At 65.3% G+C, this 111,730-nt stretch carries 115 protein-coding genes and 1 rRNA gene; 63 read left to right on the top strand and 53 right to left on the bottom strand.

Translation table 11 applies throughout. The features are described from left to right. From LK10_RS12810 to panB, 3 genes are all read left to right on the top strand, one after another. A partial coding sequence (locus LK10_RS12810) for a citrate/2-methylcitrate synthase (protein WP_331377474.1) occupies window positions 1–216 on the top strand: 216 nt, incomplete at its 5' end. 107 nt (window positions 217–323) lie between these two features. Beyond that, complete coding sequence (panD, locus tag LK10_RS12805) at window positions 324–758, top strand: aspartate 1-decarboxylase (RefSeq protein WP_081998505.1); 435 nt, start codon at window positions 324–326, stop codon at window positions 756–758. A 174-nt stretch (window positions 759–932) separates the two neighbouring features. Continuing rightward, complete coding sequence (gene panB, locus LK10_RS12800; protein WP_043124243.1) at window positions 933–1,823, top strand: 3-methyl-2-oxobutanoate hydroxymethyltransferase; 891 nt, start codon at window positions 933–935, stop codon at window positions 1,821–1,823. A 339-nt stretch (window positions 1,824–2,162) separates the two neighbouring features. On the opposite strand, the gene LK10_RS12795 is transcribed toward panB, so the two are convergent. Together LK10_RS12795 and LK10_RS12790 are read right to left on the bottom strand one after the other, a co-directional pair. Further along, a complete protein-coding gene (locus LK10_RS12795) occupies window positions 2,163–3,488 on the bottom strand; it encodes a phosphotransferase (RefSeq protein WP_197061931.1) in 1,326 nt (441 codons plus the stop codon). 294 nt (window positions 3,489–3,782) lie between these two features. Beyond that, window positions 3,783–5,252, bottom strand: coding sequence for an aldehyde dehydrogenase family protein (locus LK10_RS12790; RefSeq protein ID WP_043124293.1), 1,470 nt, complete (start codon window positions 5,250–5,252; stop codon window positions 3,783–3,785). Window positions 5,253–5,394: 142 nt separating this feature from the next. Here LK10_RS12790 and LK10_RS12785 point away from each other — a divergent pair, with 142 nt between their 5' ends. The 12 genes from LK10_RS12785 (at window position 5,395) to LK10_RS22935 (ending at window position 18,736) form a co-directional block, all read left to right on the top strand. Further along, window positions 5,395–6,189 (top strand): SDR family NAD(P)-dependent oxidoreductase, encoded by a 795-nt coding sequence (locus LK10_RS12785; RefSeq protein ID WP_043124237.1) that lies wholly within the window; start codon window positions 5,395–5,397, stop codon window positions 6,187–6,189. A gap of 180 nt (window positions 6,190–6,369) precedes the next feature. Further along, window positions 6,370–8,412: a hydantoinase/oxoprolinase family protein gene (locus LK10_RS12780; protein ID WP_043124236.1), complete on the top strand. Its 2,043-nt coding sequence runs from the start codon at window positions 6,370–6,372 to the stop codon at window positions 8,410–8,412. Continuing rightward, window positions 8,409–10,328 carry a hydantoinase B/oxoprolinase family protein gene (locus LK10_RS12775; protein WP_043124234.1) on the top strand — a complete coding sequence of 640 codons (1,920 nt, stop codon included), beginning with the start codon at window positions 8,409–8,411 and terminating at the stop codon, window positions 10,326–10,328. Before LK10_RS12780 ends, LK10_RS12775 begins: the two co-directional genes overlap by 4 nt. A gap of 30 nt (window positions 10,329–10,358) precedes the next feature. Further along, window positions 10,359–10,574 carry a hypothetical protein gene (locus tag LK10_RS12770; protein WP_043124232.1) on the top strand — a complete coding sequence of 72 codons (216 nt, stop codon included), beginning with the start codon at window positions 10,359–10,361 and terminating at the stop codon, window positions 10,572–10,574. A 39-nt stretch (window positions 10,575–10,613) separates the two neighbouring features. Then, window positions 10,614–11,777: a substrate-binding domain-containing protein gene (locus LK10_RS12765; protein ID WP_043124229.1), complete on the top strand. Its 1,164-nt coding sequence runs from the start codon at window positions 10,614–10,616 to the stop codon at window positions 11,775–11,777. A 107-nt stretch (window positions 11,778–11,884) separates the two neighbouring features. Beyond that, the gene (locus tag LK10_RS12760; RefSeq protein WP_043124227.1) at window positions 11,885–13,426 is read left to right on the top strand and encodes a sugar ABC transporter ATP-binding protein; all 1,542 of its coding nucleotides are present in this window, start codon (window positions 11,885–11,887) and stop codon (window positions 13,424–13,426) included. 24 nt (window positions 13,427–13,450) lie between these two features. Beyond that, a complete protein-coding gene (locus LK10_RS12755) occupies window positions 13,451–14,536 on the top strand; it encodes an ABC transporter permease (RefSeq protein WP_052207300.1) in 1,086 nt (361 codons plus the stop codon). Between the two features lie 68 nt (window positions 14,537–14,604). Beyond that, the gene (locus LK10_RS20935) at window positions 14,605–15,063 is read left to right on the top strand and encodes a nuclear transport factor 2 family protein (RefSeq protein WP_052207299.1); all 459 of its coding nucleotides are present in this window, start codon (window positions 14,605–14,607) and stop codon (window positions 15,061–15,063) included. Window positions 15,064–15,076: 13 nt separating this feature from the next. Next, window positions 15,077–15,505, top strand: coding sequence for a VOC family protein (locus LK10_RS12745; RefSeq protein ID WP_043124225.1), 429 nt, complete (start codon window positions 15,077–15,079; stop codon window positions 15,503–15,505). Further along, window positions 15,498–16,256 (top strand): SDR family NAD(P)-dependent oxidoreductase, encoded by a 759-nt coding sequence (locus tag LK10_RS12740; protein WP_043124223.1) that lies wholly within the window; start codon window positions 15,498–15,500, stop codon window positions 16,254–16,256. Before LK10_RS12745 ends, LK10_RS12740 begins: the two co-directional genes overlap by 8 nt. Before the next feature lie 43 nt (window positions 16,257–16,299). After that, window positions 16,300–17,847 carry a class I adenylate-forming enzyme family protein gene (locus tag LK10_RS12735; protein ID WP_052207298.1) on the top strand — a complete coding sequence of 516 codons (1,548 nt, stop codon included), beginning with the start codon at window positions 16,300–16,302 and terminating at the stop codon, window positions 17,845–17,847. Between the two features lie 523 nt (window positions 17,848–18,370). Next, the gene (locus tag LK10_RS22935; protein WP_043124220.1) at window positions 18,371–18,736 is read left to right on the top strand and encodes a hypothetical protein; all 366 of its coding nucleotides are present in this window, start codon (window positions 18,371–18,373) and stop codon (window positions 18,734–18,736) included. On the opposite strand, the gene LK10_RS12725 is transcribed toward LK10_RS22935, so the two are convergent. After that, window positions 18,699–19,394, bottom strand: coding sequence for a TetR/AcrR family transcriptional regulator (locus LK10_RS12725; RefSeq protein ID WP_081998500.1), 696 nt, complete (start codon window positions 19,392–19,394; stop codon window positions 18,699–18,701). The two genes, LK10_RS22935 and LK10_RS12725, sit on opposite strands and share 38 nt — an antisense overlap. A gap of 512 nt (window positions 19,395–19,906) precedes the next feature. Between LK10_RS12725 and LK10_RS12720 the strand changes: the two genes are divergently transcribed. After that, window positions 19,907–20,392, top strand: coding sequence for a hypothetical protein (locus LK10_RS12720; protein ID WP_043124216.1), 486 nt, complete (start codon window positions 19,907–19,909; stop codon window positions 20,390–20,392). Window positions 20,393–20,427: 35 nt separating this feature from the next. On the opposite strand, the gene LK10_RS12715 is transcribed toward LK10_RS12720, so the two are convergent. Further along, window positions 20,428–21,171: a GolD/DthD family dehydrogenase gene (locus LK10_RS12715; RefSeq protein WP_231567754.1), complete on the bottom strand. Its 744-nt coding sequence runs from the start codon at window positions 21,169–21,171 to the stop codon at window positions 20,428–20,430. Window positions 21,172–21,303: 132 nt separating this feature from the next. Here LK10_RS12715 and LK10_RS12710 point away from each other — a divergent pair, with 132 nt between their 5' ends. Genes LK10_RS12710 through LK10_RS12700 form a run of 3 tightly spaced genes read left to right on the top strand, consistent with a single transcriptional unit; the run spans window position 21,304 to window position 25,587 of the window. Further along, window positions 21,304–22,737, top strand: coding sequence for a glycoside hydrolase family 5 protein (locus LK10_RS12710; RefSeq protein WP_052207296.1), 1,434 nt, complete (start codon window positions 21,304–21,306; stop codon window positions 22,735–22,737). Window positions 22,738–22,740: 3 nt separating this feature from the next. Continuing rightward, on the top strand, window positions 22,741–23,844 hold the full coding sequence (locus tag LK10_RS12705) for a zinc-binding dehydrogenase (RefSeq protein ID WP_043124212.1): 1,104 nt from the start codon (window positions 22,741–22,743) through the stop codon (window positions 23,842–23,844). Window positions 23,845–23,868: 24 nt separating this feature from the next. Further along, window positions 23,869–25,587, top strand: a complete 1,719-nt coding sequence (locus tag LK10_RS12700) for an IlvD/Edd family dehydratase (protein ID WP_052207295.1) — start codon at window positions 23,869–23,871, stop codon at window positions 25,585–25,587. A gap of 189 nt (window positions 25,588–25,776) precedes the next feature. Here LK10_RS12700 and LK10_RS12695 read toward each other — a convergent pair whose 3' ends face one another. Next, window positions 25,777–26,640 (bottom strand): SMP-30/gluconolactonase/LRE family protein, encoded by an 864-nt coding sequence (locus LK10_RS12695; protein ID WP_043124208.1) that lies wholly within the window; start codon window positions 26,638–26,640, stop codon window positions 25,777–25,779. Then, a complete protein-coding gene (locus LK10_RS12690; RefSeq protein ID WP_052207294.1) occupies window positions 26,637–27,440 on the bottom strand; it encodes an SDR family NAD(P)-dependent oxidoreductase in 804 nt (267 codons plus the stop codon). Before LK10_RS12690 ends, LK10_RS12695 begins: the two co-directional genes overlap by 4 nt. Window positions 27,441–27,578: 138 nt before the next feature. Between LK10_RS12690 and LK10_RS12685 the strand changes: the two genes are divergently transcribed. The 10 genes from LK10_RS12685 (at window position 27,579) to LK10_RS12640 (ending at window position 38,766) form a co-directional block, all read left to right on the top strand. Continuing rightward, window positions 27,579–28,610, top strand: coding sequence for a LacI family DNA-binding transcriptional regulator (locus LK10_RS12685; protein ID WP_197061929.1), 1,032 nt, complete (start codon window positions 27,579–27,581; stop codon window positions 28,608–28,610). A 259-nt stretch (window positions 28,611–28,869) separates the two neighbouring features. Then, entirely contained in the window at window positions 28,870–30,246 is a 1,377-nt protein-coding gene (locus LK10_RS12680) for an ABC transporter substrate-binding protein (protein ID WP_052207293.1), read from the top strand. Beyond that, the gene (locus LK10_RS12675) at window positions 30,243–31,172 is read left to right on the top strand and encodes a carbohydrate ABC transporter permease (protein WP_043124205.1); all 930 of its coding nucleotides are present in this window, start codon (window positions 30,243–30,245) and stop codon (window positions 31,170–31,172) included. Before LK10_RS12680 ends, LK10_RS12675 begins: the two co-directional genes overlap by 4 nt. Beyond that, window positions 31,172–31,960 (top strand): carbohydrate ABC transporter permease, encoded by a 789-nt coding sequence (locus LK10_RS12670; protein ID WP_043124204.1) that lies wholly within the window; start codon window positions 31,172–31,174, stop codon window positions 31,958–31,960. The genes LK10_RS12675 and LK10_RS12670 overlap by 1 nt, the downstream gene beginning before the upstream one ends. 19 nt (window positions 31,961–31,979) lie before the next feature. Continuing rightward, complete coding sequence (locus LK10_RS12665; protein ID WP_043124202.1) at window positions 31,980–32,336, top strand: tautomerase family protein; 357 nt, start codon at window positions 31,980–31,982, stop codon at window positions 32,334–32,336. Window positions 32,337–32,350: 14 nt separating this feature from the next. After that, on the top strand, window positions 32,351–33,418 hold the full coding sequence (locus LK10_RS12660; RefSeq protein WP_043124200.1) for an NAD-dependent epimerase/dehydratase family protein: 1,068 nt from the start codon (window positions 32,351–32,353) through the stop codon (window positions 33,416–33,418). 2 nt (window positions 33,419–33,420) lie between these two features. Continuing rightward, on the top strand, window positions 33,421–34,362 hold the full coding sequence (locus tag LK10_RS12655) for an aldo/keto reductase (RefSeq protein WP_043124198.1): 942 nt from the start codon (window positions 33,421–33,423) through the stop codon (window positions 34,360–34,362). Further along, a complete protein-coding gene (locus LK10_RS12650; protein ID WP_043124196.1) occupies window positions 34,362–35,378 on the top strand; it encodes a Gfo/Idh/MocA family protein in 1,017 nt (338 codons plus the stop codon). The genes LK10_RS12655 and LK10_RS12650 overlap by 1 nt, the downstream gene beginning before the upstream one ends. A gap of 22 nt (window positions 35,379–35,400) precedes the next feature. Then, window positions 35,401–37,776: a beta-xylosidase/alpha-l-arabinosidase gene (locus LK10_RS12645; protein ID WP_043124194.1), complete on the top strand. Its 2,376-nt coding sequence runs from the start codon at window positions 35,401–35,403 to the stop codon at window positions 37,774–37,776. 135 nt (window positions 37,777–37,911) lie between these two features. Beyond that, entirely contained in the window at window positions 37,912–38,766 is an 855-nt protein-coding gene (locus tag LK10_RS12640) for an aldo/keto reductase (RefSeq protein WP_043124192.1), read from the top strand. Between the two features lie 133 nt (window positions 38,767–38,899). Here LK10_RS12640 and LK10_RS12635 read toward each other — a convergent pair whose 3' ends face one another. Next, window positions 38,900–40,336 carry a purine-cytosine permease family protein gene (locus LK10_RS12635; RefSeq protein ID WP_043124190.1) on the bottom strand — a complete coding sequence of 479 codons (1,437 nt, stop codon included), beginning with the start codon at window positions 40,334–40,336 and terminating at the stop codon, window positions 38,900–38,902. A gap of 107 nt (window positions 40,337–40,443) precedes the next feature. Beyond that, the gene (locus LK10_RS12630; protein WP_043124188.1) at window positions 40,444–41,388 is read right to left on the bottom strand and encodes a flavin reductase; all 945 of its coding nucleotides are present in this window, start codon (window positions 41,386–41,388) and stop codon (window positions 40,444–40,446) included. Window positions 41,389–41,528: 140 nt separating this feature from the next. On the opposite strand from LK10_RS12630, the gene LK10_RS12625 reads away from it, so the two are divergent. The 7 genes from LK10_RS12625 to LK10_RS12595 are packed head-to-tail and all read left to right on the top strand — an operon-like array spanning window position 41,529 to window position 46,976. Further along, complete coding sequence (locus LK10_RS12625) at window positions 41,529–42,218, top strand: GntR family transcriptional regulator (RefSeq protein ID WP_052207292.1); 690 nt, start codon at window positions 41,529–41,531, stop codon at window positions 42,216–42,218. Window positions 42,219–42,250: 32 nt separating this feature from the next. Continuing rightward, window positions 42,251–43,369 carry an LLM class flavin-dependent oxidoreductase gene (locus LK10_RS12620; protein ID WP_043124187.1) on the top strand — a complete coding sequence of 373 codons (1,119 nt, stop codon included), beginning with the start codon at window positions 42,251–42,253 and terminating at the stop codon, window positions 43,367–43,369. Further along, the gene (locus LK10_RS12615; protein ID WP_043124185.1) at window positions 43,362–43,982 is read left to right on the top strand and encodes an amino acid synthesis family protein; all 621 of its coding nucleotides are present in this window, start codon (window positions 43,362–43,364) and stop codon (window positions 43,980–43,982) included. Before LK10_RS12620 ends, LK10_RS12615 begins: the two co-directional genes overlap by 8 nt. Then, window positions 43,979–44,530: an amino acid synthesis family protein gene (locus LK10_RS12610; RefSeq protein ID WP_043124183.1), complete on the top strand. Its 552-nt coding sequence runs from the start codon at window positions 43,979–43,981 to the stop codon at window positions 44,528–44,530. The genes LK10_RS12615 and LK10_RS12610 overlap by 4 nt, the downstream gene beginning before the upstream one ends. A 1-nt stretch (window position 44,531) precedes the next feature. After that, a complete protein-coding gene (locus LK10_RS12605; protein WP_043124181.1) occupies window positions 44,532–45,293 on the top strand; it encodes an alpha/beta fold hydrolase in 762 nt (253 codons plus the stop codon). Further along, a complete protein-coding gene (locus LK10_RS12600; RefSeq protein WP_043124179.1) occupies window positions 45,277–46,758 on the top strand; it encodes an aldehyde dehydrogenase in 1,482 nt (493 codons plus the stop codon). Before LK10_RS12605 ends, LK10_RS12600 begins: the two co-directional genes overlap by 17 nt. 2 nt (window positions 46,759–46,760) lie before the next feature. Next, window positions 46,761–46,976 (top strand): tautomerase family protein, encoded by a 216-nt coding sequence (locus LK10_RS12595; RefSeq protein WP_043124177.1) that lies wholly within the window; start codon window positions 46,761–46,763, stop codon window positions 46,974–46,976. Between the two features lie 67 nt (window positions 46,977–47,043). Here LK10_RS12595 and LK10_RS12590 read toward each other — a convergent pair whose 3' ends face one another. From LK10_RS12590 to LK10_RS12570, 5 genes are all read right to left on the bottom strand, one after another. Then, the gene (locus tag LK10_RS12590) at window positions 47,044–47,847 is read right to left on the bottom strand and encodes an OmpA/MotB family protein (protein WP_043124175.1); all 804 of its coding nucleotides are present in this window, start codon (window positions 47,845–47,847) and stop codon (window positions 47,044–47,046) included. Further along, window positions 47,844–48,644 (bottom strand): motility protein A, encoded by an 801-nt coding sequence (locus LK10_RS12585; protein ID WP_043124174.1) that lies wholly within the window; start codon window positions 48,642–48,644, stop codon window positions 47,844–47,846. The genes LK10_RS12590 and LK10_RS12585 overlap by 4 nt, the downstream gene beginning before the upstream one ends. Before the next feature lie 11 nt (window positions 48,645–48,655). After that, window positions 48,656–48,904, bottom strand: coding sequence for a flagellar FlbD family protein (locus tag LK10_RS12580; protein WP_043124172.1), 249 nt, complete (start codon window positions 48,902–48,904; stop codon window positions 48,656–48,658). A 92-nt stretch (window positions 48,905–48,996) separates the two neighbouring features. Beyond that, entirely contained in the window at window positions 48,997–49,200 is a 204-nt protein-coding gene (locus LK10_RS12575; RefSeq protein WP_043124170.1) for a hypothetical protein, read from the bottom strand. Beyond that, window positions 49,200–50,621 carry a glycosyltransferase family 2 protein gene (locus tag LK10_RS12570; protein WP_043124169.1) on the bottom strand — a complete coding sequence of 474 codons (1,422 nt, stop codon included), beginning with the start codon at window positions 50,619–50,621 and terminating at the stop codon, window positions 49,200–49,202. The genes LK10_RS12575 and LK10_RS12570 overlap by 1 nt, the downstream gene beginning before the upstream one ends. Window positions 50,622–50,703: 82 nt before the next feature. Here LK10_RS12570 and LK10_RS12565 point away from each other — a divergent pair, with 82 nt between their 5' ends. From LK10_RS12565 to LK10_RS12555, 3 genes are all read left to right on the top strand, one after another. Continuing rightward, the gene (locus tag LK10_RS12565) at window positions 50,704–52,437 is read left to right on the top strand and encodes a putative bifunctional diguanylate cyclase/phosphodiesterase (protein ID WP_231567755.1); all 1,734 of its coding nucleotides are present in this window, start codon (window positions 50,704–50,706) and stop codon (window positions 52,435–52,437) included. A gap of 59 nt (window positions 52,438–52,496) precedes the next feature. Then, window positions 52,497–53,789 carry a putative bifunctional diguanylate cyclase/phosphodiesterase gene (locus LK10_RS12560; RefSeq protein WP_052207291.1) on the top strand — a complete coding sequence of 431 codons (1,293 nt, stop codon included), beginning with the start codon at window positions 52,497–52,499 and terminating at the stop codon, window positions 53,787–53,789. A 79-nt stretch (window positions 53,790–53,868) separates the two neighbouring features. Continuing rightward, window positions 53,869–55,743, top strand: a complete 1,875-nt coding sequence (locus LK10_RS12555; protein WP_043124165.1) for a transketolase — start codon at window positions 53,869–53,871, stop codon at window positions 55,741–55,743. Window positions 55,744–55,771: 28 nt separating this feature from the next. Here LK10_RS12555 and LK10_RS12550 read toward each other — a convergent pair whose 3' ends face one another. From LK10_RS12550 to LK10_RS12540, 3 genes are read right to left on the bottom strand one after another with little or no spacing between them, the layout of a single operon-like run. Continuing rightward, window positions 55,772–56,653: an SDR family oxidoreductase gene (locus LK10_RS12550; protein WP_043124164.1), complete on the bottom strand. Its 882-nt coding sequence runs from the start codon at window positions 56,651–56,653 to the stop codon at window positions 55,772–55,774. A 25-nt stretch (window positions 56,654–56,678) separates the two neighbouring features. Next, window positions 56,679–56,921 (bottom strand): hypothetical protein, encoded by a 243-nt coding sequence (locus LK10_RS12545; RefSeq protein ID WP_156144156.1) that lies wholly within the window; start codon window positions 56,919–56,921, stop codon window positions 56,679–56,681. Window positions 56,922–56,968: 47 nt separating this feature from the next. Further along, complete coding sequence (locus tag LK10_RS12540; RefSeq protein WP_043124160.1) at window positions 56,969–57,280, bottom strand: sigma-70 family RNA polymerase sigma factor; 312 nt, start codon at window positions 57,278–57,280, stop codon at window positions 56,969–56,971. 143 nt (window positions 57,281–57,423) lie between these two features. Here LK10_RS12540 and LK10_RS12535 point away from each other — a divergent pair, with 143 nt between their 5' ends. After that, complete coding sequence (locus LK10_RS12535; protein WP_043124158.1) at window positions 57,424–57,603, top strand: hypothetical protein; 180 nt, start codon at window positions 57,424–57,426, stop codon at window positions 57,601–57,603. A 94-nt stretch (window positions 57,604–57,697) separates the two neighbouring features. Here LK10_RS12535 and LK10_RS12530 read toward each other — a convergent pair whose 3' ends face one another. Together LK10_RS12530 and LK10_RS12525 are read right to left on the bottom strand one after the other, a co-directional pair. After that, the gene (locus LK10_RS12530) at window positions 57,698–57,946 is read right to left on the bottom strand and encodes a hypothetical protein (protein WP_156144155.1); all 249 of its coding nucleotides are present in this window, start codon (window positions 57,944–57,946) and stop codon (window positions 57,698–57,700) included. A gap of 63 nt (window positions 57,947–58,009) precedes the next feature. After that, complete coding sequence (locus tag LK10_RS12525; RefSeq protein ID WP_043124154.1) at window positions 58,010–59,011, bottom strand: alcohol dehydrogenase catalytic domain-containing protein; 1,002 nt, start codon at window positions 59,009–59,011, stop codon at window positions 58,010–58,012. Window positions 59,012–59,216: 205 nt separating this feature from the next. Here LK10_RS12525 and LK10_RS12520 point away from each other — a divergent pair, with 205 nt between their 5' ends. Beyond that, entirely contained in the window at window positions 59,217–61,349 is a 2,133-nt protein-coding gene (locus LK10_RS12520) for an MDR family MFS transporter (RefSeq protein ID WP_043124152.1), read from the top strand. A 72-nt stretch (window positions 61,350–61,421) separates the two neighbouring features. After that, window positions 61,422–62,012 (top strand): TetR/AcrR family transcriptional regulator, encoded by a 591-nt coding sequence (locus LK10_RS20930; protein WP_052207289.1) that lies wholly within the window; start codon window positions 61,422–61,424, stop codon window positions 62,010–62,012. Here the strand turns inward: LK10_RS20930 and LK10_RS12510 are convergent. Beyond that, on the bottom strand, window positions 61,975–62,709 hold the full coding sequence (locus tag LK10_RS12510; protein ID WP_081998497.1) for a TetR/AcrR family transcriptional regulator: 735 nt from the start codon (window positions 62,707–62,709) through the stop codon (window positions 61,975–61,977). The genes LK10_RS20930 and LK10_RS12510 overlap by 38 nt on opposite strands. Window positions 62,710–62,875: 166 nt before the next feature. On the opposite strand from LK10_RS12510, the gene LK10_RS12505 reads away from it, so the two are divergent. The 3 genes from LK10_RS12505 to LK10_RS12500 all read left to right on the top strand — a co-directional run bounded on the left by LK10_RS12505 (window position 62,876) and on the right by LK10_RS12500 (window position 64,336). Next, window positions 62,876–63,616: a sigma-70 family RNA polymerase sigma factor gene (locus LK10_RS12505; protein WP_052207288.1), complete on the top strand. Its 741-nt coding sequence runs from the start codon at window positions 62,876–62,878 to the stop codon at window positions 63,614–63,616. Window positions 63,617–63,734: 118 nt separating this feature from the next. Beyond that, a complete protein-coding gene (locus LK10_RS21935; protein WP_156144154.1) occupies window positions 63,735–63,887 on the top strand; it encodes a hypothetical protein in 153 nt (50 codons plus the stop codon). Between the two features lie 146 nt (window positions 63,888–64,033). Next, window positions 64,034–64,336, top strand: a complete 303-nt coding sequence (locus LK10_RS12500) for a YciI family protein (protein WP_043124150.1) — start codon at window positions 64,034–64,036, stop codon at window positions 64,334–64,336. A 757-nt stretch (window positions 64,337–65,093) separates the two neighbouring features. Here LK10_RS12500 and LK10_RS12495 read toward each other — a convergent pair. Next, complete coding sequence (locus tag LK10_RS12495; RefSeq protein WP_043124148.1) at window positions 65,094–66,869, bottom strand: ATP-binding protein; 1,776 nt, start codon at window positions 66,867–66,869, stop codon at window positions 65,094–65,096. A 773-nt stretch (window positions 66,870–67,642) separates the two neighbouring features. Here LK10_RS12495 and LK10_RS12490 point away from each other — a divergent pair. Further along, a complete protein-coding gene (locus tag LK10_RS12490; protein WP_043124146.1) occupies window positions 67,643–68,122 on the top strand; it encodes a hypothetical protein in 480 nt (159 codons plus the stop codon). Between the two features lie 445 nt (window positions 68,123–68,567). On the opposite strand, the gene LK10_RS12485 is transcribed toward LK10_RS12490, so the two are convergent. Then, window positions 68,568–68,987 (bottom strand): SMI1/KNR4 family protein, encoded by a 420-nt coding sequence (locus tag LK10_RS12485; RefSeq protein ID WP_043124144.1) that lies wholly within the window; start codon window positions 68,985–68,987, stop codon window positions 68,568–68,570. Window positions 68,988–69,508: 521 nt separating this feature from the next. On the opposite strand from LK10_RS12485, the gene LK10_RS12475 reads away from it, so the two are divergent. Next, window positions 69,509–69,892, top strand: a complete 384-nt coding sequence (locus tag LK10_RS12475; protein ID WP_043124142.1) for a hypothetical protein — start codon at window positions 69,509–69,511, stop codon at window positions 69,890–69,892. A gap of 237 nt (window positions 69,893–70,129) precedes the next feature. Here LK10_RS12475 and LK10_RS21930 read toward each other — a convergent pair whose 3' ends face one another. Together LK10_RS21930 and LK10_RS12470 are read right to left on the bottom strand one after the other, a co-directional pair. Beyond that, window positions 70,130–70,558, bottom strand: coding sequence for a hypothetical protein (locus LK10_RS21930; protein ID WP_156144153.1), 429 nt, complete (start codon window positions 70,556–70,558; stop codon window positions 70,130–70,132). Window positions 70,559–71,252: 694 nt separating this feature from the next. Beyond that, the gene (locus LK10_RS12470) at window positions 71,253–71,630 is read right to left on the bottom strand and encodes a hypothetical protein (RefSeq protein ID WP_043124140.1); all 378 of its coding nucleotides are present in this window, start codon (window positions 71,628–71,630) and stop codon (window positions 71,253–71,255) included. A gap of 139 nt (window positions 71,631–71,769) precedes the next feature. Between LK10_RS12470 and LK10_RS12465 the strand changes: the two genes are divergently transcribed. The 3 genes from LK10_RS12465 (at window position 71,770) to LK10_RS12450 (ending at window position 74,433) form a co-directional block, all read left to right on the top strand. Beyond that, window positions 71,770–72,138 (top strand): hypothetical protein, encoded by a 369-nt coding sequence (locus LK10_RS12465; protein WP_043124138.1) that lies wholly within the window; start codon window positions 71,770–71,772, stop codon window positions 72,136–72,138. A gap of 839 nt (window positions 72,139–72,977) precedes the next feature. Further along, window positions 72,978–73,556 carry a P-loop NTPase family protein gene (locus tag LK10_RS12455; protein WP_197061928.1) on the top strand — a complete coding sequence of 193 codons (579 nt, stop codon included), beginning with the start codon at window positions 72,978–72,980 and terminating at the stop codon, window positions 73,554–73,556. Window positions 73,557–73,857: 301 nt separating this feature from the next. Then, the gene (locus LK10_RS12450; protein ID WP_197061927.1) at window positions 73,858–74,433 is read left to right on the top strand and encodes a hypothetical protein; all 576 of its coding nucleotides are present in this window, start codon (window positions 73,858–73,860) and stop codon (window positions 74,431–74,433) included. Window positions 74,434–74,508: 75 nt separating this feature from the next. Here the strand turns inward: LK10_RS12450 and LK10_RS12445 are convergent, their stop codons facing one another. Continuing rightward, window positions 74,509–75,096 carry a helix-turn-helix domain-containing protein gene (locus tag LK10_RS12445; RefSeq protein WP_043124134.1) on the bottom strand — a complete coding sequence of 196 codons (588 nt, stop codon included), beginning with the start codon at window positions 75,094–75,096 and terminating at the stop codon, window positions 74,509–74,511. 86 nt (window positions 75,097–75,182) lie between these two features. Here LK10_RS12445 and LK10_RS12440 point away from each other — a divergent pair, with 86 nt between their 5' ends. Further along, window positions 75,183–76,154 (top strand): NAD(P)/FAD-dependent oxidoreductase, encoded by a 972-nt coding sequence (locus LK10_RS12440; RefSeq protein ID WP_043124266.1) that lies wholly within the window; start codon window positions 75,183–75,185, stop codon window positions 76,152–76,154. 40 nt (window positions 76,155–76,194) lie between these two features. Here the strand turns inward: LK10_RS12440 and LK10_RS12435 are convergent, their stop codons facing one another. After that, complete coding sequence (locus LK10_RS12435) at window positions 76,195–76,896, bottom strand: hypothetical protein (RefSeq protein ID WP_043124132.1); 702 nt, start codon at window positions 76,894–76,896, stop codon at window positions 76,195–76,197. Beyond that, window positions 76,893–77,057, bottom strand: a complete 165-nt coding sequence (locus LK10_RS12430) for a ribbon-helix-helix domain-containing protein (protein WP_043124131.1) — start codon at window positions 77,055–77,057, stop codon at window positions 76,893–76,895. The genes LK10_RS12435 and LK10_RS12430 overlap by 4 nt, the downstream gene beginning before the upstream one ends. Window positions 77,058–77,089: 32 nt before the next feature. Here LK10_RS12430 and LK10_RS12425 point away from each other — a divergent pair, with 32 nt between their 5' ends. Then, window positions 77,090–78,457 carry an MFS transporter gene (locus LK10_RS12425; RefSeq protein WP_052207287.1) on the top strand — a complete coding sequence of 456 codons (1,368 nt, stop codon included), beginning with the start codon at window positions 77,090–77,092 and terminating at the stop codon, window positions 78,455–78,457. A gap of 465 nt (window positions 78,458–78,922) precedes the next feature. Here LK10_RS12425 and LK10_RS12415 read toward each other — a convergent pair whose 3' ends face one another. The 12 genes from LK10_RS12415 to flgB are packed head-to-tail and all read right to left on the bottom strand — an operon-like array spanning window position 78,923 to window position 89,100. Then, window positions 78,923–80,098, bottom strand: a complete 1,176-nt coding sequence (locus LK10_RS12415) for a flagellar hook protein FlgE (protein WP_043124127.1) — start codon at window positions 80,096–80,098, stop codon at window positions 78,923–78,925. Between the two features lie 29 nt (window positions 80,099–80,127). Further along, a complete protein-coding gene (locus tag LK10_RS12410) occupies window positions 80,128–80,574 on the bottom strand; it encodes a flagellar hook assembly protein FlgD (protein ID WP_043124125.1) in 447 nt (148 codons plus the stop codon). Between the two features lie 54 nt (window positions 80,575–80,628). Then, window positions 80,629–81,933: a flagellar hook-length control protein FliK gene (locus LK10_RS21925; RefSeq protein WP_156144152.1), complete on the bottom strand. Its 1,305-nt coding sequence runs from the start codon at window positions 81,931–81,933 to the stop codon at window positions 80,629–80,631. Then, window positions 81,930–83,090 carry a C40 family peptidase gene (locus tag LK10_RS21395; protein ID WP_269429510.1) on the bottom strand — a complete coding sequence of 387 codons (1,161 nt, stop codon included), beginning with the start codon at window positions 83,088–83,090 and terminating at the stop codon, window positions 81,930–81,932. The genes LK10_RS21925 and LK10_RS21395 overlap by 4 nt, the downstream gene beginning before the upstream one ends. Next, window positions 83,087–83,539 carry a hypothetical protein gene (locus LK10_RS12395; RefSeq protein ID WP_043124122.1) on the bottom strand — a complete coding sequence of 151 codons (453 nt, stop codon included), beginning with the start codon at window positions 83,537–83,539 and terminating at the stop codon, window positions 83,087–83,089. The genes LK10_RS21395 and LK10_RS12395 overlap by 4 nt, the downstream gene beginning before the upstream one ends. Then, window positions 83,536–84,843, bottom strand: a complete 1,308-nt coding sequence (locus tag LK10_RS12390) for a FliI/YscN family ATPase (RefSeq protein WP_043124120.1) — start codon at window positions 84,841–84,843, stop codon at window positions 83,536–83,538. Before LK10_RS12390 ends, LK10_RS12395 begins: the two co-directional genes overlap by 4 nt. Continuing rightward, window positions 84,840–85,424: a FliH/SctL family protein gene (locus LK10_RS12385; RefSeq protein ID WP_197061926.1), complete on the bottom strand. Its 585-nt coding sequence runs from the start codon at window positions 85,422–85,424 to the stop codon at window positions 84,840–84,842. Before LK10_RS12385 ends, LK10_RS12390 begins: the two co-directional genes overlap by 4 nt. Beyond that, window positions 85,414–86,439, bottom strand: coding sequence for a flagellar motor switch protein FliG (gene fliG, locus LK10_RS12380; protein WP_043124117.1), 1,026 nt, complete (start codon window positions 86,437–86,439; stop codon window positions 85,414–85,416). The genes LK10_RS12385 and fliG overlap by 11 nt, the downstream gene beginning before the upstream one ends. Further along, window positions 86,436–88,061, bottom strand: coding sequence for a flagellar basal-body MS-ring/collar protein FliF (gene fliF / locus LK10_RS12375; protein ID WP_043124115.1), 1,626 nt, complete (start codon window positions 88,059–88,061; stop codon window positions 86,436–86,438). The genes fliG and fliF overlap by 4 nt, the downstream gene beginning before the upstream one ends. Continuing rightward, the gene (gene fliE / locus LK10_RS12370) at window positions 88,061–88,357 is read right to left on the bottom strand and encodes a flagellar hook-basal body complex protein FliE (protein ID WP_043124114.1); all 297 of its coding nucleotides are present in this window, start codon (window positions 88,355–88,357) and stop codon (window positions 88,061–88,063) included. The genes fliF and fliE overlap by 1 nt, the downstream gene beginning before the upstream one ends. After that, window positions 88,354–88,749 (bottom strand): flagellar basal body rod protein FlgC, encoded by a 396-nt coding sequence (locus tag LK10_RS12365; RefSeq protein ID WP_043124112.1) that lies wholly within the window; start codon window positions 88,747–88,749, stop codon window positions 88,354–88,356. The genes fliE and LK10_RS12365 overlap by 4 nt, the downstream gene beginning before the upstream one ends. Window positions 88,750–88,758: 9 nt before the next feature. Further along, on the bottom strand, window positions 88,759–89,100 hold the full coding sequence (flgB, locus tag LK10_RS12360; protein WP_043124110.1) for a flagellar basal body rod protein FlgB: 342 nt from the start codon (window positions 89,098–89,100) through the stop codon (window positions 88,759–88,761). Window positions 89,101–89,309: 209 nt separating this feature from the next. Here flgB and LK10_RS12355 point away from each other — a divergent pair, with 209 nt between their 5' ends. Then, complete coding sequence (locus LK10_RS12355) at window positions 89,310–90,944, top strand: hypothetical protein (RefSeq protein WP_052207285.1); 1,635 nt, start codon at window positions 89,310–89,312, stop codon at window positions 90,942–90,944. A 2-nt stretch (window positions 90,945–90,946) separates the two neighbouring features. On the opposite strand, the gene LK10_RS12350 is transcribed toward LK10_RS12355, so the two are convergent. The 7 genes from LK10_RS12350 to LK10_RS12320 all read right to left on the bottom strand — a co-directional run bounded on the left by LK10_RS12350 (window position 90,947) and on the right by LK10_RS12320 (window position 95,627). Beyond that, window positions 90,947–91,243 (bottom strand): hypothetical protein, encoded by a 297-nt coding sequence (locus LK10_RS12350; protein WP_043124108.1) that lies wholly within the window; start codon window positions 91,241–91,243, stop codon window positions 90,947–90,949. After that, window positions 91,236–91,661: a flagellar export chaperone FliS gene (fliS, locus tag LK10_RS12345; protein WP_043124106.1), complete on the bottom strand. Its 426-nt coding sequence runs from the start codon at window positions 91,659–91,661 to the stop codon at window positions 91,236–91,238. Before fliS ends, LK10_RS12350 begins: the two co-directional genes overlap by 8 nt. Before the next feature lie 8 nt (window positions 91,662–91,669). Further along, window positions 91,670–93,100, bottom strand: coding sequence for a flagellar filament capping protein FliD (gene fliD / locus LK10_RS12340; protein WP_043124104.1), 1,431 nt, complete (start codon window positions 93,098–93,100; stop codon window positions 91,670–91,672). A gap of 85 nt (window positions 93,101–93,185) precedes the next feature. Next, window positions 93,186–94,046 carry a flagellin N-terminal helical domain-containing protein gene (locus LK10_RS12335; RefSeq protein WP_043124102.1) on the bottom strand — a complete coding sequence of 287 codons (861 nt, stop codon included), beginning with the start codon at window positions 94,044–94,046 and terminating at the stop codon, window positions 93,186–93,188. Window positions 94,047–94,182: 136 nt separating this feature from the next. Beyond that, complete coding sequence (locus LK10_RS12330) at window positions 94,183–94,746, bottom strand: dihydrofolate reductase family protein (protein ID WP_043124101.1); 564 nt, start codon at window positions 94,744–94,746, stop codon at window positions 94,183–94,185. Window positions 94,747–94,754: 8 nt separating this feature from the next. Further along, entirely contained in the window at window positions 94,755–95,180 is a 426-nt protein-coding gene (locus tag LK10_RS12325) for a VOC family protein (RefSeq protein WP_043124099.1), read from the bottom strand. 39 nt (window positions 95,181–95,219) lie between these two features. After that, window positions 95,220–95,627: a VOC family protein gene (locus LK10_RS12320; protein ID WP_043124097.1), complete on the bottom strand. Its 408-nt coding sequence runs from the start codon at window positions 95,625–95,627 to the stop codon at window positions 95,220–95,222. 147 nt (window positions 95,628–95,774) lie between these two features. On the opposite strand from LK10_RS12320, the gene LK10_RS12315 reads away from it, so the two are divergent. After that, window positions 95,775–98,165 (top strand): hypothetical protein, encoded by a 2,391-nt coding sequence (locus LK10_RS12315; RefSeq protein WP_156144151.1) that lies wholly within the window; start codon window positions 95,775–95,777, stop codon window positions 98,163–98,165. Window positions 98,166–98,173: 8 nt separating this feature from the next. Here the strand turns inward: LK10_RS12315 and LK10_RS12310 are convergent, their stop codons facing one another. Next, entirely contained in the window at window positions 98,174–98,476 is a 303-nt protein-coding gene (locus LK10_RS12310) for a putative quinol monooxygenase (RefSeq protein WP_043124093.1), read from the bottom strand. A 177-nt stretch (window positions 98,477–98,653) separates the two neighbouring features. Here LK10_RS12310 and LK10_RS20925 point away from each other — a divergent pair, with 177 nt between their 5' ends. The 5 genes from LK10_RS20925 (at window position 98,654) to LK10_RS12285 (ending at window position 103,865) form a co-directional block, all read left to right on the top strand. Continuing rightward, the gene (locus tag LK10_RS20925) at window positions 98,654–100,579 is read left to right on the top strand and encodes an LGFP repeat-containing protein (RefSeq protein ID WP_052207284.1); all 1,926 of its coding nucleotides are present in this window, start codon (window positions 98,654–98,656) and stop codon (window positions 100,577–100,579) included. 116 nt (window positions 100,580–100,695) lie between these two features. After that, complete coding sequence (gene flgN, locus LK10_RS12300; protein WP_043124091.1) at window positions 100,696–101,178, top strand: flagellar export chaperone FlgN; 483 nt, start codon at window positions 100,696–100,698, stop codon at window positions 101,176–101,178. A 14-nt stretch (window positions 101,179–101,192) separates the two neighbouring features. Next, a complete protein-coding gene (gene flgK, locus LK10_RS12295) occupies window positions 101,193–102,617 on the top strand; it encodes a flagellar hook-associated protein FlgK (protein ID WP_043124089.1) in 1,425 nt (474 codons plus the stop codon). Window position 102,618: 1 nt separating this feature from the next. Further along, window positions 102,619–103,503: a flagellar hook-associated protein FlgL gene (gene flgL / locus LK10_RS12290; RefSeq protein WP_043124088.1), complete on the top strand. Its 885-nt coding sequence runs from the start codon at window positions 102,619–102,621 to the stop codon at window positions 103,501–103,503. Next, window positions 103,500–103,865 (top strand): flagellar assembly protein FliW, encoded by a 366-nt coding sequence (locus LK10_RS12285; RefSeq protein ID WP_043124087.1) that lies wholly within the window; start codon window positions 103,500–103,502, stop codon window positions 103,863–103,865. The genes flgL and LK10_RS12285 overlap by 4 nt, the downstream gene beginning before the upstream one ends. On the opposite strand, the gene LK10_RS20920 is transcribed toward LK10_RS12285, so the two are convergent. Continuing rightward, window positions 103,862–104,710: a hypothetical protein gene (locus tag LK10_RS20920; RefSeq protein ID WP_052207283.1), complete on the bottom strand. Its 849-nt coding sequence runs from the start codon at window positions 104,708–104,710 to the stop codon at window positions 103,862–103,864. The two genes, LK10_RS12285 and LK10_RS20920, sit on opposite strands and share 4 nt — an antisense overlap. Before the next feature lie 204 nt (window positions 104,711–104,914). Between LK10_RS20920 and LK10_RS20915 the strand changes: the two genes are divergently transcribed. The 3 genes from LK10_RS20915 to LK10_RS12265 are packed head-to-tail and all read left to right on the top strand — an operon-like array spanning window position 104,915 to window position 106,822. Further along, window positions 104,915–105,400: a hypothetical protein gene (locus LK10_RS20915; protein ID WP_052207282.1), complete on the top strand. Its 486-nt coding sequence runs from the start codon at window positions 104,915–104,917 to the stop codon at window positions 105,398–105,400. Further along, window positions 105,397–106,380 (top strand): hypothetical protein, encoded by a 984-nt coding sequence (locus tag LK10_RS12270; RefSeq protein ID WP_043124085.1) that lies wholly within the window; start codon window positions 105,397–105,399, stop codon window positions 106,378–106,380. Before LK10_RS20915 ends, LK10_RS12270 begins: the two co-directional genes overlap by 4 nt. Next, window positions 106,373–106,822 carry a hypothetical protein gene (locus tag LK10_RS12265; protein ID WP_043124083.1) on the top strand — a complete coding sequence of 150 codons (450 nt, stop codon included), beginning with the start codon at window positions 106,373–106,375 and terminating at the stop codon, window positions 106,820–106,822. Before LK10_RS12270 ends, LK10_RS12265 begins: the two co-directional genes overlap by 8 nt. A gap of 32 nt (window positions 106,823–106,854) precedes the next feature. Here LK10_RS12265 and LK10_RS12260 read toward each other — a convergent pair whose 3' ends face one another. From LK10_RS12260 to LK10_RS12250, 3 genes are all read right to left on the bottom strand, one after another. Beyond that, the gene (locus tag LK10_RS12260) at window positions 106,855–107,310 is read right to left on the bottom strand and encodes a VOC family protein (RefSeq protein ID WP_052207281.1); all 456 of its coding nucleotides are present in this window, start codon (window positions 107,308–107,310) and stop codon (window positions 106,855–106,857) included. 144 nt (window positions 107,311–107,454) lie between these two features. Further along, complete coding sequence (locus LK10_RS12255) at window positions 107,455–108,669, bottom strand: helix-turn-helix domain-containing protein (protein WP_052207280.1); 1,215 nt, start codon at window positions 108,667–108,669, stop codon at window positions 107,455–107,457. A 104-nt stretch (window positions 108,670–108,773) separates the two neighbouring features. Continuing rightward, a complete protein-coding gene (locus LK10_RS12250) occupies window positions 108,774–108,962 on the bottom strand; it encodes a YegP family protein (RefSeq protein ID WP_043124081.1) in 189 nt (62 codons plus the stop codon). A gap of 362 nt (window positions 108,963–109,324) precedes the next feature. Here LK10_RS12250 and LK10_RS12245 point away from each other — a divergent pair, with 362 nt between their 5' ends. After that, window positions 109,325–109,567 (top strand): hypothetical protein, encoded by a 243-nt coding sequence (locus LK10_RS12245; RefSeq protein WP_052207279.1) that lies wholly within the window; start codon window positions 109,325–109,327, stop codon window positions 109,565–109,567. 2 nt (window positions 109,568–109,569) lie between these two features. Here LK10_RS12245 and LK10_RS12240 read toward each other — a convergent pair whose 3' ends face one another. The 3 genes from LK10_RS12240 to rrf all read right to left on the bottom strand — a co-directional run bounded on the left by LK10_RS12240 (window position 109,570) and on the right by rrf (window position 111,600). Continuing rightward, window positions 109,570–109,845 carry a MoaD/ThiS family protein gene (locus LK10_RS12240; protein WP_043124080.1) on the bottom strand — a complete coding sequence of 92 codons (276 nt, stop codon included), beginning with the start codon at window positions 109,843–109,845 and terminating at the stop codon, window positions 109,570–109,572. A 3-nt stretch (window positions 109,846–109,848) separates the two neighbouring features. Then, complete coding sequence (locus LK10_RS12235; protein ID WP_043124248.1) at window positions 109,849–110,958, bottom strand: WD40/YVTN/BNR-like repeat-containing protein; 1,110 nt, start codon at window positions 110,956–110,958, stop codon at window positions 109,849–109,851. 525 nt (window positions 110,959–111,483) lie between these two features. Further along, window positions 111,484–111,600 (bottom strand): 5S ribosomal RNA (gene rrf / locus LK10_RS12230). Window positions 111,601–111,730 lie beyond the last annotated feature (130 nt).

Raw genomic sequence — 111,730 nt, 5'->3', positions numbered from 1 at the left:
TCCATGGACGCGGCCAAGGGCATCAAGCCCAACCTCGACTACCCCACCGGCCCCGCCTACCACCTCATGGGCTTCGACATCCCCACCTTCACCCCGCTGTTCGTCGCCAGCCGCATCGTCGGATGGACCGCCCACATCATGGAACAGCTCGAGAACAACTCCCTCATCCGCCCCCTCTCGGCCTACAACGGACCCGACGAACGCCACATCGACTGAGAAGCCTCCGGCGCCGGCACGCACGCTCGCAACAGGCACCCCGAGGTCCGGGGGCCGGCGCCGGAACCAGAGTCCATCTCGGGCACAGCAGAAAGGGAGGGCATTCCTTGCACAGGACGATGCTGAAATCGAAGATCCACCGCGCGACAGTCACTCACGCCGACCTTCACTACGTCGGCTCGGTCACCGTCGACCGGGACCTCCTCGAAGCCGCCGACATCCTTCCCGGCGAACTCGTGGCCATCGTCGACGTCACGAACGGGGCCCGCCTCGAGACCTACACAATTGCGGGGGAACCGGGATCCGGCGTCATAGGCATCAACGGCGCGGCCGCCCACCTGATCCATGAAGGCGACATCGTCATCCTGATCAGCTACGCGTTGATGGACCGCGAAGAGATCCGCAGCCACGTACCGACTGTCGTGCACGTTGACGCGGAAAACAACGTTGTCGAGCTTGGTTCCGACCCAGCAAGCGCAGCGGTATCAGGCCTGATGCGCCCTCCCCATGCCGAACGAGCAAGCAACCCATGGCCCGAGTAGCGAATGAAGTCACGTTCCCATCAGGCCAGTCGCCAGCTCGCGATTGCTGAGGCTATGCGGATTCTTCTCGCCAAGGAAGCGTCGTTTGGAATGGCCGAGCGGCGGGACCATTGAGCGCCAAAGCGGTTCCGGGCTTCGGAACCGCGTCTCCCTCCTGAGAAATCGAGGAACACCATGACCCCTTCCGCCTCTGACGAGATCCCCGCACCCTACGGGACCGGGTCCCGGGAGGTGCCTAGTTCCCTCTCACCGGGCCGCCCTGCAGCCCGAGTACGCATTCACCACCTCGCCGCGGCGAAGGACCGCAGCGAGCACTTCGCCATGCTCACCGCCTACGACCAGTACACGGCGCAGATCTTCGACGAAGCCGGCATCGACGTCCTGCTCGTCGGCGACTCCGCGGCCAACAATGTCTTCGGGCACGAAACGAGCATCCCCGTCACCGTCGACGAGCTCATCCCGCTGTGCCGCGCCGTGGCGCGCTCGGCCCACCGCGCCCTCGTCGTCGCGGACCTGCCCTTCGGCAGCTATGAGGCCTCCCCGGCTCAGGGCGTGGAGACCGGGGTGCGGTTCCTCAAGGAGGGGCTCGCCCATGCGGTCAAGATGGAGGGCGGCGCGTACTACGCCGAGACCGTCCGCGCGATGGTGCAGGCCGGGATTCCGGTCATTGCCCACATTGGCTTCACACCGCAAAGCGAGCACGCGCTCGGCGGCTACCGAGTCCAGGGAAGGGGGGACGACGTCGCGCGCCTCATCGAGGACGCCAAAGCCCTCGAGGCGGCCGGTGCCTTCTGCGTACTCATGGAGATGGTGCCCGCAGCCGCCGCGGCTTCCGTCGACGCGGCGGTCCGCGTCCCCACGATCGGTATCGGAGCCGGTTCCTCCACAACGGGCCAAGTGCTCGTGTGGCAGGACATGGCGGGGCTCCGTGGGGGTGAGGGGACGCGGATCTCGAAGTTCGTCAAGCAATACGCAGACCTGCGCGGCCAGCTCCTCGATGCCGCGCGCCGCTATCGCGACGATGTCCGCTCAGGTGCCTTCCCCGGTCGAGAGCACAGTTTCTAGCTCAGCCCCGCCGCAAGCACGGCCCAGCCTATACGCCCAGACCCTCCTCGCGGGCTGCCCAGGGATGGTGTCTGCCGCGTAGCGCGCCCCCATGCCACGATCCCCGGCCTTCGCCAAGTCCCGCCGCCGCATTCTCGCTATCATCAGCCGCTCCACGATCTTGCTCGTGCGGGACTTGGAGCGCTTCAGTCTGGCCGTGTTGCGGGGAGAGGTCGGGGATGCCGATCAGCTGGCGACTGACCCCTGAGATTGTCTTCGCTGGCTGGAGACGATGAGCCGCATGCCCTGCACGCCGAGGGCTAGAGGAGAGGGCGCCGTCGCGGGCATGACCGCACTCGGTCACTCCAAACCGAGCTCGGCCCAGTCGATTCTCTGAACGGTGAACTCTTGCATCTCCCGCATGGAGGGCCTGAGCGAGGCACGTTGGCGGCACAACCTCCGGTAGAAGTAGCGCACCAACTCCTCCTCCTTTTCCGGACCCGCGTTCAACACGAACTCCTCGAGCAGTTCATCTGCGTGTGACCAGTCTTTAGGCTGTCGGCCGATCAGACGGGCGACGTCCGCGATATCGTCCGACTCCAGTTGGTTCGCCATCTCATCCGCCTCGAGCACGGCGCGCGTCATATCGCCGGCGATCGAGAGTGTGTAGCGGTCGAACTCCTCCAACGGGATCTGATCGTTGTCGACGAGCGAATCCACGATGCGTGAGACTGATTGCTTCCACGGCTTCTGGCGTGACGGCGCTGGAGCGGGAGGTGGTTCGTCGTACGTGAGATCGATCCCCAATTCTTCGGCCATGATCTCGATGGCGACGAACATGGCGACCAACTGCCATGCGGCCCATTGTGCGTAGTCGAAGTCCGCAGGCGGGTCGTTCAAGGGGCCGATCGGCAGAAGAGTGGTGACCGCGGAGAAACGGACCACCTGGAAGTTGATGGTCTTGCGTTCGAGAGAGACGCCGGTCACCTCCTGGTAGCGTTTGAAAGCCCTGGTCAGGTTGCCGATCGGCTGGATGGTGTCTCGAAATCTCATGGCCGCGAGGTCGTTGAACGGGTCGCCAAGCATGGCGAATTCAACGTCCATCATTGCTGTACAGTGCCCGTTCTCGTGCAGGAACTGGCCGGCGTCCCACACGTTCCAGCAGACCTCGGTCCGATGCGTGGGCAGATGTTCATGAATCCACTTGACGATGAACTCGTTGATCGGATCCGGTGCGGTCTTGGCTGCCCGGTACCACTTCTCAGTCAGGCGGAATCCTCCGTACCCGACCTCCTCCCCGTTCTCGGGGCGATGCAGCCCCGCGTCGACGAACTCCCGCGCATCGATCGAGTGCGCGTGCGCGAGGATCTCGACGTACTCCTGGATCACCTGATCCCGAACCGCCTGGCCATCACGCTCGTCGAATCGATCCCGGCCAGGCACGGTCTCCATCAGAATCGCCTGGGGCTGCGGGTGAAACCCGAACACGTGTGGGATCTTCACGCCATGGTTCTGCAGCACCGCCATCATCCGGTACTCTCGCTCCACCGTGATCTTGGAGGTCCATGGCATCCCGCCTTCACGCTGAGTGCGGAGATAGAGGTCCTTCATACTGCCGTCGCCGAGCCGAACCGTCAGAAACCAGCAGGGTCTCCATCGCGCTTGGCGCTTGGAGGAGACGATCACGCCGCCCAGTGTCTCCTCGACCCAAGCGAACAGCCCGTGCCAGCGAGGTTCGAGATCCCCCCACGTTTCGCTGATGACAATCTGAGGCCCACTCATGACGTTCCTTTCGGCTGCGCTGGTTCGCCCGGACGATCGGGCAACACCTGAGCAGTCACCGTTCTGCGATGAACTGGTGAGCAGTTCGGGACCCCAGCTTACTCCTGCGTAAAATTACTTTTCTCAAACTATACGGAGTGGAGGTTCTTTAGCAATGGACCTCGTGTGACCCCTCAATGAAAGCAGTTGGGGAAGGCGCTAATGGGACGTGGGCCCCAGCGCGATCTGCTTCACTTCGGTGAACTCGAGGAGGCCTTCGAGTCCTCCCTCACGGCCCCAGCCGGACTCCTTGACCCCACCCCAGGGCGCGGTCATGTCTGGGCCGAACATATTGACGCCCACCGCGCCGGTCCTGATCCGGGCAGCGACCTCGATTCCGAGCTCGACATCCTCTGTGAACACAGCCCCGGAGAGCCCGAATCGCGAGTCGTTCGCAAGGGAGATGCCGTCTTCGATACCGTCGTAGGGCAGAAGCGCGACAATCGGCCCGAAGACCTCTTCTTGCGCCAGGGTCGAATCGCGTCTGACGTCTACCATGAGCGTCGGCGTGAAATACCACCCCTTGTCGAAGCCTTCGGGGCGGCGTCCACCAGCAACAACCCGCCCGCCCTCGGCCAATGCTGTCTGTAGGAACTGCAGTGTTCGATCGTATGCAGCCTTGTTGAGCAAGGGGCCGATGGTGGTGTCGGGATCGAGCGGATCTCCGATGCGGAAGCCATCCCATACCGTGCTCATCTTCTCGGCGAATTCTTCGAACCGCTCTCGTGGCACGAGAACGCGGCTCAGGAGTGCGCAGATTTGGCCTGCGCCCGCGCCGGATCCGAGCCGTAGCACCTTCACGACCTGGTCGAACTCGGCGTCGGGAAGCACCAGGGCCGCAGACTTGCCGCCGAGCTCCAGGTGCGTGCGTGCGAATCGGTCATGAGTAGCGTTGATGACGTCCTTGGCTGCCGCCTCGCCACCTGTAAATGACACCAGGTCAACACGTGGGTCGCTCGTCAACACACGAGCCACGGTCGGGCTGCCGCACAGGATCGAGATCGCGCCCCGGGGGAAGCCTGCTTCCGCAGCGCACTCGGAGACCATGCGCATGACCAGTTGGGAATCGGACGAACCCTTCACGATCACGGGGCAACCGGCGAGGAGCGCGGGCACGATCTTCGTTCCTATCGACACGACGGGACCGTTGTACGGAATGATCCCCACCACGACTCCAGCCGGTTCATGCCGGACAATGACCTTGCCGGGGACGCCTTGGCGAACCTCGTCTGCGAGCGTCGCCTCCGCTATGGCGAGCGAAGACCGCCATGCCGTCCTCGCTGCATGGGAATGCATTACCCGGGCGTGCCGCAGCGACATGCCGGACTCGGCCGCCCAGAGCACGCCGAGTTCGGAGTGCCGCGACTCGAGCAGGTCGCAGAATCGGCTGACGTAGCTCACGCGGTCGGCAACCGGAAGTGTTGCCCAGCTCTGCATCCCGATCTCTGCGGCGAGACGAACCGCCTCGGTGGCCTGTTCGATGCTCGGCAGGCCGACCGTCGCAATGCTCTCCTCTGTGGAAGGGGATGGGACGTCGCGGAGACCGCCCTGCGCACGCACCCAGTCACCGCCGAGAAGGACGTCGTTCGGGTGAGGAACAGGTACGCCTGAAACTGAGGGCTCTGACATCTTCGGCATCATCCGCTTCCAAATCGTATTCGGGGCGAGGCGCTGCCTGCCACGATCATCGCGGCAACGCGTCTCGGGTTTCACGCTGATCTTACATAGTATATTTGACAGACGCGTAAGTAAGCAGTGTAAGCTGCCTCACATGTCAACGAAGATTGATCGCCCCCAGACAGTCCTCATCAGTGGGGCGGCCGGAGGACTTGGTTCAGCCGTGGCCCGCCGGTTCGCGGCCGATGGGGCGCGAGTAGCCCTCTCGGATATCAACGCAGCCCAGGTGGCGGAGCTTGCGAATGAGTTGGGAGGCATCGCCCTCCCTGCTGATGGCACCGACCGCGGTGCAGTCCGAGAAGTTGTGGAGGACGCCGCATCCGCGTTCGGGGGGCTCGAGGCCGTCATCGGTGTTCAGGGCGCTCAGGTCAAGTCGACCACCAATCCATCCAGCAACGACGGATGGGACAAGAGCCTCGCCGTGAACCTCAATGGCCAGTTCTACTTCGCCGCAGAGGCGATCCCTCACCTGTTGAAGTCACAGGGATCCATCGTCCTTGTCTCCTCCTCCGCCGGCATCCTTTCGGGCCCCCCCGGCGCGCTCGGTTACACAGCCGCGAAGCATGGAGTGGTAGGCCTCGCCCGATGGCTCGCCCGAGAGTACGGCCCCCGCGGGATCCGCACGAACTGCATCACTCCCGGATGGATCCGCACTCCTCTGGGCGACGGCGGTATGGAGTACATTGCCGAGCGCGACGGCATCACGCTGGATGAAGCGTACGAGAGAACGACAGCGCTCGTGCCCATGCGTAGGGCCGCGCACCCCGGCGAGATCGCTTCCGTCTGCGCCTTCCTTGTTTCGTCTGATGCATCGATGGTCAATGGGCACGTCCTGGTGGCCGACGGCGGAGCAGCGGTCGTGGATTCGTCGACTGCATTCTTCAATTGAATGCCCCGATTCGTCCACTCACTATGTGCAAATAGCCCACAAATAGACAACGAAACCGAACCCATCGATGGAGATGGTCCTGAGGGGTCGACGTGAAAGCTTTTCCGCCGTTCCTGAAAAGGCATTCTAAAGACCGTCTTCCGGAGCCGGTTCCCATGAGGCAATGAAAAGGGGATCCTGATGCAACTCGTCAGCGTTGATGTCGGTGGCACTTTCACCGATATCGTTTCGGTCGAGGATGGCGTGATTCACACCACCAAAGTGCCGACCGATCTCGTCGACTCCGCCCGCGGCGTTTTGAAAGGTGCCGATGAAGTAGGCGTGAGAGACGCATTAGTGTTCAACCACGCGAGCACCGCGGGTTTGAATGCGCTCCTCACTCGCAACCTGCCGAAGGTCGGACTCATCACGACCATCGGCCAGCGCGACATCCTGGACATCGGCAGCAACATCCGGCCTCACGAGGCCATCGCCGATCCGCGATGGCGCCGTTCGTTCGGCGACGCCAACCGACCGTTGGTGCCGCGCTACCTGCGCAGGACCGTTCCCGAGCGGATGAAGGCGGACGGTTCCGTGTTCCTTCCCCTCGATGAGGATGCCGCGCGCAGGGAGATCCGCGTCCTCGGTCGCTGCAACGTCGAAGGTGTCGCGATCGGGCTCCTGAACGCGTGGACCAATGGGGTGCATGAACAGCGGCTGGCGGAACTCGTCCGGGAAGAGCTAGGCGACATCCCCGTCGTCATGTCGCACGCGGTGTCTCCTGTCGCACCGGAGTATCCGCGCATCTCTACGACGGTCATCGACGCGATGATGAAGGTCATTTATGGTGACTACTCCGGAAGGCTGCAGAATGGGTTGAGTGAGCGAGGTTTCACCGGCTCCCTGAATTTCGGTGACTGCGCCGCCATGCTCGCGCCGGTAGAAACGGCGATGGACCGCCCGTCGCGCGTGGTCTTCTCAGGGCCCGCCGCTGGTACAACAGCGTCGGCTCATTTCGGCCGCCTGATCGGCCGCGGGAATCTGATCTGCGTCGACGTCGGGGGAACCTCGACGGATGTGAGTATCGTGCTCGACGGACAGCCGATCATCAACACGTCTCTCGAGCTCGAGCCCGATATGGTCGTGACGACTCTGTCCAACGAGATCGCGAGCGTCGGCGCGGGTGGGGGGTCGCTCATCACGGTCGGTCCCGGTGGCGAGATCCAAGTGGGTCCGGGAAGCGCCGGCGCTGATCCTGGACCCGCCTGCTACGGACGTGGAGGCGTGCAGCCTACGATGACGGATGCTGCGGTCCTGATGGGTATCCTGAGCCCCGAGAATTTCCTCGGCGGAAAGGCGACGCTCGACTACGCGGCGGCGGTGCGCGCATTCGAATCACTGGATACGCCGCTGTCCTTCGAGCAGCGTGTCCAAGATGCATTCCGCATCGGCCTCCACAACATTGCGGAGGGAATCGTGGACATCGTGATTCGCAATGGCGTGGATCCGCGAGAGTTCTCACTCGTTATCTTCGGCGCGGGAGGGCCGATGCTGATCCCGTCGCTTCTCGACATGGTCAAGGTGCGCGAGGCGGTCATCCCACCTCACCCGGGTCTATTCTCAGCCATTGGCCTGCTGAGTTCCGACATGGTGTTCATGGAAAGTCAGTCGCTCATGATACCGCTCGACGAAAGCGCGGTATATGCGATCGACGCTGTGTTCGAGAAGCTCGAGCAGAAGGTGCGCGACGAGATCGGATCGAATAGTTCAGTGGCGAAGTTCGTCCGAACGTTCGACGCGAGGATGGCAGGACAGGCGTTCGAGACCGCCTTCATCGATGCTCCGGACGGCGACATCGGGACCCGCCAGATCGAGGAGATGGTCGCCAAATTCCATGCTGTTTACGAGCAGCGAGCAGGTAACAAGTTCGAGTCGATGCCGGTTGAGGCGGTGACATTCCGAGTGCAGGCGGTCGTTGAGATGCCGAAAGCAGAGTTCGGAGCAGTCCCCCGTCGCACCGAGGGTACCCCGCAACCGATTGGCGACCTCGAGCTGAAGTACCTTCGCGACGGCGAGAAGAGGACCGGGAACCGGTTTGAGCGCGACGATCTCCTTGACGGTGACGTCATCCACGGCCCGGCTGTGGTCCACGAACGCCTGTCGACAACGTTCGTTCCTGCCGGCTTCGTGCTTCAGGTCGGCTCGCTCGGAGAATTCGTTATTGAGTTGGAGGCAAAGAAATGATCATTGATGAATCGACTGATCGTATTCGCAATCTGACGGAAAGAGAGTTCGAGGCCGAGTACGGTGCGAGCCGCTACACGTGCAACGTCCTCGCCAACCGGAGTCGTTTCGTCGCCGGGCACATGTCGACCAACATCGTGACCCGCGCCTTCTCGCCGATCATTTCGCTCAACATGGACTATGTCTGTGCAGTTGTCGGACCCCCTGAGCTCGACTATCCGCTCGTCGGCATGAACCAGGGAAACTTCATCTTCCTTGGCTCCCTCGCAACTGGCGTCCGCAAGACGGTGGAAGAATTCGGTGTCGACCGGCTGGCCCCCGGGGATCTTCTCGTCAGCAATGATCCCTATCGAGTCGGCAACCATGTGAATGATGCCTGCTTCATCAGGCCGGTTTTCCACGGGGGAAGGATCGTATCCTTTACCGTGATCCGCGCTCACATGCTCGACATCGGCGGCATCATTCCCGGCGGGTTCTCTCTTTTCAAGAAGAATGTTTACGAGAACGGACTTGTGGTTCCGCCGATGCGCATCTTCGAGAAGGGCGAACCGGTCAAGGAAGTGCTTCGTCTATTCCTAGACAATGGCCGCTTCGCCGCGACGCTGCTCCCGGACTTCTTCACCATCAATTCGAGTTGCGCTCTGGGCGACGAGCAGATTCAGGAGAGCGTCGAACGGTATGGGCTGGACGCGTGGCTTGGTGCGATGCGATACAGCCTGGACAGCTCAGCTGAGGCGATGCGTCGTGCCCTTCAGACTCTGCCGGACGGTGAGTACGAGGGTGAGGATGTTCTGGACACCGACGGTGCGGACAGTGAGGAGATCTACAGGTTCCACGTCACTGTGATCAAGAAGGGCAAACGAGTCGAAGTCGACCTTAGCGGCTCATCCCGCCAGGCCCGCACGTCTTTGAATGCGACTCCGCTCGATGCGCAAACGAGTGCGGCCCTGGGTCTCAAAGTCCTCCTCGATCCCCAGACACCGTTCACCTCGGGAACCTACCGCAACATCGATCTGGTGATTCCCCCCGGGACTATCTCAAGCGCCATGCCCGACGCCTCGACCCACTTCTACTGGGAGGTCCAGGCGGCTCTGGTGAACGCGCTCATCAATGCGCTGGCCGAGCCCCTCGGCTCTCGCGCGATCGGGGGGCTCTATGGTTCGACGAACCTTCACACGGGAAGCGGAATGACACCTGATGGTCGTCCTTGGTTCTCTGCTGCCGAGCTGGAAGCGCAGTTCGGCGGTTGGGGGGCGACCGATGCTGGAGACGCAGACGGGCACACAGGGACGTTCACTCTGAACCAACGTTTGACTCCGACCGAGGAGATCGAACGTCGAGTCCCGGTGCTGCTAACCGCACGTGAATATATCCCCGATACCGGAGGGCCGGGAAAATACCGGGGAGGCTCCGGCTTTCGCAAAGACTCGCTCTTCCTTGCGGACGGCGATCACTGGCTCATGCCCCTGCACTTTCGGTTCCCGTCGGGGTTCGGCGTGAACGGCGGAAAGGCCGGACGAGTGGGCGGCTCATGGTTTTTCGAGAATCAAGACCCCGACAAGCCTGAGTGCGAGTATCGTCTCGTTGGCGCCACCGACACAGACGGCGTGGTCGTCTCTGGAGTTGTAGACGAGAACGGCGCCCTCGACGAGAACGGGGAGTTCGCGTTCTTCGCCCGAGTCCCGTACTGGACCGAGAACAAGGGCTCCACGCTCCGATGGATCACCAATGGAGGCGGTGGATGGGGTGATCCCTTCGAACGCGAGATCGAGGCCGTGATTCGCGACGTACGCGATGGCTACGTGACGATCCTTGGTGCGCTCCGAGACTACGGCGTGGTCGTCGTCGGCGACCCCGACGAGGACCCCGAAGGCCTGACCATCGACGAGGCGGCCACGGCCGCGGCTCGCGCATAAGGAACGTGCGGAACGTAGAGGAGAAAGAACATGGCTTACGACCGTCCTACAGAGTTGCTGGTCAACCAAGAACGCGTGCCCGCCAAGGGAAAGTGCCCAGAGTGCTCTGAGGAGCAGTTGTTCTCCTACCCTGTGCTGTCCGAGGGCGGCTGGTTCAAGGTGGTGAAGTGCCGCCATTGTCTGGCTTCCCTCAAGCGCGAATCGGATCCTGTCGGTCAAATCACCATCTTCTCCGCCACGATCTGATCGAAAACACAACCTAAAACCTCAAAAACAGGAGAACTCGTGCAGATTCAAAGGGGAATCGCTCGGAGAGGTGCCCAGATCCTCGCCATTGCCGGTGTTCTTCTCATGGCCAGTACGGCCGTGGGATGCTCGTCGGTCAGTGACGGAGCCAATGCTGGGCAGGGGAAGACTGATCAAGCAGTCATCGACGCTGCTGCCCAAGCGCTGAAGGCAGCGAGCACGAACGCTACGACGCTACCGCAGACGAAGCCATTGTCCGGATCCGTCGCGGGGAAGAAAATCGTCTACCTCGAGGCCGGATTCCAAACTGCCAACCTGATCGGCGATCGGCTCGTCCAAGCTGCGGGATTGCTCGGTATGCATGTCCAGCGCATCAACATCGGCCTCACGCCGGACACCGTCGCGCAGGGGGCCAGTGAAGCTGTTCGTCTCAAACCGGACGCTGTCATGATCGTTGGTTTCGGGCCGGAGTTCTATCAGGAACAGGCAAAGGCGCTCACGGCTGCGGGCATCCCCATCGTCGGACTCGGCTACTACGGGTGCGACACGGTCCGTATCAAGTGCACCGGAAACCAGGTCCCCGTTCTGGCAAACACGTTCGGCCCCCCCGAGGGCGATGCCGCTGGGAAGCTGATGGCCAGCAAGGTGATCGTGGATTCCAAGGGCGCCGCGACGGTTGCCTACTTCGGTGCCCCCGACCTCACGATGGACCAAGCTGTTCGAGGAGGCTTCAAGAGCACGATCGGAAAGTGCGCGGGCTGCACGGTGGACTACGTCGACATCCAGGCGCAGAGCATCGGAACGGATCTGCCCTCTCAGATTGTCAGCTATCTGCAATCGCACCCTAAGACGAAGTGGATCGCAGCTCAGTACGGCGATCTTCTGATTGGTGTGCCGGAAGCGCTGAAGGCCGCGGGTATTAGTGGTGTTCGCATCGTGTCGCAGTCGGACAGCGCTGCTCAATTCGAAGATATGGAGGCAGGCGGTCCGATTGTCATGGACGTGCCCGCGGCCTACGGCTACCTCGCCTACGAGAGCGCCGACATCATCGCCCGTGCGCTGCTGAAACAGCCGATCGACCCCAAGACGATCCCGCAGCCCGAGCGAGTGCTGACGAAGGGCGACGTCGACCTGAGCGACGCCGGGTACTACCCCGGGGTTGTTGGTTACCAGGACCTGTTCAAGAAGCTCTGGACCCAGTAGATCCGGCGGCGGCCCGAGGGGTTTGGCCAGTCATCGACATGGCTCGGCCGAACTTCTCTGCCTAAAGCATGAGAGTGCGTCGAGAAACTAGAACACGTGAAGGAGCCATGGCAAATTCGCTTCAGCTGAGGAACGCCAGCAAGACCTTCGGCGCGGTCACTGTTCTGAGCGGCGTGGATCTGACGATCCCGGCAGGACAGATACACGCGCTGCTAGGCCAGAACGGGTGTGGCAAGTCAACACTGATCAAGGTCCTTTCCGGGTTCCATCAGGCCGATCCCGGCACCGAGATCATCCTCGCAGGCACCAATATCGACGACGATCCTCGGATCCGCGCAAAGCGAATTCGTTGCGTTCATCAGGATCTGGCACTTGTAGACACCCTGTCCGCGGTCGAGAACCTCGCACTGCAGGACGGATTCGAGCAAAATGCGTTGGGAGCGATCCGCCGCAAGGAAGAGCGCCGACGGGCGAGCAGTCTCATCGGGCGCCTCGGTGTCACGATCGATGTTGACTTACCGGTGGTCAAGCTGACGCCGGCCGAGCGAACAATGGTCGCAATAGCTCGTGCCCTGCGGGACTGGGATGTCGATAACTTCGGGGTCCTCGTTCTCGATGAGCCGACGACGAGCCTGAACAAGACCGAGGCGGATCGGCTGTATTCGGCGGTTCGGAAGATCGCGGACGATGGAGCTGCTGTGCTTCTCGTCACGCACAACCTCCAGGAGGTCATGGAGGCGGCAGATCAGGTAACTGTCATGCGCGACGGAAAGGTCGCGGGCGGCGGACCGGTGTCCGAGTTTACCGAAGATCGTCTGGTTGAACTGATCATCGGCAGGTCGCCGAAGCGTTTCTACACTGCCGGAGAACACCCGGACATTCACACAGCAGAATCGAGGGAAGAGGTCCTCACCGTCTCCAACCTCTCTGGTGACAGTCTCGTGGAAGCGAGCTTCACCTTGGCCGCAGGTGAAGTCGTCGGCATCGCGGGCTCGGTGGGTTCAGGTCGAGAGGTGATAGCGGAACTGATCATGGGAGCGCAGGTTCGCGAGGGAGGAGATGTACGAATTCGAGGAGAATCCGTCCGGGCAGGCGACATCAAGACGAACATTAAGAACGGAATGGCTTTCGTCCCGTCCGATCGGCCTCGCAAGGGGATGATCAGAGAGATGAGTGTCACGGAGAACATGACACTCTCGCGCTTGTCGGATATTCGGAGCGGGTGGCTGAGGCTCTGGCATCTGCCGCGCTCAAAGGAGCGGGCCGAAGTCGATAAATGGATCGAGAAGCTCGACATCCGGCCTCAACGCCCGGACCAGGCGATTCGAACGCTGAGCGGGGGAAATGCGCAGAAGGTCGTTCTTGCGCGTGCGCTGCGTATCGCACCCAAGGTACTCATCCTCGACGAGCCCACCCAGGGCGTTGACGTGGGAGCCCGTGCTCGGATCTACGATCTCATCGCGAGCGCCGCCCGCGATGGTGCTGGCGTGCTCCTGTGTTCGAGTGATGCTGCCGAACTCGCCGGAGAGTGCGATCGAGTGCTAGTGCTGCGAAACGGTCGAATCCAGGTGGAACTCAGTGGAGGGAAACTCACTGAGGACGTCATCTTCGCAGAGACTCTTTCCCGCCAAGACGCTATCTCAGCCTGACGAAAGAAAGCTCCAGGGACAATCATGGCAAATCCAACGTTCAGCGGAATGGCGAAGAAGCTCGGTCCGCGGAATATCAGTTCAATCTATCTTTTCGCGATAATCCTTGTCTGGGCCGCGATCGTAGTTCCGGATCTCTTCTTCACCGACTCAACTCTCACGGCGATCCTTAACAACACGACCGTTGTCGGGTTGGTGGCCATCGGGCTGACACTGCCCTTGGCCTCCGGTGTCTATGATCTGTCGATCGGAAATCTCGTGGCGTTCTCCGGCGTTGTGGCGGGATTGCTTAACACGAAGCTTGGCCTCCCGCTTCCTATCGTCATCCTTCTGACTTTGGCAGTCGGCGCCCTCGTGGGTCTCTTCAACGCACTCTGGATAGTCAAGCTCAAGATCTTCTCTCTCATCGCGACGCTCGGCTCGGGGACGATTCTTGCCGGTGTGACGATCGGTCTCTCGGACAACAAACAGATCGTCGGCATCAGCCCGGACTTCCTGGCTTTCACCTCAACCCAGCTCTTCGGGAAGTCGTTGGCGGTCTACTATCTGTTCGCCGCGGCACTGCTCCTGTTCTTCTTCCTTGAGGCGACGCCGGCAGGCCGCTACATCTACGCAACCGGCGGAAACGCGGAAGCAGCACGCTTGGCCGGAGTGAAGACTAACTCGTACATGACACTTTCGCTGGTCGTCGGCAGCATCATCGCGGCGTTCGCCGGCATCCTTCAGGTCTCCATCGTGGGCGTCGCCTCAAAGGATGTCGGCCCAGGCTATCTGCTTCCGGCGTTCGCAGCCGTCTTCCTGGGAGCGACTCAGTTCAGAGGTGGGCGGTTCAATGTGTGGGGCACTCTAGTCGTCATCGTCACCCTCGCCGCCGGGGTGAAAGTGCTGGAGCTATGGACGCAGATGTTCTGGCTTGACCAGGTGTTCTACGGCTCGGTGCTTCTGATCGCGGTTGCACTTGCGACCGCGGAGGGTCGGATTGCATTCGGCAAGCGGCGACGTCCTCCCGAGACGCCAGAGCCGGAGAGCGCCGCCGCAGTGACAACCGCTGAGGCCCAACGCGACGAGCTCCGCGAAAGAAGACCGATCGCGCCGCGCGAGTACGCCTGATCGCGCTCTTTCATCAGTCGAACAGCAACACGGGACTTCACAACAACACCGAGGCCGAAGGAGGGCTCATGAGCACGCAAGATGTCCTCGACATCCAAGACGTACTCTTCGCTTACGCAACTCATCTCGACAAGCGGACACCCGAAGCGATGGCCGACGAAGTATTCACCACGGACGTCGTCATCGACCTGGGGTATGGCGCGTGGGAAGGGATCGGGAAGGCGACAGCAGAGTATCGCCGAGAGGTCGATCTGTTCCATGGAACAGCACACGTGTTGACCAATCCGCGCATCTCTGTCGATGGTGACACGGCAAAGTCGAGCGTGTACGTGACGGCATGGCACTGGACGAGGGGCGTCGCCGAGGGCAAGGAGCCTAACTCCGACTTCGTGACCGTCGGCGTATACCTCGACCGACTCGTTCGTACTGACGGCGGATGGCGCATTTCACATCGTCGATTCCGCCGCCTTGGACCGAGTGCGATCGGGATCGGCACGCTTCCGAGCTTCATCCAGCCTGAGGCGTAAGAAAGAGGGAAATTTGTCTTCGTCAATCAGTCACATCGGCGTCGTGGTCCGTGACCTTGAGCGCGCGACCCGCGAGTGGTGTGATCGCTACGGCATGAACGTCGTGAACACCGTCGATTCGGAGTCTGAAGGCGTGAGGAGCAACTTCATCTCATTTGCAGATGCTCGCGCTGAAGCCACTTGCATCGAGTTGATCGAACCGCTCGACAAGGAAGATCTTGCCAACCCGATTGCGCGGCGCCTCGCGAAGCGCGGCGAGGGATTCTTACAGATCGCCTTCAGCGTCGACGATGTGAAGGCAGCGGGAGAAAGGCTCAGGGACGACGGCATCGGGGCCGTCGATGCCCAGCCGTTCATCGAGGGAGCCGGTCCCCGGGTAATCGTGCTTCCCGATGACGCGAACGGCACGGTGCTCGAACTGTTGGAGTGGGGAAATGTCTGAACGCAAGATCGCCCTGGTCGCAGGTGGGAGCGGCGGTGTCGGCGGCGAGATCTGCCGCTCGCTTTCGCGCGATGGCTTCGCCGTCGCCGTCGGTTACCGCAGCAGTCCTGCGAAGGCAGAGGAACTGGTTGCAGAGTTGAACAAGGACGGCGGCGAGTCGATCGCGTTAGCGCTCGACCTCAGCAACGTCGCCAACGTCGAGAACGCTGTCCGTGAGGTCGTCGACCGGTACGGTCGAGTGGACGTGGGTGTCTATGCAGCGGGCCCCTATATACCGCAACGGTGGATCGGCGAGATTACGCATGCCGAAAACGCCTCCATGTTCATGCAGGATGCCGGGAGCTGTTTCAACCTCGTGGCAGCTGTCCTGCCCGCGCTCCGCCAAGCCCGCGGGAGCTTCCTCGCGCTCACAACGCCAGCGGTCAAGCGGCACATTCCGAAAGACTCGCTCTCCTCGATCCCGAAGGCGGCAGTCGAGGCGATCGTCCGGAGCATCGCGGTGGAGGAGGCGCGCCACGGGGTGCGGGCCAACGCAGTCGGCGTTGGCTTCATTGAAGCAGGCATGTTCTTTGAAATGCGGGAACGCGGCGACTTCAGCGATTCGTATGTGGAGATGGCCAAGAAGAACATCCCCCTGCGCTATCAGGGCCGTGCGAGCGACATTGCGGACGCGGTCGCCTTCTTCGCGAGCGATCGGGCGCGCTACATCACCGGGCAGGTCCTTCAGGTCGACGGGGGGTTGAGCCTGTGAAGCGATTCGAGGCGTTTTCGGCTGATGCGAGGAGTGTGCTCCAATGGGCGTGAGCGTATCGTGGATCACCGATTCTGTGGCCGATCCGTCGAAGGCGGCCGACTCCGAGGCGCTGGCGTTGGCCTGTGGATCGGAACCGGCAATCACGTACGGGGAGTTACGCGCGCGCGAAATGAGTTTCGCCAATGCTCTTCGCCGGGCTGGGGTCGGCATGGGCGATCGAGTAGCGCTGTTGCTGTTCAACTCCACCGATTTCGTGGCCTACTACCTCGCGATCGCTCGGCTTGGAGCCATTTCTGTGAGATTGAACTGGAGGCTTACGGCGGCCGAACTCTCATTCCAGCTTGATGACTCAGAGGCAAGCCTGCTTGTCTTCGACTCCGACTTCGAGTCTGCGATCGGGGAGATCCGGGGGGCGCTCAGGCTTGACCGACTGGTAGAGCGGGGCGAGACAGCCGCCGAGTGGGCGATGCCTGAGGCACAGTTCTTGGAGGGGGGGACCGAAGAGATCGCCGCATGTGGCTCGTTGGACGACCCCGTCTCACTGATGTACACCTCCGGCACTACGGGACTGCCGAAAGGTGCCCTTTGGACACACGGGAACACTCTCTGGTTCGCGGCGATGCAGGCGATGAAGTGGACGATGGGGCCAGATACGGTGACGATGAGTCCGGGGCCGATGTTCCACGCGGGCGGTCTCGAAGTCTTGACCATGGCCGCTCTGTTCGCACACGGCACGGCCGTTGCTTTCCCGTCCAGAGGGGTCAGAGTCCCCGCGATTGTGGATGCAATTCGCGTCCATCAAGTGAACCAGGCCATGTTCTACTCGTTCATGGCGGAGGAGCTGTCGAACCTGCCGGATCTGCGAAAGCTGCTGCCTGCTGGCATGAAGTACATCAACGCAGGCGGTGACATATACGGCGACTCGATGCTTAGAAAGCTCAAGGGTTTGCTTCCCGAGGTGAAGTTCGTACAGCAGTACGGGCTTACCGAGGGTGGTGCGATCGTCACGGTGCTCGACCACGAGTTCACGTCCGACTATCCGCAATCGGTCGGTCGGCCTATGCCCCTTGCGGAGGTGAAGGTGACCGATGTGGAGGGCGTGGTCGTCGCGGCCGATGTGCTCGGCGAGGTGTGGGTGCGCAGCCCAGCCGTCAGTGTCGGCTACTGGCGCAGGCCGGAAGCGAATGCGGAAGTATTCGTCGACGGCTGGTGTCGAACCGGAGACTTGGGTTCTCTGAATGCGGCTGGCTTCCTCACTTTAAAAGGTCGCGCTAAGGATATGATCCGGAGCGGGGGCGAGAACATTTACCCGGCAGAGATCGAGAAGCATATTCTTGATTTCCCGGGAGTCGTGGAAACCGCCATCATCGGGGTACCCGATGAGAAGTATGGTGAAGTCGGGTGTTGTTATCTAGAAGTTGACCGGGCCGTCGATCTCGAGGAGCTCAAGAATTCATGCATCGCGCGATTCGCCAAGTACAAGGTTCCCAAGTACTTCCTCGTCGTCGACGAACTCCCGCGCACGTCCACTGGCAAGGTGCGGAAAGCCGTGCTGAAGGAGTATCACTATTCGGACATTCGGACGTGATTTCCGCTATGACGACACTCGGCCCAGGGACTTGGCGAGTGAAATGAGCGTGACGGGCGCAACGAGAGCCTACTTTCGTTCGGCCGGACGAGGGAGGAGGGAGCTGTTCGAGCCTCGGACCGAAGCGATGGCGGGCTGGGGCAACGACCAGTTACAAGGGCCGGCCGTCGCCGGGTTGCTTGGGCGCGGCGCGGAGGCCCGCGCTCGGCTCGAGAGGCCGGAACTAGTACCGGCGAGAGCCGCATTCGAGATGGTTCGGGCCGCAAGGAAGGCGGTCACGGGGGTACGAACCGAGGTCGTACGCAACGGACCTCGACTTCTGGTGGTAGACGCCTTCCTCGAACAGGGTGGAGAGATGATCGCCCGTGCACATACCTTCTTCGTGCGAGGGGGCATCAGTCCTGAAGACCATGTGTGGACTCCCGATGTCTCGATTCCGGTCCCCGGCCAAGGCGTCCCCTTTGATGAATTTGGCAGATGCTACCGGAGTGAATCCACTGAATGGAGTCCAATACCAGGGCGAGTGACTTCGCCCAGCCGCAAGTACGTCTGGCAGGGTGACATCGGAACGGTTGAAGGAGAGAAACCGACAGGATTCGAACGAGTCTGCGCGGCAAGCGATCTCGGGAGCGCGAGCGTCAACTGGAGCGAACGTGGTGCACAGTACATCAACGCGGACGCGACAGTCTCGATCAGCCGACTCCCGTCAGGAAGCGGCATCGGAATTGCTGCTCTCGACTGGTCGGCGAATGGGGGAGTCTCTGCGGGTGCGGCCAGGCTCTTCGACGAGATGGGCCCTTTCGGCGTCGTGTCCGTCTCGGCCATCGCGCAGACGCGTGTGCGAGTCGACTTTACGCCCGATGGGTTCGCACTACGTGAGCTCCTGTAGGGACGACGGCGTCGCTCGGATTGTTTCGACGGATGCCGTGACGGGCGATGCTCAGAATGGTATCCATCACCTGGTCGGCGTTGTATCGGCCGGACGGGTGATACCACCGGTGGAGCCATTGCACCATTCCCAAAAGGGAGGCTGTGGCCATCTTCGGGTCGAGATCCTCGAACAGCCCGGCTTCAACTCCGTCGCGATAGATCGTCTCGATGGTGAGCTGGTAATGCCGGGCCATCTGGCGGTAGGCAGCGCGCTGCTTCTCAGGCAACTCAGCCTCGTTCCCCAAATACACGGCGAGCTCGGCAGTCTTCTCGGTGTACATCTTGACCTGGCTCGCCAGGATCAACGTGAGCTTCTCGTCGGCATCTACGTCGAGGGCGGCGACGCGGTCCAGTTCCTCGGTCAAACTCGTGATGATCGGATCGTGGATGGCTATTAGTATGTCCACTTTGCGAGGGAACCAGTAATAGAGGGCGGGGCGTTGGACACCAAAGCGGTCTGCAACGTCCTGCAGGGAGGTAGCCCGGTAGCCTTGCCTGCTGAAGAGGTCTGCGGCGACCGCGAGGATGCTCTCCCGACTCATGCCCTGATGCCGCCGAGGTGTTCCGTCCGCCTTCGCACCCACAGTGTCCGATGCGACGGTTGATGCTTCAGGCATTACCCCTCCTCAACGATCTGCACCTCGACCCATGCCGGTTCACTGTGATCGTTCCGTAGTCGATTCTTCCGGCCCGAAGCCAAGTTTACTCGCGCGTAGGCAGCCGCCCCATTGATGACGAGCGTCGAGGGGCGATCGATCTTTGTTGACATATGAGGCCAGCCTACAGCGCTTACTTACTGGTCTGTCAAATGTCGGTGCAGATCGAGGGGTGACTTCTCATGACGGCAGAGGGAGGCCGCATGTCCGAGCGGCGAATGCACCCCACCTGTTTGCTCGAGGGCACACGAGGAAAGCGCAGGGGGTCGATGCGGAGCGGGCTGAGGTGCGCCCCCAACGCCCCCTCGCCCCTCACCTCACTCACGCGCCACGATACGTTCCCCCGAGGCCGCCCCAGTCCGTCCACCGGCCCAGGCCCGATGCACCACCACAAGGAGGTCGCTGAGCGGTTCCCCCCTCCGCGGGGCGCGTCGTACTCTGGTCGAACACCGCAAGCGAACAGGGAGGCCTCCATGGGCACGACCAAGTCCGATGCCAAATCAACCGCATCTGCGGCCGAAGCAGCCATCCGCCACTCCATCGCCCGGATCGAATCAAGCCTGAACCGGGTAACGCCCCAGGTCAGGGGAGGGCTCGACGAAGCCTTGGACGGGCTCCGCCACCGCCTCGAAAGCCTCGCCCCAGTGGGCGAAACCGTGGGCAAGACAGCCACCAAGGGCACCCAGAAGGCCGAAGCCGCGACAAGGGCCGCGACCAGCCGTCTGGCCGAAGCCGCCGAGCACCTCGCCGACGCGGTCTCCGAAGCCCCGCTGCCTGCGAGCAGGAAGGCTGTCAGGGCCGGGCAGAAGGCCATCGCCGACACCGCCCGGACGGCCTCGAGGGAGCTCCGCAGCGCCTCGGGTGGGACCGGGCCGGCAACTGGCGTCATTGCGGGAGGAGCCTTCCTCGCTGCCGCGGCGGTCGCGGTCTGGCTGGTCCGGCGCGCCTCTAGGACGTAGCGCGACGGGGCGGCCCCCGCCGCCCTCGTCGCGGCTCAAACCGACGTGTATCCCCCGTCGATCAGGACGTTTTCGCCGGTGATCATGGCCGCGGCGTCGCTCGCGAGGAACCCGATGAGGGCGGCGACTTCCTCGGGCTGGGCGAAGCGGCCCACAGGGATGTCCGCCTTGGCCTTCTCGCCCTTCTCCCCGGCCCAGGCCGCCTTGCCCAGCGGCGTCTCGACGACGGTCGGAGAGACAGCGTTCACGGTGACTCCCCGCCGCGCCCACTCGAGCGAGAGGACCCTCGTGAGGCCCACTATGGCCGCCTTGCTCGCACAGTAGGCAGCGTGCTGGTCAAGCCCGACGACGGCGGCTTGCGAGGCGAGGTTGATGATCCGTCCGTATCGGGCCTCAAGCATGATGCGCCCCGCTGCTTGTGCCATGTAGAAGCTTGCACTGAGATTGACGTCCAGAGTGGCCTTCCACCGCTCCGGCGAAACATCCGTCGCGGGATCAAGCAAAGCGACGCCCGCCGAGTTGACGAGGATGTGCGGCGTCCCAGCCACTCTCTGCACCTCTTCGAACACCTGCGTTGCCGCCGTCGGCTCCGTCAGATCCTTCACGACTCCATGGTGCGCCGCTCCCCCGAGATCCCCCATGAGTTCGACGACCCGTTCGGCAAGGTCCACTCCAACCACCCGCGCTCCCCGCTCCGCGAAGTGGCGCGCGACGGTGTACCCGATTCCGCTTGCAGCCCCCGTGACGACCGCGACCTTCCCTGCGAACGACTGTTCCACTCTTCTCACTCCTCGTCCCGAATTGCTTGACACGCTCCCACGCTGCTCCATAGCCTAAAAGCCCTGCGAAAATAGTCGCAATACTTACGAAACGTTTCGCGATGCGAGTTGACGAAACAGTGAGGTTGGAGAATGGAGCGCCCCCCAAAGTTTGTCCGCACCGACGGCTCCCGGTTCATCGACGGGTGGGGCAAGCCCATCCGCTTCACCGGCGTCTGCGTCGGCGGATGGCTCAACATGGAGAATTTCATCACCGGCTACGCCGCCAATGAGACGCTCATGCGCGAGAAGGTCGCCGGCGTCATCGGCCCTGACCGCGCACAGCGCTTCTTCGAGCGCCTCCTGAACGCGTTCTACGGCGAGGCCGATGCCGCCTTCCTCGGCTCGCTCGGCATGACGATCATCCGAATCCCGGTCAACTACCATCACTTCGAGTCGGACGAGGACCCCTTCGCCATCCTCCCGACTGCCTTCGACCATCTCGACCGCGCCGTCGAGGCCTCCGGGCGGCACGGCATCTACTCCATCATCGATCTGCACGCGCTCCCGGGCAGCCAGAACCACCACTGGCACTCCGACAACTCGACCCACGAGCCGCACCTCTGGCGGCACCCGCACTTCCAGGACCGGGTGGAGAACATCTGGAAGGCAATCGCCGAGCACTACAAGGACAACACGTGGGTCGCCGGCTACAACCTCATGAACGAGCCCGCGGACGAGACCCGTGCCGTGGTCGGGCCGCTCTACCGCCGGCTGTTCGAGGCCGTGCGCGCGATCGACCCGCATCACACCATCTTCCTTGACGGCAACACCTACTCAACCGAGTTCGACATGTTCGACGCCGAGCCGTGGCCGAACACCGTCTACAGCCTCCACGACTACGTCGCCTCTGGGCTAGGCCGCGGGGGCGACTACCCCGGCTACACCGACGGCACGTACATCGACAAGGAGTACGCGCGGAAGAAGTTCCTGCAGCGCTCCGAGTACGCCCGGCAGACGGGCACGCCGATCATGGTGGGCGAGTTCGCCCCGATCTACACCGGCGACGAGCGCGTCGACGCGATGCGCCGGCAGATTCTCGCCGACCAGCTCGAGCTGTACGGCGAGTTCGACGTCAGCTGGACGAGCTGGATGTACAAGGACCTCGGCCGGCAGGGCCTCGTGAACGTCTCGGAGCAGTCCCCCTACCGGCAGCGCTTCGATGAGTTCGTCACGAAGAAGAACCGTCTCGCCGCCGATCAATGGGGCAGTGATCGGCTCGGCGGCGAAGGCGTGCGCGAGGTCAGCCAGGCCGTCCAGGACCTGATGGAGCGCGAGTTCCCCAACTGGACCCCGTACCCGTGGGGCCGTTTCGACACGGTCGCGACCGTGCTGAACAACCTCCTCTTCGCCCAGCCGCTCGCCGACGACTACGCAGAGCTGTTCCGTGGGCTCTCCGACAACGAGCTCGATGCCCTAGCCGATTCCTTCTCCTTTGAGCAGTGCGAGGTGCGCGAGAGCCTCCGGGACCAGCTCGTGTCCGGCCAGGACGCCCAGTCCGTCACCGAGCCCGCCGAGCGGGCTTAGGCCATGCGCGCCGTCGTGCTTCGCTCCCCCGGTGAGCCGCCCCAGCTCGAGGACGTCGAGCTCTCGGCGCCGCGCACGGGCGAGCTGCTCGTGCGCATCGAAGCCGCGGGCGTCTGCCACAGCGACTACCACTACATGACCGGTGACCTCACCGCGCCGCTGCCCCTCGTCCTCGGGCACGAGGGTGCGGGCATCGTGGAGGAGGTGGGGCCGGGCGCCTCCGGCTGCATCCGCGTAGGCGACCGGGTAGCCCTCCTGTGGCGGCCGCGCTGCGGCCGTTGCGACGCGTGCATCTCCGGCAACCCCGTGCTGTGCGAACTGGGCGCGGTGCAGGCGGCGGCGGGCGGCCTTCCGGACGGCACATCGCGGCTTTCAATGGCCGACGGCGGTGAGCTGCACCATTTGATGGGGGTCTCCTGCTTCGCGGAGCGAGTGGTGGTCAACGAGAACGCTGCCGTGCCCGTGCCCGACGGCGTCCCGCCCGAGATCGCGGCCATCTCGGCGTGCGCCGTCATCACCGGGGTGGGGGCCGTGTTCCACGAGGTGCGGGAGGCGGCCGGGCGGCCCCTCCTGGTCCTCGGTGCTGGTGGAGTCGGCCTCTCGAGCGTGATGGGCGCGGCCCTCGTCGGGGCGCATCCGCTCATCGTCGTCGACGTCGACGAGGCCAAACTCGACCTCGCGCGGGAGCTCGGCGCAACCCACACGATCAACGCACGGGACGACGACGTCGTCGAACGCGTCCTTGCGATCACCGGCGGCGCGGGAGTGCCGTGGGCCATCGAGGCGATCGGACGGTCCCAGACCCTCCAGCAGGCGCTCGCGTGCGTGGCGCCGGGCGGAACCCTCGTCGCGGTCGGCCTCGGGGCAACCGGTGCCGAATTCCCCGTTCCCTTGAATCAGCTTGTTCAGCGGCAGAAGCGCGTTGTCGGTTCGCTCTACGGATCGAGCAACCCACCGCTCGACCTCCCGCGCATCTTCGGGCTGTATCTCGCCGGAAAGCTGCCCCTCGACAAGCTCGTGGGCGACCGGTTGCCCCTTACCGAATTCGGGGAAGCCTACGAGCGGCTAACGGCGGGAGCCGTCGGGCGCGGAATCCTCGTGCCGTAGCGCAAATCTCAACGCAAGAAAGAGATGAAACAGATGGTCCGCTCACAGGGCTGGTACGGCGGCGAGGGCCGCGACCCCTTCATCCATCGCGCTTGGATGCGGCGAGGAGTGCCCGACCATGCGTTCGACGGACGGCCGCAGATCGCCATCGCGAACACCGCGAGCGATCTGACTCCGTGCAATATGCACTTCAACGAGGTCGCCGACTACGTCAAGCAGGGCGTGTGGGAGGCGGGCGGGGTGCCGGTCAACCTGCCGGTGGTCTCGCTGGGCGAGACCGTCGTCAAGCCGACGGCGATGCTGTGGCGCAACATGGCCGCGATGGCTATTGAGGAGATGCTGCGCGCCAACCCGATCGACGCCGTTGTGCTGCTCGGCGGGTGCGACAAGACGATCCCTGCGCTACTGATGGGGGCAGCGTCCGTCGACCTGCCCGCCGTCGTCCTTCCCGGGGGGCCCATGCTGAACGGCTACTTCCGGGGCGAGCGAATGGGCTGCGGCACCGGGGTATGGCAGCTGTCGGAGGAGGTCAGGGCGGGCACGCTGCCAGCGGCGGAATTCGAGGCCAGCGACAAGAAGATGATCCGCAGCAAGGGCCACTGCAACACGATGGGCACCGCATCGACGATGGGCCTCCTGGCAGAGGCGCTCGGAATGACCATTCCCGGCGTCGCAGGGACGCCGGCGGCGGACAGCCGCCTGCTCGAGGCGGCACACGCCTCGGGACGGCTCGCAGTGGAGCTCGCTACCGAGGACCGTCGCATCTCCCAGGTGATCACGAAGGAGTCGTTCCACAACGCCATCGTCGCGCTCGCTGCCATCGGCGGCTCGACGAACGCCGTGGTGCACCTCCTCGCTATCGCGGGCCGGCTCGGGATCGACCTCACGCTCGAGGACTTCGACCGCATCGGCGGGAAGGTCCCCCTTCTCGTCAACCTGCAGCCCGCCGGCCGCTACCTCATGGAGGACCTCTTCCGGGCCGGCGGCTTCCTCGCCGTCCTCGATCAGCTCGTGGACCTGCTCGATCCGCTCGCCCGGACCGTCACCGGCAAGCCCCTCACGGAGTACCTCGGCGGCCACGGCGTGTGGGACCGGGATGTCATCTCACCGCGTTCCGAACCCCTACAGGACGACGCCGGAATTGCAGTTCTCCGGGGAAACCTCGCCCCGCGCGGGGCGATCATCAAGCCAGCTGCCGCGACCCCTGAACTGCTCGTGCACACGGGCCGCGCGGTCGTCTTCGACTCGATCGAGGACGCCCACGCGCGTCTCGACGACCCCGAGCTCGACATCGACGCCGATTCGGTGCTGATTCTCCGCGGGTGTGGCCCGAAGGGCTACCCGGGCATGCCCGAGGTCGCGAACATGCCGCTGCCGCAGAAGCTGCTCAAGCAGGGGGTCCGCGACGTGGTCCGCATCTGCGACGGCCGCATGTCCGGAACCGCGTACGGCACGGTCGTGCTCCACGTGGCCCCGGAGGCGGCCGCAGGCGGCCCGCTCGCCCTGGTCGAGGACGGCGACCTCATCTTGCTCGACGTGCCGAACCGACGCCTCGAACTGCTCGTCGACGAGGCCGAACTCGCCAACCGGCGAACTGCCCAGCGCGCCCTCGACGGTTTCGCTCAGGCCGACCGCGGATGGCAGAAGCTCTATATCGACCACGTGCAGGGCGCCGACACTGGGGCGGACCTCGACTTCCTCGTCGGTTCGAGCGGATCTGAGGTGACGCGGGAGTCGCACTGACTATCTGTACCCGAGACGTATCTGTACCCGAGACGTATCTGTACCCGAAACGGAAGAAGGACCACCCCTACCGTTTCGGGTACGCCAACTCACCCTCCAGCACGTTTCGGGTACGCCAACTCACCCTCCAGCGCGTCTCGGGTACGCCAACTCACCCCCCTAGCTGACCCCTGCGGCGCGCCGGATCCATCAGCCGGCGAAGGCGTTGAGGGCCGCGCCGCGGACTCCCGGCTGCACGGCGAAGACGGCGCCCGCCTGCGGCTCGGCGCCGTCGGGGAGATGCTGGCGAGACGAGGTGATGTAGAGCGTGTCGAGGTCAGCACCCCCGAACGCCGCGGCGCTCGTGTGGCTCACTCCCGGCACGTCCACCACTTCCGTGAGCTTTCCCTCGGCGTCGTAACGCCGGACGGCGCCTCCGCCCCACAGCGCGACCCAGAGTCCGCCTTCGGCGTCGATGGTCATGCCGTCGGGTGCGCCCGCGACGTCGTCGCCCAACTCGACCAAAGGCCGCCTGTTGTGGAACGAACCATCAGAGCCGTCGAAGTCGAAGACGTCGACACGTCTGGTCGGTGTGTCGATGTAGTAGGCGAGCGCGCCATCGTGGCTCCACTGAAGGCCGTTGGAGATGGTCACTCCTTCCAACGCGGTGGACACGGACCCGTCTGGCTCGAGTCGGTAGACCGAACCCGCGCCAGGAGTCTCGTCGTAGGCCATGGATCCGCAATAGAAGCGGCCACGGGGGTCGCATCCCCCCTCGTTGAGCCGAATTCCGCCGTCGTCCACCACCTCGGGGAGGCGACGCTCAAGAGCGAAGTCCTCGTCGAAGAGCGCGAAAGCGTGCTCGGTCGCGACTACGAAACCTCCGCGGGCGCGCGGGCGCACGACGGCGGCCACCGGGCTCCCGATGTCATGGCGCCGCGGGCTTTCGAGCGAGGAGAGGTCGACGACGGCGCCCGCCATCATGTCGACGACGAGCATCCGGCGCCCCGCGGGGTCCCAGCAGGGACCCTCGCCGTGCCACGTAATCGGCGCCGTGATCTGTTCGGCCCTCATTGCCAGCCTCCGTCCACGACCCACGTCTGCCCTGTCGCCAGCCTCGAATCATCCGCAGCAAGCCACAGCACGATGCGGGCCACGTCGGCGGGGTACAGGAGCTCGGGCACACACTGCGCGGCGAGAATCTTCTCGCGCTCCGCATCTCCAACCCAACTCTCGAGCTGGCGCGGGGTCATGATCCAACCGGGAATCACGCAGTTCACGCGGATGCCGTCCGGCCCCAACTCACGGGCCAGGGTCCGCGTGAGCCCCTCGATGCCAGCCTTGGCCGTGATGTAGACAGGCAAGTCGACCAAGTCGATGTGGGCACTGATCGAGCCTAGGTTGATGATTGAGCCTCCGCCTGCAGCCTTCATCATCGGCCACACCGTCTTGGCGGCGAAGAAGTGATGCCGGACGTTCACGGCTATCCCGTCGTCCCACAGAGCAGGGTCGATCTCGGCAACCTTGCGCCTCGTGTCATTGGCCGCGTTGTTGACCAGTACTGTGACGGGCCCAAAGGCCTCCGAGGCTTGCATGATGGCCTGCTCCAGGGCCTTCACTTCTCGGACATCCACCCTCTGAAAGAAGGGCTCGGGGTCCCCCCGCTCGGTGATGCTGGCCCTGAGCTCGGTTCCGGCATCTTCGTCCAAGTCGACGAACGCGACTCTGGCCCCCTGCGCGGCGAGCTGCGAAACGAACTCGGCGCCGAGCCCTGTCGCACCCCCGCTGACGAATGCGACGCGCCCCTCGAGCGAGGGATAGCGCGCAAAGGCAGGCTGCGATTTGAGACTGCGCTCTCCGTCGGTCGTCGTCATTGATACCCTCTCAGTACAACGTTTCGAGATACGCAGGAAAACTATCTGAAAAGTCAGGCTATGAGCTCTCCAGCACGCCGTCAATCGATCACACCTTCAGGACAACCGCGGTCGCCGCGCGCCGATACCATGAACCGCATGGTGAACGAGGCGACCGGCAACTTGCCGGCCACGCGAGCAACGCTCTCAGAGGTCGCAGCGCTTGCGAACGTGTCCGTGGCAACCGTCTCGAAGGTTCTGAACGGCCGCAGCGGCGTTTCGGACGAGACCCGCAGCCGCATCGAATCGCTGCTCGAGGAACGCAACTACAACCGTCGGCTGAGCGCCCAGAGCACCGCCCCGCTGATCGAGGTGCTGTGCTTCGAGATCGACAGTCCATTCGCCGGCGCCGCCATTTCGGGGATCGAGCGTGCGGCGCGCGAACAGGGCATCGGCGTCGTCGTCGCGAGCGCCGAGGACTCGCATCTGCCCGGCCCGGGGTGGGTTGACGGGGTGCTCCGACGCCAGCCCCTCGGCATCATCCTGGTCGCCGCACTGCTGCCCGAGAAGGACCTCGCGCGGCTGCGGAGCCGAGCCATCCCGATCGTGATGATGGACCCGTACGGCGCCCCGGCGACGGACGCCCCCTCGATCGGCTCCGCTGACTGGAACGGCGGCTTTCTGGCTACACAGCATCTGATCCAGCTGGGGCACAAGCGCATCGCCATCATCACTGGCCCCGAGAGCATGATGGCCTCAACTGCCCGCCTCTCGGGCTATCGCGCCGCGCTCGAGGCCGCCGGCATCGGGGTACGCCGCGACTACATCCGGCCCGGGACGTTCCATCGCGACGATGGCGTGATCGAGGGACGCGAGCTGCTCTCAGCACCCGAGCCGCCGAGTGCCATCTTCGCTTCGAGCGACCTCCAGGCCCTCGGTGTGTACGAGGCGGCCCGCTCGCTCGGACTTCGGATTCCCGATGACCTCTCGGTCGTCGGCTATGACGACCTGGCAATCGCACAGTGGGTTGGGCCGCCCCTCACGACCGTAAGGGTCCCGCTCGCCGAAATGGCCGAGCAGGCGATGCACCTCGTCCTTCGGCTCCGCGACGAGCCGGAGCTCGCCTTCAGCCGCGTCGACATGGCTACCTCACTCGTAGTGCGCGAAAGCAGCACGGCGCCCCGCGCCTGAGCGCACACCCGTTTCTCGTCGAAGGACTAGGGGATCCCCCGCGCTCCTCGAACGAAAAGTTTCGAGTTTTCAGGTAAACCTTGACGCAAATTTTCGCTGTTGTTAGTTTCGTCTCATTCGCCTCGGACAACGAGCCCCCTCTCGGACTCAAAACCGAAGGCGACTGAGCCCGGCCAAGCCGGGGACTCAGAGCGCGCCGGACCTGCCGGCCGGCGCTCATCCGGACACAGTGCTGTATCCGCGACGCAAGAGGACTGACATGCGATTCCCATTCAAATCGAAGACCGCTCTCCGGTCGTTCGCTGCCCTCGCGGTAGCGGGTATGGCTGGCCTGGGGCTCGTCGCCTGCTCGGGCGGCAACAACCAGGGCGCGGCCGGTTCGGCGACAAGCGGCACCATCAACTGGTGGGGGTGGACTCCGACCAACACCAACGAGGCGAACGACTTCATCGCCGCATTCAACAAGCAGTATCCAAACATCAAGGTCAACTACAAGCTGGTCGGCATCTCGGACTACCAGGCCTCGATGCGCCCGGCTCTGGCTTCCAACAACGGCCCGGACGTGTACGACCTCCAGCCGGGCGCCTACGTCCAGCAGTTCGGCTCCTACGCCGAGGATCTGAGCTCTACTGCCCAGAGCGCCCTCGGGAGCGACTGGAAGTCGAAGATCTCGAGCATCGCGGTTGACGGCCTCAGCTCCAACGGCAAGCTCACCGCCATGCCCGTGGGCTCGACCTACGCCGGCTCGATCTGGTACAATGCCGACCTGTTCAAGAAGTACAACCTGCAGCCGCCGAAGACGCTCGACGAGTGGAAGCAGGTCTGCCAGACCTTCGCGAGCAACGGCGTCGGCTGCTTCGCCCAGGGTGCAGCCCAGGAGGGCTTCGATCAGGACACGCTGCAGGCCATCTCGAACTCGGTCGAGCCGGGCTACTGGACGAAGGCCTCTCAGGGCCAAGCGAAATGGAACTCACCCCAGATCGCCCAGACGCTCTCGATCTGGAAGGACCTGTTCACGAGCGGCATCATGCAGAAGGGCGCGCTCGGTGCCCAGCAGTACCCTGACGTGAACAACGCCTTCCTCACCGGCAAGTACGCGATGGTGATGATGGGCAGCTGGTACACGCAGTACGCGACCCAGAATTCGATGACCCAGGCCCTCGGGTCCGCGGGGGTCGCGGGTGCCAAGCCATTCCCGATCTTGCCCATGCAGTTCCCCGATGTTGCCGGCAAGGGCAACACCTCGGAGATGTTCGGTGACGCCGACTACGGCCTGGCCGTGGCCAGCAAGTCGAAGAACAGGGCTGCCGCCGAGACGTTCGTAAAGTGGATGACCGCCAGCACCAACGGCCAGCAGGTCGTAGCCAACCGTCTCGACACCACCTCCGTCTTGAAGGGCGTTTCACCCGACTTCAACACGATCAAATTCGTCGACCCCGCCCTGCAGAGCGGCCCCGTCAACGACTACCTGAAGAACGCGTCGTCGGTCGACGAGCATCGCTTCGCTCTGCTCAACTCCGATATCGAGAACGCGTTCCTGGCCGCCGCGCAATCTGTAGCCAGCGGGAGTGCAACCCCGCAGGGAGCCGCAGCAACGCTGCAGCAGGCCGCAGACGCGGCGAAGGCGAACCAATGACCGTCTCCACCTCGGAGCGGTTGACCCGCGCGGTCGGCTCCACGAGCCGGCCGCGCGGCCGCCGCCTTCAAGCATCAGGCCTCCCGTGGATCCTGCCCGCCCTCGTTCTCGGGGTGGGGCTCATCTACTACTGCATCGGCTACACCGTCTACATTTCGGGCCTCAACTGGGATGGCGCTAGCCCCGACCCGCTCTCGGTCGGGTTCAAGAACTACCTCAACATCTCCCACGACCCAGTGTTCTGGAAAGCCGTCTGGCACACGGCGATCTTCTTCGTCGTCACCTTCGTGGTGCAGACCGCGCTCGGCGTGATCTTCGCCGTCATCATGCACTCGCGCATCAAGCTCGCGATGCTCTACAAGGTGATCATCTTCGTGCCGGTCGTGCTGGCTCCCGCCATCATGGCCCCGGTGTTCCGCCAGATCTTTGCGGCGAACGGCCAGTTCAACTCGGTCCTCAGCCACCTCGGCCTTGGCTTCCTCGCCCAGCCTTGGATCGGCCAGGAGTCCACGTCGCTGCCGGTCATCATGGCGATCACCATCTGGCAGTGGACCGGGCTCACATTCGTGCTGTACTACGCCGCCATGAGCCAGATCGACCAGACGTACATCGAAGCGGCCCGGATCGACGGCGCAGGGAACCTCCGGGTGCTCTGGAGCATCATCTGGCCGAACCTGCGCGGAACCACAGTTTCGCTCGGGATCCTGAGCGCGATCGGCGCCCTCAAGACGTTCGACGTCCCGTGGCTCGTGACCATCGCTGGGCCGAACAATTCGACCCAGTTCCTCGGCACGTACATCTATCAGATGACCATCCAGCTGGCACACGTCGGCTACGGCGCGGCGCTTTCCATCATCCTGCTGGTCGTCGCCCTCGTGATGGCCATCATCCTGCAGGTCGTCGGGCGTGAGAAGGCGGATCGGTGATGTTCGAAGTTCGCAGATGGTGGGCCAAGGGGCTCCTGCAGCTCATCGCAACGCTCCTGGTACTGCCCTACCTGTTCCCCCTCATCGCGATGGTGCAAGGCTCGCTCGCCGGAGACGGCTGGGCCAACTACCGCGACGTCCTCCAAGTGCCCGGCTTCTTCCGCTTCTTCCTCAACAGCGCGCTCATCGCGGCCGGGGTCATCGTGCTCGTGTATGTCGTCACCATGCTTGCGGCCTACGGCTTCGCGAAGCTGCACATCCGCTTCCGCGAGGTCTACTTCTGGATGCTCCTCGCGTGCCTCACCCTGCCCGAGGTCGTGCTCCTGACGCCGCTCTTCACCACGACTCAGGCCGTCGGGCTGTTCAACACCTATTGGGCAGTGATCCTGCCCTTGGCCGCGCTGCAGGTGCCATTTGCCGTGCTCCTGACGCGCAACTTCATCCACGGGCTTCCGGACGAGATGTTCGAGGCGGCTCGGGTCGACGGCGCCAATTCCTTCCGCGGCTTCATCCACCTGGTCATCCCGCTGACCAGGCCGATCGCCGCCGCAGTGCTGATCTTCACGCTCATCGGGGCTTGGAACGACTACCTGATGCCGCTTGTCTTCCTCCAGTCGCAGGACATGCAGACCATCACCCTGGTCCCCCAGTTCTTCGTGGGCGAGTTCAGCAACGACCAGACGAAGATCCTTGCGTCCGCGGTCCTGACCGCGATCCCCGAGATCGTCGCGTACCTGTGCCTTCAGGGCCTGTTCGAGCGCGGCCTTTCGGCCGGCGCTATCAAGTGATCAACTCCTAGGAGAACGAATGCCACTAATTCAGGTCGACCTCGAGCGCGGGCTCTACGAAAGTTCCCACGAGGCCATCTCGTCCGCGATCCACGACGCCCAGATCGAGGCGCTCGGGATCCCTGCCGACGACCGTTTCCAAGTCTTCCGGCCCCACGCGGAAGGCGAGCTCAAGTTCGATCCCGGGTACAACGGCGTCGACCGGCGGAGCCTCCTGCTCATTCAAGTCACGGCAGTGCACATGTATCCCGTCGCCGTGAAGCGCAAATTCTTCGAAACGGTGGTCGCCAAGCTCGCGCCTCTGGGTGTTCGGGCGGAGGATGTGCTCATCTCGCTCGTCGAGAACGGCTTCGAAGACTGGTACGCAGGCAAGTGAAGGAAGAAGATCAGATGCTTCAGTACGACGCGGCACCCCTCAGGGTGCTGTTCCTTGGCGGCACCGGGACCATCAGCGCCTCATCCGTGCGGCTCGCCGCGGCCCACGGCATGGCTGTCACCGTGCTCAACCGAGGCGCCAACAGGGCGGGCCGCTCGCTGCCATCCGAAGTGGAGCAGCTCACGGGCGACGTGACGGACAGCGATTCCGTCAGGGGAGCCCTCGGAGACCGCACCTTCGACGCCGTCGTCAACTTCCTCTCCTACGACGAGGACGACGTCGCGCGCTGGGTCTCGCTGTTCTCCGGCCGCACCCGGCAGTACGTCCACATCAGCTCGGGCTCGATCTACGCCAAACCGGTACTCGTCACGCCGATCACGGAATCGACGCCGGTCGGACCGAACCCACCCCTCCCGTACGCGACCGCGAAATGGCGGGCCGAGCTCGCGCTCGCCCGCGCGTACCGCGAGCAGGGCTTCCCCGTCACCGTGATCCGTCCCTCCCACACGTACGACGACGCGAACCCGCCTTTGCCCGGCGGCTGGACAGTCATCGACCGCATCGCCCGCGGTGCCGAGATCCCGGTCCATGGCGACGGGACTTCGCTCTGGACGCTCACCCACGCTGAGGACTTCGCACAGGGCCTCGTCGGGCTGCTCGGCAGCGAGCGGGCGATCGGAGAGACGTTCCACATCACAGGCGACGACGTCCTCACGTGGGATCAGATCTACACCCTGTTCGCCACGGCCCTCGGGGTTGAACCTCGCCTCGTGCACGTGGCCAGCGAGCTCTATCCGGTCGTAGCACCCGAGTGGTTCTGGTCCGGCGAGTTCATCGGGGATCTAGGCCATTCGGCGGTCTTCGACAACTCGAAGATCCGTCGCTTCGTGCCGGGCTACGCCCCGCGGCTCACGTTCGAGCGGGCGGTAAGGCGGATGCTCGAATGGCGCGACGCTCACCCCGAAACCGCAAAGGGTGACGCCGCGACTGAGGCCATCCTCGATCGCGTCGTCGACGCCTACCACGCCGCCCACCAGGCGTTCGCCGACCGCGCCCCGGCACTCGCGGAGGACGCCTCGTGACCATGACCCCCCGGCCCCTGGGCTCCACCGGCCTCGAGGTCACCCCCCTCTGCGTGGGCACAAGCCCGCTGGCCAGCATGCCGCGGCTCTACGGCTACGACGTGAGCGACGAGCGCGCAGTAGCGACCATAGAGGCCGTCCTCGACAGCCCGATTCGCTTCATCGACACCTCGAACGGCTATGGCGAGCACGGGGAGGCCGAGAAGCGGATCGGCCTCGCGCTCGCCGCACGCGGAGGCCTCCCGGCCGACGTCGTGCTTGCGACGAAAGTCGACCCAGACCCGGTCACGGGCGATTTCTCGGGCAAGCGGGTTCTTGCCTCCTATGAGGAGAGCCTCGAGCGGCTCGGGGTCGACCGGGTGCCGCTGCTCTACCTGCACGACCCCGAGCGGATCTCCTTCGAGGAGGCCGTCGCGCCCGGCGGCGCTGTCGAGGCCCTCGTTCGGCTGCGTGACGAGGGAAGGGTCGACTACATCGGTGTGGCAGGGGGTCCTGTACGGCTGCTCGCGCAGTACCTTGAGACGGGCAAGTTCGACGCCCTGCTCAGCCACAACCGCTACACCCTGTTGGACCGATCGGCACAGTCCTTGTTCGCCACCGCACGCCAGCGCGGCATCGGCGTCGTCAATGCTGCTCCCTTCGGCGGGGGCATGCTCGCGAAGGGTCCCGACGTGCAGAGCAAATACGGCTACGGCGAGCGCGACGAGCGCATTGCCGACGCCGCCCGAGCCATGGCCGCGGCCTGCGCTCGGCACGAGGTCCCGCTCCCGGCGGCCGCGCTGCAGTTCTCCCTCCGTGCGCCGTTCATCGACGCGACCGTGGTTGGCGTCTCGTCTCCAGAGCGGGTCGACCAGACCCTCGAGTACGCGGGCCTGGAGATTCCGGAAGGGCTGTGGGCCGAGCTTGAGACGATGGTTCCGCCGAGCGATTTCTGGTTGGACTGATGGAGGGCACATCTCTGCGGGTCGGCCTGTTGGGTGCCGCCGGCATCGCCCCTGCCGCGATGATCAATCCCGCACGACGACGGAACGACGTCGAGCTCGTGGCCGTGGCCTCCCGGCGTCGTGCGCCTGAATTCGCCGAGCGGCACGGAATTCCCACCGCTTACTCCCGGTACGAAGATCTCCTTGCCGACGATTCGATCGAGCTCGTCTACATCGCGCTGGCACCTTCAGAGCATGCGCGCTGGACAATTGCGGCCCTCGAAGCCGGAAAGGACGTTCTCTGCGAGAAGCCGATGGCAATGAATGCGTCGGAGGCAAAGGCTGTCCTGGCCGCAGCAGAACGAACAGGCCAAAGGGCAATCGAGGCCTTCCACGACTACTACCACCCCCTTCAGGCGTGGATCCGCGACTTTCTCGAATCCCGTACGCTCGGCTCGCCGATTTCGGTCAAGGCAACATTCAATGGCGCGAACCCGTTCGATCCGGCGTCGATCCGCCATGTTCCCGAACTCGGTGGCGGGGCGCTCATGGATCTCGGCTGCTATCCGGTGCACTGGGTGCGGACCCTGTTCGGCGAGCCCCGGGTCACCCACACAACTGCAGGACTGAACCGTCTGGGAGCGGACGTGTGGATTGAGGCGCTTGTTGAGTTCGACGGCGGCATGCACGACGGCGGGGTGCCCGACGGGGCGGTCCACGACGACGCCGTCCACGGCGTCGTGAGCGCGAGCATGGAACCCGACGTCAGACTCGAATCGAGCCTCACTGTTGTCTGCGAAAGGGGAACGTTGCGCGTCGAAAACCTCGTCTTCCCTGCTCGTGGGCATTCGATTCGCGTTGAACGTGACGGCGTCACCCACATTTCGACGGTCGCCGGCCTGGATACCTACGACCATCAACTCGCGGCAGTGATTGAAGGCCTGCGTTCGCGGAAGACGCTCGCGACGGAAGGCCTGGACTACGTTCGCAATATGGAAGCCATCGACGCGATCTATGCGATGGCAGGAATTCGATAAACGCCCTCGGAAGGAAGCATTCATGTCCTCTTCAAGTACTGCCCTCGCGGGCCCTTGGAGCGACCCGGCTCGGCCTGCCGAGGAACGCGCGGCCGCATTGATCGCCGAACTCACCATCGAGGAAAAGGTGGCCCAGCTCTACGGAGTATGGGTCGGGGCCTCCGACCAGGGCGGCGAGGTCGCTCCCCACCAGCATGAGATGGAGGAGGGAGTCGACTTCGATGAGCTCCTGCCCTCCGGACTCGGGCAGCTCACGCGGCCGTTCGGGACTGCTCCCGTGGACCCGGCGCTCGGCGCACTGTCGCTCATGCGGACGCAGCAGCGGATCATGGCCGAAAACCGGTTCGGGATTCCCGCCCTCGCCCATGAGGAGTGCCTTGCGGGTTTTGCGACTTGGGGTGCGACGGCGTATCCGGTGCCGCTCTCGTGGGGTGCCACGTTCAACCCGAGCCTCGTTCAGCAGATGAGCTCGAGCATCGGCCACGACATGCGTTCGGTTGGCGTCCACCAAGGGCTCGCCCCCGTCCTCGACGTAGTCCGGGATCCGCGGTGGGGCCGTGTCGAGGAGACCATCGGCGAGGATCCGTACCTTGTCGGCAGCATTGCCACCGCCTACATCAAAGGGCTCGAGAGCGCCGGCATCGTCGCCACCCTCAAGCACTTCGTCGGCTACTCGGGGTCGAAGGCGGCGCGTAATCTCGCGCCCGTCTCGATTGGGCGTCGCGAACTGGCCGACGTCCTGCTGCCGCCGTTCGAAATGGCGGTCCGGGAGTCCGGCGTCCGGTCCGTCATGCACGCCTACACCGATATCGACGGCGTGCCCTCCGCTGCTGACCAGGAGCTTCTCACGGGGCTGCTTCGTGATACTTGGGGCTTCGAAGGGACGGTCGTCGCCGACTACTTCGGGATCGCGTTCCTCCGGACGCTGCACGCTATCGCCGCCACGTGGGAGGAGGCCGCGGAACAGGCCCTGACGGCGGGAGTCGACGTGGAACTCCCGACCGTCAAGGCGTACGGTGCACCTCTCATACAGGGCGTGCGGGAGGGCCGGATCAAGGAAGAGCTCCTCGATAGGGCTCTCAAGCGGGTGCTCACCCAGAAGATCCAGCTCGGCATGCTTGACCCGAAGTGGTCGCCGGTCCCGCAGGCGCTGGAAGGCACTGACCTCTCCGACCCATCCGCTCTCCGGGAGACCATCGATCTGGACAGCTCTCGGAACCGCGCGCTCGCGCGAGAACTGGCTGAACAGGCCGTGGTCCTGCTCTCCAATGACGGAACCCTTCCGCTGACAGCCCCGAAGCGCGTCGCGGTGGTCGGCCCGACCGCAGACGACCCGATGGCCGTCCTCGGCTGCTACTCCTTCCCCGCCCACGTCGGGGCGCAGCACCCGGAGACGCCCCTCGGACTGCGCCTGCCTACCCTTCTCGAATCCCTCAAGGAGGAGTTCCCGGCGAGCGAGATCAGCTTCGTCCGCGGCACGAGCATCGACGGGGGCGAGACCGATGAGTTCGCGGATGCCGACCAGGCCGCCTCTGACGCAGATCTCGTCATCCTCGCCCTCGGTGACCGAGCTGGCCTCTTCGGCAGGGGAACCAGTGGGGAGGGCTGTGATGCTGGTTCGCTGGCCCTGCCCGGGGCTCAGCAAGCGCTCCTGGAGCGGGTCCTCGCAACGGGGACGCCCGCCGTCGTCGTGCTTCTCTCGGGGCGACCGTACGCGCTCGGTGGGGAGACGTGCTCTGCCGCCGGAGCGATCGTCCAGGCCTTCTTCCCGGGTGAGGAGGGAACGGGCGCCGTGGCCGGCGTCCTGAGCGGAAGGGTCAATCCTTCGGGACGGCTCCCCGTCAGCATTCCGCGCCGTCCCGACGCCCAGCCCTCCACCTATCTCGCGCCCGCTCTGGGACGCAAGACCTCCGTCTCGAACATCGATCCAACCCCCGCCTTCGCGTTCGGGCACGGACTCGGCTACACGAGTTTCGAGTGGAGCGATCTCGAGGCGGATGCTGACAGCATTTCGACCGACGGAATGGTGCGGCTCACGGTGCGCATCCGGAACGTGGGCACCCGGAGCGGGTCGGACGTCGTCCAGCTGTACCTGCATGACCCCGTCGCGTCGGTCGTGCGCCCCCTCCAGCGCCTGATCGGCTACCAGCGGATCGAGCTGGATCCTTCCGAAGAAGCGCTCCTCACATTCGAGGTACCGGCCGAGCTGGGCTCGTTCACGGGGCGTGACGGGCGGCGGATCGTTGAATCCGGTGAGATCGTCCTCGGGCTGGGCCGCTCCAGTGCGGATATGGCACTCACCCATACGGTGACACTGACCGGCCCGACCCGGGCAGTGGATCACACTCGCGCCCTGCACCCGGTTTGCACTGTCTCAAGGAGTAGCGCCCGAAAGTGAAGGTGTTTGAGTCCGAAATGTTTCAAATTTCGAAGGTCGAAGAGCCTTCCCGAGGGGAGGAAGATCAAGGGAAGTTCCTTCGAAAGTTTTTCGCTACCGTTTGTTCGCGCATAGCTCGAATGGAAGGATGGAGCCATGGCTTCTACTGATTCACTGACATCCCCTGTGCTCACTTTCCACGACGGCAACAAGATCCCGCAGCTGGGCTACGGCGTTTGGCAGGTCGAGGACGAGGTCGCTGAGCGCGTGGTCGGCGAGGCGTTCGAGGTCGGTTACCGCCACATCGATACCGCCGCGATCTACGGCAACGAGGCGGGCGTGGGGCGCGCGATCGCCTCCTCGGGCCTGCCCCGCGAGGACCTGTTCATCACCACCAAGCTCTGGAACGCGGATCAGGGCGCCGGGAATGTTGTCCCGGCATTCGAGGCTTCGCTGGACAAGCTCGGCCTCGATTACGTCGACCTCTACCTGATCCACTGGCTCCAGCCCAAGCGGGGCCTGTACGTGGAGACGTGGCAGGAGCTGGTCAAGCTCCAGGCCTCGGGACGGGTCCGCTCCATCGGCGTCTCGAACTTCACCGTTGAGGCGATCCAGGAGATCGAACGCGAGAGCGGGGTCCTGCCAGTTATCAACCAGGTCGAGACACACCCCTACTTCCCGCAGGGCGAGCTGCGCGCATTCGAATCTTCCAGCGGAATCCTCCACGAGTCGTGGTCTCCGCTCGGGCAGGGCAAGGACCTCCTGGCCGACCCGGCGCTCAAGGCGATCGCGGACAAGCACGACGCGAGCATCCCGCAGGTCGTGCTCGCCTGGCACCTCGCCCTCGGGAACGTCGTGATCCCCAAGTCGGTCACGAAGGAGCGCATCGCGCAGAACTGGGCCTCGCTGAACGTCCGCCTCGACTCGGAGGACCTCGCGGCGATCGCCGCGCTCGACAAGGGCGCGGCCGGCCGCATCGGAGCCGACCCCGCGGTCAGCGACTTCGCCTAATCCGCTTCGGGTCGTCTTCCCCTCCCCCTACGTCCCTCCCCCGACGCTTGCGCCGTCACTTCTGCAGGGTGAAAGCCCGCAGAAGTGACGGCGCAACGTTTTAAGGAAGGTCGTAGTTTTACGGAAAGTCGTGTCAGAGCGTTTGCGCAGCAGGGGCGCGATCGAGCATCTCGCGACCCGAGAGGCGCCGGAGCCGGTAGGTGGCGAACCATACGAGGCCGGCGACGACGGCCCCGACGTAGTAGGAGAGGTCGCCGATCTGGGGGAACGCCTTGGCGATTGGACCGGTGTAGATCGAGGACATCCAGAACGGCGAGGAGAGGACGACTCCCGCGGCCCACGCCACGAAGCCCCATTCGAACTTTCGCTTCTTGTCGAAGAGCTCTCGCAGGCCTCGCTCAGTGCGGCGGCCGCCGAAGAGGAAGTCGCACACGAGGACCGCGACGTACGGCGCGATGCAGTAGGCGGTCAGGTTCAGGAACGCGGTGAAGCCTTCGTTGAAGCCCGCTTGGCCCCAAAGGGCGACGAGATAAGAGGCGATGCAGATGAAGATAACGCCCGTGTGCCGCTTCACCGGAATACCCATGGTCTGGATGGAGATCGCTCCGCCGTAGACATTCAGGAAGTTCTGGGTGAACGAGGAAAGGGCGACAATGCAAAGGCCGATGGGGGCCCAGGGCCCCATGAGCTCCTTGAGGGCTCCGATGCTGTCCGAGGCCGTCGCCGTCGAGCCGAGGATCGTGCCGAGGACGCCCATCCAGATCATCGTGACCGCGTTGCCCAGCATGGTCGCCCAGCCCGCGCCCCGCCGGTTCCCTGGAGTGTTCGGGAGGTAACGGGAGTAGTCGGAGGCGAAGGGCATCCACGCCACGATGAACGAGAAGAACCAGCCGAAGAAGATGATCCATCCGCCGACCCCGTCGAAGCCCTTCGCCGCGGTGTTGACGTCGTTCACGATGCGGCCGTTCACGGCGCTCACGGCGGTGATGAACAGGAATCCGACGACGAGGACGTAGGAGAGGATCCGCTGCAGGAAGTGGATGAGGTTGTAGCCGATGACGGCGACTCCGAGCTGGATGCCCATGAGGACGAGGGACGAGAGCCAGAACGGAATGCCCGTGAGGAGCGCTATGGCCTTGCCGCCGAGAATCACGGTGACCGCCGCCCAGCCGATTCCGGCGAAGACGTTGACGTAGGCGACGGGGAAGAGGTTGCCGATGAAGCCGAGCGGGCCGCGGCCCTGCATCTGCTGAGGGACGCCGAGGCGGACGCCCATCGATGAGAGGTAGCCCATGCCGGCCGACGACGTTACACCGGCGAGCACGATGGCGAGCACTGCCGCCCAGAAGGGCAGACCGAAATAGGCTGCGCTGAAGCCGAGGACGACGATGGGAAAGTTCATCCCGGCCGCGAACCAGAGGAAGAACTGCGAGCGCGGCTTCCCATGACGTTCGACGTCGGGGATGTGCTCGATGCCGTAGGGCTCGATCTTTGTGAGGCTGTCGCGATATCCGCGGTCTTCGGCGATGCTGTCTTCGCTCGCCCCTGCGCGGAGGGTATCTGGGCTCATTTTTGTCCTAAGGTGGAAGTGCACGCCTGCGTGCACTGCTTGTCTGAGCAGATCGGGCTCGGCGCGGCTGCTGTCCTGTGCGAGGTCTCAGTCGCGCCGGTGCCTTTCTAGATTTCGACGAGTTTGCCGCCGTCGAAGAAGTGGCCGGCCTTGTAGACCATGGGCGCGGTGCCCTCGACCTCGGCGTGGCGGACGCGGCAGATGAAGACGGTGTGAGTCTTCGCCTGGAAACGCTCCTGAATCTCCGCTTCGATCGAGGCTGCGGAGCCGTCGATGAGGGGGCTCCCGTTAGGCCCCTCGTGCCAGTCCACCTCCGCGAACTTGTCCGCCGACTTCGAGGCGAACACGCCCACGGTGCCGCGCTGGTCGGCGCCGAGGATGTTGATGCCGAGGTGGCTTGAGGAGAAGAGAGCCGGGTAGGTGCTCGAGGTCTTCTGGACGCAGACGAGCACGAGCGGTGGCTCAAGCGAGACCGAGCAGTAGGCGTTGGCCGCGAGGCCCTTGGGCTTGTCTCCTTCCTTGGTGGTCACAACCGTGACCCCAGTGACGAATTGACGGTTGAAGGCCTTCATGGTGTCCAACCCGGGTTCTGCGGGGTCGTCGTCCGACGACGGGACGATCGGGGCGGCTATCCCGCGGAGGGGGCGGATGCCCAGTCCGGCAAGCAGTTCGCTCCCGTCCCAGGTGACCGTCTCCTTGAGGATCCTCCGGTTCGCATCGAGCACAAGGATGTTCGAGCCGCGGGTCTGGACGGTCAGGCCCGTTGCCGGGACGCCGAGGTATCCGTGGGTGTGCGTTCCTGTCGAGGTCCAGAAGACCGCGACCGTGCCCTCGCCCTCGACGACGTCGTCGATAGTCGTGCGCAGATCAGGGAAGGCCTCCCTGACCGCCGCGATCTCTGCCTTGAGACCGGCGAGATCGATTGAGGTTCCCGTCGCCTTGCTGGTGCGGGTGTAACCGACCGCCATGAGCTGGTCCAGCGCGTCAAGGTCGCCCTTGTCCCACGCAGCGAGCCAAGCAGAGGTGATGAGCGGTTCAAGCGTCTGTTGCATACCAACGAAGGTAAGGCAGCTCACAGCACTTGGTCAATGACCTCCCGGAAAATCAATAGAACTGCCTCACTATCAGGCTCGGGAACCAGAATTGAGGAAGATCTTGACGGGCTTCATGCATGCAACCTACGCTGTGATGCATGCAAGATGCTTTCAGTCTCGTCCCTGATAACGGCGCGCAGGCAGGCCTCCTCGACCGCATTCGCCAGCTCGTCCTCGGAGGCGAGTTCCCTCCAGGCGCACTCCTGCCCGAGGCCTACCTCGCACAGGAGTTCGAGGTCAGTCGGACGCCGGTGCGCGAGGCGCTCAAGCAGCTCCAGCACGAGGGTCTCGTGGAGATCCGTCCGAAGGTCGGAACCTTCGTGCGGGAGCCCACACGGAGGGAGATCGTCGAGCTCTTCCAGCTCAAGGAATCCCTCGAAGGTCTTGCGGCTTCCCTTATGGCCCGCCGGGGGGAGGTGCCGGAGCTCGCAGTCCTGCGCCGCAATCTCGCAGACTCCGAGGAAGCTGTGGCCGACGGGGACAAGGACGGCTACGCCCGCCTCGTGCACGAGTTCCACTGGGCGATCGTGCACGGCTCGGACAACCGTAAGCTCGTCGAGCACTACGAGCGGCTCATGAACCAGCTGGCCTACCAGCGGCTCGTGCTGCGCACCGTCGAGCATCCCGGGCGCATCGCTGCGTCCACTCAGGAGCATCGCTCCGTGCTCAAGATGATCGAGCACAAGGACCCCTTCGGCGCCGAGTCCGCCATGAGGAACCACGTCTACGCATCGTCCCGTGAAGCCCTCATGCCGGAGTCGTCGCTGAATCCCGCCCCCCGGAACTGAAAAGAACCCCTCAATCAATCGAAGGACACGCAATGCGCTTCTCAATCTTCCACGGCCTCGGAGCCCCCGGCGATCTGGCCAACTACCAGCAGCACATGGAAAACGCCCGCGAATACGCCAAGGCCGCCGACGAAGCCGGCTTCTGGTCCGTCTGGTACACAGAGCATCACTTCGGCCACGAGGGGCAGGAGCTCACTCCCAACCCGATCCTCATGGGCGTGGACGTCGCCGCAAGGACGAAGAACATCCGGATCGGCCAGGCCGCCTCGATCGTGACCTTCTGGCACCCGCTCCGTCTCGCCGAAGACCTCGCCCTCCTCGACCAGCTTTCGGGCGGCCGGCTCGAAGTCGGCGTCGGCCGTGGCCTCTACGGCCGCGAGGCGGTCAACCTCAACCCCGCCGCGGACCCACGCGACCAGGAGAAGAACCGCGCCCTCTTCGCCGAGACCATGGAGGTGCTCCAGAAGGCGTGGAGCAACGAGTTCTTCAGCCACAAGGGTGAGTTCTACGAGTTCCCGGCCCCGGGGGTGAAGTGGAGCCACCCGATGTCACCCTCGACACCGGAGTTCACCCAGGACGGTGAGATCACCAAACTCGCCGTGATCCCGAAGCCCGTTCAGAAGAAGCTGCCGCTGTGGCAGGTCATCGACACCCCGCGTTCAATCGTCGGAGCGGCCGAGGCCGGGGTCCAGGGCATCTTCTGGCTCCCTCCCGTCAGCGCGCTCAAAGGCCGCTTCGAGCTCTACCGCGAGCACGCCTCCAGGGCCCAGGGTCGAGAGGTGCCGCTCGGCGAGGGCATCGCGCTGGTCCGCGACGTCTATGTGGCCGACACAATGGAGCAGGCTCGCGCGGAGTTCGAAGAGGCAGTCATGAACTCCTATCGCTGGATCACCCATTGGCGCGGCCTCTCGAACCTCATGGAGGAGGGCGAGGAGCTCACCCCGGAGCACAAGCTCGACTTCGACTTCCTCCTCGAACGCAACCAGCTGGTCGGCACACCCGACTACGTTGCCGAGAAGATCGAGGAACTCCAGAGCGAGCTCAACCTCGAGCACCTCATGCTCTGGACCACCCATCCGGGACTGAAGCACAAGAACGCCATGCGCAGCCTCGAGCTGTTCTCCGAGAAAGTCATGCCCCGTTTTGCGTAGCCTTCCTGAGAACCCGGAGGAGCTGATCCGCAAGATCGTCTTCTTGCGGGAGGAAATCCTCCTTGAGAACGGTGCAGCTCCGCTCGTCCCGGCAGCACGCGCTGCCGCAGCCGCCGTCGTCGTCAATCCCTGGGCTGGACTCGGCCCCGACTCCGACCTCACAGAGGCCGCGCAATGGCTCGCCCCCGCCATCGCAGGCGCCCTCATCGAAAGGCTCCTCTCAGGGCTCGGCGGACCGGACGCCGTCGAAGCCTTCGGCAAGGGAGCGATCGTCGGGACGGCCGGCGAGATCGAGCACGGCGGCGCCCTCATCCACACCCCCTATTTCGGGAACCTGCTCCGAGAGTCGCTCGAAGGCACCTCGATCATCTGCTTCGCCGATTCGCGGGGGGACGCGGGCGAGGCCCTCGTCGTGCCGATGTGGCACAAGACCGCCGCAGCTACCCGGAGCCACTATCAGACGGTCGATATCCGCATCCCGGATGCCCCCCTAGCCGACGAGATCGTCGTCGTTGCGGCCGCATCCACTGGACCCCGACCCCACGCCCGAATTGGAGACCGGAAGACAGACACGCCGGTCTCATGGAGCACCCTCGTAGGAGCAAGCAGATGAACGTCAGGAAGATCGTCACCCTCATCGACGAGACGGCGCGCGAAGGCGGCCGCCCCGTGAATCCGGCGGCCAGAGTCGCCGTCGTCGCCGCTGTCATCGAGAACCCGTGGGGCAATCAGCCCTTCGTCGAAGACCTCAGCGAGGGCATCCAGGACAACGCCTCCGATCTCGGCGCACTCCTCGCGCCGCGCGTCATCGAGGCGCTCGGCGCGCCCGTCGAAGCCTATGGAAAGGCAGCCATCGTGGGGCTCGACGGCGAGATCGAGCACGGTTCCGCACTCATCCACACACTCCAGTTCGGCGACCACTTCCGCAAAGCGGCAGAGGCGACCACCCTGCTGCCGGCCGTGGAGAAGCGTGGCCGGGCGGGCGTCACGTTCGACATCCCGCTCAAGCACAAGACCGATGCGACGATCCGCTCGCACCATCAGAGCATCGAAGTGCGCATTCCCGACGCCCCCCACCCGGGCGAGATCGTCGTCGCTCTCGCCGCCGCCGCGCAGGGGCGCCCGCAGCAGCGCCTCGCTCCGCTTTCGAGCGAGAAGTAGCGTGGACGAGCCCGTCGTCCTCCTCCACGGAGTAGGGCTGGACAGCTCGATGTGGGATTCCCTGCTCGCGGATGGAGCGCTCTGGCTGGCCGGGCGCGAGGTCATCGCCCTTGACCTGCCCGGCCACGGCCAGGAACCTCCGCTGCGGCGGCCGACCAGCTTGGCAGAGATGGCGGACGACGTCGCACGGCGGCTCCCGCCGAAGGCTCACCTCGTCGGGTTCTCACTAGGCGCCCTCATCGCCGAGGAGCTGGCGGCCCGAATGCCCGAACGCATCCTCTCGCTCGTGTGCGTCAGCTCCGTCTGCGAGCGCACTGAAGCGGAGGGCGCCGCCGTCGAACGCCGACTGGACGCTGCCCGAGGCGACTTCATCGCGAGCGCCGAGGCCGCCGTCGAACGCTGGTTCCCGGAACCGGACCGTGTCTCACCAGACCTCGTCGACCAAGTGCGCCGTGTACTCCTGGCCAATGACCACGAGTCCTACCTTCACGCCTACGAGGTCTTCGCCACCGGCGACCGCGACGCCGCGAAGGCCCTGCCGCTCATCACGGCCCCGACCCTTGCGGTCACTGGCAGCGATGACCCCGGCTCCACTCCCGGCATGACCCTGCGCCTGGGTGCGCTTGTCCCCCATGCGCGCACGCTCATCGTTGACGGCGCCCGGCACATGCTCCCCCTCGAACGGCCGGAGGAACTCGCCCGCCTCATCGCGGAGTTCCTCGACGAAGCTGAAAGGAAGATCCACCATGCCCACACGGCTTGAGCACTTCATCGGCGGCCGCCCGATGCCGCCGACCGAGGGACAGTACTTCGAAAGCACCAATCCCGCGACCCTCGAAGTCCTCTACGAGGCGGCGCGCGGAACGCAGGCCGATGTCGAGCTCGCAATCGAGGCCGCCTCAAAGGCCTTCGATGGCCCTGACTGGTCCAACCTGACCCCCACCCGCCGCGGCCACCTCCTCCGCCGGCTTGCCGACCTCGTCGGGGAGCACGGGGACGAGCTCGCGCGCCTCGAGACCGAGGACAACGGAAAGCTCCTGCGTGAGATGAAGGGGCAGCTGCGGACGCTGCCCGAGTACCTCTACTACTACGCGGGGCTCGCCGACAAGGTCGAGGGGAGCCAGATCCCTGGGATGGATCCCGCGATCCTGAACTACACGGTGCGGGAGCCGCTCGGCGTCGTCGGCGCGATCACGCCGTGGAACTCGCCGCTCACGCTCACGGTGTCCAAGCTTGCCCCAGCGCTTGCGGCCGGGAACACGCTCGTCATCAAGCCCTCCGAGTACACGTCCCGGACCATCGTCCGGCTCGCAGAGCTCGCCTCGGAGGCGGGGTTCCCAGACGGGGTGGTGAACGTCGTCACCGGCTTCGGCCGCGAGGCCGGTGCAGCGCTCGTGGAGGATCGGCGGATCGCGAAGATCAGCTTCACGGGTTCGACGGCGACCGGGCGGGCCATCGCTTCGTCGGCTGCCGCCCGCTTTATCGGCTGCACGCTCGAACTGGGCGGCAAGAGCCCGAACATCGTGTTCGAGGATGCCGACGTCGCGAGCGCCTCTCTCGGGGTGGTCGCCGGAATCTTCGCCGCGGCGGGACAGACCTGCATCGCGGGAAGCCGCGTGTTCGCGCACCGGTCCGTCTACGACGAGCTCGTCGAGCGGGTTGCGGAACGGGCCCAGCGGATCGTCATCGGCGACCCGCTCGAGGACACGACCGAACTCGGACCGCTCGCCTTCGGCGACCAGCTCAACAAGGTCGAGTCCTACGTTCGGCTCGGCGTGGACGAAGGCGCGACGGTCTCCTACGGTGGACAGCGCCCCGAAACCGACCTGCCGGGCTACTTCTACTCCCCCACAGTCCTCACCGATGTGGACAACCACATGCGCGTGGTACGTGAGGAGATCTTCGGGCCTGTCGCGGCGATCATGCCTTTTGACACCGAGGAGGAGGTGCTGCGCCTGGCAAACGACACCGAGTATGGGCTGGCGGCCGGTGTGTGGACCAAGAGCCTCGCCCGAGCCCACCGCATGGCAAGGCATCTCGAGGCGGGCACCGTGTGGGTCAACACCTACCGCGCGATGTCGCCCATGTCCCCGCGTCAGGGCTTCAAGTCCAGCGGAGTCGGAATCGAGCACGGCCTCGAATCGATGCACGAGTACACGCGCCTCAAGAGCGTGTGGATCAACACGAGCGAGGAACCCGTCGCCGACCCCTTCATCATGAGGAACTGACTATGCCGCTGATCGATGTATCCATTGCCCGCGGACGCAGCCCCGAGCAGCTGCGGGCCCTCATCTCTGCACTCCACAAGGCTGCGGAGGAAAGTGTCGGCGCGGTGCCGGAGAATACGACCGTGATCATTCGGGAGGTTGACGCGGAGCACTGGTCGAAGGCGAACGTGACTATCGCGGAGCGTACCGCCCAGGGGAACGCTTCGCATGAGCGTTAGGTAGCCCGTGCCCATTGCCGATGTGCGAGGCCTCAACCTGTACTACGAGGAGCACTCCTCGACAGGGTCAACGCGTTCCTGTCACCCGCGCCTTGAGCGCCTCCGGAATGAGCGCGCGCACCGTTTCGGGTTGGTCTGAGAGAACCACAATGTCGACTCGCCGGTTCTGCTCGTGCTCCGCCTCGGTCTTGTCCGCGTTGACGGGCCGGGACGAGCCATAGCCGGTGGCGCCGACGCGCGGGCCTGGGAGCCCGTCCTGTTCGACCATGTAGCGGAGCACCTTCGTGGCACGCTCAGTGGAGAGCTCCCACACCGAGGGGTAGGCGGTGATGGCATTGGCAGCATGGCCCTCGATCGAAACCTCGAGGTTCGTCGGCACGATGGCGGGGGTGACGGCGTCGAGCACCTGATGCGCGCGTTGGGTGAGCTCCGAGCTGTCGGGCTGGAAGAACGTTTCAGAGCCGACGAGCTTGACGGTCAGGCCACGCTGGTCGATCTGGAACTGGACGTCCTGGGCGAGACCCTCGGCAGTCAGGCGGTCGTTCATCTGCTTCTCGAGCGCGGTGAGTCGATTGACCTCCTTGATTGCAAGATCAAGATTCGTGAAGCCCTGCGCGTCTTTGTTCGCCTGATCCGGGGGTACTACCGTTCCAGTCGCCGTATCGATCTTCTGGGTGACCGTGGTCCCAAACCCGGTGGCGAGCGAATTCCGCAGCTTGTCGAATTTGTTCTGGTCCACCGTGGACATCGCAAAAAGCACCACAAAGAGGCAGAAGAGGACCGTGATCATGTCCATATAGGAAATGGCCCAGCGCTCGTCGACGTGGAAAGGCGCCGGCTTCTTCAGCGGACGACGACGACGCGGGCTCACGCTGCGGCCCTCACGTTCTCCTTGGCGTCGGCTTTCCCCTTGCCTTTGAAGTGGTGGTCGGGGACCATCGCGCGAAGACGGTCTGCAAGGAGCATGGGCTGTGCCCCCTCCTGCACCGCGAGAATGCCCTCCATGACGAGCGTCATCCGCTCGATCTCGAGTTCGGAGAGCCGCGAAATGCGGGACGAGAACGGCAGCCAGATGAAGTTTGCGGACAAGAGGCCCCAGAGCGTAGCGACGAAGGCGCTTGCGATCATTGGGCCCAGACTCGTGGGGTCGGAGAGGTTCTCGAGGACGTGGGTGAGGGAGACGACCGTGCCGATGATGCCGATTGTGGGCGCGTACCCGCCGAGCGCAGCGAAGAACCGGGCGTTGGCCTGATCTGCCCGCGAGCGCGTGCCGATCTCGTCCTCCATCATGATGCGGAGTTCCTCGCCGTCGGTACCGTCCGCGACGTTCTGGAGGGCCCGCGCCAGGAACGGGTCCTTCGCATCGGTCGCTTCGGACTCGAGCGAAAGAAGCCCCTCGGCACGCGCCTTCTCCGCGAGGGCGATGATGCGGTCGATGCTCTCCTGCGGCTTCGAAGCCTTGCCCATGAGCGCCTTCGGCATGGCCTTGAACGCCTGGAGCGTGTCCTTGAGAGTGTTGCCGGCCAACCCCACGGCGAGCGTCGCGCCGAAGACGAGGATCATGGGCGGCGGAAGGAGGAGCGCCGTGACGCTCGCGCCTTCCATGGTCACGATCGCGACCACTGAGCCGAAGGCCAAGACGAGGCCGATGACGATTGAAGGATCCATGGGGCCCTCTCCTAGTGCTCTCCGGGCCGCGGAACCAGGCTCAGGTGCTGGCCCTCGAAGGCGGGCAGTCCACGGGCCGTCGCGAGAACGAGGGCGCGGTAGCCGGCGACCAGATCGATGACCTCGGCGAGGCTCTCCTGCACCACGTACGTCGTGCCCCCGACCATGACGAGCGTCGTGTCCGGATTCTCCTGGACGCGTTCGATGAGATCAGGATTGACCGCAAAGCGGGACCCGTTGAGCCGGGTGACAACGATCATGGGGCCATTTCTCGTGGGACGGTGCGGTGACGATTTCCCTCTCCCCTATCGGCCGAGACTCCCGGCCAGTAAGTGTGATTACTGCCCCTCGGTCAGAGCGGGCCATCCGGGTAGATGCTGCGCGTCTCCGAGCGCCGGTAGCGGCGCGGGAAAAGGGACACCCGGAGGCGCGGCAAGGCCTTGAGGATCGAGAGCGCGACGTACAGCAGAGTATTGATGGCCACGAACGTCATCAGGACGTTGAACGTGTTTGTCGCAAGGATCGACTGCGGAAGGAGGACGCCGAGCGGGACCATTACGCCACCTTTGACTTTGCGAGATGCTTCCACGTGGCCTTCTGGCCGCGTGTGATGTCCAGGATGCCCTTCACGTACACGACGTTGAGGAACATGTCGAAGAGCAGCTCGGGCAAGATCGTCGCCGCAAGCAGGCGGGCTGCCCAGCCGCCCTTCCAGACCGTCACAACCCGCTCCACGATGAACAGGGATCCGAGGCCGAGCCAGAACGGGAACCAGACCCAGGAATCGACGGCGAGGACCATGATGGCGAACAGCACGAGATACGCGCCAAGCGCGATCACGCTGTAGCCGATGCCGACCTGCTGGGCCCAGTAGCGCAGCGTCTGAGGCGTAACCCCATACGCCCCGAGATTCTCGAGGGCTCCGCGCTGCCAGCGGAGTCGCTGCGCCCACAGCATGCGCCACGTCGGCATCAGTTCAGTCTCGACAGTGCACTGCGAGGGCGAGATCGTGAGGCCGCCGAGGGACTTGATCGCAAGCGTGAGCTCGTTGTCCTCGGTGAGGGCGGCCGTGTCGTAGACGTCACCGTTGCGGCCGGGAAGCTGGACACCGCGGCTCTCAGCAACGGCGCGCAGTGCAGCGGGGCGGAAGACAGACGCGGTTCCGGTGAGGACGAAGACGCGCCCTCGCCGCCGCTGGATCTCCCTGCTGTAGCGGAGGTACTCGTTGCGCTGGAACTGTCCAATGAGGCCGTGGCCAGGCTCACCGTAGAAGAGGCCGCCGACGGCCATGAGAGCGCGATCGTCGGTGAAGCGACGCGACGCCTCGGAAAGGAATCCGCCGTCGAGCGTGGTATCGGCGTCCATGACCATGACGACGTCGTTGTCCCCTTGGGAGGGCAGCACCTCGCGGAGCGCCTGGTTCAGGGCGCCGCCCTTCTTTTCCCTGTTGCCCGATGACTCGAAGACTTCAACCCCGGCGCGGCGGGCGACGTCCACCGTGCCGTCCGTACAGTTGTCGGCAACCACGACGATCCGCTCGGGCTGCCGGCTCTGGGCGAGCAGCGACGCAAGGGTCGCAGGCAGCGATGCCTCTTCGTTGTGGGCAGGTATGAGCACCGTGAACGTCACATGGCCTGCGAACGCTCCCCGTGTCGCAGCCATGATGGTCTTGGGCGCGATCGGGCGCGTCCTGACGTGGACTGGTGTGCGGCGGGCCCGGTTCGCGATGATGCGTTCCGTGAAGGCAACGGCGGCGCCGAGGATGACGGCAACCGCGACTGCCGCGACGACGACGCGGGTGTCGGGAGCGTGGGCGTCGTACAGGACGGTCCATACCCCGGCGAGGCTGACCCTGACGGGCGCCCACAGCGTGGGCGGCTCGCTCGCTGCGACGCCCCACCAGAGAAGAGAGGCTGCACCGGCGACGGCTGCAAGGATGAAGAGTCCTACAAGGCGCTGAAACCAGGAAGTGCGCACCGATCAAACTTACCAGCGCGTAGCATGTGAAATGTACATGTCCAATTGTCGAGGAAGCGGCAGGAGGGGATCAGTGGTCAAGATGGGTCCTCCTGTCGAGTCTGTCGGCGAGCTCGGCGTCGCGATCCCGGTTGTTCCAGCTGACGCTCCCGTCAACGTGGTGGACGAGCTGTTCCGACACGACCGGAATTTGCGGGCAGTTGCCGTCGCGCGCCGGGAGGGCCCTTGGGGGATTCTCACCCGCGGCCAAGTCGAGTACCAGCTCTCGGGACGGCTCGGCTACGGCCGGGCACTGCACGCCCGTAGTACAGCAGCCCGACTCGTGCCGGAATACCAGCTCGTGGTCGCCGGAGATATCGGGCTCGAAGAGGCCGCCGACCTCGCGCTCGCGCGGCCCGAGCCCGTGCGTTACGACGACTTCCTCCTCTTGGGTGAAGGCGGACCGCGCGCCGTCGCCGTCTCCCGCGTCTTCGAGGAGCTCTCGGCAAGACTCCGCCACGCCGCCTGGCATGACGCCCTCACGGGCCTACCCAACCGCCGCTGGCTCTCGGAACAGGGCACCTCTTTCCTCGCATCCTCGGACCCCGAGCGAACTGCCATCCTCTACATCGACCTCGACAACTTCAAGACGGTCAATGACACCCACGGCCACGACGTGGGAAACGAGGTCCTCGTACAGTTCAGCAGGCGACTGCAAGCCTCGCTCCGCACGAGCGACGTCGCGGTCCGCCTCGGCGGGGACGAGTTCATCGCGCTCCTGGCCGACATCTCGGAGCTGGACGCGCAGAGGGTCGGTCAGCGGGTTCTGGACGCGATCCTCGAGCCGCTTCCGTACGGCGAGTATTCCCTCCAGCTCTCGGCCACTATCGGCCTCGTCATGGGCAAGGAGGTCGAGGGGGACGACGCGCTCGGCCCGCTCGACGCCCTCCTGCGGCATGCCGATGGGGCCATGCTCGCCGGGAAGCAGCACGGCAAACAGCGCGTCCAGCGCCTCGACCGTCGGGAAAGCGACCCGTTCGCGCGGCTCGCGCAGATCAGGCGTCGCCTCGCCGAGGCGATCGAAGAAGACGCGTTCGATTTCTCCTTCGAGCCGGTCCTCGAACTCACGAGCAACTCGTGTTCCGACCTTCAGGCACGACTCAGCTGGGACACACCCGAGCTCGGGCTGCTGAGGGCCGACGAATTCATGCCGGTAGCCGACCGCAGCGGTGAGGGCCAAGCGATCGGTCGCGGCGCCGTCGACCGTGTCTGTGCCCAGGCCAGAATGCTCCGTGACGAGGGCAGGCCGAGCCGCATCGCGCTCGATGTCTCCCCCGCCTGGCTGTCCACGGGAAAGCTGGCCGAAGACGTGCTTGCCGCGTTGGCCAAGCACGAGCTCCCTGGCGCCGCCCTCCAGCTCGACTTCAGCGGGCGCATTGGCCTCGTCGACCCTGAACAGGCGAGCGGTCAGCTCAAACGGCTGCGCAGGGCAGGGGTCGAGATCGCGCTCGACCATTACGGGAGCGAGCAGGCGACAGTCGCGTTGCTCCGCAGTCTGCCCTTCAGCGTGCTCAACGTTGCCCCGTCGCTCGCGGCGCGAGTGGACGTCGACCCGACGGACGCTGTCATTCTCGGGGGCGTCGTCAGCATGGGCCACGCTCTCGGGATTGCAGTAAGCGCTCCTGGAATCGAACGGCCCGGGCAGCTTGAGGTCCTGCGGGAACTCGGCTGCGACCGGGCACAGGGGCCGCTCATCACAGAGTCGCTTCGAGTCTCCTTCGCCGCGCGCAGTGAGATGGTTTGCTTCGCGGACGAGGGCGCCCCTAACGTGTCATAGAGGTCCGCCGCCCACAGCTTGGACTGTCACTCAACAACACAAGGGGAGGAAAGAGCGCCGTGCCTCCGCTCGTCTGGCAAGACCGATCGCGCGAGGTGCTGCGAGCGCTCGAATCCGCTCTCGGCGCGATTGGGCCCGAGCGCAAACCTCCGGCCATGCTGCTTGTGAGCCTTGATTCCTTCAACTGGATCACGTACAACCTCGGCCCGAATGAGGGCGACCGCATCGTCGCCGAGGTGTTGCGGACGTTGTCCGAAGCGGTGGGGCAGCGCGGCCTCGCCGCCCAGCTCGACCGTGACGAGTTCGCCGTCCTCCTCGAGAACGCCACCGTCGCCGAGGCCCGTCGGCTTGGCGGTGCCATCCAACGAGGGATCCGCAACGTCGACAGCGGCCGGTCTGGACCCATTCTGAGCGTCAGCATCGGGGTGCGGGGAGCGGAGATCGGGCAGCCTGCGAACGAGGTTATTCGAGAGGCAGGGGTCGCCCTCGACGCTGCGAAGGCCGAGGGCCGAGGCCTCGTCAAGGTCTTCGAGCCGTTCATGCTGCACGCCCTACAGATTCACCGGACGATCATCACCGACCTCACCGACGCGATCCGGGATGGCCGCATCGGCACTGTCTACCAGCCGATCGTCGGCCTGCACTCGGGCCGCATCGAGGGTGTGGAGGTGCTCGCGCGGTGGACTCATCCGGCGCTCGGCCCCGTGCGGCCGGACGAATTCATCCCGCTCGCCGAGGATCTCGGAGTCGCGGGCGAACTTGATCGGCATGTTCTGGCGGAAGCGCTCGCGCAGCTCAAGATCTGGCAGGAGACCCTCGACCTCTCCGACGACTTCACCGTGAGCGTCAACATCACGCCTGCTGAGCTCCAGCACTTCGAGTTCATTGAACAGGTTCGTCACGCGCTCGAGGATGCTGGCGTCGAGCCGCGACACCTCACCTTGGAGCTCACCGAAGCCTCCTTCGTCGCTGGCGACGACGTCGACACTTATTCGCTGCATGGGCTCCGCCGACTCGGTGTAGGGCTCGACATCGATGACTTCGGGACGGGCTATTCGTCGATCAGCTACCTGCGGCGACTTCCGGTCACCCGGGCGAAGATCGACCGCTCGCTCCTCGGCAACCTTGTCGAGGACGTGGGCCAACGGCGGTTCCTCAACGCCGTCGTCAACCTCGTCACCGCGTGCGGGCTGACGACTGTCATCGAGGGCATCGAGACGGCCGAGCAGGCCGAGATCCTCCGACGCTTGGGGGCGACGTCGGGTCAGGGCTACTACTTCAGCCGCCCCCTGCCGGCCGAGGCGATGACCGAGCTCCTCGTCTCCGGGCTCCCGACCGCCGTCGTCCGCTAGTCCATCAACCCTTGCTTGCCACGGCAGCCGGGAGGGTAATGGAGCTACCGGTACAGTCGAGAAACGCAAAGGTCGCACGATGACAGAGACACTCACGAAGCCTGACCTCGATACCGTCGCAGAGGTAGCCGCCCAATTGCGGGTGGACTCGGTCCGCTCGAGCACGAGCGCCGGCTCTGGCCACCCGACGTCGTCCATGTCCGCCGCAGACGTGCTGGCTGTGCTCATCAGCCGGCATCTGCGCTACGACTGGGACAACCCGGACGACGCGCGCAACGATCACCTTGTCTTCTCGAAAGGCCACGCGTCGCCCCTCGTTTACTCGGTGTTCCGGGCCGTCGGCGTCGTCTCGGAGGACGAGCTGCTCAACGGCTACCGCCGCTTCGGCGAGCGCCTCGAAGGCCACCCGACGCCAGTGCTGCCATGGGTCGACGTCGCCACCGGGTCGCTCGGGCAGGGCCTGCCCGACGGCGTCGGCATCGCCCTCGCCGGCAAGTACCTCGACAAGCTCCCCTACCGAGTGTGGGTGCTGTGCGGGGACAGTGAACTCGCAGAGGGCTCGATCTGGGAGGCCCTCGACAAGGCCTCGCACTACAAGCTCTCGAACCTCGTCGCGATCATCGACGTGAACCGTCTCGGCCAGCGTGGTGAAACCGACCTCGGCTGGGACACCGCGGCGTATGCTCGGCGAGCCGAGGCGTTCGGCGCCCGCGTCATCAGGATCGACGGGCACAACCTGACCGCGATCGACGAAGCCCTCAGCGAGGCGGAGGACGATTCGGATGAGAGGCCGACCGTCATCATCGCGAAGACGGTCAAGGGCAAGGGCTTCTCCGAAGTGGAAGACAGCCCGGACTGGCACGGCAAGCCGTTCCCCGAGGACATGGCCGAGCGCGCCATCAAGGAGCTCGGGGGTACGCGGGACGTGCGCGTGCGGGGGCCGCTCCCAGAGGGCGAAGCGTCCGACGGCGGGGCGCGCGGCCAGGCGGGCAAGGTTGACCTGCCGCAGTACGAGGTCGGCGAGAAGGTAGCCACGCGCAAGGCGTACGGCCAGGCGCTCGCCGCGCTGGGAGCTGCGAATCCCGCCGTCGTCGCCCTCGACGCCGAGGTGAGCAACTCGACGTACGCCAACGAATTCGCGCAAGAGATTCCGGACCGCTTCTTCGAGATGTATATCGCGGAGCAGCAGCTCGTTGCGGCGGCGACCGGGATCAACGTGCGCGGGTATACCGCGTTCGCCTCCACGTTCGCCGCGTTCCTCACCCGCGCCCACGATTTCATCCGAATGGGCGCCGTTTCGAGGGCAGACCTCCGGCTGGTCGGTTCCCACGCCGGAATCGAGATCGGGGCCGACGGGCCTTCGCAGATGGCCCTCGAAGACCTCGCGATGATGCGCTCGGTGCACGGTTCCACCGTCTTGTATCCGAGCGACGCGACGAGCACCGCGGCCCTCGTGGAGCGGATGGCAGAGACTCGCGGCATCAGCTATCTCCGTACGACGCGCGGTGCTTACCCCGTGCTCTACGGCCCGGACGAGGACTTTTCGGTGGGCGGCTCGAAGACGCTGCGGGAGGGCAGCGACGTCACCCTCGTCGGTGCGGGCGTGACACTTCACGCGTGTCTCGATGCTGCCGAGCAACTCGGGAAGGACGGCATCAACGCCCGGGTGATCGACTGCTACTCGATCAAACCGATCGACGAGGCCGCCTTGCGCTCAGCCGCGGATGCCACGGGAGGCAAGTTCGTCGTCGTCGAGGACCATCACCCTGAAGGCGGGCTCGGGTCCGCCGTGGTCGAGAGCCTCCTCTCGGGAGGGCGTACGAGCCTCGAGGTCGAGCACCTCGCGGTGCGCGGCATGCCGGGCTCGGGGACGGGCGCGGAACTCATGGCTTGGGCGAAGATCGACGCCGACGCTATCGCGGAGGCAGCCCGACGCTTGGCCGACCGGGCGTAGAGCCGGAGCGCTCAGGCGAACCGGGCGCTCAGGCGAAATAGTGGTCCTTCGCAAGGTCCTCGAGTAGCCCGGGGTGCTCTGGCTCCCACGGGAGCAGTTGCCGCGTGAGCTCGGCGGAAGCCGGTTGGTCCTGGGCAAGGATCCCGCCGAGGAAACCGAACTGCTCGGCCGGGACGGGCGCCGTCGGAAGCTCCAGACGGCGCCCGATCTCCGCCGCGATGTCCCCGATCGCGACCCCTTCATCCCCCACGGCGTGAAGGACCGACGCGGGCGGCGCCTCTTCCACGCCTAGGCGGAACAGGCGGGCCGCGTCCAGCACGTGAACAGCGGGCCAGCGGTTGGAGCCGTCGCCGACGTAGCCCGAAACCCTCCGTTCGCGCGCAGTCGCGATGAGGCGGGCCACGAACCCGTGCGCGTCGCCTTCCCCGTGCACACTCCTGGGGAGGCGCACGACGACGGGGCGGACTTCGCGGTCAGCCATGCCCAGGAGGGCCTGGGCATTCTCCTCCCGGGCGGCTGCAGGGGAGGTCGAGGCGTTCCTGTCACGTTCGGTCGCGAGGCGGCCGGGCACAACGGGGGTCCCGGACGCGATGACGAGCGGCTTTCCCGAACCCTCGAGCGCAGCTCCGAGGATGGCGATCGCGTCGGCGTCGGCCCTCACTGCTGCGGCGAAATCCGTGAAGTCGTGGATGAATGCGAGATGGATGACGCCGTCCGATGCCTTCGCTCCCGCCGTCAAGGCGCCTTGATCCGTCAGCTCACCGCGAAGCACCTCGGCGCCGCGTGCGGCCACGACGGCCGCCGACCTATCCGATCGAGCCAGCCCCAGAACCTCATGGCCGGCCCCGACAAGTTCCGGAATGAGCGCTGAACCAATCCATCCGGATGCGCCGGTTACGAAGATCTTCATCCAACCCTCCGCGCAAGGCGAGCTTTCATGTCAGGGGGGCGCGGACCTCACGAAGGTGCTCGAGAAGGGCCTGCTCGGGATCGGCGGCATGCTCCTCGACGAGTTCCCGGAGACGGGTCTTGGTCTCTGACGCCAACTCGGAGCCCTCAAGAAGGTGCTGCAGGATCCACAGCGATCGGTAGTGAAGCTCCGACTCGGCGGCCAGCCCGGAATCGGCCGATGCACCCTGCGGCTTCTGCGCCATTGCAGCGCCACTCATATTCAACACGCCAAGAATGCTAGAAGTAGACAGACCAGTCTGTCCAATTCCACGCGCTACCCAATGGAAGCCGGAGCCGGCAGGCCAACCGCCTCGACTTGAGCAGCCTCTCCCTCCACGCGCAGGGCGTCTGCGACCTCTTCGATCGTCGGCTCGCGGCCCAAAATCTGCAGGAGCACGCCCCGGAGATCCTGCGCCTGGAGCCGGATGGCCACAAGGCTCCGGGGTGGGCAACTGGCCCAAGCCCGATCGCGGTAACACTCGATGGCGAACTGCCCTGCCGCTGCCGCCTCAACGACGGTGTCGGGACAAGCTTCCTCTGGCGGGCCAGCTTCCAGGGCTCCGGCACAGAATGCGCTCTCCTCCATGGCTGACTCCTCTCGGCAGGGCTGGAAGCCCCGCATATTCGTCACGCTAGGAGTAGACAGACCGTTCTGTCCAGAGTTCGATTCGGCTTCCAACGCGCGGGTAGGTTAACGGCGTCCGAAAACCGAAGGGGAAGGAGAGGGCCGTGACGGCACCTATCGATCAGCCCGATGACGATCTCGAACGCGCGGAAGACCAAGCGCCCGAGCCCCAGCAGGAGAAGCGCAGCATCGCTCCCGAGAAGGATCCGGAACGGGCCGAGGAACTGGAGAAAGAAGCCTACGGGGGCGACGACGACGCCCCCGACGTCCCGCTTCCAGGCTGAGACGTCCCACTTCGGGCCAAAGAATCTCAGGCGATAGCAGGAATTGCTATCACCCGAGATTCTTCGGCAGCGCCTCGTGCCCTCTTCAGGAGCGTCAAGTCACTGGCTCAAGCGCCTCATCCCAGCCGGAACTGCTCGTCCATCTGGAAGCGGGCGCTGAGGCCGGCCCCACGAGCGTCGCCTCGTCTGCGGCGGGCCCCTTGAACCGGTCTTGCTTGATGATGCACTCCGCGAGCGTCTTCGCGGAGGAGAGATCCCTCGCCATGAAGGTGATCTCCGGGGCGGGTGTCTTTTCTCGAGCCGAACCCGTTGTGCGGAGAACGGTCAAATGAAACTCTGGCACGTTGACGTACCTCCTTTCCCAATGGCTTACCCAGCCCGCTCCCAGTGAATCAAGCGCCTCGACTCAGTCGGCAGTCAGAACGACTCGGAAGCGCGCCTTGCCAGACATCATCCGCTCGAACCCGTCACTCGCCTTTTCCAACGGATACGTCTCGATGAGGGGGCGCACTCCGGTGAGTGCCGCGAAGCGGAGCGTGTCCTCGGAGTCCTTGGCACTCCCCGAGGCATGGCCAGCAACGAGCCGGCTCCCGCCTACGATGTCGCCGGCAGTAATGGGCAGGGGCTCATGCGGGACTCCAAGGACCACAAGACGCCCGCGGGGCGCGAGGCCAGGCACGGTCACGGCCATGGCGTGGGCGTCTGTCACGGTGGCGAGCACGACACTCGCTCCGCCGAGCTCGCGAAGTTCGGCCGCGACGTCCGCCGTCGTGCTGTCGATGTAGTGGTGAGCGCCAAGCTCGCGGGCAAACGGCTCCTTCTCTGCCCCGCGCGCGATCGCCACCGTCTCAAACCCCATGCGGCTCGCGAACTGGACCCCAAGGTGCCCGAGGCCTCCGAGACCGAGGACGGCGACGACGTCGCCCGCGCGGGCGCCGCTGTTGCGCAGCCCGTTGAAGGTGGTCACCCCCGCGCACATGAGGGGCGCGGCCTCGGCATCCGAGAGTGCGTCCGGGATAGCCGCGAGCGCGTCGGCGGGGGCCAGGACGTAGTCGGCGTATCCGCCGTCGAACGAAAGACCGGTGACCCTGAGAGAACGGCAAGAGATGAAGTCGCCCTGCCGGCAGGAATCGCAGACGAAGCAGGCTCCCCCGAACCAGCCGACGCCGACCCGCTGCCCTTCCGCCCACTGGACGACGCCCTCGCCCACCGACTCGACAGTCCCAGCCACTTCATGGCCGGGCACCCGGGGGTACGAGGAAGCCAGCCCAGCGGCTGCCATCCCGTCGCTATGACAGATGCCGCAGGCGGCGACGCGCACGAGGACGTGACCGCGGGGAACCTCGGGCAGCTCGCGCTCGACGGTTTCGAAGGATGCACCGGGAGAGGAAATCTGTACGGTTCGCATTCGGCACAGGCTAACAGGGGTGGCTGGCTGTGCCCGGGGAAGCGGAGGGAGATGGAGTGAACGGGCGGACGGAGGGTAGTTGGTGGGGGTCGAATGTTCGAGTGGCGCCTTGGTTGCAGAGTGTGTAAACTTGCAGAGTCTGCAAGTTTCAGCCGCGTTCGCGGCGCCTTGAATCGTCCCCCTTGAGAGATTCGGATTTTCCTCCATGTCCAACGCAGCAGCGAGCCCCGGATCAAATGCCGGTAGCGCCGCTCACCCGAACCCGGTGATGACCCACCGTCAGATCCTTCTTGTCATCTACGGCCTCATGGCCGGAATGTTCCTCTCCTCGCTGGACCAGACCATTGTCGGCACGGCGATCCGGACCATCGGCGACGACCTGCACGGCCTCGATCAGCAGGCGTGGGTGACGACCGCCTACCTGATCACCTCGACTATCGCGACTCCGATCTACGGCAAGCTCTCTGACCTCTTCGGCCGCCGCCCGCTCTACATCTTCGGTCTCGGCGTCTTCATCCTCGGCTCGCTGATGTCGTCCTTCTCGACCTCGATGCTCATGCTCGCGGGATTCCGCGCGTTCCAGGGCATCGGCGCCGGCGCCCTCATGTCGCTGCCGCTCGCGATCATGGGCGACATCCTCGCCCCGCGCGAACGCGCCAAGTACCAGGGGTACTTCCTCGCCGTCTTCGCCGTGTCCTCGGTCGTCGGCCCGCTTGTTGGCGGCATCTTCTCGGGCGCGAGCCAGATCCTCTTCATCTCCGGCTGGCGCTGGGTGTTCCTCGTGAACGTCCCGATCGGCCTCATCGCGCTCGGCATGGTCCTCGCGTTCCTGCACCTGCCGAAGTTCCACGACTCGTCCAAGTCCCGCATCGACTGGTGGGGCGCCACCGCAGTCATCGCAACGCTCGTTCCGCTCCTCCTCGTCGCCGAGTCTGGCCGCGACTGGGGCTGGACGTCCGCCGCCTCCATCACGTGCTACGTCATCGGACTCGTCGGGCTCGTCTCGTTCATCTTCATCGAGCGTGCAATGGGGACCAACGCGATCATCCCGCTCCGCCTGTTCCACTCCGGCACGTTCTCCATGGCCACTGTCCTTGGCTTCCTCGTCGGCTTCGCGATGTTCGGCGCCATGCTGACTCTGCCGCTGTACCTCCAGCTCGTGACCGGCCTGACTCCGACGGAATCCGGCTTCGCCACGCTGCCCATGGTGGGCGGCCTCATGATCGCCTCGATCGTCTCCGGCCAGATCGTGGCCCGCACGGGCAAGTACCGCATCTTCCCGATCACGGGCACGTTCGTCACGGCCTGCGGCTACCTGGTCCTGACCTTCATGACCATCGACAAGCCGCTGTGGTTCCTCATGATCGCGATGTTCCTCATCGGTCTGGGCCTCGGCCAGCTCATGCAGTCCCTGACCCTCGCGTCTCAGAACTCGGTGCCGCCGCAGGACATGGGCGTTGCCACGAGCTCTGCGACGTTCTTCCGCCAGATCGGCGGTACGCTCGGCACCGCCGTCCTCCTCTCGGTCCTGTTTGCGCTCATGCCGACCAACATCACGACCGCGATGTCCAACAAGGCAGACCTCACGACCGCCCTCGACGCGGCCCTCACGCCGTCCGTCGCGAGCGACCCCGCCAATGCCGGCGTCATGCAGCAGATCTGGAACCCGATCGTCACCCCGGTGAAGTCGCAGATCCAGAGCGGGCTTGATCAAGGCACGACGGCGGCAAAGCAGGCTGCCGATCAGGCTGTCACCCAGAAGGTCACGGCGGCCGTGCAGCAGCAGGTTTCAGCAGGCGCAATCCCCGCCGCTGCCGCGCCGTCGATCATCGACCAGCAGGTCGCCGCTGCGAAGCCAGCCGCTGAGCAGCAGGCACTCACGGTGGCAGCGCAGAAGGCTGGCGCTTCGGTCGTCGACGGCCGCCTCGCCATCGACTTCTCGAATCAGGCGCAGCGCACCGCCGTCGTCGACAAGGTCGTTCCGACCATGATCAACGAGCTCAAGAATGCCAAGCAGTCCTCCTCCTCGTCGTCGTCGAGCACGTCGGATACGTCCTACCTCAAGGGTGCTGACGCTCGCCTGACGCGGCCGTTCATGGTGGGCTTCAACTCCTCGGCCGTGAGCATCTACTGGGTCGGCCTCGGTGTGATCCTGCTCGCGTTCGTCCTGAGCTGGTTCTTCAAGACGCCGCCGCTGCGCCAGCGCTCCGCGCTCCAGGAGCAGGCCGACAAGCAGGGCACCGCCGAGGACCTCGAGGTGTACATGGCCACAGCCGCGGCGGAGGCTGGTGCGCAGGCAGCGCCGGCGACCGGGCCTATCCGGGTCCACCGACCGTAGCCACCCGGCTCGGGGCCTCGTCCACGAGGCGGGGCCCCGAGCCTTCCGTTCTCACCCCCAGGATCCACCATCGTGACCACGAACCCGTCCGTCACCGACAAGACCTGCTCTCTTCGCGAGCGAAAGAAGCAGCAGACCTGGCGCGCCATCCACGAGGCGGCGTACACCCTCGCAACCGAACGCGGCCTCGCTCACGTGACCGTGGCAGACATCTGCTCGAGTGCGACGATTTCGGAGCGGACCTTCTTCAACTACTTCCCCTCCAAGGCCGCCGCAGCGCTGGGCCTACCGTCCACCGCCATCACCGCTGAAGACGAACGCCGATTCCTCGAGGGCAAGGGCCCTCTCCTCGACGAGCTGTGCGAGCTCATCACGAGCGTCTCGAGCGGCCATGAGGACCTCCCCCGCGTGCGGGAGCTCATCCGGCTCGAGCCCGACCTCCTCGCCGCCCTCCATCAGTGGACGTCAGGGCTGCGGAAGCACGTCATCCAGCTCGCCGAACAGCGCACCTCGGAGCCCACGAGGGCCCATCTGGCCGTGGCGCTTGTGTTCGCCGCGCTCTTCCTCCACGCGGACAGCGGGTACACCACCAGACCCGGAAGGGCCAGCGCGGCAGACCTGAGGGCTACCGTGACCCGGCTCGGCGAGCTCGCTGCGGAGTAGAGGCGCGCGAAGTAGCCGCGCGCTGGGGCGCTGACGTCGCAACGTTCTGATTGAGCCCCTCGGGGTCCGTCCAGGCAGTGAATCGGCGGGGGGCTGAGGAGGGCTTCTTCTCGTGATGTTCCTCGACGAGGAGGCGCGCCATCGTGAGGGCCCTAGCCGCGGCCTCTGTGTCCCCTTCGGAATCAGCCACCATCGCACCCTTGATCAGGATGTGGCAGGACCAGGCGAACCCCTCTGGATCACGCAGGTCCGCGGCCTCCGCGAGGTCCGCGAGCTGCTTGCGCGTCCGCGTGAGGTAGTCCATGCTTGCCTGGCCGAGCGGATGGTCGGGCCCCATCTCGATCATGACGTGCAGGAACGCACTCGCCTCAGCCGTTCCGTGCTCGAACCAGTCGTGCAGGACGCCGAACACGGCGAGCACCGCTTCTTCGGTGCTCTCAATTCCCTCTGTGGCCGCCTCGATTGCGGCACTGCGCGCCACGAACCAGCGGTCCAGATAGGCGAGGACGAGAGCGTCCTTCGAAGGGAAATGTCGGTAGAAGGTAGCTTTCGCCACTCCTGAGCGGGAGATGATCTCATCCACGCCCACGTCGCGAATCCCGCGACGAGCGAAGAGCTCGTACGAAGTATCAAGAATCTTGTCGCGCGCACCGGGCCTGAGACTCACGGTCGCGCGAGTCTCACCTCGGGCGTCCACATAGCGATGCTAACCCGTGTAGACAGTACTGTCTGCCTTTCTCCAAAACTCCGTTACCACTTCGTAATCAGCGATTATGGACAGACCTGTCTGTCTACTTGTATAAATCGTTGAGGAGACAGACCCGTCTGTCTCACTTACGGATAAACGCGAGAAGGGCAAGGCGATGACTGATCTCTACGATCCAGCAGCACACGAACCCGACGAGCTGCAGCCCGAACTGGGCGAGCACGGCGAGGAAGACCTGGCCCTCAAGTACCTGGGTGTAGCGGATGCACTGGCGAACCGGCACCGCTACCCGGGGCACGATCCAGAGGATCTGCGTCAGGTGGCACGACTGGGGCTCATGGTGGCGATCCGCCGCTACCGCGAGGGCGCGGGGCAAGGCTTCGTCCCTTACGCAGTTCCTACGATCACCGGAACGATCAAGCGCTACATCCGCGACCATTCGTGGGCCGTCCGGCCCCCGCGGTCCGTCCAGGAACTGCGTCTCGAAGTGAACGCTGCCCGCCGTCAGCTCGTCCAAGAACTCGGGCGTGAGCCGAGCGCGGCGGAGCTTGCAGAGGAAGCCGGAGTCCCCGAAGAGAAGATCGCCGAGGCTCAGCTCGCCGACGCCGCAATGGTCGGGCTCTCGATCGAGCCTCCGAGCGAGGAGGATTCACGGCCGGACCCCTCCGTGCGGGCGCTCTCCGTCGTCGAACCCGGCTTCGAGGAAGTCGAGTCCCATCAGCTCCTGGCGGCCGCCCTGGACGGGGTCACCGAGGACGAGCGACGCCTCCTCCACCTGCGCTTCGTCGAGGAGATGAGCCAGAGCGAGATCGCAGAAATCCTGGGCGTGAGCCAGATGCAGGTCTCGCGGCTCCTCAAGAGGCTCCTCGAGCGCATGCGTCGGAAGGTCGCCGCCTGATGCGACGATAGGGTCTTTCGCCCCTACGCGCTTGAGACCGTTCTTGGGCATGCTGCTCGGTACACCCATTCGCGGCCGGCTTTCCGGCTAAGCCGTGAACTGTGCTGAGAGGAGCGGAATGGACCCTGATTTCTACGTACGAGCGGCCGACCTAGCGACGCTGAAGCGACAGGAATGGCTCATCCCATCCCTCATCGAAGTTGGCCTGAGTGAGCAGCAGGCCCGAGCACAGATCACCCGCCTCTCCGCCGGAGATGTCTGGTGCGGTTGAGCTAAGCAGTTTCCGTGGGGGCGAGCACGTCGGATGGTGGAGTCGGCAGGCGGGCCGGCCAGAAGTAGCGGCAGCTAGGAGCCCAAGCCTTCGCACGGGCCACAGGCAGTTGTAGCGTTAGGCAACAACTGGCCGGAAGGACAGCCATGACGCGCTTCCTCATCACGTACCACGGCATGCCATACCCGCAGCCCGACGTCATTGCGGCCACGCGGGGAGCGTTGCGCAAGTGGGCCCGGGAGTCGCTTGGCAAAGCGCTAGTCGACTTCGGGGCGCCAGTGCTTCAAGGCGGCCAGCTCGCCGAGGGCGAGCCCGTGGACGCCGTCGAGATCGACGGCTACACGATCATCGAGGCTCGGTCCCTTGCCGACGCGCGAGCCCTGCTCTCGGACCACCCTTACATTGCCCTCGGTGGAACGATCCAGATCAACGAGTGCCTCGACTTGTGACCCGAAGCCCACCCCGCCCTTTCGTTTCGGGTACGCCAACTCCCCCTCACAGACGTTTCGGGTACGCCAACTCCCCCTCACCGGCGAACCCGAAGATCGCTTCCCGGGTTTCCTACTGCTTCTGAGCGAAGGTGGGTGTCTCCTCTTGTTTCATAAGAAACAGGTGCCTCCTCGGATGAATCAATTCAATTCGTCATAGTCGGCGAGACTGTCTCCTCTGGGAAGAGGGTGCGAGTTCGAAGTCGGGTGCATCCCGCCGAGGGGTGGGGGCCGCCTAGATTTTGCGGGCCTTATAGGGCGACGGTCGGTTGAGTGGTTGGGCAGACGCGGGCGTTCATCGCCGATCGGGACCAATTATCCGCGAACTTCTCGCCTGAACACCTGAAAAGTCCTTTCTCGCTCCCATCGCGACCCGTGTCTACTCTGGTGCTGTGCGGTCTCTGACGCTGCGGGACCTGAGCGAACACGCAGGGGCACTTCACGCCGTGTTCGTTGCGGCGCCACCGGAATGGGGCTTCGAGAAGGACCAGCTAGCGGGGCGAGGGCGATGAGAGCCTGGTTGCGCCGTTTGTACTGCACTCCTGGCGGTCGCGAAGGAGCAGAGCCCGGTGTGAGGCGAGAGGCTCCACGCGAAGTTCGTAGTGTTGACGCCGTGTGTGGCCGCGCTGCCCGAAGTGGAGTAGTTCCTCTCGCTCGAGCCCGGGGCTTAGGGAATCCCAGCATGTTCCGCTCTTGCCGCTGATTCCTTCTGGCTGGACTAGACGTCGAAATCGAGAGTTGCCTGTTGCTGGTTCCCGTATGTCTGTATCGTCCTGCGGTATTGCACATTCTTGCTCTGGGGGCTGGCTGCTCCAGTGAATTCCACGTAGCCCTCGTCCCTCAGAATGCGCAGCCAGCGCCGGACCACTTGGTCGCCTAGTCCTGTTCGCTCCACCAGAGCGGCCCGGGACAGTGTCTCATCCGGTTGGAATGCGGCGAGGATCTCGTCGCGGCGGTCCGCGGGCGGTAGGCGCTCACCTTTGGGGAGCGCGACGTTGCCGTCATGGAGCCGGGGCGCCAGACGGTAAGTCGCCCAGCGGCCCTTGCCGTCTTGCTCGGTCAACTCGCGTGCTACGAGGTCCTGCAGTTCCTGGGTGGCAACACGAGAGTCGACGGCCGCCATCTCCCGATAATGCCCGTTGTCCAGTGCGTCGCCATCTCGCAGGTGGGCCAGGGCAAGGATTTGCGACTCCGTCAGACCGGGCTCGTTCAGGGAGGCGATCCACTCCACGAGGTCCGAGTTCAAGAGGCTGTGGTTAGGGAAGGTCACGGAGAAGGAGGAGACGTTGTCGCGGAAGATCGGGGTGGACATCCCGGCGGCGCGAAGGGCGCTGATCATTGTCCGGATCCCAGATCCTCGGTTTTCGCAGACGGTCCTGTCCTCGCCGGGGATCTGGACATCTTCGAGCATTCGGAGGAGAGCGGCGTTGCGGGAGGAGGACAGCGGATCGGTCCCGAGAGCGTTGACATGCACGGGACCGAAGAGGCCCCCGGGGTTGCGGATCTCCAGACGGTCCGGGTACATCTCCACCTGCACCTGAGTGCCATGGCTCTCAGGAGAGAGGTCCCTGTGGACGAGGGCGTTGACTATTGCTTCCCGGAGCGCGGGCTCGGGGTAGTCCCAGAGGTCTCGCCTCCCGGCGCCGGAAACGACCGCCCTGCGGCTCATGTTGCGGCGGATTACCTTGAGGGCCTCCGTGACCATTTCAGGGATGGGTCCCTCGATCGAGACGTTGTCAAGGAACCGGGTGCCTTCGGGTTCCGGCCCCTCGACTGTCGGGTAGCTGACGAAGGTGAGCATGAGCTGGGGATACCGCTGCTGCGGGAACCGCCCGAGGGCCAGGAGCCCGGCGAGGCTTGGAACGAGCTTCCCGTTCGCTTCCACCAGAACGTTGGAGAGCCGAAGGACCTCCTTGGATTCCAGGCTTCCGAACACGTTGGGACGCAGAGTGCGCAGACGGTTCACGTAGGCGCTCACCCCTTCCGGCCTCAGGTCCTCGATGTTCGAACCGTCGGCTGGGGCTACGTCGTCGCGGGGCTGGCCCTGATTGGCGAGCATGAGCTGGATCTCGTAGCTGGTCATCTTCTGATCCGCGTCGTTGACGCGGATATAGCTGCCGCGGTTCATGCCGACGGAACGGATGTAGCACGGTTTGGAGCGACGGTCGGCTTCCGGGATCTCCGCCACGATGATCGGCTTGCCTTCGAGTTCGGCAACCTTGATGTCCGCTCGGAGGGGAGGCTCCATCTCGGCGCAGGCGGAAGCCAGGTCGGCGGCCATTTTCCCAGGATCGGCAATGTCGACCACTGTGAAGCCGGACTGCTCGTCCAGGCCGAGCAGCAGAAGGCCGCCGTGAGTGTTGGCGAACGCCGAAAGGGTCTCCCTGACGCTCTTGGGCAGGCCGCCGTCGGCTCTCTTGGCCTCGACGTCTTCGAGATCGCTGCCCACTCGCCTGAGGGTGAAAGCCACCTCGCGCAGTTCTTCGACGTCCAATGCCGCTCCTGTGATTCATCCGGGAGGGCTGGAGGGCGGTCAGGTGCCTGTCCTCGTGCTGGTCTCCCACTCATGATCATGTTTATCGCGAGATGATCATGATCATAGCGACATGATCATGATGACGCACGCCAGAGAGACCAGTGACGGCAGGGCCCGAGCACCAGGCGCTAAGGAGCGCGGTCAGTCCCAGACCCCAAGCGGCCGGGGCGGGGGTCGCCGGATCCCCAGCCCGTGCACGACGATACGCCAGCCGGCGACTGCGCCGGCAGGGGTCTGGGGAATGAGAGGCGTCGACGAGGAGGGCGGCCTGAAATCCCGGCTGCCTGGGACGCGCTCTTACCGCAGGATGTCAGACCTTCAGTGACCTGAACTGTGTTGTTGCCTGGGCGCGGCGCATGGCTCGGTCAACCTCCACGAGGCCAGGACCACGGGGACGCCTTGTCTGTGACTCTGATGTTGCCGTTGTCGTACGTTCAAGGGGCATTCCATCGTGCTGGGTAAACGCACCTCGGGCTATCCCGAGCCCTCGGACGAGGCTGGACGGTGCTGAGTGGCACGTTGTCGGGCCGGTTAGGGGACATCGGACTGTGGCCGCCACACCCGCGCATCCTTCCCAAGGAACTGCCCTGAGCGTAGCCTTGCGCTGCGATCCAACGGTTGATTCAGGGGGTAAGCGCGTGGGCTATCGCATGCGTTCAGGGGCTAGGCACGTCAGCGGTGGTGCCTCCCGATGGCCCATGAGGATAGCTAGGGTGGGAGGTCCGCGTGGGGTGGACGATTACCGCGCGAATCGGATTCCCATGCCTTCTGGGCGGTTGTTGCCGGGCCTGAGCGCACAGGCTTGGAACAACCTTTTCTTTGCCATGTTCGGGATGTTTCTCGCCGGGCTCCTCAGCCTGCTGTTCTTTGCCCCGGCGTTCCACCCAGACGAAGCGCCCGCCCTCATGACCTTCGAGGGTGTCTTCTTCGCAGCCACCACCTTCCCCGCGATAGTTGTCGGCGCGGTCGCCGGGTACGCCGGATACTTCAAGATGAAAAAAGAGCTACACAGGGGCTACACCACTGTTCGCTGGTCCGGCACCGGCACCGGCACCACGGAAGTGCGCGATTCCCATGGGCGCGTCATTCCCGAGGGAGATCGACGCCTCAAGACCTCGGCGACATTGATAAACGCATTCTGCGTCATCGGCTCAATCTGCGCGGCGATCAGCCCGTTCTTGTGGGTACTTAGCGTTGTGATCAGACGCTAGGACGCTCCGGACCGCGAGTCCCGCACGCAGGCATGACGTCGGCAAGGTAGCGACATTCGTTGAGCGATCCGCAGGGGCTTGGCCAAGCTATTGGCCTGCTAATTGCGGCGACCGGGATAACACGCCAGACCGCAGGCTGAGGATCAGTTACGCGTGATCGCGATGTACGGCTCCGCCGGACTCGGATCTTCCCAACTGTCTGGTCCCACATCGGCAGGCATGCAGGTCCCAACGACGCCTTCCGATGGCCATCGGAAGGAGCACCAGACGACCTTGTCCCTCGGAAAGCAGGCACCCTAAGGCCAAAGACGCCTGCTTGCGCATTGCGTCCAAATCCAGACTCGCGTCCATGCCTCTAAGAATCCAGATGAATTCGTAGAGTCCGACGGAGGAGGTGTCTAAGAGATCTCGGACGTTGACCAGAAGGGCGTCAACTAAGTGATGTTCAGACGGTGAGCGCACCGGTCATCCAATCCTCAAGGTAGCGGATGACAGTCGGCGCGACCCACATCCGACTGTCATCCACGTGGTTCCACACGTAGACCTCGTGATTCCCGCCCAGCGACAGCGCGAACTGGTCACCGTTGCCGGCGTCAGCAAAGAAGACGAGTCCGACGAAGGGCATGTAGAGCCGTCGGAAGTCAACGTTCTTCCGAAAGCGGGTGTTGTCTTCAGCGATGCGCTCGGTGTTCCAAAGCAGAGCCAGCCCGTATTCGCCCTCGATGCCATTCGTCTCGGCCAGAAGTTGCCGAAGATGGTCGGGGAGTTTGTGGCCTAGTCGGGCCTCGCACGCTTGAAGAGCGTTCGCCGATGCCGGGGAGTTGAAAGTGGCGGTGCCCCAGCGCTGAATCTCCTCCACGTGCATGCCCCCCATCTTGCCGCACAAAGGTTTCGATCAGGCACCGAAGAAAGGTCACAGATCGCGCGTCCGGTAAGCGATCCTTAACTGCTACGTGTGGCCCGTCGTTCAGGCAAGTGGCCGCCTCTGGCACGAGCAAGACCTCGGCTATGCAGATGCGCTACGCCGCTTGACCCCGGGCACCGTGACCTCGACAAGCGAAGCCACAGGCAGTGGCATACGTATCGAGCTCGACACTGGGATGGTAGTGATCCATCCTGCGAAGGAAGACGTCTACGTAGAGATCGCCCACCTCATGGGATTCCCTGATCGAGCCTGGATGGTGTGGCGCCCGGGCGAGGAGAGCTTCGAGGACTTGGCCTGACTATCGTCTCGTGGCGCACTCCTAACGATCCTCGCCAGACGGCTGGACTCGGGTGAGGCTGCATCATCTTCAGGTCAAGGCTCTATCGGCGAGATCGCGATTAGGCTCCGACACAACTGCATCTGCTCAAACGAGCACAACCCGATCGAGAGGCAGGGCTGTCGTGATCTTCGAAATTTTGGGCCCGACCGGTACCGAGAACGTCCATCTCGGCATGTCCAAGAACGTACTGCGCCGCAGTCTTGGGAACTTCCGGGAGTTCCGTCGCGCACCGACGTCACCTCCATCTGATCAATTCCTCGACGCAGGACTGATGGCCACCTATGACCCACAAGACCGGGTGGTACTGATCGAGTTCGCCGAACCGGCGTCACCAAGGCTTGTGGGTTTAGCTCTCCTCGGGCTTTCGACAGATCGCCTGGGTGATTTGTTGTCAAGAATCGGGCTCGCTTCAACCGCGGAGGATGACGCGGTCCTTGTTCCTTCGTGGCGCATGTCCTTCTACGCGCCAGGCGGCGTGGTCGAAGGTGTTTTGCTCGGCGAGTGAAGGATGCTCCGCCAACTGGCCTTGGCCCCGGTAGCGGTCGGTGTCCGCCGAGGGATCGTTGAGCGGGACAAGATGGACAGAACCTTCAACTTCCGACCCCGCTTAGCTCTCACTCATTCGCTCGGGTCTCAGCACGAAGTCGCTCGAATCTCCCTGCCTGCAGGTCACCGTCAAGCAGCCTCTCATAGAACGCGTGGTCAGTGGCCCACTCTGGGAATGCCCGGGCGTGCACACCGCTCAGAAGAGAGCTCCGAATATTGTCTGTATGTATACCAGCATCACGGCATAACCGGTGCCGCAGATCAGCGCGTAGGGCCACGTGGATCGTTCCCCTTCGGGGAGGGGTTTGCCCCGTCGACCCCTGTCCCAGACAAAGCGCGCGCTGGGCGTAAGTGGCTTCCAGCGTCTCAGCGGTAGTGAAACCGCGACGAGGGCTCCAGAACTGTATGACAGGATCGGGCTCCCAGCGAAGCCAGATGCCAAGGGCAGACTAATTGAAACCACGATCGCGAAGCCGTGGAGTGCTAGGTTCACGCGACCCAAGAACTTGTGCCTCGGCGAGCCCGGAGGAATTACCACTGGGAGCTTGAACCGCCCCGAGTATCCAATCGCGTAAGCAACGATTCCAAGATAACAGACGACAAGCGCCTTACTCATTGACAGCATTTCCGCGACAGTAACATGAGCCAGACCGTCAAGGCCGGAAAAGAAGGGACGTCCGGTGAACAACTTGGCCAGGCAGGTGCCATGGGGTGGCCTGGCGCGGCATTGGTCCCCGAGCTCAAGGCCAGCCTGGATCGATCGCGGCGGCGGTCTCGGGAGCAGTTGCCTTCCTCGGCATTGTCGTCACGTATGGATGGAGAGCGTGCATAGCACTTGGCATGAAGTGCTGAATCTGAGGTTATGCAATCACGCTTCAGGGAATTGCCTTTTCCCGAGAAGTCAAAGTCGGGGAATGGTCCTGAATCAGACCGTCATGCCGTCCCTGAAATGGGGCCGGCACCAGAGATCTCCTCCTTGGTCGCGAGGAGGGGCCGCCAACCCGGTGTTAGCAAGGAGATGAGCGGCCCGGCTGCGAAACACTCGTCTGAGACAACATCGCTACAGCGCCTGAAGCCTGCGCTCGATACTTCGACCGACAGTGAGACAAGAGACGACTGAACACGTCTCATGCCCGGCTATCGGGTGTAGCCGACCTTGATGTCATTCATCGTTGCCTCCAGGGAGTTATCGACGGCGGCCTTCTATGACCGCACGACGACCTTCTGCCCACGCCTCAGTCGTTTGAGCCGAGCCGGGCGGAGGCGACGAAAAGGAGGCATGTGAGCTGCCGGGTCCCGCTGGATCGTCGGTCGATCCTTCAGCGGACAACTGTTTGGCGTCGTGGGAAGAATGCCCGCACCGGCAGGAGAAGCCCGAGCAGGGAGAGGGCAATAAAGACGACCTGGTGGATGTGGTCCTTGCCCGGTGGCAGTCCGGAGACCAGATGGATGGTCCAGAAAACGGGGTAGAACCAGAGCGCGATCCATGCCCAGCGCTCGCGCCGGCGGTAGGGGATCAGGGCGAGGAGGCCGCCGAGTAGGCCCAGTCCGATCGAGGCGAGTCCGTCAGCGCGGTAGAGCAACTCGTCGGCGCCCATCGGCGCGATTGCGATCACTGCGCCGAAACCCATGATGCCGAGGCTCACGCCTACCAGACCGATCCAACCGATCCGCAAGGCCCACCGCTGCTCACCCACCTGGTTCACCCTACGCTGCGCGTCTCAGCACGGGGCACAGCGGGGTCCGCTTTGGGATCCCTGACCGAACGGACATTGTTCTCCATACCAGCCATAAACTCCTTCTCATGGGAAACGCCGATGGGGCCCGGTATCAGGGGTGAGGCGCCGAGACAGGGAGTTCATCGGGGGTGCCTACAGCAACTACAAGGTCAAGGCCGGGCCGCCTTGGATCCGCCTCGTGGTCACCCCGAAGCAGGTGGAGTTCCATGCTCGCGGACTCGCCCGGCTCTTCAGCCGGGGACCGTGGCTCATCTCCCGCGAGCAGGTGAGGCAGGTCTTCATGAAGAGAACACATAGCTTCTTCCCACCCAGAGACGCCGACGTCGTATTCGTAACCACGGATCCGAGCGTGTGGTGGACGTTTTGGTCTCCCAGCCGTCCCGAGCCTCTTCTTCTGTTGCTGGACGAGTACGGCTACGCGGTGGACTGGACTCCGCACAATTGGGCTGGCCTCCCCATCGAGTGAGCATAGGCGCTCGTCTGCGAGCAGGGGCGCCCCCTAAACCGATCCGCATGCGGGAGGGGGTTCGGTCGGTGCTTACTGACTCGACCGGGCCAGGCTCCCCGGTGGGCTACCCGAAACATTGAAAGCGCCTCTGGCATTAGGCTGCGTCTCGACGGACGTTCGGTTGCCTGGGGAGGAATTGGCTGTGAATCCATTCGCCGACACGACGTGTTCGTTACGGGGTGAACATCGTTGACTGAGGCGCTGACCCCCTCCGCGCTCACGCGACGCGTTCCGCCGTCAGCTTGGACGGCTAGTTCGTCAACCGGCGAGACTCGGCGTTGGTTCGAGGTCCTGCCGTTTGACGAAGATCAGAAGGCACTTGTCCTAGAGGCATCAGGCCCTTGGCTGTGGACTTCAATCGACAGGAGCGGCGCGAGCCATCTCCATGAACTCCAACCCCCAGATGTAGTTGGAGTCCTGCCCGTACTCGAGCTCGATCCGGCAGCGCTGCCAGGAAAGCTCACGCACGCTGCGGACATTCTTCGGACAAAGCCCGCCGACCTGATCAATGCCTTGCCCTCAGCGGACGTATTCGCTGCCGCGTTCGACACCAAGTCTGACTATTGGATCGATCGTGCGCTCGAGTGGATCACGAGGCTTCCTGCGCTGAACATTCCGCTTGCAGCCATGCGGACCGTAGTCGACGATCCAATGCTCGGCCAGAGCGTCCGACACCGCACCAGAAAGCTGCTGTCGACGCGAGCGAGCACGTAGCCGCATCGATCCCGACGGCAGCCGTGCGGTGAGCGATCGGATTCCGGGCGACTAGCGGCAGAGACGTTCGCTACCATCCATACGTGCTGTGCCACAACGACCCCCTCCCGCGTCGCCCGCGCCGCGTGGCTGTCGCCGGTGTGGCCGGAACCGGAAAGACAACCCTTGCGCGACGTATAGCGGAGGTCATCGATGCACCCCACATCGAGATCGACGCGCTCTACCACGGACAGGACTGGGTGCCGCGCGAGTCATTCTTTGACGATGTCCGTTCGCTGGTCGCACAAGAGAGGTGGACGACCGAGTGGCAGTACAGCGCCGCCCGCCCGCTCGTGGCTGAGCGTGCTGACATCGTTGTATGGCTCGACCTTCCTTTCTGGACGACGACGCTGCCGCGCGTCGTGCGTCGAACGCTATGGCGCTGGCTCAGGCGGGAGGTCCTGTGGAACGGCAAGGTGGAGTCGCCTCTGCATACCTTCTTTACCGACCCCGAGCATATTGTGCGCTGGGCGATCTCCACGCGCTTCACGTACCGCACCCAGGTTCCGGCACTGGAGACCGCATCGCTACCAGTGATGGTGGTCAGGCTGCGCTCCAAGAAGGAGGTGGAGCGGTGGCTTGAAGGACCGCTTCTGCGCTCGACTCGGGACAACGCGGGTTAGCCACCGCTCCATGGCGCCCGGTGAGGGAACGTTCAGTGGGCCATTTTGCGGTTACGGTGGCTTCGTGAAGACGCGCTCGTCGCTGTCCCCCGGGGACCGAAGATGCCCCTGATGGATGATCCGCATTTCGTTGACTATGTCGCCGCCCGCCTCGCAGACCTTCCCGGGGTGTCAGCCGTCTCGCTGGGGCGGATCCCGCGCATCTGGCACCCACACTCCTGCGAGCGACTGGGACTTTGCGCTGTACTACAGGGACCGATTTGATCCCGAGGACTTGCGGTCCGTCGGCTGGGAAGGCACGGTGTCCGAGATCGGCGGTTGGGGCGGTGGCGTGTTCAACGGCGGCGCTTGGCTAGAAATCGACGGGCGTCACGTGGACGTCCACTACAGAGACCTGGGCGTCGTCGAGCACCAGCTGGCCGAAACACAGCACGGGCGCTTCCACATCGAGCCCCTCATGTTCCATCTGGCCGGGATTCCCAGTTATCTGATCGTCGCCGAGCTCGCGATCAGCCGCGTCCTCCAAGGCGATATGCCCCATCCGGAGTTCCCGCCGATGCTGAGGGAATCCGCCCCGCCACTGTGGATCGACCGCGCCCGGATGACGCTGCACTACGCGCGAAACGCGTACGTCGAGGGCGGGAAAGTCACTGAGGTCGCCGGAGCCATCGCAGCCTCTGCCGCTATGGCGGCACACGCCGTGCTCGCGGCCCGCGGGGAATGGGTCACCAATGAGAAGCGGGTCCTAGAGCGTGCCGGCCTCCGGGCCATCGACGAGACCATCACGGAGTTGCGCGCCGAACCGTCGATCCTGAGGAACGCGATCGACCGAGCCAATCACCGCTTCGACGAGGCTCTATCCGAAGCAAGGCGCTAATCTGCGGACTCTCCACGAACACCCGATGAAGGATCCTTGGGTTCTTGCGGTGATTGCAACACTTAGCGGATGGGTCTAGTTGCCGTCTTCTCCCAGCCGGTCCGCATGCACCCTCTCGCCCCCCGGCCCGAAGAGGCTCAGGAACTCGACGGCCTTCGGTCCGCCCGCGCCGAGCCAGTGGGGCGTGCGGGTGTCGAACTCGGCGGCCTCGCCGGGCTCGAGGACGTACTCGCGGGCGCCGAGCACGAGCCGGAGGCGCCCGGCGATAACGTAGACCCACTCATGGCCCGCATGAGTCCTCGGGGCTGGCGTCTCTGGCTTCGCACGGCCCGGCAGGACGTACTTGTACGCGCGGAGGCCGATTGCGCCGCGGTTGAGCGGCAGGAGTATTTGGCCGTGCCGCCGGACGGGCTTGATGTGGACGCGTGGGTCGCCGGTTTCCGGGGCGCCAACGAGCTCGTCCAAGGGCACGGCGTAGACCCGCGCGAGCGGCAGCAGTAGCTCCAGGGTGGGCTTGCGGCCGCCCGACTCCAGCCGCGAAAGCGTGCTCACCGACGTCCCTGTCACCTCCGACACCTCCGCGAGCGTCAGGTTCCGCCCCTCGCGGACCGCCCGCAGGCGCGGCCCGACGCCAGCCAGCACATTGTCGCTCGACTCCTCCATGCGACCAGTTTGCCATTTCAGCAAACGAAGTTGCCATGGTCTGCTTCGCTGATGAGAATCGTTCCTATTCGAACGAGGAGGAAACCATGACCCGAGCCAACCTTTACGACGTGGCGATCGTCGGCGGCGGGGCCGCCGGCCTCAGTGCCGCCGTGGCGCTGGGACGCTCGGTGCGTCGCGTCGTCGTGATCGACGCAGGTGAGCCCCGCAACGCGTCCGCTGAAGGCGCGCACAACCTCCTCGGCCGCGAGGGCACCGCGCCGCTCACGCTGCTGCAGGCGGGCCGGGCGGAGGCGCGCTCCTACGGAGCGGAGCTTCGCCCGGGGCGTGCGGTGGGCGTGCGCCGTGAGGGCGATGTGTTCGTCCTCACGCTCGCCAGCGGCGGGGAGCTCGCGGCGCGAAGGCTCATCCTTGCGACCGGGCTCGCCGACGAGCTCCCGGACGTGCCCGGGCTGCGCGAGCACTGGGGCCGCCGGGTCCTGCACTGCGCGTACTGTCACGGCTGGGAGGTTCGCGGGCAACTCGTCGGCATCCTGGGCGCCGGGCCTCAGAGCATCCACCAAGCGCTCCTGTTCCGGCAGCTCACCGAGCACGTGACGCTCTTCCGGCATACGATGCCCGAGCCCTCAGACGAGCAGTGGGAGCAGCTCGCCGCCTTGGGCATCGAGGTGGTGGACGGCGCTGTGGCGCGCGTCGATGGCGACGGCGACAAACTCGCCGTCGTACTCGAGACGGGGCAGACGGCGAACGTCGACGCGCTCGTGGTGGCGCCGCGGTTTATGGCCCGCGGCGAGCTCTTCGAGCAGCTGCGTGGCCAACTCGTCGATCACCCGATGGGTCGGTTCATCCCCACGGGACCCATGGGCGCGACTGATGTTGCGGGTGTGTGGGCGGCCGGGAACTCAAGCGACCTCTCAGCGATGGTGTCATCCGCCGCCGGCGCGGGAGTTGCTGCGGGCGTTGCCGTCAATGCCGACCTGATCGCCGAGGAGGCCCACGCCGCTGTCGAATCCCGGGTCGCGACTAGCCAATTGAGCAATCCCAGCCCCGCCCGGTAAGGGATCGGCTTACGCGCAGCTCGTGGCGCGCCAGCCGGTATCAGTCGGCGCGCCGGTACCCGTAGAGGTCGGTCATCTGCCCGTTGACCCACAGCGTCCAGTCGTCGGGCGTCCGTACCAGCAGCGAGCGGTTGTAGGCCTCGTCGACGACGGAGGTTTCGTGTCCGGCGTCGCTCAGCCGCTCGGCGAGCCTGTCGAGGTCCCCCGCGTACTCGAAGGAAAGGGTCATGGGCTGGCTCATGCCGGTGTGGAACGCGGCGAGCCCGCCCGTGTCGCCTTCGAAGTCCACCCAGGTGCCGGCTTCGGAGCGGATGCGCTCGCTCAGCCCTAGCGCCCGAAGCACGCCGATGGCCTCGTCGGAGTCGACCTGGGACCAGATCGGCTGGACTCGCAGAGCCCCGCGGGCGGGCCGAGGTCGGGCAGACGCACTAACGGTGATCCCCGAAGCCGGTCGTGCTGTGACGACGGTGCCCACGCCTTCCATCTCGTGTCGTGAGACCGCGGCGCTGGTCGTGTGCAGCAGGGCCTCGACGCCGCCCAGGTCAGCGACCAGGACGTGCAGGCGCGTGATGCCATGAAGGGCAGCGGCGGCGTCGGTGCGTTGGATCGCGAGGACGCCGCCGCCGTGGAACTCTGCCCAATCCGGACCTGGCTCGAAAGCGGGTCGAAGGCCGAGGTCGAGAGCGAATCGATGCCACTCGTGGGTGCGCTGGGTGTGGTAGATAGCTTGTACCGTGGTCAACGCTCACCCTCCGCCGCGCGCAGGTACTCGGACATGGCCTTCTCCACGAGCGCAGAGAGCGAAGTGCCCTCATCGATCGCCCGGTGCTTGATGGCGCGCACCAGCTCGGCTGGCAGATAGACGTTGAACTGGGCCTTTGCGCCGCCCCCGTCCTCTTGCATGCTAGCAATCTAGCACTGTTGAATGAACGGGGATGAGTAGCAAGGAGACCGCCGAGCAGCCGAGCAGCGCCGGCGACGAGAAGTTGACCGGATCGGCGGCGCTACGGCTGGCGGTCGGTGTGGTGTTGCTGGAGTTCGTCGCGTCGGTCTCCTCATTCGTCGCAGGCACCCTGCTGCCGCTGATCGAGCACGACCTCACGGCGGCGCATCAGGTCCAGCTGCTGGTCACCGGCGGGGAGATCGGCATGTTCGCCGCGCTTCCATTGTCAGCGTGGATCGTGCAGCGGATCCCACCCGCACGGCTGATGCTGGCGGGCCTCGCCCTGTCCGTGATCGGCTCCGCCACGTCCGCGCTCTCGGTCGACGCCTGGATGTTCGCGGGCGGACGCTTCATCGCTGGGGTTGCCGGCGGCGTGCTGTCGGTCTTCGGGGTGACCGCAGCGATCCACCATCTGGAGGACGGCCTGCGGGCGAAGGTGGTGGCCGCCATGTCGGCGATGTGGCTGATTCCCTCCCTTGTGGGGCCACCGGCGACGCTCGCACTGCAACACTTCATCGGGTGGCGGCTGACACTGCTCGCGCCGATTCCACTGATGCTCCTCGCCCGCGCCTTCCTCCTCGTCGGCGCGCGGTCCACGTCGGAGCGGGTTGCGCCGTCTTCACGGGCATTCCTCATCCCGCTCGGCGTGACGGCATCCGTTCTCCTTGTCGGCTCCGAGTGGTGGTACCTCGCACCCCTCGCCCTTGGCGCGGCTACCGTCGGCTACTTCGCCCTGATGCCTGCAGGCACCGCGCAGATGGCACGCGGCGCCCCCGCGGCCTTTGCCGGCCTGACGCTCTTCGGCTTCGGCTACTTCGGCGCGAACAGCCTCACCACCCTGCTGTTCACACAGTCCTTCGGCGCAACCCTGCTCCAAGCCGGCATCGCCCTGAGCACCACCTCAATCGCATGGGCAATCGTCGCCCCACTTGCGCCGAGGCTCCGGATGCTGCGACACGCGCCCTCGATCGGAATGGGTACCGCGGCCACGGGCACCATGCTCGTCTCGCTCCTCGGCCTTGCCGGAGCCTCGTGGCTCGCCGCTCTGTGCGCGTGGACTCTCACCGGGATCGGCATCGGGCTCTCCTACCCAACCCACTATCTGCGCGCCACTACCGCTCATACCCCCGCTGCGGCAGCGCAGCTCGCCACCGCTGCCGTCACCACAGAGTCGTTCGGGGCGCTTGCCGGCGCCACCCTCGGCGCCGGATTCGGTTCTCTCTCCACCGAGCTGGGGATCGGCCGAGGCACCGCATGGCTCTGGGCCTTCTCCGGGTTCGCCATGGTCCTCGCCTTCGCCGCAATCGCGGCGGCGAGAACTGCCGAAAAAGGCCAATCCACCGCCAACACGACGATATAAGCGGCAACCCAAGGGACAGCCCGCTGAAGGATCCCCCTCTGTGCGGCGGAAGGCGGCCGCGGCATGGAGGAGCATCAGTTACGAGTGATCGCAATGTACGGCTCCGCCAGGACAGGGTCTTCCCAACTGTGTGGTCCCACGCACGTAGTCGGGTAGGTCTCCACGACGTCTTCAGATGGCCACATGAGGAGCGCTAGCCGGCCTTGCCCATCGGCGAGCAGTCGCTCCAACGCCAAAGACGCCTGCTCGCGCTTGGCTTCGAGACTCAAGCTGGCGTCCCTGGCTTGGAGAAGCCAGATGAATTCGTAGAGTCCAACGGCTGAGGTGCGCAAGAGGTCTCGGATGTCGTCCACAAGAGCGTCAACCAAGTTCGTTGCCATAGCTTTACTCCGCGTTCCTCCGCCTTCGCCGGGTCGGGGAACACCCTACCCGTTCTCAATGGCCAGTTAGGCGCAGCCGGGTTTCCTATTGCTTGATGTCAATCAAGCTCTGCAGGACCTGATCCGACGTCGTGATGATTCGCGCGTTCGCCTGGAATCCTCGCTGCGCCACGATGAGATTCGTGAATTCCTGCGAGAGGTCCACGTTCGACATCTCCAGCGCGCCCCCGGCCAAGGTGCCAAATCCCGGGTCACCCGCTTGGCCGATCTGCGGGTTCCCCGAGTTCGCCGTGCTCGTGTAGGAGGAGTCGCCGGACTTCTGAAGTCCGGCAGGGTTCGTGAACTTGGCGAGGGCAACGCGCCCTACTACCTGCTTGAGCCCGTTGCTGAACGCCCCGACAAGCGAGCCGTCGTTGCCGAGGGTGAACGATTCGAGCGTTCCAGCCGCGGAACCGTTCTGACCGCTCGCGGCGACGGTCGTCATCCCTGCATAACCCGTCACCGTGCTGAGATCCACCGTGATCCCACCGACCGAGAGCGAACCGCCGGAGGTGAGCTTGCCGTTCGTGAAGCCGAGCGAGCCAGTACCTGTGATCCCATTGGCATCCGCGCCGGAGACGTCCCAGCCAGTTGCCGAGCGCGTGAACGTGAGCGCGAGATTGCGCGCAACGCCGTTGCCGTCGAAGACCTGCAGGTCGCGCTCGAGCGACGTTCCCGTCGCGGCATCCGACGGGAGGTTCCCATCCACTGTGGCCTGGCTCGTCGCGACGGCGGGGATCGTCGTCGTCGGCGAAAGGGTGATGTTCCCGATCGGCGACCCGGTGTTGACCACCCCTGCTGCGTTCGCAGTCCAGCCTTGGAGCAGCGCGCCGTCGGGCGTTACGAGCCGCCCGGAAGCGTCGAAGTCGAAGGAGCCCGCACGGGTGTAGAGCTGCTGGCCGCCGCTGCTCGTGACGAAGAAGCCGTCGCCAGAGATCATCATGTCGGTCGCCTTGCCCGTCGATTCGGCGGAGCCCTGGTTGAAATTGGTCGTAATCGCGGCGACCTTCACACCGAGGCCGACCTGAGCCGGATTCGTTCCGCCGGTCTGGCCCTGCGGGCCCGAGGCCCCTTGGGTCAGCTGCGAGAGCGTGTCCTCGAACTCGGTCGACGAGCCTTTGAAGCCGACCGTATTCACGTTCGCAATGTTGTTGCCCGTGACATCGAGCATGGTCTGGTGGGCGCGGAGGCCCGAGATGCCGGAGTAGAGGGAGCGGAGCATGATGGCTTCCTTTCTAAGGCTGGCGGCGGCTAGGCGCCGGTGACGCCGGTGATCGAGGCGAGCGGAATCGAAGCGCCACCGATGCTGATGGTGGGCGTCGTCCCGCTGTAGGAGACGGAACTTGCAGTGCCGCTTCCGGGGGTGCCGTCAGCGGCGAGGTAGGTCACTGCCTTGCCGATGAGTTCGGCGGCTGCGGCGCGCTGCTGAACGCTGAGGCCTTGGCTGCTGTCCGTCGCGAGCTGCGTGAGCTGCTCGACCATGGAGAGCTGGCTGGTCTGCTGGATCATCGCGTTGGTGTCCATCGGCGAGCTCGGGTCCTGATTCTTGAGCTGCGCCACGAGGAGGTCCATGAAGACGCTGGAATTGAGCGTCTGCTGGGGTGAGCTGGTGGGCGTCGACGAGGTCAGGCTCGTACCGCCGACGGCGCTGCTCGCGGCCGCGGTGCCGACAGGGCTGCTGACGGGGCTGATGCTCATGGGCTGCTTTCTCTAGGTGAGTTTCTCTAAGCGCATTTCTCTAAGCGCGTTTCTCTAAGCGAGGATGTCGAGCCGGTTGTCGCTACTGGGCAGGTGGGCGGGGCGTTGTGCCGGCGCCACGGCGTCGAGCCCGACGGCGGCGGCTCCCCGCCTCCCGCGCCCGGGGTTCCCGCCGCCCTTCTCGGGACTGTCCCGGCCCCCGGCTCCGCCGCTGCTCTCCTGGGGCGCACTTCGCGCCGAGAGATCGAGGCTCGCCCCGAGGCCCGCGGCGGCGAGGTCCCGCCGCAGCTCCGGGAGCGCGGCCTGCACCGCCGCACGTCCGGCGTCAGTCGGCGCAAAGAGCTGGACCTTGACCCCGTCGGTGCCGATGTGCGCCTGCACGGTGACCGGACCGAGATCTTCCGGCGTGACCTTGACCGTCATGATGTGCTCTCCCGGACCCGCGGCCGCGAGCGTGAAGACGGGCTTCGCAATCTGGGCGGAGAAGGGTTGGGGGGCAGGGGGCGGCGGAGGCTCGAGGACGTGGGCTCGCGTTACGTCCTGCACCGCGCCAAAGGCGGACGACGGCGGGATGGCCGCGAGCGCCGGATCGTCCGTCTTCGCGGTGGTTATGCCCGTGACGGCGGGGGCCGGGGGCTTGGTGGAGCTCGCGGAGGGGCCGGTGCCTGCGCTAGTGAGTGGGGCTGCGCTCGTGGACGCGGCTGCGCTTGTAAGCGCGCCTGCGTTGATGGGTATGGCTGCGCTCGTGAATGCCCCTGCGCTCGTGGATCCGCCTGCGCTTGGAGGCGGCGCCGTCGTCCGTGCAACCGCCGGGAGGTGACCGCTGAAGGAGGCGACGCTTGGAGAGTCTGACGCTGGGCGACCGTCGGAGGGTGGAGGAACTGTCGGGAGGTGACCAACGAACGGGGGGACGACCGTCGGTACCTGACCAACGAACGCGGCGTTCAGGGCCGGGTCGCCCTCGGCGTCGTTGTTGGCGGCGGCGTTGTTGGCGGCGTCGTTGTTGGTGGGGTCCTTGGCGCCGGCTTTGGTGGCACCGACTTTAGTGGAGCCGGCATTGGTGGCGCCTTTGGTCGTGCCGCTCGCATCGCCGCCTCCGGCAACGCCCATGAACCCGCCATTAGTACCTGACTTGGGATCTCTCTCCGGATCGACGCCTCCAGAAACGGCACCCGCATGGCCAGGCAACGCCGCGGCGCTCGAGGCCCCAGGCGCCACCGCGGCAAGCAAGGCGGCGAACAGTCCGGGAGTGTCGGCGCTGGAGGATCCGGCATCGGGACCTGTCGCGCCGGGATTGGCCGGCTGCTGCGTCACGGCCGGGGGCGCGGCGGGGAGTGCGGAGAGGACGGCTGGCATCATGCTCCCGTCGGTGAAAGGGCTGAGACAATCTGACGAGCCTCCGCTTCCCACTTGGCATAGGCGTCGGGGTAAGCAGATCCTTGTACGGCCTGGTCGGCCGAGGTGACCGGCATGTTCTGCCAGCCCGGTATGGCGGTCAGGCGGTTGAGGAACACGTCGGTGGATGCGGCAGGGTCCATTGCGTCCGAGACGGTTCCCCACGAGAACTCGTTCCCGTTGACCTGCTGCTGGAAGAGGCCCACAGAGTATCCGTCGGTCCCGAGCGCGGACTGGTCCGGGGCGAGGGCCTGCGAGCCGTCGACTTTAGGGTTCCAGTACATCCGCAGCGACGACTCCTGAAGCGCGGTCGAGATCGCATCGACGGCGGCCTGAGCGGGCAGCCCCCGCTGGGCGACCCGGTTCACGATGTCCTGCGCATACTGCTGCTGGGAGGCATCGAGCCCGGCCACACCGGCCGTACTCGACGAGCTCGCCGCCGGCACGATGCGGCGGATCGCCGTGAGGTTCCCGTACTGCTCCCACGCGTCCCGGACTTGGATGGTCTGCCCGGGCACAGGGGCGTCGATCGCCTTGCCGTTCCCGAGATAGATGGCCACGTGCTCACCGCCGAAGCTGACCAGCAGATCGCCCGGCTGGGCTTCCGCGAGCGAGGCCACGGGCGTCCCCGCCTGCATCTGGTCGTGCACGACGCGCGGGAGGGAGATCCCGAGGTCCTGGTACACGCGCTGCACGAAGCCCGAGCAGTCCAGCCCCTTGGAGGGGTCGGTGCCACCCCACAGATACGGCACGCCGATGTATTTCTGGGCGTCAGCGGCGATCTCGCCGCCTGTGACTCCCCCGCTCGCCGCCATGCCCGCGGTTGCCGCCACGCCGGCGCTTGCGGCGAGCCCTCCACCCGTGGCGGGCAGCGCCGTCGTCGGCGCCGAACCAAGCGCGCCGGCGAGCGCCTGCCCGAAGGACGCGAGGCTCGTCGTGGAGGCAAGGCTCGCCGTCGACGGAAGGCTCGCCGAGGAAGTGCCAGCGGCGGCGGGCGAGACGGACGACGACGCCGAGCCCGCCGTGGCGCCGAGCGTCGGGTCCGCGAGGTGGGTGAGGGTCGCTTGGATCGCCTGGACGCGCCCGATCGCGGCGTCGAGACCCAGCGCACTGACGCTCACGTCGTCTTCCTTCCTTGACGCAGGGCCTCGGGACCCAGCCTGAGCCGCGCGGACGAACCGAGGTCGTCGAGGACGCCTTGCTCGGCGGCGAGTTCGCCTGCCACTGCGAGCGCATCATGCCGAGCCTCGAGTTTTTCGAGCCCGACGGTTCGACCCCGCGCGGCTGCAAGGTCACGCTGTGCCTGCCCGTGCTCGGCCTCGGTCATGGAGACAAGCGCGTCGAGGTCAGCGAGGAGGCTTGCCGAGGCGGCCCGTGCCGCGGCGACGGCAAGAAGCGCGGCGGAGCTGTCAACCTCGGACGGGATCTCCTGTGCGTCGGCTTGGGCGGAGGCTTGCTGGGCGCCTACTGCCCGGAGCTGGGCGTTGACTGCCCCGAAGCGGGCCGCCGCCTGGTCCTGTTCGATTCGGCGCAGACGCAGGAGCCCCGCGAGGGGGAATGGGCGGTTCAACGTACACCTCCGAGGGTCGCGGCGAGCCTGGCGAGGCGCTCCCAGGCCTCTCGCTCAGGTGTCTGGTCGTCGAGGTTCTGGCGCAGGAACCCCTCGATCTCGCTCTCATGAGCAAGCGCGGCGTCGACGAGGGGGTTGCTTCCCCGCTGATACGCACCGACGTCGATGAGGTCCTGCGCCGCCTTGCGCGCGGCAAGGACGCGGCGCAGCTCTGCGGCGAGCGCCGTGCGTTCAGGTGGATTCACCTTCGACGCGACCCGGGACACCGAACCGAGAACGTCGATGGGCGGGTAGTGCCCGCTCACGGCGAGCCGCCGATCTAGCACGACGTGGCCGTCGAGGATCGATCGTGCGGCGTCCGCGACGGGCTCGTTGTGGTCGTCGCCGTCGACGAGCACGGTGTAGATGCCGGTCACCGATCCGCTTTCCGCGGTGCCGGCGCGCTCGAGCAGGCGCGCGAGGAGCGCGAAGGTCGACGGCGGGTAGCCGCGGGTTGCCGGCGGTTCCCCTGCCGAGAGCCCGATTTCCCGTTGTGCCATCGCGACGCGTGTGAGGGAGTCCATCATGAGCAGGACATGAGCGCCGCGTTCGCGGAACGACTCGGCGATGCGTGTGGCCGTGAACGCGGCCCGGAGGCGCACGAGCGCGGGTTCGTCGGAGGTCGCCACGACGACGATCGAGCGGGCTAGGCCCTCCGGTCCGAGGTCGTCATCCAGGAACTCGCGGACCTCGCGGCCCCGTTCCCCTACGAGTGCGATCACGGACACCTCGGCTTCGGTGCCGCGCGCGACCATCGAAAGGAGCGACGACTTGCCCACTCCGGACCCTGCGAAGAGGCCGAGCCGCTGCCCCCGCCCGAGGGTGGTGAGAGTGTCGAGGACGCGGACCCCGGTCTGGAGAGGGGTGTCGATGCGGGCCCGTTGCATGGCCGAGGGGGTCGCGTGCTCGAGCGGGACGCGGTGAGCCCCGAGCGGGCCGCGCCCATCGATGGGACGGCCGAGGCCGTCGAGTACGCGGCCGAAGAGCTGCTCTCCGACGGGAACGGCGCTGGCACCGCGGCGCACGCGGACCGCGTCGCCGGGGCGGATCCCCGCGAGGCGGCCGAGCGGCATGCAGCGCAGGGTTCCCCGCGCAGTGGCGACGACTTCAGCCTCGGTTGTGCCGCCGTCGTCCGTTGCCACGGCGATCGTGTCGCCGACCGCGCACGCGAGCCCGGCCACCTCGAGGCCCAGCCCCAGCACAGACGTCACGACGCCGACTCGTTCCGGCGCGGCCGCCTCAAGCGCGCCGGCCAGGCCCCTCACGCGTCCTCCCCCGTGAGGGCGACCCTCGCTCGAGCGAGCGCCGTGGAGATGCGTGCGTCGAGCTCACCGTCCGGATATTCGGCCACGGCGTCGGCGCGGGAAAGCGCGGGATCGGCGAGGAGCACGACGCCGGCCGGCGCGGCTTCCCCGACGAGCGCCAGATCGGCGGGGTGGAGGCGGACGGCGACGACGGCGGGGGCGTCCGTTCCGGACAGGGCGCGGGCGAGGGCCGCCTTGGCTCCCGTCACGGCGTCCGAGAGTTCGCGCCCGATCACCGCCTCCGCGAGGGCGATCGAGGCGGACGCGAGCTCCGCCTCGACCTCGGCGAGGACGGGAGCGGTGCGCGCATGCAGTGCACGGGCGGCGGCTTCGAGGACGGCGACGGCGCTCTCAGTCCGCTGCCTGCCGTCCTCAAGGGCCGCGGCATGCCCGGCCTCGAACTCGGCGAGGCGAGCCCGCGCCTCGGTCTCGGCCTTCCGCAACCCCGCCGCATATCCCGCCGCGTGGCCCTTCGTGAAGCCCTCGGCCTCGCCGGAGGCGTGGAGCGAGGGGAACACGACCGGCCGTGCCTCAGTAGACAAGATCGTCCTCCTCGCCGCGCCGGACCGTGATGTCGCCCGAGGCCTCGAGTTCCCGGATGGTCCGGACGATCGACGCGCGCGCCTCCTGGACCTCGGACGCCCGCACGGGCCCTACAGCGGCGATCTCGGACTGCAGGATCTCGCGGTTGCGATCGGAGACGTTGCCGTTGATCGCCTCGAGCACGGAAGCGGGCGCGCCCTTCATCGCACGGGCCAGCACGCCGGCGTCGATCCCGCGGAGGATCTGCTGGATGTCGCGGCGCTCGAGCTTCACGATGTCGGCGAAAGTGAGCATCTTCGAGCGCACCTCCTCAGCAAGCTCGGGGTCGCGTTCCTGCAGGCCGTCGAGGACCGTGCGCTCGGTCGCGATGTCCGAGCGGTTGATGATGTCGACGAGCGGCTGGATCCCGCCGATCACCTCAGCCTGCTTGCGCCCAGACGGGACCGCGGTGCTCGTGCGGCCCTTGAGGCTCTCGGCGATGATGCTCACGGCCTCCGGCGTAGCCGAGCCCATCGTCGCGAGCGCTTGGGCGACGTCGATCGCCTGCGCCTCGCCGAGGCCCGCCATCACCTCGGACGCCTTTGCAGGGCGCAGATGCGCGAGGACAAGCGCAATGGTTTCGGGGAGCTCGCCGTCGAGCAGGGTCAGGAGCTGGGACGGGTCCACGCTGTCGAGGAATTCGAACGACTTCCCGGCCATCGTCGAGGCCAAACGGTCCATGACTCCCGCCGCCCTGTCGGGACCGAACGAGGATTCGAGGAGGCCCACAGCGAGGTCGCGGCCGCCGCGCGTCGTGCGGCGCCCGGAGACGGCGATCTCATGGAACTCTGCGATGACCTGCTCTGAGACAGCGGCCTCGACGCGACTGAGCCGCACGATCTCCGCAGCCACCTCCTCCGCCTCGGACTCGCTGAAGTGCGCCATGACCTTCGAAGCGTTCTCGGGGCTCATCTGCATGAGCACGATCGCGACCTTCTGGGTTCCCGTGAGCGCGGGGGCGAGGGCCGGCGTCATACGCCCGCCCTGGACTCGTCCATGAGGCCGCGCAGGAACTCCGCCGTCTTCTGCGGGTCGGTTCCCCCGAGCCGATCGACCTGGGCCCGCCGCCGTTCGGCGTCGAGCACCTCAGCGCCCGGGTCCGGCAGTGCGGGGACTGGCTCGGCGATCGTCGGGAGCGCGACGGTCGTGGGTGCCTCGATGACGGCGGGTTCGGGCAACTCGTCGAAGACGATGCTGCCGCCGAGGTCGAGGGGCTCGCGGATGGCCGCCCGGCGCGCCCGCAGCCACGCGAACAGGGCGACGGCGATGAGGGCGAGGAGCGCGATGCCGGCCCACATGATGTTCGTCCACATGGCCTGCTGGGCCTTCGCGGCGTCGTCGGCCTGCTGCTGGGCGAGGGCTGCCTTGGCCTGATCCGCGGCGGCCGTGCTGAACGGGACGATCTGCACGGAGAGGACGTCGCCACGCTTCGCGTCGATCCCGGCGGCGGCCGAGACGAGCGAATTGATGTTCTGGAGGTTGAGGCCCTGCGCGGCGGACTGGTTGATCGCGACCGAGACGGACTGCTTCTTGAGCGCGCCGGCCGGGATCGTGCGGTCCTCGGTGACCTTGTCGATCGCGTTGTCCTTGGTGTCCGTGGTGGAGTCGTAGGTGCCGTTGCCGCCGGGGCCCGCCGTGCTGGTGCCCGAAGGGACGGCGATGTTGTCCGGCCCGAGCACCCCCGACGCCCCGGACGCGCCTGTGCCCGTGTACTTCTCGGTGGTCGTCGACTGGCTCAGCGGCGCCGTGTTGTTGGCGCTCGAGAACGTCTCGGACGTCTGCTGCGCGGACTGCTGGTCAACGTCCGGAATGACGGCGACCGTGGCGTTCCCGGGCCCGAGGACTCGGTCGAGGACGGCCTGGACGGCCGATTGGGTCTGCTGCTGGTAGTCCGATGCGAGCTTCGACGAGTTGCCGGTCATCCCCGTGCCGACGGCGGAGAGGACGTTGCCCTGCGAGTCCACCACCGAGACGTCGGTCGCCTTCATCCCGGGCATGGACGCGGAGGTGAGGTGGACGATCGCGTCGACCTTGTCGCTCGTCAGGGTCACGCCCGGCTGGGTCTCGATGAACACCGAGGCGGTCGGGTCGGTCTGCTGGGACGTGAACACCGTCTTGTCCGGAATGGCGAGCTGCACGCTCGCGGACTTGACGCCGTCGAGGTGCGAGATCGTCGTCGCCAGCTCGCCCTCGATCGCGCGCTTGTAGGTCACGTCCTGCTGGAACTGCGAAGACGTCACGCCCATCTTGTCGAGGAGCGAGTAACCGGTCGCGGGCGCGGAGGGAAGGCCGGCGGAGGCAGCCTTGAGCCGCTCGTCGTACACCTTGTCCTGGGGAACGAGGATGGTCGAGCCGCCGTCGGTGAGCTGGTACGGCACGTTGTCCTTGCCGAGCTGCTGGACGACGGCGCTCGCGTCCGAGCTCTGGAGCCCAGTGAAGAGCGGGGCGTAACTCGGCTTCGTGAGCCAAGAGACGAGGGCGAACGCGCCGAGTGCGAGGACGGCGATGCCGATGATCGCGACGGTGCGCTGGCCCACCGTGAAGCCCTGGACGGTCGCTGAGAAACGGCGCCACGCAGCGCTGACGAACGGCGGCATCAGGCCTGCATCCTCATGATCTCGTTGAACGCGTCAACGCCCTGGTTGCGGATCGTGGAGGCGAGCTCGAGCGTGACCTGGGCACGGGTCGCCGCGATCGTCGCGTTGTGAATGTCGTCCAGGTTGCCCGTGACCGCCTGCACTGCGAGCTGGTTCGACGTCGACTGGAGCTGCTGGAGATTGTCGACGGCGCCGGCGAGGCTCGCGGCGAAACCGGAACCATTCGTCGTCGTCGGCTGGGCGGTGGGGGCGAGGTAGCTGCTTGCGGTGACGCCTTGGACGGGTGAAATGCTCATGACGACTTTCCGATCTGCAGCGCGGCCTCGTAGATGTCCTTCGCCCGGTTCACGACCTCCGTGTTGGCCTGATAGCCCCTCTGGGCCATGATGAGCGAGCCCATCTGCTCGCTGAGGTCGATGTCCGGGTAGCGCACGTAGCCGTTCTTGTCCGCGATGGGACTGTCCGGCTGATAGACCAGACGCCCCGTCGCATCGCCCTGCGGGGTTCCGGCGACGTACACGCCCGTGTTCCCCGGGCCAGCCTGCGCCTCGACGTAGCGGGCTTGGAAGGCGGGACCGCTCGTCGGGGCGGCCGTGTTGACGTTCGCGAGGTTGTCCGAGATGGCATCGAGCCATTTGCGATTCACGGTCAGGGCCGTTCCGGCGATGCCAATCGTGTCGAAAGTCATGGCTCTTCCTTAGGACGTCTTCATCGCGGTGCGTACGGAGGTGAACTCGTTGTTGAGCGCCTGGGAAGCGAACTGGTAGCGAAGAACCGTGTCGACATTCGAAAGAGTCTCGGTGTCCAGGTTCACGTTGTTCCCATTGAGCTGCGTCGGCTCCTCGGACACCGACGTCGTCGCCTGGGCGTTGCCATTGCCCGCCGCCACCGAGGCGGCGAGGGCGTTCTCGAATTGGACGCGCTTCGCGTGGTAGCCGGGCGTGTTGACGTTCGCGATGTTGTCCGCGATGGCCTGCTGGCGCAGCGAAAGTCCGTTGAGCGCGCTCGTGAGCGCGGCAGAGGTCACGGAATCGAGCACACTGTCCTGCCTGGGTAGGGGGATGGTCCGGCCGATCCGTGGCCAGGTCATGACGAGCAGTCCGTGCTCGCTGTTGTCTATCGGCAGTGCACGCCCCGGCGTTAGGAGGCGGAGCCAGCGTGCGTTCGAGTCCAAGTTTCTCGCAAGGAAGGGCAAAGATTTCGGTGAGCACACGGCCCTAGCGCCAGTTGGCTTGCAACGATCACAGAGTGATTGATTCCGTCGTGCTGACCGATGCTGCGTCGGTGACCAAGCCGGCCCGGCGTCCGCTCCGGCGGATCGGGAGGCTGTGGGGAGCCGAGTGCGTTGGCCTCGTCGTCGCGCTCGCGCTCGCGCTGCTGACCGTGTGGCACCTCGACGCCACCGACCGTTCGTGGATGCTGTACTACGACGGCGACTCGGTGCTGCCAGCGCTCGTCCGCGGATCCATCCTCTCGGGACAGCAGCAGGACTGGGCCCTCTCCGCCGTCCTGTTCATCCCGGAGATGGGGCTGTACCTCGTCCTCGCCGCGCTGGGGCTCGGGGTCAAGGGCACGTTCGCGCTCAACGCCGTCGTCAATCTGCTCCTGTTCTATGGGGCACTGAGGCTCTTGAGCGGCGTCGTGCAGCGCGAGCGGCTGCGAGCGCACCGGGTCGCCGGCGCACTCGTCGCGTTCGGCGCGATGACGGGCTTTGCGCTCTTGGAAAGCTCCTCGGGCTACAACGACTTCCAACTCGCTTCGCTCCTCGCGACCACGACGTACTACAGCATGACCGTGCTCGCATCGGTCGCCACGACGGCGCTCACGGTGCGGCTCTTGAAGTCCCAGGGACTGAGCCGCTGGCGCTGGCTCGAACTCGTTCTCGTCGGCGTAACCGCGGTCTCAAGCCTCACGAACCCGTTGTTCCTGGCTTGGGAGGTGCTGCCGCTCGGCGTCGTTCTCGCGTTGATCGCGTGGAAGCGTGTCATCGGCTGGCGGCGCTTTGCGTTTGCAGCCGCTCTTCTGGCCCTCGGCAGCGGCCTCGGCCTTCTGGCGAGGATTCCATTCGGGTCCATCATCCTCAGGGACGGCCCGTCCTACGTGAACCCCGGGATGGCCAGCGTGGCCGCCATCTTCTACCCGCACATGCTGGCCGAAAGAGCCTCGACGATCGAGGGCGCTGTGTCTCTGACAGCTGTCATCGCGCTGATCCTCATCTCGGTGATTGTGTTCCGCGGCTCCCTCGCCACGCGAGACGCCGGCACCGCCGTCGTCAGCGGGTTGGCATGGCTGGCTCCATTGGCGGTCATGGGCGGAATGATCATCCTCGGCCAATTCTGGGTTCGCTATCTCCAGCCGATGTACTTCGCTCCCGTGTGCACGCTGGTGTTGGCGCCGAAGCTCTTCGCGCGGGCCCCGGCGATCTTCCGCCGTCTTCCACGCAAGGCGGTCACGGGGATCTTTGCCGGCCTTGTGGTGGCCTGCTTGGCCGCGTCAGCTGCGGCGACGGGAGCCCTGACCAGGTCCGCCGCCGTCGTCGACCTCGATGTCCGCTGCGTCGACGCCTGGGTCAGCTCGAGCCACGAAATCGGGGCCGGAAGGTTCTGGGCCATCCGGGCGCCCAAGGCCTTTCTCGCCGAACCCAGCCAACTGGTTCAGGTGGACAGCCAGTTCGGGAAGTACGCGTGGCTCACTGACCGGACGGACTACTCGGGCGCCAAGGTCTCGTTCGTGGTGACCGACTCGGAGCCCACTCCGCTCGTGCTTCCTCCCATCGCCAACACGGCGCCGTCGAGCACCATCCACTGCGGCCGCTACACCATCACGGACTTCGGCTCGCCCATCCTCACGATCGGCCCAGCCTCGCCCGACCCAGTCCCCTGACTTCAGCCCTTGACGTCGAGGTAGATCGCGGTTCCCTCGGCCCGGGCGGGGGGCACGGAGCGGACGACGGCGAGGTGCCGCGCAGTCTTCGCCTTCGCCTCTTCGAGGAGGTTGGCCAGAATCTCCTGCCGGTCGCTCAGCGCAAGGGCCCGGCGGACAAGGCGCTCCGGAATCGGCCCCAGCCCAGTTGGGAGGGGCCACGCTTCGACGGCCGGAGCGGCCGGGTCTCGGAGCCCGTGCTCGACGGCGTCCAGGTCGGTCTCGAGGCGGCCGAGCACCTCGTCCCAGGATTCAGCCAACGTAGCCCCCCGCGGCTGTAGCGGCTTCCGGGCGCTCGGCCGGGAGGGATGCCGCGGCCTGGTGCCACGACTGGCGCAGCGGTTCGAGGAGCGCGATGGCTTCGCGCGTGAGCGCGGGGTTGCGGTTGACGTTCGCGTTGACCAGGGCCCGGCGCACGTAGTCGTAGAGGCTGCGCAGGCCTTCCGCACCGTCCCAGATGCCGGATTTGAGGGTGGCGTTGAGCTCCGCGATGATGTCCTGCGCGTGCAGGAGGCAATCGCTAGCCGTCTGCCAGTCTGCCGCGCCCTGGGCCGTCTCGGCGCGGTGGAGGTCCAGCAGGAGGCGGTCGTAGATCATCGTGAGGAGCCGGACCGGGCTCGCGGAGAGGATCGCGTCCCGGTTGTACAGCTGCCGGGCGCGGGCTGGCTGGAGAGTCATGGGCGTTCCTAACCGTTGGAGCTGGAGCTGCTGGATGACGAGGAGTAGGTGGGAAGCCCTGCGATCTGGCTCGTGAGCCACGATTGCTGCGACTTGAGCGTGCCCATCATCGTGTCCATGTTGTTGTAGAGGGCGGTGAGCGTCGCCTTGCGGTCGGCCAAGCGGGTGTCCCAGTCGCTGATCAGGGTGGAAAGGTCCGCGACCTCGGTTTGCTGGCCCGAAATGAGGGACGTGATCGACCCCGTGACGGGGTCAGACGCGTTTTTTGCCGCCGAGGAGACGCGGGACGCGATCTCCTGAAGCGACGCTTCGGTTCCCGCAGGATCGGCGGCGAGCGCGGAGGTCAGCTTGCTCTGGTCGAACGTGAACGATCCGTCTTGGTTGATGCTGATCCCGAGGGCCGACGGCGACTGGCCGTTGCTCGTGGGCATGTAGAGCGCGTTGGTGATCGCGTCCGAGACGCCTCGCACGGTCGACTCGCCCGTGAAGAGGCCCCCTGAGGCGGTCGAGCCGCCCGTGTTGTTGATCGTCGTTGTGACCTTGGTGTTGTCCGAGATGTTGCTCAGGAGGTCGTTGACCGAGCTGACGAGGTCGCTGGCCTGCTTCGCGATGCCGGCGTTGTCGCTCGCGACGGTGATCGTCGCCGTCGTGCCTACCGACGCCGACGTCGCGGTGACGTCGACCCCCGGGAGCAGGTTGGTGAACGTGTTCGACGACGAGATGACCGTCTGCTGCGCGGCCGTCCCTGAGTAGAGGGTCGCCGAAGCGTCCTGGGCCGTGGTCACGACGGCGGCACTCGACTGGGACATGAGGTCGGTGGCCGTGCCCGCGGCGACGTCGGCCGAGGTCCCCTGGTAGACGGTGAACGCTCCAGCCGCGCCGGACTGCGTGGCGTTGAGCTGGAGCCGGTAGAGGGTGTTCCCGCTCGCGTCGGTGCCCGAGGCGACCTTCATCGCCGTCGCCGGCCCACCAGCCGCGTTGATGGCACTCACGACGTCGTCGATCGATGTGCTCGCCGGGGTGACCTGGGTCTGCTTTCCCGTCGAGTCGACGAGGGTGAGGGACGACGGCGCCCCGGTTGAGTCAGTGGGCCAACTCGCCATGGCGGCGGTGACGTCGACCTGGGTCTGCGCAGTCTGGTTGACCTGGACGCTGAAGGCACCCGCGGTTGCCGTCGTCCCAGCCGTCGCGGTCACCGCGCTGTTGCTCGAGCTGGCTGTGAAGAGGTTGAGCGCCCCCGGAAGTGCCATGTTGTCGGCAAGCGTGGCGAGCGAGGACGCCTTGCCATTCAGCGTTTGGAGGGCGCTGATCATGCTCTGGTCGTTGGCCTGAGTCTGCTCGAGCTGCTGCTGCGGCAGGGCTTCGACCTGCATGAGCGAATTGATGATCGACGTGATGTCGAGCCCACTGCCCAGGCCGTTGATCGAAATTCCGGTCACGCTCTAACTCCTTCGCGTCAGTCACACGCCGATGGCGGTCAGGAGCGGATTGCCTCCCTGACCGCCATCAGCGTTGATCCGTTTTCTAGCCGAGGAGCTTGAGGATGCCCTGGCCGGACTGGTTGGCCTGCGCGAGCATCGCCGTGCCAGCCTGCGAGAGGATCGAGTCCTTCGTGTAGTTGACCATCTCGGACGCCATGTCGGTATCCGTGATGTGCGAGTTGGCGGCGCTGAGGTTCTGGGCCGACGTGTTCGCGATGTTCATGGCGTGGGTGAGGCGGTTCTGAGCTGCACCGAGATCAGAGCGCTGGCTTGAGATGTTCTTAATTGCCGTGTCCAGATTATTGATGGTGGTCGCGGCGGTGGTCGCGCTCGTCACGTCGAAGGTGGCGGCAGTGTCGAACCCGTTCAACGCGCCGCCCGCTCCTCCAATGTTCTTGAAGTCGACAGAGATCTGGTCATTGGCGGTATTTCCGCCAGCCCCGACCTGAAAACTGAGGTTACCGTCCATGGCCGCGCCAGCCGAGCCATCCAAGAGGTTGATTCCGTTGAAGTTGGTGGACGATGTGATCCGGCCCAGTTCCTTGCTGAGAGCACTCGCCTCAGAAGTAATGGCGTTGCGCGAATCGGTGTTGTTCGAGTCATTCGCGCCCTGAACCGCGAGGTCACGCATACGCTGGAGGATCGACTGGACCTCGCCGAGGGCGCCATCAGCCGTCTGAATGACGTTGATGCCGTCCTGCGCGTTCCGGGACGCGATCTGGTTGCCACTGACCTGCGAGGTGAGGCCCTGCGAGATCGAGAGGCCGGCCGCGTCGTCGGCCGCCGTGTTGATGCGAAGACCGCTCGAGAGCTTGGCCATAGAGCTCGCCATGTCGGCCGAGGTCTTGTTGAGGTTGAGGTAGGCCTGCTGGGCCATGAGGTTGGTGTTGACGGTGAGAGCCATCGTGAGTCCTCCGTGAATGAGTTGTTGTCACTGCTTCAGGCCCGTCCGTGGGCCCTCACTGCCACCAATCGGCTGTTGCCGGCCGTGCGTAAGTGACGGAGGAAGATTTCTTCTGGCTACTGCAGGACCCACGGACCTATCGCAGGACGCGATGGCGGAGATAGACGAGTCCGGAGTTGAAGACCCGGCTCTCGAGGAGTTCGAGATGGACACGCCGCTCACCTTGGGGAAAGAAGGGGATGCCACCGCCGAGCAGCACCGGGCAGACCCTGGCACGATACTCATCGATCAGGTCCAGTGCGGCCGCCTCGGCAGCGAGGGTCGCCCCGCCGATTGCGATATCCCCTTCCCGCGGCTCGGCTCGCAAGCGCTCGATCTCCTCCCGTAGCCCGCCGGAGGCCAGTCGGGCATTGCCCTGAACCTCTGTGAGAGAACGGGAGAACACCACCTTGGGGAGCGGCTTCCAGAGCGCGGCCCACTCGCGCTGTGAGTCAGTGAGGGACGGGTCCTGGTCGGCGGTCTCCCAGTACAGCATCGTCTCGTACAGCCGTCGTCCCAGCAGGTAGTCGCCGACCCCCCGTATCTCGTCGGTGACAAAGCGGAAGACGTCCTCGTCGGGCGCGGACCAGTTGATGTCGCCGTCGGGTCCGGTGATGAAGCCGTCAAGTGAAACATTCATCGAGTAGGTGACGCTGCGCATCGGCAGTCCTAGCCGATCTGCTCAGCCAAGGCGAGGATGATGCCTGCGGGCCCTCGGAGGTAGCAGAGCCGGAAGGTATTTTCGTACTGCGCTACCTCGCCGAGGAGTTCCGCGCCGTGAGCACGTAGGCGGCTGAGGGTGTCGTCGAGGTCATCGACGGCGAACATGACGCGATGCAGTCCCAGAGTGTTGGGCGGTGGATTCTCGGCACCGGCACCCGAGAGGGCAGGGGCGTGATATTTGGTCAGTTCGAGCTTGCCGTGGCCGTCCGGCGTCCGCATCATCACGATGTCGCTTCTGATGTCGTCGAGTCCGACCGTACGGTCTGCCCAAGGGCCCTCGATCGACGCGCTGCCTTCCACAACCATGCCGAGTTCGGTAAAGAAGCCGACAGCGGCATCCAAGTCCTCGACGACGACGCCGACGTTATCCATCCGTTGAATGCCCAAAGCGCTCCCTCTCTCGATTTCGGCTCAGCCGTTGGAAAGGCGAGCCTCAGGCCGGATGGGTTCGAACAATTCGACCGGGTTGCCGGACGGGTCCTCAATAATCGCTTGCCTGCCGCCGACTCCTTCGATGACCTTCGTACGAAAGCGGACGCCGTCGTGTTGAAGTCGGGGCATCAGGGCAGCGAGGTCGTCCACTTGGATGGCGAAACGATTCCAGCCGCCGGGCTCGGGCTTGCGCCCGTCGGGGAGAGCCGAGCCGCCGCCTGTGTTCGGAGCACTCGGGGCACTTAGCACCAGACGAAGGTCTCCTCGGGACAGCATGGCAAAGGTGGGAGCAGGATGCATCTCTTCGTGGAAGCCCAAGTGCCTGGTGTAGAACGCTATCGCCGCATCGACATCGTTCACGATGTAGCGGATTTGGACCGTGTTCATGCTTTTCTCCTCCTCTGCCGGAGCCCAGTATGCTCGGGTATGTTGTGCCCGGCAACGGCGGGGTGCTGAGAGTTTCAGCGGCCTGCGGTGGCTCGATTGGCAAGAGGAATGGGGACAACCGGGATGTTCGGTAATGGTCAGGCTTTGATGACCGCCGAGGTGGTCCTGGACCGGCTCCCCCAGCAGTCCCGGCGCGGCAGGTTCCCCGTATCAGCGACGGCCTGGTTGCTGCTCGCAGCCGTGTGGTTTGCCGTGCTGGTCGCCACCGGCTCGCCAGCTCTGGACACTGCACGCTGGGTGGTGGCGTGCGTTCTGGCGGTCCTCCTGCCCGGCATTGCTCTCGTCCGTGCCGTCCGCCCCGCTCAGGCGCCCCTCATTGAGGACGTCGCCTGGGGCATCCCGGCTGGGTGCCTGGTGGCGCTAGCGGGTTGGGTGCTCGACGCCGGCCTGCCTTGGTCTCCGCCGTCGTGGCTCTGGGGACCCGCGGTTATCGCTGTGCTTCTTGCTGTTCCCACGGCTCGACGACGGGTTCTGGCGCGCCCAGCCCCGGGTTGGGGAGTTGGCCCGAACCTAGCGGTAATCGGGGCGATCGCGGTGGCGATTGCCTGGATGGCGCAGGACTTCCTGCGGCTCAATCCCGCAGATCCCGGCGCGGGCGGTCGCGCCTACTATCCAGACGTGCTCTTTCAGCTCGCCGTAGTCGGGCAAATGCGGCATTCCCTCGTTCCGCAATACCCCACGGTTTCCGGCGAGCCTTTTGCCTACCACTGGTTCGGCCACGCCATCTTGGCGCACCTGGCCACCGGCAGCGGGGTGGACCCGTGGGACATGGTCCTCCGCCTTGCACCGGTCACCCTTCTGCCCGCGATCGTCCTGCTCGCCGCCGTGGTTGCTCGGCGCCTTTCCGGCAATGTGTGGGCTGGCCCCATCGCCGCCGCCCTGCTGACAGTAATGGGCAACACCGCGGCCACCTTCTGGACCCCAGACGGCAGATCCCAGTCAGTCGTGCAGACCTATTGGTGGGCGTCATTGACTACCGTTTTCGGTTGGCTCGCCACCTTGGCCTGCGCGGGGTGCGCGATCGCCTTCCTGAGGAAGGGGGCGGACGACGACGCCGTACCCGTCCGCTTGCTCATACCGCTGTTGGTCTTCGGTGCGGGAGCCAAATCGGCCGACGACGCCGTTCTCGCTGGCGGTGCGGTCTTCGCGGTGCTCGTCGCGCTCAGGACCAAGCGACGTGTGCGTGCAGCGCTCATCGTTTGCGCTGCGACTGTCGGGATCCTGCTAATCGCCAAATACACCATTTACGGTGGAACAGGATACGGCCTGCAGTTCGCGCCGGGCGGCACGATTCAACAACTTGCCACTTGGCTATTCCCGGGACTGACGACTCCGTCCACGGGTTCGTCCTATCTCTCCCTGCCTCAGCTTCCAATGCTGGCCCTCGTCGCGGCGTTCGGGTTATGGCTGCTGCCGCTGCTGCCGAGGTTGGTCGGGATCGGGTACCTCACAGCCGCGCGCCGGGACGCGGCGTCGTGGTTTGTGCTCGGAACAGTCGTGGCAGGCTTCGGCGGCGCCTTGGCTTTCCGCCAGCCCGGTCTCTCGGAAGAATTCTTCCTCGTGGCCGCGTACCCAGTCGGCATTGTCGGCTCTGCCTCCGGGATCGCAACGTACTTGGCGCGGCGCCAAGATACTCCGTGGCGGCTCGCTTCTCTCGTCGGCCTCCTGTTCGGCCTCGCGGCGACCATCGCAATCGCAACGTTCGCCGGGCGCACGCCACCCATGGCTGCCTGGCTCACGAGCCACGGCGGTGCGGGACCGACTCCCACTGTCGTCGACCCGGTGCAACAGGTCATGTGGTGGGCCGGGCCGCTGGTCGTTCTTGCCGCCGTGCTGGGTGGCTGCGGTGCGCTGGCAATCCTGCTGACGATGCGCCGCACGCGCCTGCGGCGCGCGGTTCCGGTCGGGCTGCTAGCGGCCCTTCTCGGCACCGGCATGCTGTCCACGGGGCTCTATCTCACCAACACGGCGACGACGCCCTCTCTGGCTGTCGTCCAAGGTGCAGGCCAGCCGCCAAACGTCACGCAAGACGAGCTCGCCGCAGGCAAGTGGCTTGCCGCCCATGCCGGACCCCACGACGTCGTGGGATCCAATCAGCAGTGTCTCCAGCCCCAAGCTGGGCCTCAGCCTCAAAACCCGTGCACAGCGAAGGCCTACACCCTGTCAGCCTTGTCGCAACGCAGCGTGGACGTAGGAGGCTGGGCCTATGCGCCGCGCAATCTCGACTCCGCATGGACCGCCACGGTCTGGTGGCCCAACCAGCCCTTCTGGGACCCCGAACGGCTGACGGAGGAGACCACTTCGTTTACCCAACCGACGCCTGCGCTGCTCGACCGCCTCTACAGCTCCCGCGGGGTCCGCTGGCTCGTAGCCGACCGCAACGGGACGCCAGCGGACGCAAAGCTGCTCGATTCGCTCGCCGTCCGCCGCCTCACGCTCCCAACAGTGACGGTCTGGGAACTCCGGCCGTCCTCATAGGTGGCCCTTCAATCGCGAAGCGGGGATCCCACGATCTCGAACCGGAACCCGCCGAAGGCGCCGGACAAGAGGGGACGAGCGGCCGCGATGGACGCCTGGACTTCCGGAGCGGCCAGCGAGGAACGGTGAGCTTCCGCGCTCTCCCAAATCTCGACGACGAACACCGTCTCAGGCTCGTCGTCGTTGATCCCGACTTCGTAGGTGAGGCAGCCTAGCTTCTCTAGCAGATTGCTGCGCTTGGTCAGATGCGCGACCAGTTCGTCGCGTCGCCCAGGAACGGCACCGAGCGTGCCCGCATTTGCAAAAGTCATGGCGGCGAAACTAGCACTCTTCGATAAATGCCCGCGTCTTCTGATAACTCACTACCGCAAAGCCTTGTCGTCTCGGTTTCCCAACCGCTACCGTGAGCCCAGCCGATGTTCTTACATCAATTCGGCTTGGGGTCGGGGGATCTTTTGGAAATCAAGTCAGGGCGCATTCGCGCATGTTTGTCCGCAGTCGTGGGGGCCGTGCTCCTGGCCGCCAGCCTCGTCACAGGAGCTGGACCAGCAAACGCGGCGGCCCCGCCGTGGGTCATCAACGTCGCTGTCACTCCGGGCACCGTCGCCGGATCCGGGACTGTCACCTTCAGCACCCAGACGCTGTACCGGGAAACCTTTTCGGACCCGCAGTGCGCCACTCAGAGCCAAAGCGCCCCAGACGGGACGGTCGGCGTCTACTTCAGCGACCCGACTTGGGCCAACACAGTGAGCGACCGCTCTCCCCAACTCTCACAGTGGCTCAGCACGACCAGCACTGCTACCGATCCGACTGTCACCACCTGCGCTACCGCCGCTGGAACGCTCGTCCCTGCCACCGCGACTGTGACCCAGACCGTGGCCACGTGGTCCGTCGACTACTCGTGCCAGAGCCCAAGCAATCTGATCAGCGTGGAGTTCAGCAACAACCCGTACCTGAGCACGGGCAATTCGGCATCGATGTGGAGCGGCACGCGGATGCCGTCGAAGGTCCCTGATAACGGCCCCATCTCGGGTTGCCCCGCCATCGCCCTCTCTTCCTCTTCTGGCCCGCTCGGATCGTCATTGACGGTTACCGGAACTGGATATGCGCCGTCGGCCACCGCGACTGTGAACTTTGACCGCGCCGTGCTCGGCTCGGCGACCATCTCCGCCGATGGCACCTTCGCCCTGAACACGTCTGTTCCTACGTCCGCGATCGGAGCATCCCACTGGGTTAGCGTCATGTCTCCCGGTTTCGCCTCCCTGAGCCTGCCCTTCACAGTGGACCCCCCGATGACGCTCGCCGAGGCCATGGACGCGAAGGCCACGGCATGGGGGCTCGGGGCGGCCACAAGCGCAGTCACGGGCATCCTCTACGGGAACTCATACCGCAACTACCAGTTCGGTGCCGTTATCGCGGTAAGCGATGACAAGCTATTCGTCTCCCGAGGTGCAATCCGTAACGAGTGGGCCGCGCTCGGCTTCGAAAATGGCCCTCTGGTCTACCCCACAACCGACGAGGTCGGGGGCCTGCGAGACGGGGGCGTCTACCAGAACTACGATGGCGGGGCAATCGTATGGTCCCCGGCCAGCGGAGCCCACGAGTCGTCCGGCCCAATTCGGTCGAAGTGGCAGGCGACCGGATTCGAGAACGGCATCCTCGGATACCCGACGAGCGATCTGGTAGACGGCCTGGAGTACGAAGTGTGGTACCAGAACTATCAAGGAGGGACAATCGTGAGCTCGCCGGAACTCAACGGCGCCCACGCGTCCTACGGCCCGATTCGCTCCGAGTGGCAAGCTACCGGCTTGCAGCACGGCCCCCTGAGTTGGCCCCTCACCGATATTGTCACCGGGCTCCGGAATGGCGGCTCGTACCAGGGCTTTATCTTCGGTGCGATCGTGTCCTCGCCCGCCTCGGGAACGCACGAATCCTACGGCCCCATCCGCTCTGAGTGGGCAGCCACCAACTTCGAGAGCGGCCCCCTCGGCTACCCGACCACCGAAGTGGTCAAGGGTCTCCGCAACGGGGGCTCGTACCAGAACTACCAGGGCGGAGCGATCGTCTCCTCGCCGTCCTCGGGAACCCACGAATCCATCGGAGCCATCCGGGGCGAGTGGCAGGCCACTGGCTTCGAGGGCGGCATCCTGGGCTACCCGACGACCGACGAGGTCGGTGGGCTGCGCAACGGAGGCGTCTACCAGAACTATCAGGGCGGCGCCGTCATCTGGTCCCCGGGGTCAGGAGCTCACGAATCGTACGGCCCGATCCGCGCCGCGTGGCAGTCCACTGGGTTCGAGGGCGGGCGCCTCGGCTACCCGACGAGCGAGGTCTACTCGGTGCCCAATGGCACGGCCCAGAACTTCCAAGGCGGCAGGATCACCGACATCAATGGGACCATCGCCATCTCGTGACGCTCGCCCCGCCCTCCCGCTTACCAGGGCCCTCGTCCCGCCGATAGAGACGGTCAACGGGGCGCCGATCGCCGCGTTCGCGTCTGTAAGGCTCACGGATGAGGAGTTGCCACGGAATGGCGATCCACGACCTCTCGGCTCAGCTCTGGCATGAGCGCGAACTGCTGGACCTCCTGACGTTCAAGCTCGAGGAGGAGCAGCTGCTCCTCACTGCGGGCAAGACCCGCTGGGTTTCGCACGCGACCCGCGAGGTCGAGCAGGTCCTCGAGCGGCTTTCTTCCGCCGGCCTCGCGCGCGTCGTGACTGCCGCCGCCGTCGCCAGCGAATGGGGCCTTCCGCAGGAGGCGACCCTGCGCGAGCTCGCGGCAGGAGCTCCGGAAGGGCCGTGGGGCGAGATCCTCACTGCGCACCTCAAGGCGATGACGGAACAGACCGCCGTCATCCGCCAGCTCCGGGATGCCAACTCGCAGTTCCTCCGCGCTGCCTCCCGCTCGACTCAGGAGACGCTCGCGGACGTGACCTCGACGGCCAAGACCTACGACGCCCACGGGCGCCCTGCGGGCACGAACGAGTCGCGCCTCTTCGCCCGGGACCTCTGAACCGAAGGACGACTGTGAGCACATTCGGCGCCCTCAACGTGGCCTACCGCGGCCTTTCCGCGGCGCAGCAGGCCATCGACCTCGCGGGCCAGAACATCGACAACGTCGGGACAGACGGCTACACGCGCCAGCGCATCGAACAGTCCGCCGTCGGGCCCCTCGCCCAGGCAATGGGATCCGCGGCAGTCCAGCAAGTCGGCCAAGGCGTCTCGGTCGATGGCATCGCAAGGCTCGGCGACGCGCTGCTCGACACTTCGGTGAGGTCGACGTCGTCGTCCGCCGGCTATGCCGCACAGCGGTCGACGGCGTACCAAGACATCGAGGCGACCCTCCAGGAACCGGGGACGAGCGGGATCTCCGCGCAGCTCCAGTCCTACTGGTCGTCTTGGCAGGATCTCGCGAACCAGCCGGGCGATGCGTCTGCGGCTTCGACCGTCATCCAGAACGGCAAGCAGCTCGCTGCCAAGCTTTCGAGCGGCTACTCGGCCCTCTCGGCCCAGTGGGCCTCAACCCAGTCCGAGACGCAGGGCATGGTCACCTCGCTGAACGACGCTGCCACCCAAGTCGCTGCACTCAACACGACCATCCGCTCAACCCTCGCCGCGGGCGGCAACGCCAACGAGCTCATCGACCAGCGGTCGAAGCTCACCGAGACGATCGCGTCCCTCGCCGGCGGAACGGTGAGACAGCAGCCCGACGGCACGGTCACCGTCTTCCTCGGCGGAAATGCACTTGTCACGGGCGGCACGTCCCGCGCCGTTCAGCTCGTCGGAGCGCAGAGCATGGCGGACACGTCATCGCCCGCCCCCTCGCTCGTGTGGGCCGACCGTCCGAGCGTCCCGGTGGGGCCCGACGGCGGGACGATCGCGGGCGACCTCTCGATCCTCGCCCCCGCGAACGGCTCGGGGACGGGCGGCCCCATCGCGGAAGCCGCAGCGCAGTACAACTCGTTCGCCACGTCCCTCGCGCAAGCCGTCAACACCGTGCATGCCCAGGGAAAGACGCCCTCCGGCACGACTGGCCTCGACTTCTTCAGCCTTGACCCCTCACGTCCGGCTGCGCAGGGGCTGGGGGTCGTGCCGACCGACGCGAGCGGGATAGCCACCGGCGCGGTCAATTCGGGAGCCAAGGATGGCTCGAACGCCGATGCAATCGCCCAGCTCAGCACCCAGACCGACTCGCCGGACAGCCAGTGGGCCTCCTTCGTCTCCATCCTCGGCAGCGCGTCCCAGGCAGCGCAGCAGCAGGCGACGACGACGCAGGGGGCCGCGACGAACGCCAAGACCGCGCAGACCTCCAATGCTTCAGTGAGCCTGGACGAGGAGAACGTGAATCTGCTCGCTGGCCAGCACGCCTACGAAGCCGCGGCCCGCGTCCTCACCGCACTAGACCAGACGCTCGATACGCTCATCAACCACATGGGAACGGTAGGACTCTGAGATGCTCCGCGTCACCGACCAGACCATGCTGAGCGCGGCGCAACGCCGCCTCGGCGCGAGCCAGGCGCGCCTCTCTTCGGCGCAAGACGCAGCGAGCTCAGGGCAGCGCATCACCCGCCCCTCGGACGATCCGGTGGGGACCGCCGATTCCCTGAGCGTGCACGCCCAGATCGCAGCCAACACCCAATACAAGCGGAATATCGACGACGGGACGTCGTGGCTCACGACGCTCGACTCGACCCTGAGCAACGCGACGGACTACCTCCGCCAAGTCCGGGACCTCACCGTCCAGGGCGGGAACGGCTCGCTCAACCAGGATGCGAAGAACGCCCTTGCAGCCCAGATCGATTCCCTCCGCAGCGATCTGCTCGCCGCCGCCAACACGAAGTACATGGGCCGCAGCGTCTTCGCGGGCACCTCTGACGCAACGAGCGCCTTCACTGACGGCACGCCGCCAACCTTCAACGGGACAGCAGGGGACACCGTCCAGCGCCGGATCGGCCCAGACGAGACGGTCCAAGTGGACGCGAACGGCGCCGCGATCTTCGGCACGGGCTCAAACTCGGTCTTCAACGTCCTGGACGCGATATCCTCCGAGCTACGAAACGGCAGCGATCCGACTTCACAGCTGCAAGCGCTCGACGCCGGGATGAACACAGTCGTCAATGGCCGCGCCGACGTCGGAACACGACTCGCCCAACTCCAGCGCGCAGGATCGGAGAACATGACACAGCAGAATGCGCTCGAGGCGAAGCGTTCGGGGATCGAGGACCTCGACCTCGGCCAAGCGGCCCTCGACCTGCAGCTCCAGCAGACGAACTATCAGGCGGCCCTTGCGGTCACCGCGCGCACCCTGCAGCCCAGCCTCATGGACTTCCTCAAGTGAGCGCGCTCACCTTCGCCGAGCCGCTCCCCGGCCTCGCGCCCCACACGGACTTCACGCTCGAAGCAGTCGAGGGCGCTGCCGGCCTCTTCAGCCTCCGCCCGGACACGGCTCCCGAAATCCGGCTCTTCCTGCTCGACCCCGCTGTGTACGTTCCGGGATACGCTCCCGAGATCTCGGGACCCTGCGGCGACCTTGGGCTCGGGTCCCCTGAAGAAGCACGCGTGCTCGTGGTTGCGACTCCCGGCGGAAACGGCACGACCGTGAACCTCATGGCCCCCGTCATCGTCAACGAGGCGACGGGCCAGAGCGCACAGACGATCCTCGACGGGCAGGGCTGGCCCCTCCGCATGCCACTCGGCTAGTTGCCCCCTGGCCCGCGGCCCTTCAATCCGAGCCACCGGCCGAGTTCCTGGCTGAGCTGCTGAGCCCCTTCCGATGCGCTCGCTCCAAGCCCAGCGGACGACGACGAGTGGGCACCACCCGAGGGGTTGGCGCCTGATCCGAAGCGGGCTCCTCCCGGAACAGCCGAGCCGATTCCGGCGCCGCCCCCGGGCGCCGACCCGCTCAATGCCTGGCCGCCACCCGTACCGCCGGCCGGCACGTGCCCCGCTGCGGGTTGCAGACCGCTCGCACCTTGGCTGCCTCCGTCTGGCCCATTTCCGTCGGGCCCATTTCCACCTAGGCCATTTCCACCTAGGCCAACGCCCTGGGCGTTTCCGGGGCTTCCTGAGTTCTGCTCGCCCGACGCCCCGGCGCCCACACCGCCGACGGCTGCATCGCCGTCGTTCGCTCCGGTGTTGGCCAGGGCGTCGCCTGAGCCCGCGCCGTCGGAGCCCGCGCCGTCGGAACCTGCGTCGGCAGAGCTGGCGCCGTCGCCCGCCAGCCCAACGGCCGGCGCGCTGTGATGCGGGGACCGGCCGTCGTTGGTCGTCCCTGGCTGAGGCGAAGGGGGGACGACGGCGCCCGCAGCGCCCACGCTCGTGGGCTTGCCGCCTAATGGGGATCCGGAGGATGCGTGGACCGGGGCGCCAGCTGCCAGGGCGACGGCCGCAGCGCTAGCGGAAGCGCTGGCACGCGCGGCCTCGACGCTCGCCCCGAACGCGTGAAGCGGACCGTTCACACTCGCTTGGAGCGCGCTCACGCCGCAGAAAGTGAGGAGTGCAGTCCCGCCGATGACAGCGGGGAACTGCCACAACCGTTTGATCACTTGCCAGCCTTGAGCACAGGGGTAATCGACTGGCCGAGCGGCCGTCACGCGACAAGACTCTACTGACTCAAACGGTCACGTGTCCATCACTTTTGTGCAGGAGCTGAGCACTTTTTGTGACATTTCCAGCCCGTCGTGATAAATGGACGTGTCCAAGCCCTGATATTCTGGTACGAGTCCGCAGGTAAGACCAAGGGTGGCGTTATGGACATGGAGCAGCTCCGCGGGCAAGCAGCCGCGGCGTTTTGCGACCTCGACGTCCCCGAGCACGTCACCCTCGAAGACCTCCGCCGTCTCCTCGAAGACGATCGGGGCAAGTCGATCGTGATCCGCGAAGTCAAGGAACTCGGCAGAAATCAAATTTCCGGCCTCTGGTTTTCCCTCCCGGAAACAGACCTCATTCTCCACGCCGAGACTTCCTCGCCGCTGCACCGTGAGCAGATCATCCTCCACGAATTCGCGCATATGGCCCTCAACCACGAGCGGCTCATGGATGAAGAAGAGCATCTCGCCACCCTCCTGCCCGATCTCAGCCCTACCCTCGTTTCCAAATGCCTCGCGCGCTGCCAGCGGCACACAGAGCCCGAGATCGTCGCCGAGTCCCTCGCCGACCTCTTCGCGGATGCGCTGGCCCGCACCCGTCGCGCCGGGCGAGTGGAGCCGGGGAACTTCAGGGGGGTATTCGGGTGATCGTCATCGCCTCAATCGTGGCGCTGTGGCTTCTCGTGCTCTCGCGGCTGCCCTCGTGCGTCCGCCAACGGGGGGACCTCGTCTTCTTCGTCGCACTGCCCGCCGCTCTCTCGGCGACAATCAACTACCCGACCGTCTTCCGCTCCGTTGACTCAGCCCTGGGCCTCCCCGGCGTAGCGAGCCTCATGAGCGGTTGCCTGATCATGCTCTCCTTCGGATTGTTCCGAACGGCGATCGTCAAGGCCGTGGTCGCCCCCGAGGAGCAGGAGCCCGTCCTCCGACGCGGGCTTCTGCAGACGACCGCGGCAATGACCGTCTACTGCGTAGCGTTTGCCTGCGCGTCTGCGGCCGGCGCCGTCCCGGTTGACCAGCCTCTCGGACTGCCGACGTTCGACGCAGCATCTCAGAGCGATGCAGGCGTCTTCGTGTTCATGGCGACATTGTGCGCATTTCTCGCCGCGGTGTCCGTCGAGGTGACTATTGTCTGCCTGCGTTATCTGCCCCAAATGGCTTCGGTCATGTTCCGCACGGGATTCACCTCGGTCGCGCTGGGCTGCGTCATCACCGTGGCCGCCTTCGCCGCGAAATTCCTCCGGCAGATCATCGTCCTGACCTTTGTCGGCTTGGACTACGAGCCGTTTCTGCAGAACGCGTTCCAAGCGCTTGAGGGAATTGCAGCGCTCCTGCTCTCGTTCGGACTCATGCTTCCCTCCATTTCGGAGCGCGTCGCCCAGTGGCAGCTCTGCGAGCGCTACCACCTCTTGCGGCTCCACCCCGTGTGGCGCCGTACGGCACATGCCAGTGTCGTCATAGACTCGGTATCCGTTCCTCTCAAGGGAGTGCTCGGCCGCAATCCACGCGCGCGGCTGCATCGCGCCCTCGTCGAAATTCTCGACAGCAATCTCGCTGCTGGCGGGACTCTGCTGAGCGAGTCCGAAACGAAGCTTGTCCAGAAATCGGAGGGAGCCCTCTATGCCTGAGCACGAACCCCAGAAGCCCGAGGAGGTTCTGGCGGAGCGTCTCAACACGCTCTTGGATGTCGTCGCGGCCGAGGGGGGCCACCGCTACACGTTCCCGGACATCAAAAAGGCCGTTGAGGACCGCGGCCTTCACATCTCCCGTCAGCGATGGCACTACATGCGCGCTGGGACCGGACCGATGACTCCCGACACCGACCTCCTCGAGGCCCTCGCGGACTTCTTCGGAGTTCCCGCCGCGTTCCTCACGAACGCTGACGCCGAGACCCCGGCCCGCGTCACGGCCCAACTCGACCTCCTCCGCGCCATGCGCGAGGCCGAGGTCAAGAGCTTCGCTGCCCGCAGCCTCACGAGCGATCTTTCGCCCGAGCTGCTGCTCGAAATCCGCGACATTATCGACGAGACGCTCACGAAGCAGAAGCGCGAAGACCGCCCCGCTTCGTGAGCACCTAGTCGCTCTCCATCGCGGCGCTGAACCTACACCTGAGGTGTGGGATCTGAATTCTCGTCCGACTGGCCCTCCGGCTGGCCCGCGACGTTCACAAGCCAAGAAATGCCGAACTTGTCCACGAGCATTCCGAAGGTGTCGCCCCACATCGCCTTCTCGAGCGGCATCGTGATGTTCGCGCCGTCGGTCAGTTTGTCCCAGTAGCCCCGCAGTTCCTCCTCGTCATCCCCACTCAGCGAGATTGAGAAGTTCGTTCCGGGGCGGTACTCCATTCGCTCCGGCGTGTCCGAGGCCATGAGCGTGATACCACTCGGAGTCGTCAGCATCGAGTGCATCACGAGTGGTCCCTCGGACTCATCTTGAGCAGCATGAAAATCGTCGAAGGTGGAGATGGTGAGGTCGCCGCCGAGGACCGACTGGTAGAAGTTCATCGCCTCGCGGGCATTGTCCTTGAAGCTGAGGTAGGGGTTCAGAATCGTGGGCATAACAGATCTCCTTGGTCGTCTGCGGGAGCCGGACGCTTCCGACATCTGGAGCCTACGTTCCCCCACCGACAGAATTCCAGACCCCCATCTGTGAGCTTCCCGCCCGTCATGGACGCCAGGGAAAAGCTGCGGTGGAACGAGTCCTCAGGCGGCCAGAAGCCGCTCGAGGTGAGCGACGACGCCGGCCCGCTTGGGCGAGCGCGGCGGAAGGAGGCGTAGCGCCGTCAGCCAGGCTTCGGCGTCGTCCGCCGCCTCTGGAAGCTGGAGGTAGGCCATCAGGACGTCGGCACCTGCGCTTCCCACAACGGCCTCGCGGAGGGTCGCCGAAAGCTCGTCGCGGAGTTCAGCGATCGCGGGCGATTCGGAACGCGGAAGGATCTGGCCCCCGTAGGAGTTGAGCGCGAGGCGGTGGGATCCGCGCTCGAGCTGGGCAAGGGCATGCATTGAATCGACCTCAAGGCCCTCTACTCGATAAGGGCGGGAATGCAGCACCACCCCTCCGCCAAACCGGTCGATGACCTTGCGGAGCCGCACGAGTTCGGCGCGCAGCGTCACGGCGGGCACAGACTGCTCGTACAGCCGATCGGAAAGCTCCTCGGCGGTAAGGCCACGCGGATTGTCGGCGAGGAGCACGAGGATCTCCGAATGGCGGACGGAGAGGTTCAGGGTCCGCTCACCCGAGCGGAGGACCCCATGATCGCGGCCGGTTACGGAGAGCACTGCAGGAGCGGACGACGACGCGCGGCCGCTCCGCTGGGACGCCGCCGCGAGCGCGCGCAGACGCTCCTCGGCCGCCGCAACGGCTGCCCGGACTAAAGGCATCGCGTAGCCAGAGACGGCCTGCTCGCCTCCCGTGATGTCGACGACGCCGATCGAGTCACCTGAGCGCGGGTCACGAATGGGCACCGCCGTGCACGAGAAGGCCTCGACGAGAGGGCTGAAATGCTCGGGGCCGGTTATCTGGACTGCCCCGCCTGTTACGAGGGCGGTTCCGGGCGCACTCGTACCAATGCTGTCCTCTGACCAGTCGGCGCCCTCGAGGAAGGCCATCCGCTCGGCCCGGCGTCGGACCGCGGAATCACCATCGATCCAGAGGAGTCGTCCGGTCTCGTCGCCGACGGCGACCACGGTTCCCGCATCCCTCGCAGGCTGCACCAAGAGATCCGAGATGAGCGGCATGACGGGCGCCAGCGCGTGGCCTTCGCGATAGCTTCGGAGCTCGTCCTCCCCCAGCACGCTTTCCACCGCGGCATCTTCGCGACGTGGATGTGCCTGGAAGGAACGGCGCCACGAGTCCTCCACGACATCGCGCGCTGTCTCCTGCCCCGCGGGCACCCGCTGCTCTGTCCGCACGTCCACCCACTCCCTTATGTGTGCCGTGCCTCACAGTGTACGCGGGGGCCTCTCTCACCGCGCCCGACGAGGTTGCATCAACGTTGCATCTCGTCAGGACGCCGGAGGCGTCAAATGGGCTGAGTCATGTCCACCACTAGCCCTATTGCCGCGCTTTCGCGCACGGAGGCGATCACGTGCTTCACTGCATCGAGGGACTGAAGTCCCTGGGCAACCGCCACGACCACCCCCTCGGCCGACCTCAACTGCACCCGGTAGAGCCTTGCCTCATCCTTGAGCACCTCGAACCTTGCTGCCACGGCACGCCCCTTCGCCTGTCACCCAAGTACCGATTTCAGTACCCACTCCGACCCTGCTTCGTTGCTGGGTCAGGTGATAGACGCTATCGTGCACGGTCCGGTTGCGATACCCCTACTGGCAAGTACTGGGCGCAGTCACAGCATATTTTCGCATTATGACCGCTGGTTTAGCGTGCAGGCACGCACACGCCCTGTTTGACTCGCATGAGGTGGCCTGTGTGTCCTAAATTACGCCGCCGACCTGCGGAAACGCTTACGCCTTCAAGTCCTTACTGAACGCTCATGCTCTCGAAACCGCCCGGAAACGGCCGTGCTCGAGACTGAAGCAGTCGGAACATCACTGACACTTGAAGGAGCATCTGATGACCAGTGAGACCCACCGCCGCATCCGGAAGCTCAGCGAACTCCGTCGCGGGGACCTCATCGAGGCCCGTAGCGGCGTCACTGTCCTCCGGGGGGCCGTCTACGACACCGCGCCAGGCATCGGCGTTGTCTGGATACGGGACGAGGACACCCGCCGTCGTCGCGCTATCCAGGAGGAGGACTTCTCCCTCTGGCACGTGCAGACGGACGTCACCTTCAACGGGAACGATCTCGTCGCCTGAGGTCAGCCTCCGGCAACTGACTGGATGACGAGGATCTCCTGCCCTTCCGCGACGGCCGTGTCGAGCCCTTCGCGCCGTCGCACATCATCACCGTCCACGTACACGTTCACATACCGCCGAAGCCGGCCCCGCTCATCGCGCAGTCTTCGCCCGAGGATCGGGTAGCGGCCAGCCAAGTCGTCCAACGCGGCCCGCACGGAGTTGACGCCACTCAGGGCGAACTCCGTGCGGCCGCCTGCCACCTCAGCCAAGATCGTTGGCAGCACGAGTGTGACCATAGCTCAGCCAGCCGCCCCGCCACTGTGCAGCACTGCCGCCCGCACGCACAGTACGTCAGGCAGCCGCGAAGCGACCTCGACGAAGGATTCCCCCTCGTCGCCGCTCGCGTAGACAGAGCCACCACGGGTCCCGAAATAGACCCCGGCCGGGTCCCCATCGTCGACGGCGGCAGCATCGCGCAGGACCACATTGAAGTCTTTTGCTGGCAGCCCGTCGTCGAACTTGTGCCAGGTTTCGCCGGCGTCATCGGTACGGTGCACCGCCAAGTGGCCTTCAGGAGCGACCCGCTCGTAGTCGGAAACCAGAGGGATGACCCACGCCGTCCCGCTTCGACGGGGATGGGTCAACATGACGAACCCGAAGTCCGCGGGGAGCCCCTCCGCGATGGAGATCCACTTTTCACCCTGATTGTCGCTTCGGAAGACCCCTCGATGGTTCTGCGCGTAGAGGCGTCCATCTGCATCGGCCGCTATCTTGTGGACGCACTGTCCCATCTCGGGCTCGGGGTCAGGGAGGAAGTACGCGGAAATGCCTTTGCTCGCACGCTCCCAGCTCTCGCCGCCGTTCCTGCTGCGATAAACCCCTCCGGTGCTCATCGCAACGTGCAGGAGTTGAGAATCCTGCTTGTCGGGAATGATCGAGTGGGCGGCCGCGCCGCCGTAGCCAGCGCCCCAATCGCTCTTGTCGGGATGCTCCCAGAGCCCACGATTGAGCTCGAACGTCTCGCCGCCATCCGTGGACTTCCATAGCGAGATGGGCTGCACGCCTGCCCAGACCACGTCCGGGCGCTCCTCGCTGTCCGGAAGGATCTGCCAGATACGTTCGACGGCGGCATCGTCGCCTTCCGCGAACGCAATCGAGGCCCTCTCCGGCTCAGTCCACGTTGCCCCAAGATCGTCGGAGTGAACCACCGTGGGGCCGAAGTGCTCGGAACGGACGCCTACGAGTAGCCGATTGCGGCCCTCACGGGTGTCGATGCCGATCGCCGGAATCTCCTGCATGAGAAATTGCGGTTCGGAGAGATCCCACGCGCGGCGGTCGGTGCTCGTCGCCAGCCACAGGCCCTTCTTCGTGCCGATGGCCAAGAGGTATCGAGGGTTTTCCATGTGCATATCCGAGCACGCCGGCACGAGTCGGGCAAGGGTGGGGTGCATGAGGAACGCAAGGAGCTCATCCACCGCGCCCGCCTTCTCGCGGTCGGAGTTGACTCCCAGCTCCATGACCACAGTTAGTGGCGAAATCTACTTAACTTGTCTAGGCTGGACAGCAGGCCAAAGGCCCCCAAATACCGGCCCCGGAGCGCGCACCCCCCAATCGTCGCTCCGGGGCTCTTTTTCGTTTCGGGGCCGTCTCGGTTCGACGCCGTTCGGGGCCGTGGGGGGTCTGTTTCGGGTACGCGAACTCGCTCCCGTGGGGGTCTGTTTCGGGTACGCGAACTCGCTCCCGGGCGTCGGTTGGCGTACCCGGAACGGGCAGGGGCGTTGGTTGGCGTACCCGGAACGGGCAGGGGCGTCGGTTGGCGTACCCGGAACGGCCAGGGGCGTTCGTTGGCGTACCCGGAACGGGGGGCTTGGTGGGGGGGTTTTAAATGGCTCGAGGGCCCCACGGTCGTTGTGGGGCCCTCGGGTGGTGGTGTTGTCCGGCGGTGTCCTACTCTCCCACACCCTGGCGGGTGCAGTACCATCGGCGCTGTGGGGCTTAGCTTCCGGGTTCGGGATGGGTCCGGGCGTTTCCCCCACGCTATGGCCGCCGTAACCTTCTCTCCTCGCAACACACCCCGGGTGGGGTGGTGGGGAAGCGTGTGGGCTGCGGTGTGCGCGGTATTCGGTTGTGCGGTATTCGGTTGTGGTGCCCCCTGCCGTGGTGGGCGGGGGGCACCACAAC

The sequence above is a fragment of the Sinomonas humi genome, assembly GCF_000802235.1.
GTDB lineage: Bacteria > Actinomycetota > Actinomycetes > Actinomycetales > Micrococcaceae > Sinomonas > Sinomonas humi.
This window is presented reverse-complemented; position numbering and strand designations above follow the sequence as displayed.

Excerpts from the sequence above, each read along its gene's own strand:
- panB (WP_043124243.1), top strand. The coding sequence starts at position 933 with ATGACCCCTTCCGCCTCTGACGAGATCCCCGCACCCTACGGGACCGGG.
- LK10_RS12790 (WP_043124293.1), bottom strand. The coding sequence starts at position 5,252 with ATGTCAGAGCCCTCAGTTTCAGGCGTACCTGTTCCTCACCCGAACGAC.
- LK10_RS12785 (WP_043124237.1), top strand. The coding sequence starts at position 5,395 with ATGTCAACGAAGATTGATCGCCCCCAGACAGTCCTCATCAGTGGGGCG.
- LK10_RS12780 (WP_043124236.1), top strand. The coding sequence starts at position 6,370 with ATGCAACTCGTCAGCGTTGATGTCGGTGGCACTTTCACCGATATCGTT.
- LK10_RS12775 (WP_043124234.1), top strand. The coding sequence starts at position 8,409 with ATGATCATTGATGAATCGACTGATCGTATTCGCAATCTGACGGAAAGA.
- LK10_RS12770 (WP_043124232.1), top strand. The coding sequence starts at position 10,359 with ATGGCTTACGACCGTCCTACAGAGTTGCTGGTCAACCAAGAACGCGTG.
- LK10_RS12760 (WP_043124227.1), top strand. The coding sequence starts at position 11,885 with ATGGCAAATTCGCTTCAGCTGAGGAACGCCAGCAAGACCTTCGGCGCG.
- LK10_RS12755 (WP_052207300.1), top strand. The coding sequence starts at position 13,451 with ATGGCAAATCCAACGTTCAGCGGAATGGCGAAGAAGCTCGGTCCGCGG.
- LK10_RS20935 (WP_052207299.1), top strand. The coding sequence starts at position 14,605 with ATGAGCACGCAAGATGTCCTCGACATCCAAGACGTACTCTTCGCTTAC.
- LK10_RS12740 (WP_043124223.1), top strand. The coding sequence starts at position 15,498 with ATGTCTGAACGCAAGATCGCCCTGGTCGCAGGTGGGAGCGGCGGTGTC.
- LK10_RS12735 (WP_052207298.1), top strand. The coding sequence starts at position 16,300 with ATGGGCGTGAGCGTATCGTGGATCACCGATTCTGTGGCCGATCCGTCG.
- LK10_RS12725 (WP_081998500.1), bottom strand. The coding sequence starts at position 19,394 with ATGCCTGAAGCATCAACCGTCGCATCGGACACTGTGGGTGCGAAGGCG.
- LK10_RS12720 (WP_043124216.1), top strand. The coding sequence starts at position 19,907 with ATGGGCACGACCAAGTCCGATGCCAAATCAACCGCATCTGCGGCCGAA.
- LK10_RS12710 (WP_052207296.1), top strand. The coding sequence starts at position 21,304 with ATGGAGCGCCCCCCAAAGTTTGTCCGCACCGACGGCTCCCGGTTCATC.
- LK10_RS12705 (WP_043124212.1), top strand. The coding sequence starts at position 22,741 with ATGCGCGCCGTCGTGCTTCGCTCCCCCGGTGAGCCGCCCCAGCTCGAG.
- LK10_RS12700 (WP_052207295.1), top strand. The coding sequence starts at position 23,869 with ATGAAACAGATGGTCCGCTCACAGGGCTGGTACGGCGGCGAGGGCCGC.
- LK10_RS12695 (WP_043124208.1), bottom strand. The coding sequence starts at position 26,640 with ATGAGGGCCGAACAGATCACGGCGCCGATTACGTGGCACGGCGAGGGT.
- LK10_RS12690 (WP_052207294.1), bottom strand. The coding sequence starts at position 27,440 with ATGACGACGACCGACGGAGAGCGCAGTCTCAAATCGCAGCCTGCCTTT.
- LK10_RS12685 (WP_197061929.1), top strand. The coding sequence starts at position 27,579 with ATGGTGAACGAGGCGACCGGCAACTTGCCGGCCACGCGAGCAACGCTC.
- LK10_RS12680 (WP_052207293.1), top strand. The coding sequence starts at position 28,870 with ATGCGATTCCCATTCAAATCGAAGACCGCTCTCCGGTCGTTCGCTGCC.
- LK10_RS12675 (WP_043124205.1), top strand. The coding sequence starts at position 30,243 with ATGACCGTCTCCACCTCGGAGCGGTTGACCCGCGCGGTCGGCTCCACG.
- LK10_RS12670 (WP_043124204.1), top strand. The coding sequence starts at position 31,172 with ATGTTCGAAGTTCGCAGATGGTGGGCCAAGGGGCTCCTGCAGCTCATC.
- LK10_RS12665 (WP_043124202.1), top strand. The coding sequence starts at position 31,980 with ATGCCACTAATTCAGGTCGACCTCGAGCGCGGGCTCTACGAAAGTTCC.
- LK10_RS12660 (WP_043124200.1), top strand. The coding sequence starts at position 32,351 with ATGCTTCAGTACGACGCGGCACCCCTCAGGGTGCTGTTCCTTGGCGGC.
- LK10_RS12655 (WP_043124198.1), top strand. The coding sequence starts at position 33,421 with ATGACCCCCCGGCCCCTGGGCTCCACCGGCCTCGAGGTCACCCCCCTC.
- LK10_RS12650 (WP_043124196.1), top strand. The coding sequence starts at position 34,362 with ATGGAGGGCACATCTCTGCGGGTCGGCCTGTTGGGTGCCGCCGGCATC.
- LK10_RS12645 (WP_043124194.1), top strand. The coding sequence starts at position 35,401 with ATGTCCTCTTCAAGTACTGCCCTCGCGGGCCCTTGGAGCGACCCGGCT.
- LK10_RS12640 (WP_043124192.1), top strand. The coding sequence starts at position 37,912 with ATGGCTTCTACTGATTCACTGACATCCCCTGTGCTCACTTTCCACGAC.
- LK10_RS12635 (WP_043124190.1), bottom strand. The coding sequence starts at position 40,336 with ATGAGCCCAGATACCCTCCGCGCAGGGGCGAGCGAAGACAGCATCGCC.
- LK10_RS12630 (WP_043124188.1), bottom strand. The coding sequence starts at position 41,388 with ATGCAACAGACGCTTGAACCGCTCATCACCTCTGCTTGGCTCGCTGCG.
- LK10_RS12625 (WP_052207292.1), top strand. The coding sequence starts at position 41,529 with ATGCAAGATGCTTTCAGTCTCGTCCCTGATAACGGCGCGCAGGCAGGC.
- LK10_RS12620 (WP_043124187.1), top strand. The coding sequence starts at position 42,251 with ATGCGCTTCTCAATCTTCCACGGCCTCGGAGCCCCCGGCGATCTGGCC.
- LK10_RS12610 (WP_043124183.1), top strand. The coding sequence starts at position 43,979 with ATGAACGTCAGGAAGATCGTCACCCTCATCGACGAGACGGCGCGCGAA.
- LK10_RS12600 (WP_043124179.1), top strand. The coding sequence starts at position 45,277 with ATGCCCACACGGCTTGAGCACTTCATCGGCGGCCGCCCGATGCCGCCG.
- LK10_RS12595 (WP_043124177.1), top strand. The coding sequence starts at position 46,761 with ATGCCGCTGATCGATGTATCCATTGCCCGCGGACGCAGCCCCGAGCAG.
- LK10_RS12585 (WP_043124174.1), bottom strand. The coding sequence starts at position 48,644 with ATGGATCCTTCAATCGTCATCGGCCTCGTCTTGGCCTTCGGCTCAGTG.
- LK10_RS12580 (WP_043124172.1), bottom strand. The coding sequence starts at position 48,904 with ATGATCGTTGTCACCCGGCTCAACGGGTCCCGCTTTGCGGTCAATCCT.
- LK10_RS12575 (WP_043124170.1), bottom strand. The coding sequence starts at position 49,200 with ATGGTCCCGCTCGGCGTCCTCCTTCCGCAGTCGATCCTTGCGACAAAC.
- LK10_RS12565 (WP_231567755.1), top strand. The coding sequence starts at position 50,704 with ATGGGTCCTCCTGTCGAGTCTGTCGGCGAGCTCGGCGTCGCGATCCCG.
- LK10_RS12555 (WP_043124165.1), top strand. The coding sequence starts at position 53,869 with ATGACAGAGACACTCACGAAGCCTGACCTCGATACCGTCGCAGAGGTA.
- LK10_RS12550 (WP_043124164.1), bottom strand. The coding sequence starts at position 56,653 with ATGAAGATCTTCGTAACCGGCGCATCCGGATGGATTGGTTCAGCGCTC.
- LK10_RS12540 (WP_043124160.1), bottom strand. The coding sequence starts at position 57,280 with ATGGAGGAGAGCGCATTCTGTGCCGGAGCCCTGGAAGCTGGCCCGCCA.
- LK10_RS12525 (WP_043124154.1), bottom strand. The coding sequence starts at position 59,011 with ATGCGAACCGTACAGATTTCCTCTCCCGGTGCATCCTTCGAAACCGTC.
- LK10_RS12520 (WP_043124152.1), top strand. The coding sequence starts at position 59,217 with ATGTCCAACGCAGCAGCGAGCCCCGGATCAAATGCCGGTAGCGCCGCT.
- LK10_RS12505 (WP_052207288.1), top strand. The coding sequence starts at position 62,876 with ATGACTGATCTCTACGATCCAGCAGCACACGAACCCGACGAGCTGCAG.
- LK10_RS21935 (WP_156144154.1), top strand. The coding sequence starts at position 63,735 with ATGGACCCTGATTTCTACGTACGAGCGGCCGACCTAGCGACGCTGAAG.
- LK10_RS12500 (WP_043124150.1), top strand. The coding sequence starts at position 64,034 with ATGACGCGCTTCCTCATCACGTACCACGGCATGCCATACCCGCAGCCC.
- LK10_RS12485 (WP_043124144.1), bottom strand. The coding sequence starts at position 68,987 with ATGCACGTGGAGGAGATTCAGCGCTGGGGCACCGCCACTTTCAACTCC.
- LK10_RS21930 (WP_156144153.1), bottom strand. The coding sequence starts at position 70,558 with ATGCTGTCAATGAGTAAGGCGCTTGTCGTCTGTTATCTTGGAATCGTT.
- LK10_RS12445 (WP_043124134.1), bottom strand. The coding sequence starts at position 75,096 with ATGGAGGAGTCGAGCGACAATGTGCTGGCTGGCGTCGGGCCGCGCCTG.
- LK10_RS12440 (WP_043124266.1), top strand. The coding sequence starts at position 75,183 with ATGACCCGAGCCAACCTTTACGACGTGGCGATCGTCGGCGGCGGGGCC.
- LK10_RS12430 (WP_043124131.1), bottom strand. The coding sequence starts at position 77,057 with ATGCAAGAGGACGGGGGCGGCGCAAAGGCCCAGTTCAACGTCTATCTG.
- LK10_RS12425 (WP_052207287.1), top strand. The coding sequence starts at position 77,090 with ATGAGTAGCAAGGAGACCGCCGAGCAGCCGAGCAGCGCCGGCGACGAG.
- LK10_RS12415 (WP_043124127.1), bottom strand. The coding sequence starts at position 80,098 with ATGCTCCGCTCCCTCTACTCCGGCATCTCGGGCCTCCGCGCCCACCAG.
- LK10_RS12410 (WP_043124125.1), bottom strand. The coding sequence starts at position 80,574 with ATGAGCATCAGCCCCGTCAGCAGCCCTGTCGGCACCGCGGCCGCGAGC.
- LK10_RS21925 (WP_156144152.1), bottom strand. The coding sequence starts at position 81,933 with ATGATGCCAGCCGTCCTCTCCGCACTCCCCGCCGCGCCCCCGGCCGTG.
- fliG (WP_043124117.1), bottom strand. The coding sequence starts at position 86,439 with ATGACGCCGGCCCTCGCCCCCGCGCTCACGGGAACCCAGAAGGTCGCG.
- fliF (WP_043124115.1), bottom strand. The coding sequence starts at position 88,061 with ATGCCGCCGTTCGTCAGCGCTGCGTGGCGCCGTTTCTCAGCGACCGTC.
- fliE (WP_043124114.1), bottom strand. The coding sequence starts at position 88,357 with ATGAGCATTTCACCCGTCCAAGGCGTCACCGCAAGCAGCTACCTCGCC.
- LK10_RS12365 (WP_043124112.1), bottom strand. The coding sequence starts at position 88,749 with ATGACTTTCGACACGATTGGCATCGCCGGAACGGCCCTGACCGTGAAT.
- fliS (WP_043124106.1), bottom strand. The coding sequence starts at position 91,661 with ATGACTCTCCAGCCAGCCCGCGCCCGGCAGCTGTACAACCGGGACGCG.
- LK10_RS12335 (WP_043124102.1), bottom strand. The coding sequence starts at position 94,046 with ATGGCTCTCACCGTCAACACCAACCTCATGGCCCAGCAGGCCTACCTC.
- LK10_RS12330 (WP_043124101.1), bottom strand. The coding sequence starts at position 94,746 with ATGCGCAGCGTCACCTACTCGATGAATGTTTCACTTGACGGCTTCATC.
- LK10_RS12325 (WP_043124099.1), bottom strand. The coding sequence starts at position 95,180 with ATGGATAACGTCGGCGTCGTCGTCGAGGACTTGGATGCCGCTGTCGGC.
- LK10_RS12320 (WP_043124097.1), bottom strand. The coding sequence starts at position 95,627 with ATGAACACGGTCCAAATCCGCTACATCGTGAACGATGTCGATGCGGCG.
- LK10_RS12315 (WP_156144151.1), top strand. The coding sequence starts at position 95,775 with ATGACCGCCGAGGTGGTCCTGGACCGGCTCCCCCAGCAGTCCCGGCGC.
- LK10_RS12310 (WP_043124093.1), bottom strand. The coding sequence starts at position 98,476 with ATGACTTTTGCAAATGCGGGCACGCTCGGTGCCGTTCCTGGGCGACGC.
- flgN (WP_043124091.1), top strand. The coding sequence starts at position 100,696 with ATGGCGATCCACGACCTCTCGGCTCAGCTCTGGCATGAGCGCGAACTG.
- flgL (WP_043124088.1), top strand. The coding sequence starts at position 102,619 with ATGCTCCGCGTCACCGACCAGACCATGCTGAGCGCGGCGCAACGCCGC.
- LK10_RS20915 (WP_052207282.1), top strand. The coding sequence starts at position 104,915 with ATGGACATGGAGCAGCTCCGCGGGCAAGCAGCCGCGGCGTTTTGCGAC.
- LK10_RS12265 (WP_043124083.1), top strand. The coding sequence starts at position 106,373 with ATGCCTGAGCACGAACCCCAGAAGCCCGAGGAGGTTCTGGCGGAGCGT.
- LK10_RS12260 (WP_052207281.1), bottom strand. The coding sequence starts at position 107,310 with ATGCCCACGATTCTGAACCCCTACCTCAGCTTCAAGGACAATGCCCGC.
- LK10_RS12245 (WP_052207279.1), top strand. The coding sequence starts at position 109,325 with ATGACCAGTGAGACCCACCGCCGCATCCGGAAGCTCAGCGAACTCCGT.
- LK10_RS12240 (WP_043124080.1), bottom strand. The coding sequence starts at position 109,845 with ATGGTCACACTCGTGCTGCCAACGATCTTGGCTGAGGTGGCAGGCGGC.
- LK10_RS12235 (WP_043124248.1), bottom strand. The coding sequence starts at position 110,958 with ATGCACATGGAAAACCCTCGATACCTCTTGGCCATCGGCACGAAGAAG.